We start from the raw sequence: 115,343 nt of genomic DNA, 5'->3' as shown, positions 1-115,343 counted from the left end.
AGTCATCAGAAATGACTACATCGGAAGCGCGAAGGGTTCGCATTGTATGATCCAGTGTTTCGAATTCAGTGCCCTCTTCCGCATTATGGATGCGAAGCGCGCCAGAGATTGTATCTGCGTCAAAGGCGTGCATCGGCTGACCGAGCAGCAACATTACGAAGTTCGTAACATCGGTTGCGCCGTTCACTGGACGGATGCCGCTGAGCATGAGCTCGCGCTGCATCCAAAACGGCGACGCCGCTTCGGGGTCGATGCCTTCCACCTTTCGCAGCCCGAAGCGCTTCGTAGCGGTGTCCGGCTCTACGGTGACGTCGAGAAGGGAACCTGCTGGCGCAGGAACTGCAGAAATATCGATGCCGGCGATGTCAGGCTGCTGAGCTGGGTCGACAAAAGCGATGTCGAATGCCGACGCAAGCTCTCGCATTAGGCCACGCGCCGACAAAGCGTAACCACGATCCGGAGTGACGTTCACTTCGAAGATAGTGTCGTCGAGATCCAGAACTTCCCGCGCATCAGTGCCAGGGGCGCCGATTTCATCGCTAAGAGTAATGATGCCAGCACTCTTCGCGGTCAGACCGAGCTCCGCCGCTGACGCCATCATCCCGTTAGAGATATGCCCGTAAGTCTTTCTCGCAGAAATAGCGAAATTACCCGGAAGAACGCACCCCGGAAGCGCGACAACTACCGTGTCGCCAACAGTAAAGTTACGTGCACCGCAAATAATGCCCTGCGGCTCACCCGTGCCATTCGCCTGTCCCACGTCAACCTGGCAGTAACGAATCGGCTTCTTGAACTCGGTGAGCTCTTCAATTTCAAGGACCTTGCCGAGCACTAGGGGGCCCTCGGTTTTTTCAATCGGGGCGTAGCCTTCAGTCTCAAAACCGACGCGAACGAAGCCTGCGTCCATCTCTTCGTCAGTGACAGACCAACCAGTATTGCCCGCCTGTTGCAGAAGGGTGGTGAGGAAATTTTTTGAAATCAGCATGTCATTAACTCCTTTAAGCCTGCACACCAAATGGGACGGTGAAACGGATATCTCCTTCGACCATGTCACGCATGTCTGACAAGCCGTTACGGAACTGGAGAGTTCGTTCAAGGCCCATCCCGAACGCAAAGCCTGAGTACTCATCCGGATCAATGCCTACTGCGCGAAGCACGTTCGGGTTCACCATGCCGCAGCCACCCCACTCGATCCAGCCAGCACCACCCTTTTTATTTGGGAACCAAACGTCTACTTCAGCAGATGGCTCGGTGAAGGGGAAGTAATTGGTACGCATACGCGTCTTCGTCTCTGGCCCGAACAGCGTCTTCGCAAGGTGGTCGAGTGTGCCACGCAAATGAGCCATAGTCAGGCCTTTATCGACGGCAAGACCCTCAATCTGGTGGAAAACTGGGGTGTGCGTTGCGTCAAGTTCATCGGTGCGGAATACCCTGCCAGGGCAAGCAATGTACACAGGCACATCACGGTCAAGCATCGTTCGAACCTGGACAGGCGAAGTATGCGTGCGCATCACCTGGCGGGAACCAGGTTTACCAACGTAAAAGGTGTCCTGCAGCGTCCTCGCCGGGTGATCCGGAATGAAGTTCAGTGCATCAAAATTAAAGTATTCGGCTTCGATTTCTGGCCCCTCGGCGATCTCCCACCCCATGCCGATAAAGATATCTGCGATCTGCTCACTCAACGTTGTGATGGGGTGCATCGCGCCCAGCTGAGAACGACGTGTCGGTAGAGTTACGTCGACAGCCTCTGCTTTCAATTGAGCCTCGCGGTACTCGGCTTCACGCACCGCGTGAAGTTTGGCATACGCCTTCTCTACACGGCCTCGGGCCACATTCACTGCCCTACCAGCGTCTTTACGGTCTTGCTTTGGCAACGAACCGAGTGCACGCCGAGCCTGAGGGATGTAGGCTTGGTCGCCCAAGTGCTGCTTGTGAGCCTCTTCTAACGCCTGCAGGTCTGCAGCTGCTTCAAAATCCGAAATTGCAGCTTCTGCTGCCGCATTGAGTTTCTCTTCTGACAATTCGATTCCACTATTTTCCGACACACTCGGTCCTTCCGATTACGCTTTGTAGTAAAGGTTGTAAAGCCGTTAAAACGAAACTAAGCATACCTGTCGCTTCAGACACGACACATATAACTAAAGCTCTTGTTGCGCCATCTTTGCTTTGGCAGTTTCCCAAAGACACATTGCTGACGCTGTTGCAAGGTTCAGCGACTCTGCAGATCCCTGAATCGGGATTGATACCCGTACATCAGCACGATCTGCAATAGCTGTTGGCAATCCGTGTGCTTCATTTCCGAACAGCCAAGCAATCGGGGCAGAAAGCAGATCACTTGTTTTCTCAAGGGATACCTCGCCGTCAATAGTCGTCGCTACTGTCTGAAGCCCTGCTGCTTTTAACTGGCCAAGGACGTCCTGGGTATTGCGCTCGCGTGCCACAGGTAAGTGAAACAACGAACCTGCTGAGGCCCGCACAGCCTTGCCCGACTCAGGATCGACGCAGTCGCCGGCAAATATGACAGCGTCCGCCCCGCACACGTCAGCAATGCGAATCATGGTGCCTGCGTTACCCGGATCGTTAGTATCAATCCCGACCACAACAAAAGAAGGCTTGCCGCGAAGAGCTGCCCCGACTGACCACAACACTGGCTTGCAAACAGCAAAAATACCAGTGGTGTTTACAGTGTCGCTCAAGTGCTTCGCTGCGATGTCTGTAATGGCATGAACATATACATCCATATATTCTGCGGTAGTCACAACGTCAGCAAAGGCTTGTGAAGCATGTTCTGTCACGAAGAGGTCAGTAGCCGCGCCCGTAGCTACGGCAGCCTCGACGCTGTTCACCCCTTCCACCAGAAAGCGGTTTGCTTTCTTGCGTCCCTTTGCGCGGAGCAGCTTCGCTGCATTCACGACTCGCGGGGTTCGTTCGGTGAAGGGCTGTGAAAAGTCAAGGGCCACGAAATTTCCTACTCCTGAATGTAAAAACCCGCCGCCAAGCGTTCACGCTTGCCGACGGGCTCCGTCCTAGTTCAACGTTCTAGGCAACTTATGCTGCATCAACTGGCGCATTTACGTCAGCTGGCAAGGCCTTCTTAGCGATCTCGCAGATAGCGGAGAAGGCTGCAAAGTCGTTCACTGCGAGCTCCGCGAGGATCTTGCGGTCAACCTCGACCTCTGCGAGCTTCAAGCCGTGAATGAGACGGTTGTAAGTGATGTCGTTCATACGGGCCGCGGCGTTGATACGCTGGATCCACAGCTTACGGAACTCACCCTTGCGCTTACGACGATCGCGGTAGGCGTAGGTCTGGGAGTGCAGCCACTGTTCTTTTGCCTTACGGTACAGGCGGGAGCGCTGGCCACGGTAGCCCTTTGCGGACTTCAGAATCGCGCGACGCTTCTTCTTGGCATTAACTGAACGCTTGACACGTGCCATGAGTCAATACTTCCTTTTCTTTCGTTCACCGGTTGTTTTAACTTGGGCAGTGCTTAGGACATGCCGAGGAGGCGCTTCATGCGCTTCACGTCGTTCTTAGCTACGTCGGTGGTACCCGAGAGCTTGCGACGACGCTTCGAAGACAGCTTCTCGTTCAGGTGGCGCTTACCAGCCTGCTCACGACGCAGCTTGCCCTTGCCGTTAACCTTGATGCGCTTTGCGGTGCCCTTGTGGGTCTTCTGCTTCATGTTGAAAGCCCTTCAGAGTTGAAAACTTGATCTACTTTTTGCCCTTGCGAGCAGGTCCGAATACCATCGTCATGTTTCGCCCGTCCTGCTTCGGACGGGACTCCACGACACCAACCTCTTGAATGTCGTCTGCAAGACGCTCGAGGAGGCGGTAGCCGAGTTCTGGGCGCGATTGCTCGCGGCCACGGAACATGATGGTGACTTTGACCTTGTTGCCCTTCTCTAGGAAGCGCTCCACATTGTTTTTCTTCGTCTGGTAGTCGTGCTCATCGATCTTAGGACGGAACTTCTGTTCCTTCACTACGGTCTGCTGCTGGTTCTTGCGGGCCTCGCGAGCCTTCTGATCCTGCTCATACTTGTATTTGCCGTAGTCCATGATCTTCGCCACGGGCGGCTTCGCCTTTGGCGCAACTTCGACGAGGTCAAGATCGGCCTCGTAAGCCAGTTTCCGAGCATCGTCGGTACGGACGATCCCTACCTGCTCGCCGGACGGGCCGACCAAGCGGACTTCCGGGACGCGGATACGATCGTTAATCCGAGCTTCAGCGCTGATGAGAACTCCTAAAACATAGAAACCAATGTGTGATCGCTACCAGACCACCAGTGATTCTGCGCAAAAGCACAAAACCCGCGCTATTACTAATAACGCGGGAGCTTTCCGTAGGCAACCAAAAAATGCTTTGGCTACCTTGACCCGTATCCTGATCACTATCGACCGGCATGGGGTGGGATTCACTCCACTTGTGGCCCAGGCACCTTTGTAAAGAATGCTCTGGGCGGTAGTGGTGAGAACTTTAATACATGAAGTTTATTCAAGCAAATCATGCATTCAAGCTGGATCTATTGCAATATCTCCTTCAAGAAAGCACCTGTATGAGACTTGCCATTACGTGCTACGTCTTCTGGCGTTCCCTGCGCGACCACCGTTCCACCGCCTGATCCCCCCTCAGGCCCCATGTCAATCACCCAGTCCGCCGACTTGATAACGTCCAGGTTGTGTTCGATCACCAACACAGTGTTGCCCTTTTCCACCAGGCCATTCAGCACAAGCATGAGCTTACGAATGTCTTCGAAGTGCAGCCCCGTAGTGGGCTCGTCGAGGATGTAAATTGTTCGGCCGTTAGTTCGCTTCTGCAATTCTGCCGCCAGCTTCACCCGCTGTGCCTCACCACCGGATAGCGTTGTCGCAGCCTGCCCAAGACGTACATAGCCCAGGCCGACCTCTACAAGCGTGTTGAGGTATCGATGGATTGACTGAATTGGCTCGAAGAACTCAGCTGCTTCAGAAATCGGCATATCGAGAACTTCGGCAATGTTCTTACCCTTATAGCGCACTTCGAGGGTTTCACGGTTGTATCGTGCTCCCTGGCACACCTCACACGGGACGTATACATCCGGTAGGAAGTTCATCTCAATCTTGATAGTGCCATCACCACGGCACGCTTCACAGCGCCCGCCTTTGACATTGAACGAGAATCGGCCAGCCTTGTAGCCACGAACCTTTGACTCTTGTGTTTCCGCGAATAGGTTGCGGATCTTGTCAAACACCCCTGTATATGTCGCAGGGTTTGATCGTGGTGTACGTCCGATGGGACTCTGGTCGACTTGGACAAGTTTATCTAGATGGTCAAGGCCACTGACTTTCTTTACCCGTCCCGGGACTTGTCGAGCTCCATTGAGCTCATTCTGGAGAGTCTTAGCCAGAATCTGGTTTACCAGCGTAGACTTGCCAGACCCAGATACCCCAGTAACAGCTACCAACACTCCCAGTGGAATATCCACTGATACGTTCTTGAGGTTGTTCTCTCGCGCGCCCTCAACTCTCAGCTTGCGGTCTGCGTCTACCGGTCGACGCTGATCCGGGACCTCAATCTTTTTCCTGCCCGCAAGGTAGTCTCCGGTAATGGAGTTCTCTACTTCACGGATACCGTCGGGTTCTCCCTGGTAGACCACTTCCCCGCCGTATTCTCCGGCGAGCGGCCCGATGTCTACCAACCAATCTGCCTCCCGGATTGTTTCCTCATCGTGCTCGACCACAACTAGCGTGTTCCCAAGGTCGCGAAGTTTCTTCAGAGTCTTAATCAGCCTCTGGTTATCCCGTTGATGCAAACCGATTGACGGCTCATCAAGCACGTACAGTACACCGGCAAGGCCAGACCCAATTTGCGTGGCCAGACGGATACGCTGCGCTTCACCGCCCGACAGGGTGCCGGCTGACCGAGCTAGCGAGAGGTAACTCAGTCCTACGTCCAAGAGAAAGTGCAGTCGAGCTTGGATCTCTCGAAGTACCGCACCCGCGATCATTTCCTCGCGGTAACCAAGTACCAAATTATCAAGGTATTCGGACGCATCCTCAATGCTCAGTTCCGTAAGCCCGGCGATGGAGCGTTCACCATGGGTTGTTGAGTCGAGGCGAACGGCGAGAATCTCGGGCTTCAACCTAGCGCCCTTGCACGAAGGACACGGTACCTCTCGCGTATAAGCAAGCAGTCGGTCTTTCTGGGTATCGCTTTCGGCCTGCTCGAGCTTACGCTCCAGGTACCCAATGACACCTTCATAAGCTGCGCTGAATGACCGCTGCCTGCCGTAGCGGTTCTTGTACCGCACGCTGATCGTGGTTTTGGAACCATTTACCAAATGCTTCTGCTGCGTTTTTGTCAGCGAGCTGAACGGAGCGTGAGCATCAAAGCCCTCCTCTTTTGCTAACGCTTCAATCAATTTGACGAAGTATCGCTTGTTCGGGCTGGAGTTCCATGGCTGGAAAGCATCAATTGCTGGTGCGTCTGGATCTGGAATAACGAGTTCTTCGTCAATCTTCTTCTGCGTCCCGAGACCGTCACACGTTGGACAGGCACCAAACGGTGAGTTAAACGAAAACGCGCGCGGCTCGTACTCCTCAACGTTAAGTTTGTGCCCGTTCGGGCACGCCATCTTTTCAGAGAAGATCTGGATCCGATCAGGGTTGCCCTCATCGAAGTCAACGAATTCGAAGCCAACGAGGCCGTCGGCAAGTTTGAGTGCTGTCTCCACTGAGTCGGTGAGACGCTGCTTTTGGCTTTGCTTCACTTGAAGGCGGTCCACTACCACCGAAATCGTGTGTTTGACCTGCTTCTCAAGCTTCGGTGGATCGCTGAGCTGGTACAACTCGCCGTCCACGCTCACTCGAGAGTAACCCTGAGCGGCGAGATCCTTAAACAAGTCAACGAACTCGCCTTTACGCTTTCGTACTACCGGAGCAAGGACTTGGAACTTGAGACGCTCTTCCATCCCCAGCACGCGGTCCACAATCTGTTGCGGCGTCTGCCGTTCAATCACAGCGTCGCACTCTGGACAATGAGGAGTGCCAGCCCGCGAATAGAGCAGGCGGAGGTAATCGTAGATTTCGGTGATGGTACCTACAGTCGAACGGGGGTTACGGTTCGTCGATTTTTGGTCGATTGACACCGCGGGCGATAGCCCGTCAATGTAATCGACATCGGGCTTATCCATCTGTCCTAAGAACATCCGAGCATAGGACGAAAGAGACTCAACGTATCGACGCTGCCCCTCCGCAAAGATCGTATCGAATGCCAGCGAGGACTTACCCGATCCAGACAGGCCTGTAAATACGGCCATCTTGTCCCTCGGCAGAGACACATCGACGCCCTTCAGGTTGTGTTCTCTTGCTCCACGTACAACAAGACGGTCAGCCACCTAGATACCTCTTCCAGAAGATCGGTTCATTTTGTTCCGAACATACCAGCGTATACCACTTCGGTGATCACTGTTCTGGCGAGGAAAGAATTGACTAGGGTAGGCACCATGAATTCAGAATCAACTCCACTGCCCCAATTAGCACTGCACCAGGTTTCCGTCGGCTCGATGGACAACAACTGCTATCTCCTCTGCGCAGATGGCCAGGGCCTGCTAATCGACGCCGCTGACGACGCGCCGGCTATCCTCGCCATGGCCGAACAGGCCGGAGTCAAGATCACGGATGTATTAACGACGCATCGCCACCACGATCACGTGCGTGCATTGGCTGCAGTCCTAGAAGCAACGGGCGCTACACACTGGGCACCGTTCCTCGAGGTACCTGCCCTGCCTGCTCCTGTCGACCGCGAACTCCACGACGGCGACTCGATTTCGTTCGCAGGCCACGAGCTCCCAGTGGTAATTCTGCGTGGACATACCCCAGGTGGCGCAGCCGTGCGCGCCGACCTCAAGGGGGTGCCTAACCTCTTTGTCGGTGATTCCCTTTTCCCTGGTGGGCTTGGGAAAACAAATTCCGAAGGCGACTTCGTGCGACTCTTCCGCGATGTCAAAGAAAAACTCTTCGACGCATATCCGGATGAGACAATTGTGTGGCCGGGCCATGGTAAATCCACTACGCTTGGTACAGAGCGTCCAGATTTAGATGTTTGGTGGAACCGTCGCTGGTAAAAGCGTAATCCGAATGTCGGACGTCACATAGAACGTATATACAGCGACCGGTACGTTGCGAAAAGAAAAGAGGAATGCATTTATGATTCGAAAACTCGCAAGGCCAATGCTCGCGTCCGTCTACATCGTTGACGGTGTTCAGACGCTGCGTGACCCAAATGCCAATAAAGAAAGCACGAAGGCGCTTTTAGATAAGGTCCGCGGTGCCGTTCCGAGCGAGTACCGTGGTCTGATCCCGAGCGACCCGAAGACGGCCGCTCAGGTCGTTGGTGGCATTAAAGCAGGTGCAGGCAGCCTCTTCGCCATTGGCAAGCTGCCACGCACTTCCGCTGCACTGCTCGCTGCGACTGCAATCCCCTCGATTATCGGCCGTAATGCCTTCTGGGAGGCTGACGAGGCGAATGAGAAGCAGCGTCGTCAGACTGGCGCGCTGACCGATGTCGCTCTCGCCGGTGGTGTGCTCCTCGCGACTGTGGACACTGCTGGCAAGCCAGGGCTGCAGTGGCGCGCCCAGCAGGCTGCCCGCACCGCGAAGAAGAACGTACAGCAGGCACTGCCTACCCAGTCTGAGACCGAAAAGGCTCTGGGTAAGGCAAGTAACTGGCTGTCCGATACTGCAGATCAAGTGGTCGACTACGTCGATAACAACAAGGATGACTGGAAGAAGCAGGCCTCTAAGTTTGCGGACCAGGCATCTGACGCAGCTGAGGGCTTCTGGCAGGATGCGCGCAAGCAAACCTCCTCGTTCCTCTCTGATGCGGGTGACTGGATGGAGGATGTTTCCGATAGCGCTCAAGACACCTACAAGGACTTGAAGCCAAGCAAACTCCAGCAGTTCAAGGCAAAGCGCAAGGTTAACAGCGTTGTTGGGGATCTCCAGGACAAGCTGGAGAGCCTCGAGCCAAGCAAGTTGGACCAGTTCAAGGCAAAGCGCAAGGTAAAGAAGAGCACCGCGAAGCTGCAGGACCGTGCCCAGGACGCGGTTGACTCCCTGCAGGATGCCTTCGACAACTTGGATGTTGCGCCGTCAAAGTGCAAGCAGTGGAAGTGGAAGCGTAAGGCTAAGAAGGCCGAAAAGCGCGCGAACAAGCTGGTAAAGAAGGTTCAGAAGAAGCTCAGCTAATCTGACTTTCTGTAGTACACCCCGTGGCCGCATAGTTGTGGTTACGGGGTGGCTTTTACTTTGAAGGAGATTATGTTCACCGTGTCAGAGCAAGAGGTTGCTCGCGAACAGCACTACGTCGACGGTCTATTTTCTCGTCTTGACGATGAAGTATCGAAGGCCCAAGCCAAACTGGAAGCGGTGCAACGAGATGTCGACCCTGACAACCCAGATTCTGATGCGCTCGTCCGGCGCGAAACCGAATATCATGGGCTGAATGCAAAACTCGATGCACTCAACCTGGCAGAAGTTGGCTTAGTTTTTGGCCGAATTGATGTGGAGGACGAGTCTCCGGAGAATCTAGTCCCTAACAGCGACAATCTTGACCGACGCTATATAGGCCGGATGGGCATCGACGCCCCCGAAGACAAGTACCGGACGCTCCTCATCGATTGGCGGGCGCCCATGGCACGGCCGTTTTACCTCGCGACGACGGCGCACCCTTCAGGCGTGCAAACCCGGCGAAACATCCGTATGAGGGGTCGCACGGTGGAAACCATTGACGACGAGGTCCTCTCCGGCACAGGTACGGGCGTTGAAGCCTCGGGTGTCGGATCCGAGGCTGCGCTGCGACGCGCCATGAATCGGCCACGCACTGCGCACATGCAATCCATCGTTGAGACAATCCAGCGTGAACAGGATGCCGTCATTCGTGACGCTACGCGTGGAGTGATGGTTGTCGAGGGTGGTCCAGGTACTGGCAAGACTGCAGTCGCTCTCCATCGTGTTGCGTATCTGCTCTATACTTGGCGAGCGCAGCTGGCGAAGACCGGCGTCTTGGTTCTTGGCCCCAATACCGTCTTTTTGGACTACATCTCGCGAGTTCTTCCGGAGCTCGGCGAGACCGGCGTAGTGCTTTCCACAACCTCAGACTTAATCCCCGGTTTTACCCCGGAAGGTAGCGAGTCGCTTGCTGCACGGGAAGTCAAAGGCTCGATTGAGATGGTCACGATTCTCAAGCGGGCTGTGCAGTCATATGAGACGGTTCCGGAGCGCGCGGTAACCCTTTCAATTGAGAACGTTCCTGTCGCTGCGACGCCAGCCATGGTGAAGGCAGCCAGAACCAAAGCACGACGGTCACGTCGTCCTCATAATGAAGCACGAGCCGTGTTTGCGGAACATCTTTGCGAACTTCTTGCGCAAGCACTTGCCAACACCATTGGTGCGGACCCTCTAGGCGGTGAGAATCTGTTGTCTGCTGCAGACGTCGATCAGCTCCACGATGACCTGGCTGAAGAATCCCAGGTCCGAGACTTTATTGACGCCCACTTCCCCACTCTGTCGCCTACAGAGGTACTACGTAATTTGCTTGAAGACCGCGACGCAATCGCAGCTGTCGCGTATGACTACGACGACTACACACAAGATGCCCTCTTTCGGGAGCCTGGTGCGGCAACGGCCCCGTCGGATGCAGCATTACTCGACGAACTGTCGATTCTTATTGGTAGTAGCCCAGCGGAGGGTATTCGTGACTCCGTTGACGATGCGTGGCAACAGCAGGTGGCCGAGGCAGAGGACGCGTTGGACGTCTTGGCTTCATCCGAGTCCACTGACAACGATGACGACCAGTTCGAGGCTGAGATCCTCTCTGCATCAGACGTCATTGATGCGGAAACGCTCGCGCAGCGCCAGGCGAGCACCGATATCCGTTCGACCGCAGAGCGCGCACGCGCAGATCGCACATGGGCCTATGGGCATGTAATTGTAGATGAGGCACAAGAGCTCTCACCGATGGAATGGCGGATGGTGTTTCGGCGCTGCCCATCAAAGTGGATGACATTAGTTGGAGACACCGCGCAGACTTCTTCGCCTGCGGGTTCAGACGACTGGTCAGCAACGCTGGAACCGTTCGTTGGCTCGCGTTTCCGCACGCATACCTTGAGTGTGAACTACCGGACTCCGTCGGAGATTATGAAGTACGCCGCGAAAGTTCTTCACGCGATCGACTCAGAGGCAGCGGTCCCTGAGAGTATTCGAAGCACCGGGCAACCCGTCGAGTTTTGGCCTTCCGGCACCACCCCAGAAACTGTCGCAACATACGAGGATGGGCGCACGACAGCGATCATCGACAAGTCAAATGTCGATGCGATGAAGGGACTCGAATTTGACCATGTAGTACTAATAGAACCCCAAGAAATTATCGACGCCTCTCCGCAAGGTTGGCAAGACCTCTACGTGGCGATGACCCGAGCAACTCAAAGCCTCGCCGTCATCGGTGAGATGCCATAGAACAACCTCCGGCCATGCAGTTGGCCGGAGGTTGTTACATGAAGACGTTAGCTGACGGTATGTACGATCATGACGTCGCAGTCCGATTGGCGAGCAACGTCTGCTGGGACAGACCCCAGCAGGCGACCGGTCAGAGAGTTGATACCGCGGTTACCGACCACCAGCAGTTCCGCATTGTTGTCACGAACAATCGCCATCAGAGCCTCTACTGGAGTACCCGGACGGGTCGCAGTCTGCACGTCTTTTGCTCCGTGCTGTCGCGCATGTTCTGCTGCCGCTTCAAGATTTGCCAACGCGTCCTTGTCACCGAGGATGGTGACCGAATCTTGTCGCAGGCTCTTCGTCGCGTCCGCTTCCGTTTCGTAATACGCGGTACCGATCACTAGCGTGGCACCAAATGCACTCGCCATTTTTGCAGCACGCTCAACGGCGAGCAGTGAAGACTTGGACCCGTCGGACCCTACGACGATGGTCTTGTAGTAATTGGCCATAGCTGTATTCTTGAGACCTTTCCTGATTCAGCTGTCGCTCGCTGGATAACGGTGGCGCCAACAAGCACGGTCAAATTTATAGTACCTGGTTCTCGCGCGGATGAAGGCTAGTCATGGCCTTCAGCTCGGGTGTCAACGAGCATGACATCAACCGGCGCCTTCTTTGCCACGCTACCTGGGATGTTGCCGAAGACTCGACCGGCGAGGGACCGCATTCCTTTGTTTCCAACCACGAGGAGATCTACGCTGTATTCCTTTACTGATTCCAGCAGTACATTCGCAGGCTGGCCGCCACTGGAGACCAAGTTAATCTCTGGTGCCTGTTCTTCGACTGCGATCGCCTTCGCACGCCTCAAGATATCCTCGGCGCCCGATTCCGTCACGATATCGATCTTGCTCAGCTCCGCGTTGGTTGCGTTCAGCATCGAGCCCGACGCTGTGTAGTGAGCACAGATGACTGTGAGCTTCGCGTCATACACGCGGGCCAGGCTCGCAGCAGCACGAACCGCAACAAGCGAAGTTGGTGAACCGTCAGTACCGACAGCAATCGACTTATAGGTATGCATAGATTCCTCGAACCTTTCTTAGTTTCCTGTATCTTTCATACCACGAAGTTCCTTTCGGAGATCAGCAATTTCATCACGCAGTCTGCCGGCGAGCTCAAACTTCAACTCGCGAGCTGCTGCACCCATTTGCTTCGTAAGGTCGTCGATCAATGCTTGTACCTGATCAGAGGCCATCTCGGACACGTCTGGCTTCGATACAACTGCGGTATCCGAGGCAACGCCATTTTCAGCTTCACCGTCAGTATTCTCATATACCTGATCCAAAATGTCGGCAATCTTCTTGCGCAGCGGCTGCGGATCGATCCCATGTTCTTTGTTGTACGCCAACTGAATTTCGCGACGCCGCTCTGTCTCACTGATTGCTTCCTCCATCGACTCAGTGACCTGGTCGGCGTACATGATGACCTCTCCAGATACGTTACGAGCTGCGCGCCCGATAGTCTGAATCAGCGACTTGGTCGAACGCAGGAACCCTTCCTTGTCGGCGTCGAGAATTGCAACAAGTGAAACTTCCGGCAAGTCGAGACCCTCTCGCAGCAGGTTGATGCCAACGAGGACGTCAAACTCTCCAAGCCTCAGCTGGCGGAGCAGCTCAACGCGCTGCAACGTATCAATGTCAGAGTGCAGGTAGCGCACCTTTACCCCGTTATCCAGGAGATAATCAGTCAAGTCCTCAGCCATGCGCTTCGTCAAGGTAGTGACCAGCACGCGCTCGTTCTTCTCCACCCGGACGCGAATCTCGTCAATCAGGTCGTCGATTTGTCCCTTCGTCGGTTTCACCGTGACCTTTGGATCGACGAGGCCTGTTGGGCGAATAACCTGCTCAACAAACTCGCCGTGTGCTGCTTCGAGCTCGTAATCGCCCGGTGTCGCGGACATGTACACCGTCTGCCCCACGCGCGATTCAAACTCATCGAAGGTCAACGGACGGTTGTCGACGGCACTCGGCAGCCGGAATCCGAATTCCACGAGGTTGCGCTTCCTCGACATATCGCCTTCAAACATTCCTCCAATTTGCGGGACGGTCACGTGGGACTCGTCGATAATTGTGAGGAAGTCTTCCGGGAAGTAGTCGATGAGCGTCGCCGGCGCCGATCCTGCCTCGCGCCCGTCCATGTGACGAGAATAGTTCTCAATGCCTGAGCAGAAGCCAACCTGCTGAATCATCTCGAGGTCATACTCGGTGCGCATCCGAAGTCGCTGAGCCTCAAGTAGTTTTCCGCGGTTCTCAAGGTCCTCTAAACGGTCTGCAAGCTCTTCTTTGATGGATTCGATCGCCTTTTCCATTCGCTCTTCAGTGGCCACGTAGTGGGTAGCAGGAAAGATCCGAAGCTCATCTTCTTGGCTCAGAACGTCTCCCGTGAGCGGATGAATGTAATACAAGCTGTCAATCTCGTCTCCGAAGAACTCAACCCGAACCGCGACTTCCTCATACGCAGGAATGATATCGACGACGTCGCCCTTTACTCGGAACGTACCGCGTTTGAAGTCAATATCGTTGCGCTCGTACTGGATATCAACGAGTAATCGAAGGAAGCGGTCACGCTCAACCTCTTCCCCCACGCGCAGCACCACAGAGCGATCAAGGTAGGACTGCGGCGTACCAAGGCCGTAGATACAAGAGACTGACGACACCACCACTACGTCACGACGCGACAGCAATGCGGAGGTAGCTGAGTGACGCAGGCGTTCCACATCATCATTAATGGAGGAATCTTTTTCGATGTATGTATCCGTCTGAGCGATATATGCCTCTGGTTGGTAATAGTCGTAGTACGAGACGAAGTACTCAACCGCGTTATTTGGGAGGAGCTGCCGAAGCTCATTTGCTAGCTGCGCGGCGAGCGTCTTGTTCGGAGCCATCACGAGCGTTGGGCGCTGCTGCTTTTCAATCAGCCACGCTGCCGTCGCCGACTTGCCGGTGCCGGTGGCACCCATGAGGACGACGTCTTCTTCTCCCCGGTTGAGACGTTCATCTAGCTCTGCGATCGCTTTAGGCTGATCACCCGATGGCTCAAACTCCGAGACGACTTCAAAGGGCTTTTCACGACGCTCGATCTCGCCTACTGGTCGAAACTCCGAATGTGCTAGGACCGGATGCTCTGCTGCAAATGCCATGCAGCTCAGTCTAATGACTCAACCAGATTCCTCAACGTTGATGCTGCAACAATTCTCGCTCGACATAGTCGACCAAAGCGTCCACCTGCGGAGCGAGCTCAGACAACGGACCGTTGTTATCAATCAAGTAGTCAGCGGCCGCGAGTCGATCGTCGTCATCAATCTGCCGTGCAATACGGGAACGGGCGTCTGCCTCCGCTAGACCGCGCGATTGAACCAGTCGCCTCACTCGCTCTTCCTCATTCACGTCGACTACAACAGTGAAGTCCATCTGACGGTGCAGCCCAAGCTCTACAAGCAGTGGCATATCGTACACAGCAACCCGGGCTCCTTCAGCTTCAGCGGCGTCGAACTGCCGTGATGACTCCTTACGAATCGCAGGATGCGTAATCGAATTCAGCTTCTGCGTCTGTTCCTCCGAGGCAAACGCCCGCTGCGCCAGCAACTTGCGGTTCAAAGCGCCGGAAGCGTCCACCAGGTCATCGCCGAATGCAGCAGCCACCTCTTTTAGCGCATCGTTTCCTGGTTGCAGAACATCGCGCGCGATACGGTCAGCATCGACTACGACGAAGCCACGCTCACGTAACAACGCGGCAACGGACGACTTTCCGCTTCCGATTCCTCCGGTAAGCCCAATTCTCAACATGCGTCACATAATAGGCGAAAACCCCTTCCTGGATTCCAGGAAGGGGTCGTCGATTAGCTAGTAAAGACTAGTTGCCAGCGAGCTTGTCGCGAAGTGCTGCGAGCTGCTCGTCAGATGCAAGCGAGCCACCTGCGCTAGCGGTCTCATCCGCTGCCGGAGCTGCAGCGTTGGACTGCGAGGAGTAGTTCGCCTGGTCACCCGCCTGCTCTGCCGCCTCGGCAGCAGCAGCGCGATGACGCTCGATCTGTGCAGTGTGCGCCTGGAAGCGGCGCTCGGCCTCTGCGTAGCGAGCCTCCCACTGCTGACGAGCTTCGTCGAAGCCCTCCATCCACTCGTTGGTCTCCGGATCGAAGCCCTCTGGGAAGATGTAGTTGCCCTGCTCGTCGTAGGAATCAGCCATGCCGTAGCGGGACGGATCGAACTCTTCGTTGTAGTCCTCGTCCGCCTGCTTCAGCGACAGCGAGATACGACGACGGTCGAGATCGATGTCGATGACCTTGACCATGACCTCTTCGCCAACGTTGACAACCTGGTCCGGTACCTCGACGTGGCGCTGTGCCAGCTCGGAGATGTGAACCAGACCCTCGATGCCCTCTTCGACGCGAACGAACGCACCGAATGGAACAAGCTTGGTGACCTTGCCCGGCACGATCTGGCCGACAGCGTGGGTGCGTGCGAACACGCGCCATGGGTCCTCCTGGGTCGCCTTCAGCGACAGGGAAACACGCTCACGGTCGAGATCGACGTCGAGAACCTCAACGGTAACCTCATCGCCGACGGTGACAACCTCAGATGGGTGGTCGATGTGCTTCCAGGACAGCTCGGAAACGTGAACCAGGCCGTCTACGCCGCCAAGGTCCACGAAAGCACCGAAGTTGACGATGGAAGAAACAACGCCCTTGCGTACCTGACCCTTCTGCAGCTGGTGCAGGAAGTCGGAACGAACAGCGGACTGCGTCTCTTCGAGGTATGCACGGCGGGACAGGACCACGTTGTTGCGGTGCTTGTCCAGCTCGATGATCTTTGCCTCGAGCTCCTGGCCAATGTATGGATCCAGGTCACGGACGCGACGCATCTCAACGAGCGACGCAGGCAAGAAGCCACGAAGACCGATGTCGAGGATGAGGCCACCCTTGACAACCTCGATGACCGTACCAGTAACTGGCTGGTCGTTCTTCTGCAGCTCTTCGATGGTGCCCCAAGCACGCTCGTACTGAGCACGCTTCTTGGAGAGCAGGAGGCGACCTTCCTTGTCCTCCTTGGTCAGGACCAGTGCGTCGATCTCGTCGCCGACCTGGACAACTTCGTCCGGGTCAACGTCATGCTTGATCGACAGCTCACGGGTAGGGATAACACCCTCAGTCTTGTAGCCGATGTCAAGGAGAACCTCATCGTGGTCAACCTTAACTACGGTGCCGGAGACGATGTCACCATCATTGAAGTACTTGATGGTTGCGTCTACAGCGGCGAGAAATTCCTCAGGTCCGCCGATATCGTTGATTGCGACCTGTGGTGCGTTGGAAGTGCGCATAAGTTAAATGTGCTCCGAAATTGAAATAGGAGATCGTATTTGGACAGGGGCATATCATCTCTTACCAGCGCGGAAAGATCCCGCAATATGAGCCGGTGATGCCCTCCTATTACGACACCACGAGACCTATTGCCCAGATATGCTCGTGCAAGAATATCGCCTTTGCCCAGCTCGCGCAAATATCAACACTCGGATAAATCCCCATCAGGTCGACCGTTAAGGCAAGCAACACATCCTTCACCGAACTCGCCAACTGAGAATGCCGTAAGTCTGCCACACCGCCGATAAGGCGCAAACTCGCAGGTCAAAGCAATACACTCGCCATCCCACACCCCCATAATTAGTCAATATTTTGTTTAATGTAGTCCATTTTTGGCCAATTCTCTTACGTTCCCCACAGACGTCTGTTAGTGTTTTCATTGCCACGATCAAGGCGCAGCAGCGATAGATGAGGCCAATCTAGAGCTGTGAAACCTCGCGAGGTGAACCGTGGCACCGCTTCTCGGGGGAACTCGGGGGAAGAAGCGGTTGATGGGGGGAAGGCAGTCCCAGACGGATTGAGAAGGAGGCTCTGGGACCGTCTCGGGGCTATAGAGCGGAATAATGGGGGCCGCTCTATAGCCCCACACTTCCCGCCTTAATGGCCAGCATCTTGCCAGTTCTCTCCGTATCCGGTAGAAACCTCGAGCGGCACGTTGAGCTCAATAGCGCGATCCATCTCCCGCTCAACAATCTCACGCACTTCATCGAGCTCACCCGGAGCGACTTCAACAACCAACTCGTCATGCACTTGCAACAGCACACGGGACTCGTAATCAGCCAACGCTCGGTCAACGTGAATCATCGCTACTTTAATGATGTCTGCGGCAGTACCTTGAATAGGAGCATTCAGGGCCGCCCGCTCAGCATTTTCTCGGGCGACTCGGTTGTCGCTGTTGAGCTCAGGCAGGTAGCGTCGGCGCCCAAACACAGTTGCCGTGTATCCATCTTTTCTGGCTTTCTCGACGACCGAGTCCAGATAGTGCTTCACCCCACCGAAACGGTGGAAATAACTCTCCATGATTTCCTTGGCTTCACCTGGCGAGATCGAGAGCTGCGCGGCGAGGCCGTACGCAGAGAGCCCATAAACCAAACCATATGACATTGCCTTGACCCGACGGCGTAGCTCGGGCGTCACGGCGTCGATAGCAACATCAAATACCTGTGAACCGACGTAGTTGTGCAGGTCTTCGCCATCCTTGTACGCGGAGATGAGCCCCTTGTCCCCGGACAGGTGCGCCATCACTCGCATCTCAATCTGTGAGTAATCAGCGGTCAGAAGATACTCATACCCCTTACCAACGGTGAATGCTGCTCGAATCTTTTGACCTGTCTCTGTACGGACGGGAATATTCTGCAGGTTTGGATCAGTCGAACTCAGTCGGCCCGTTGAAGTCACGGTTTGGTTGAAGGTTGTGTGAATTCGGCCATCACTGTGTACCGCCTTGATAAGCCCCTCGATTGTGGACTTCATCTTCTGATATTCACGATGTGCCAACAGATGATCAAGGAACGGATGCGGATTCTTTTCTGCAAGCGCCTCGATCTCCTTGGCTGCCGTCGAATACCCAGTCTTTGTTTTCTTGGTTTTAGGCAAGTCAAGTTTGTCGAAAAGAACGACAGAAAGCTGCTTCGGACTCGAAAGGTTGAGAGCTGGCTCGTCGACAAGCGTGCGGGCCTCTCCTTCTACCTGGGCAACCTTGTCAGTAAACTCCTTGCGAAGATTTTCAAGAGCTTCGATATCAACAGCCACACCGACGTCCTCCATCCTGGCAAGAATGGGTACAAGCGGCAGCTCAAGGTCGGCGTACAGCGCGTAAGAGTCGATTTCACGAAGTTCTTGAGCAAGATGTTGCGCCAGTTCCAGCACAGCAACGGCGGCATCAACCTGTGAAGTTTGATCCAACAGACTGAGTTGCTCTTGCCCTACGTCCAACTGTCGCTGCAAGTGACGCTGGTATACATCAGCCAGCGCATAGGTGCGCTGCCCCGGGCGAAGCAGGTAGGCAGCAATCGCTGTGTCATGCGCAATCCCGCTGAGTGTGATACCTCTGCCCCGCAGCATGTGATACATAGCTTTACCGTTGTGGAGGTACTTGGGGTCATCTGACTCCAACCAGTCCTTCAGCGCAACATCCTCTTCAGGGGTTAGCTCCGCTGTTTCGCGTTGGATGCCGTGCCGCTCCTTATCGACGATCCCAATCGCAGTAGCATCGCCGTTTGCCGGCAGCGGACTACCGTCCACATACAGCGCTAATCCTTGACCCCTATGGGAAGCGATCCATGCGTCCAACGGCCCTTCGTCGATCACAACTTCTGGAAGCTCCACAGGCAAATGCTCTTCGGCGTCCCCTTCCGTAGGAAGCGCGGATAGCACACGTTCGCGAAGATTCGTGCCGAACTCCAAAGAATCAAATCGCTTCGCAATAGCACCGATGTCTACGGTCTTTAGCTCCAAGTCATTTGGCGTAACAGGGAGCTCTACGTCGGTGACCATCTGCGTGAGTTCACGATTGAGCTGCACTTGCTCGATACGGTCTCGGAAGTTTTGACCTGCGACTCCCTTGATTTCATCCGCGTGGTTAACGAGTTCTGCAAGCGAACCGTATTGCGTGATCCACTTTGTCGCCGTCTTCTCCCCGACCTTCGGAACCGAGGGGAGGTTATCAGACGGGTCTCCCCGAAGCGCCGCAAAATCCGGATACTGTGCCGGAGTCAGCCCGTACTTCTCCTCGACCTTGTCCGGAGTGAAACGTGTCATCGTCGAAACCCCGCGCATCGGGTACAACAGCGTCGTTGAATCGTCTACCAGTTGTAGGTAGTCACGGTCCCCTGAAACCAAGACAATTTCGAAATCCTGATCAGCGCGAGCCAGGTGCACCAGCGTCGCCACGATATCGTCAGCTTCAAAATTCTCCTTCGACAAGCTGATGATTCCGAGGTCCTCAAGACACTCCTGAATCAGCGGAACCTGCCCCTTAAACTCTGGCGGAGTGGATTCGCGCTGAGCTTTGTACTCCGGAAAACGTTCCGTTCGAAACGTCTTGCGCCCCACATCGAACGCCACACCAATATGCGTCGGTGCTTCTTGCGCCACAACGTTGGCGAACATCGACAAGAAGCCATACACCGCATTCGTTGTTTGGCCACCGGTCGTCGAAAAGTTTTCAGCAGGCAGAGCGTAGAACGCTCGAAATGCCATGGAGTGTCCGTCAATGAGCAATAACCGTTTCTTCACGGCCCCTAGTGTAGACGTACGTCCCGACATGACGACTCAAACAAGAAAACCCGGCTTATGGCCGGGTGTTGTGCCCCAGGTGAGACTCGAACTCACACTGGACGGGTTTTGAATCCGTTGCCTCTGCCAATTGGGCTACTGGGGCGACGTCGCAAAGTATATAGCAGGCAAGCGCTCAGGCGTGAATCGCACCACGCGATCATCTAAAACGCCAGTTCACTCCAGGTATCTAAAATTCGTCAGGTAGGGTGATGAGCGCTGTATATGAAGCAGAGCACAGGAGGGTGCAGTGACAACAGTTCTGATCGGGATCTTCCTGGCTGTGTTCGCTGGAGCTGCCTTGCAGCGAATTTCAGGAATGGGCCTTGGGCTTATCGCGGCCCCCGCACTATCTGTCCTCCTCGGTCCAGTCTCTGGGGTGTTGATGGTCAACGTGCTAGCCACAGTCAACGCGATAGCCAACACCTATTCAATGCGCGAGCGCGTTGATTGGAAACGCTTTGCCCCAATTGCCGGAGCCCTTGTTTTGGGTGCGGTACCCGGCGCATTCCTCATACGGGCAGTTTCAACTAGTTTGCTTCTAATCATCGTTGGCGTTCTATTGTTGATCGCGCTCGGCACAGTGACGTTGGGAAAACGCTACATACCGAATATTGAAGGCACCGTACCTTCTGTTATCGCAGGTTCACTTGGTGGTTTCATGAACACGTTGGCAGGCGTAGCTGGCCCATCAATCACCGTGTACGCCCACGCGGCACGCTGGCCTAAGGAGATCTACGCAGCTACGCTCCAGCCAATCTTCCTGGTCAGCGGCGCACTCTCATTCGCCATTAAGGAAATCACTGGTGCAGCAAACCTCTCCGCGGTGACTCCTGAAACGTGGGTGGTTGGCATTGTTGCGATGGTGTTGGGCATCGTTGTTGGCACCCGTATGGCACCACGGGTACCAGTACAACTGGGGTACCGAATAGCACTCGCCCTGGCGATCTTCGGCGGGTTCACCGCACTTGTGCGCGGTCTACTCGGTACCGGAGCATAATCCACTAACCAACGCTACTTTTAAACTGAGCCCCAAACCACAACAGCACCGGTTCCTTTCCAGTATCCGGGCGTAGAGCCATAAACACGCACTTGGCGCGCGACACGGTATCTAATCCGCCTCAGATAATGGACAATGCATTCCAGAACGAATAGTATGAAAGCCATGGGTAGACCACGAGAGTTCGATGAAGACGAAGTCATCCGCAGGGCTATAAAGCTTTTCGGTGAACGCGGGTATACAGCACAGTCCGTTGACGCAACTCTTACCTACCTTGAGATAAATCGTTCGAGCTTCTATAAAATCTTCGGTTCCAAACATGGCCTGCTGAGAACGGCGCTGGAAGCAGTATGCCGAAACGCTAAGACAGGTGAAGTGACACTAGAAGCCAAGAGTCTTGTTGCAGTCACTCTCGTGGAAGTCGCGCCCGTAAGCCAAGAGCTACGCCCCTTGATTCTCGAAGCAAATTCCCTTTGCTTTGCTGGAGGCCCAGCAGCACTAGGCAAGCACTTACTCGACCGCGCAAGCGGCACTTCCAAAGGAGAAGCACAATGAGCAACAACAATCTCAAATTCACCGACGCTACTCTGGTTGTTGAGCCACTCGGCTTAGATAAGATTTGGTCGTTCAAAGGATCCATCGAGGTTCCCTGGGAACATGTACGCGGAGCTACACATGACCCGGGTATGAAGAACGAGCCGAAGGGTTTTCGCTGCCCAGGACTAAGGATGGGTGAAAAGCTTGCGGGAACGTTCCACTCAGATGGTGAAAAGCTGTTTTGGAACGTCAGCGGATTCGAGAATACGGTCGTAATCGAGTTAGCTGATGAGAACTTCGCCCGCCTCGTCCTCACAGTTGATGACCCAGTCACAACTGTTGAACGCATCAACGAGTTGGCATCAGCCTGATAGCTAAGTTTCGTACAAAAGGAGCCTGGTCGAGGGAATCCTCGACCAGGCTCCTTGTGCCCCAGGTGAGACTCGAACTCACACTGGACGGGTTTTGAATCCGTTGCCTCTGCCAATTGGGCTACTGGGGCGTGCCTGCTCAATATAGCGCACGGCGCGAGCAGAACAACAATCGGACGCCGTTAAGGTCAGCGCACAGTAGAGCCGGGTTGGTTTGGTAGCAGATCAAACTCATCGATCGCCTCGAACGAGGCCTGCGCGTCATCTTCCGAAATGACGTCCATTGCGAATCCATTCTGGATGAGCACCCACTGCCCCACCTCAACTTCTGGAAGATATGCGAAGCAGCATGGCCGCTCCTCACCCTTCATATCGATGGCCCCCATCGGCATGGGGCTGGACAGGTCGCCAGTGCTGAGCACTTTCGCTGGAACTCCAAGACACATCGCTACATCATTTCCTTTCAATGTTGATGTTCATGGCGCCTTCCGGTGCCGAGGTGCACGGCAGGCAAGGATCCGCGCTACGGATCGCATACTCCATCTCTGCAGGAGTCGATGCCTCTGTGAGCATCCGAGCAAGCCATCCCTCATTTTGCGCGGTAGGGCTCAAAATCTGGCAATCGATCAGATTGCCGTCTTCCACAGTGTAGCGGTGCACCAACAAGCCTCGAGGACCGTCAACGATTCCCGTTACGGTGCCATCGCGCAGTGAATTATCGACGACGACCGGCTCAGCCAACAGCTCAGGAACCTGCAAAAGCTTTTCGATATCGTCGAGTACCGAGCGCACAAGCGCAAACTGGGCGTCGCGCGCGCTCAGATGGGGGAATCGCGCAACTGGGCCTACCCGGTAGTCGCGCCAGTGGCCGTCGATAAGTACCTGGGGCCGCGGGGTGATAGCACCGGGGTGCTGCTCTCGAACGTGCTCATAGAAATCATGCGCTGGGAACACATGCAGCTCACCCTCGAAACGCGCGGCAATGCACTCTCCTAGTGGATCTGCTGCGCCGTCGGCATCACACGCGAAAAGGTCGGCAAGCTTTGGAGGATGCTGTTCCACAGGCTCAACCGGTTGGGAAGGCAAGAGACTACGGATCGTCGAGACGCCTTCAGCTGCGCGCTTGACCTCATCGGCATCGGCGTGTGCGTGCACTCCCCCAGGAATCGCAACATCGGGAAAGTGACCCGGACAACCGGCGGCACGCAGCACCAGCTTCGCAAACTTGCGGATCTCTAATCCGTGGTCAGGCAGCAGGCGCGGTGCGAGCGTGTCAAGGACCGAACCCGCATGAAGAAGGCGCCGGAGCTGCACGGCCTGCTCGCTCATCGAATCGCTCGACCCAACAAGTTGGTCAAGTGCTCGCATCCCCGCCAAGTGGTGCGTTACCGGGCACAGCCCACAGAGTCGCGTCACGATAGTCGGAACTTCGCTCGCGCGCTTGCCCACTAACAGCTTGTCTACGCGCGGCACGCCGGCGATGTCGAAGCGTGCCGTGCGTTCACTTCCCTCGCCTTCGACAATAACTGTCGCTGCAAGCGGATCGATGACGGCGTCAAGAAACAACTTCTCTGACAAATTCCATGCTCCTTACTCGCGTTGCCTACCCCAATTGAACATAATGGGGGTATGCATGAATTGAGTCTACTTCGCGGGGTAATCGATGCAGTGAACGAGTCGGTGCCCGGCCGAAACGTCCTGGCGGTCGGTATGAAAGTAGGCACGCGCTCCGGGGTTGATGTGTATGCGCTTCGCCAAGCATGGGATCTTGCACGCGTCGATACAACGTGTGCTCAAGCCCGGCTCGACTTGGACATTATCCCCGCGGCAGTCTGGTGCCCTCAATGTGAAGATACCGTCGAGATTGACGAATACTTCGCGCTGCGATGCCCTAAATGTGACACCCCCACTGCAGATCTGCGTGGGGGTGACGAGTTCCAAGTTACTTGGGTTGATGTTGAGTAGCTTCTGCTGTCCACTCCTTTAGCAGCTGCCGGGCCCGCTGCACTGCTTCTGGAATTGCAGCACTGGTCTCCTCACTCAGCGATGTACGGAATTCGACGTCGCGCGCCGTGATACCCACAACCGCCACGTTGTCGGGTTCTTGACCTGTGAGGCGCGCGGCGCTCAACAGGTCCAGCAGTCCCACCTGGTGAGGCGATAGCTGCTGTTGCAATAGGCGCGGAATTTGATCACCGACGAGCACAGCCACATCACCTGGCTGGCCCTGTTTGAGCCCATCGAGCACCAGCAGGTAGTCGGCGTCCTGCACCATGGGTAGGATCTCCATGCCAGACGTTCCTCCATAGATGAAGTTCACACCCTGGATCGGGTCCGCCTCAAGCTCGCGGAGGATGGCCAGCCCAACTGCGTCATCCGCCATGATCTCGTTTCCAATGCCAATGACGTTGATAGTGACGCCATCAAGCGTCACCAGCTCAGGCGATGGCACCGGGACATCTGGCGCAGGACGAAGCTTCCTCGTGACCGTCATACTCTACTCAACCTCAGGACCGTCAACCGGCTTCGTGCCCTTCGGCAACCAAACACCGCCGTTGATCATTGCAGACAGGCCACCGTGGCGCTCCGTCGCATCGGCACGGAACACAAGGTAGACGTGCAGAATGACGAAAGCCCAAATAATGAACATGATCAATGCATGCACCAAACGGAAGTATGGGATGCCGATCCATTCCACGGGTGCAGCCATGAGCCGCCAGAACCAGCTATCCTGCTTTGGCAAACCGAAAAGCGCAAGACCAGAGTAAATCTGCACCATGCACATGGCGTAAATGCCCGTGTACGCCGTCTGCTGGAGACCATTGTGGCCAACACGTGGTGGCGGTTCGTTCGTAAGGAGCAGGTAGTATTTCGTCTGCTCCCACATCAACTTCAGATCATCTTGGCTTCGCACTGGCCACAGTGCCCGCCACTTCATCTGTCGTGTTTGAGCGAACACCATAATGGCTAGGCGCCAGATAGACAGTGCGATCCACGCGAAGGCTGCAATGAAGTGGATGAGACGGTTCCAGCCCATGAGCATTCCGGCATCGTGAGCATTCGAAGGACCGAAGAATGGATCCATGATGTAGTAACCAGTGATCGTCATCATGATGATCAAAATCATGTTGATCCAGTGCTGCCAACGCAGTGCAACCGGCCACATCTCGATGCGGGTGTAGCCGCCCTTGGATACAGGACGCGGACGGACATGGTCGCCGATGCCGAATGCAATATAGCCTTTGAGTACAAATTCACCGGTCTTGTCGCCATCTACAGGTGCAACGGCGACACCCATGCATCGATTGCCGAACTTCGAAACAGTGTCGACGTTCTGCATCATCGTCTTCATCTCATGCTTATCCCATGCAGATGCTTGAACTACCGATGCAAGGTCTCCACGCATGACCGCTACGTCCTGGCGCTCGCCGAGCAACTTTGCGTTACGCACGACCGAAAGCGAGTACTTTCGGCTTGGCGTCGCGGGGCTGAAGCTCTCCACGGTGCCGTAGACGTAGTCGGGGTCAACAGCACGCAGCAGCGCCTGATCAACAGGATCTGGCGAGTTTGCCGGCTGCGACGATGCCAGGCGCAACAGTGTTTCCGCACCGATATCGTCTATCGGCCGTGATTCTGTGACGCTCAACACCAGATTTTTATCTGGAGCGATCTTGCGAGTCTCAGGCACGCCACCCGAGCTCGAAGAAGCACGGTTTAGCTGGGTGCTCATTGCGTGATCACCTTCACAAGTTCATTGCCTTCCGTGTCCAGCAGGTGCACAGCACAGGACATGCATGGATCAAACGAGTGGATGGTGCGAAGTACCTCTAGCGGTTCCTCTGGGTTGGCCAGCGGGTGCTTGCCATTCGCCAGAGATTCCTCGTATGGGCCCATCTTGCCCTCAGGATCACGACCACCGGCCAGCCAGGTGGTCGGCACGACGGCCTGGTAGCGCTCCGTCTTACCATCCTTGATCTTGGTCCAGTGGCTGAGAGAGCCACGGGCGACTTCCATCATGCAGAAGCCTTCTGATTCCTTCGGCCAGGAAGAAGGTTCCCACTTGCTGGAGTCGAAGACGTCGTAGTCACGCTTGCGCAATCCTTCGATGAACTCGGGCAGCAACACATTGGTCATGGCCTCAGAAGTCGTTACAGCTTCCAGAGCACGAGCCAGCGTACGGCCACCGGTCGAATTCAGCTGTTCGAGCTTAATGCCAAGCTTCTTCAGCGCATCATCAACGAGGCGCTTCGTGCTTGGCTCGTTCTGAGCATATGCGAGCAGGATACGGGCAACTGGGCCAACCTGAACGACGTGGCCGTCGTAACGCGGCGCCTTAGACCAGGTGTACTCCTCGTTATCGCCGAGCCATTTATACGGCAATTTAGGACCGGTGTAATCGGCGATAGTGTCGCCCTCAAATGGGTGTTTGCCTTCGTTCTTGTCATCCTGTGCGAACCATGCCGAGGAAACGTATTCCTTGAACAGGTCCGGATTGAGCTCATGGACCTTGGAGTAGTCACCGTTGAGCAGTACACCCGGAGTGATGTCCGTGTGCGTGTACCCCATGGTTCGCTCCATGTGATCACCACGAACTGTTGCGCCAGCCATACCAACTGCGAGGAAGTTCGGGGCAGCCGCACCAATATCAAAGTAATCCTTGTACACGCCCATAATCGCCATTGCGTCAGGCAGGTACACACCGTTGATGAACTCATGGATCTCTGCGACCCAGTTCTTGATTTGGTCAATCGAAACCTGGTTGACCGTCTCTGACTTATCCTGGTCGATCGTGCAGGCCATACCCCCGACGAGGAAGTTCGGGTGCGGATTCTTACCGCCAAACACCGTATTGATGCGGATAATCGAGCGCTGGAACTGCAACGCATCGAGGTAGTGCGAAACCGCCATCAAGTTTGCTTCTGGTGGCAGACGGTAGTCCTCGTGGTCCCAGTAACCACCGGTGAAGATAGAAAGCTGACCGGAATCAAGAACCGAGTTCAAGGTGTCTTTCACCTGCTGGAACTTGTCGACGGAGTTGAGCTTCCAGTTCGAACCTATCGATTTCGCAAACTCGACTGCCTTCTCTGGGTCAGCCTTTGCTGCGGAGACAACGTTCACCCAGTCAAGGGCGTGCAGGTGGTAGAAGTGCACAACATGGTCGTGGATTTCCTGACTTGTCAGGACGAGGTCACGAATAAGCTGCGCTTGCTTTGGGATGTGGCTTCCAATCGCATCCTCGACGGCAACAACACTTGCCAGGGAGTGGACGCCAGTGCAAACACCACAGATACGGCCAACAAACGCCCAGACGTCGCGTGGATCTCGACCTTCTACAATCTTCTCAATGCCGCGAAACATCGTGGTCTCGCTCCAAGCGTTGGTGATGGTGCCGTCTTCGACTTCCATCTCCATGCGGAGGTGACCCTCGATACGCGTCAACGGGTCTACAACAACTCTTTCAGCCATTTTTAGTTGCTTTTCCTTTCAATCGTCGTGAACGCCGCTTACGCGGATGGGTTGGGTCGGTGGTGTCCATCAGTATCGGTGGTGGTCGCGAACGCCTGATCACCCTCTGCCATAAGTGCCGAGATATCCTCGGGACCGTCTTCTTCGCCAAAGGCCGCAAGAGGCTGAACTTCGCCACTCTTGCGACGGATGCCAACCTCCTTGACTACGCTGAGTGCGCCATGGACTGCGGTACCAGCGGCGGCGACACCAATGAGGCCGAGGCCAATCTTGCCAGCGGAAGCTTCTTGACCGAATGCACGAACATTCGGCAGTTCCTCGTAGAACGGAGTAAACCGGTCAAAGAAGTCCTTTTCCGTACAACCGATGCACGGGTGACCAGCGCCGATCGGCCAGCCGGACTTGAGGTTCCATTGGATGATCGGGCATGGCGAGAAGGTCGATGGGCCCTTGCAACCAACTTCATAGAGGCACCAGCCATTACGAGCGCCTTCGTCATCAAACGTGCGCACGAACTGGCCCGCATCGAAGTGTGGACGCTTCGGACAGGAATCGTGAATGCGCTGATCGTACGCAAAGAGTGGACGACCCTCTGCATCCACCTTTGGTGGCTCACCGTGGGTCAGCAGGTAGGTGATTGTTGCGGTGATAACTTCACCGATAGGCGGGCAACCAGCCACGTTGATGACTGGCTTATCCTTGATAATTTCGTCAACACCCACTGCCCCGGTCGGGTTTGGACGAGCAGCCTGTACTGAGCCATACACTGCACATGCACCTACGGAAAGGATTACGGTTGCGTTCTCTGCGGCTTCGCGGAGAACTTGCTCGGCGCTCTTGCCGCCGATCTGGCAGTATGCGCCACCTGCACCAGTTGGAACAGAGCCGTTGACCACCAGAATGTGCGGTTCCTTGTTCATCTCTTCCAGTGCCTGCTCGGCTGCGTGCCCTGATGCAGCCATCACGAGCTCGTTGTAGTTCATCGACAGCTGGTTCAAGACGAGGTCCTCAACTGTGGAGGAACCGGAACGAAGCACCGACTCCATACAGCCGGTGCACTCCTGTAGCTGAAGCCAAGCAACCATTGGCTTCTTTACATCACCGAGTGCCTCGGCAATTACCTCAGTCTCTTCAGCGTTGGCGCGTGAGGCAAGCGGCGCACCCACTGCAAACACTGCAGCCATAGAGCTGCACATTTTAAGGAAGTCTCGACGCTTCACCCCCTTCTTCGACAGGTTTTCCCAAAGCGTTCCACTCTGCCAAGTGTCTTGTAGAAGCATCGATTTTCCCTCTCATGCGAGAGCCATGTGCCGGCACATACTCCGGCCCATACCCCTCAAATGAACGTGTACAGATTCCATCAGCGGTCAAGCTGCATGCTTAACGCATCTATAGGGCCAGGGTATCAAGACATGAAAGTAATTCCGGTGTCGTGAAGTCGGCAGGGCTAGAAATCTACCCCCGATTGGGACATAAGCCACTCATTCCACTCGTCTAATCCTTCCCCCGTTGTAGCTGAGGTAAGGATTACCTTCACTCCAGGATTCACCTTCTCAAGATTTTCCTTGAACAGATCGAGATCGAAATTCAGGTAAGGCAGCAGGTCAACCTTGTTTACGACGACCACTTCGACACTCCGGAACATGACCGGGTACTTCAGCGGCTTATCCTCCCCCTCGGTAACTGAGGCAACCATTACCTTATGATGCTCTCCAACTTCAAATTCAGCCGGACACACTAGGTTGCCAACATTTTCAATCAGCACCATATCGACATCATCGAGGTTGAGCCCCTTTAAAGCATGCGCAACCATCGGAGCATCGAGGTGGCACTCGCCCCCAAACCCGTTCCCGGTATTGAGCAGACTTACCTGTGCGCCGAGGTTTTCCAAGCGCTCTGCGTCTAACGCAGTTTCGATGTCACCTTCTACAATCCCGAAACGGATTTTGTCCGCGAGCGCTTCCAAGGTTTTACGCAGCAGCGTCGTCTTTCCTGCTCCCGGGGAGCTCATCACGTTGATGCAAACCACGCCGTGCTCTTCAAACGCGGAACGGTTTGCGGCCGCTTTTACATCGTTTTCCGTGAAAATATCCTCAAGCACCGCGATGCGTTCACGTCCAGTGTCATACCCAGTGTGGTCTCCGTGCTCAGAGTGCTCCGCATCTACTCCCACGTGGAGGTGATCGTGTTCGTGGTGGTGCGTGTGATCATACGAATGATCGTGGCTGTGAACAGTCCCGTCGTCGTGGCGGTGGAAACGTCCCATGCTTCTTTTCTCCTTCTTAACGGTCAGATGTCACATCAATGTCTACGACAGCGAATTCCTCGCCCGTAATCACACTCGTGGGAGCGTTGCATTCCTGGCATCGGACGTCGAGATACTCATTGGGGTCGAGTATTCTTCGATGCCCGTTGCTGCACTCGATCTCGGCTGGAACCCAGTCGATCCGCAGCTCCGACTTTTCCATGGGGCTCCCCTTTGTGACGAACCCCCAGGCATACTCGAGTGATTCCGGCACGACTTGTCGCAGCGCACCGATTCGGAGGTGCACCGACAGCACCGTTCGTCCGCGCGCTGCGCGCTGAACTGCTGACGCTAACTGATGACTTAATGCAACTTCATGCACAGCACCTAGCCTAGGCGATTATTCAAGAAGTTTGTAGAGTATGCAGCATGGGAGCACAGAGCAGAGTCCGCGTCTTTCTCGAAGGCATTGTCCAGGGGGTGGGAATGCGTCCGCACGTCGCGCGAATCGCACAACGCTTCGGCCTTACTGGACTTGTCGGCAACAACGAGCGCGGAGTCTTTATCGAGTTTCAGGGCGACGCAACAGCACTCCACAATGCGCAGAAGACGCTTATCGACGAGCTCCCGCCTCTCGCCCACATTTTGGATAGCCAAACGTCTCCACTCCCACTCGTATACGGCGAAACGGGGTTTCGGATTGTCGAGTCAGAACATGTCGAGGGAGAAAAGACACTCATCTCCCCTGACATGACAACGTGTGAAGCCTGCCTAGCCGATATTGATGATCAAGACAACCGGCGCTACCACTACCCATTCACCACTTGCACACACTGCGGGCCACGTCTCTCCATCATTACTTCGCTCCCCTACGACCGCGCGACTACCACCATGAGCGCATTCCCTATGTGTCCACAATGCGAGGAAGAATACACGAACCCAGACGACCGGCGGTTTCACGCGCAACCAATAAGCTGCCCACATTGCGGCCCTACTTTGTGGTGTACGGATGCCAACGGTGCCGTCCTCGCCGAAACGCGAACGGATGCGCTTGCATTGGACCCCGGCAAATTCGACGAGCTCGTGCTCAAGGTTCAAAACGCCTGGGAATCTGGTGCGGTCGTCGCGGTCAAAGGGATTGGTGGCTTTCACCTGATGTGCGCGGCGGAAAACGAAGAGGCCGTCGAAAAGCTGAGGGAGCGCAAGCGTCGACCCGACAAGCCTCTCGCGGTGATGGTGCCAAATCTCGACGCCGCCAAATCCATTGCAACACTCAGTAAAGAAGCGGAGGATCTTTTGGCATCGCCGTCACATCCGATCGTGTCTGTTCCGCTTCACGAAGGAGCACTCTGCGAAGGTATTGCGCCTGGTTTGAGGGAAGTAGGCCTCATGCTTCCGTATTCACCACTGCACCATCTGTTGGTTGACCGACCTGTGGTAGCTACCTCGGGCAATCTCAGCGGCGAGCCTTTATGCGTCACTAATGAAGAGGCACTTCGGAAACTTACGCACCTCGCGGACATGTTTGTGCTCCACGATCGTGAGATTTATGTGCCCGTGGAAGACTCGGTCTACGTCGATACGACGCTTGTTCGGAGGTCTCGCGGACTGGCGCCGATTCCAATGCTGCTCGACACTGAGCGAAAGCCAACTGTCCTAGCGGTAGGGGGCGAACTCAAGAACACGGCGACTCTGGCCGTTGGGCGGTACGCACACGTCTCCTCGCATGTAGGCGATATGGGGTCATGGGATGCCCAGCGGCACTTTGAGAAAATGGTAAAGCAGCTCTGCTCAATACAAGGCGCACAACCCGACGTTGTTGTGTGCGACATGCACCCTGGTTACCAAACTTCGATGTGGGCGCAGCGTTACGCTGACCAGCGTGACGTCGAGCTCATTGAGGTCCAGCATCACCACGCACATGCACTGTCACTGTTGGCTGAGCATCAGCGGCTATCGACGCCCGCCGTCGTTGCAGCTCTCGACGGCACCGGTTACGGAACGGACGGCACCATTTGGGGTGGCGAAATACTTCATGTAGCCGACGATGGCAACGCCGAGCGGCTCTGGCACCTACCACCTTTTTCCCTCGTCGGTGGCGATAAAGCGGTGCGAAATCCGTGGCGGATTGCGCGCGGTCTCGCGCATAGCTGGCAACTCGAAGGCCTCAGCGTGCCTCCTGAGGTTGATCTAGACGAGTTGCGATTAGTCGACTCTCAGCTCAGCAGCGGGTTCGGCACCACTGCAACAACTTCGATGGGACGACTCTTCGATGCGTTCGCATCGATACTTCAGGTCCAACAATCGGTGAGCTACGAAGCGCAAGCAGCGATGGAGCTTGAGGCTCTCGCAGGCAAGTCTCGCCTTTCGTCGGCAGAAGCGCTTGACGCAATCGAAGACATTCGATCGTTCCCGCATCTTGCACAATGGGTGATCAACGCAACCCTAGATGGAACACGCCTCTTCGAAGACATTGCCCGGATTGCACACGCAGGCATAGCGACACTCGTTGCTCGCTCGCTTATTGACGCCGCCCAAGAAGAAGCTACCGAGGTCATTGGCATCACGGGGGGCTGCGCCGTCAACCGCATTTTGATGACCGACATCTTGCAAGTATTCCGGCACCAACGCCCATCATTGACAGTGCTAACGCATAAAAAAGTGCCCGCCACTGATGGCGGGCTCAGCCTCGGCCAGGCGGCCGCAGGAAGGCTCTGGTCGCGGTAGCGAACCCATGCAGCCTCAGGAACTTAACAGATTCGTGGCAACGGATCGCCAACCAGCTTGTCGACCATACGGGTACCACCAAAGCCGGTGACCAACACCACCGCTGCAGCTGGTTCCTCGACGATCTTTCCAACCACCGCCGCCCCTTCAGCGCCTGCTGCATGCAGCGCCGCGAGTGCTTGGTCGGTCTGGTCTTCCGGCACCACCGCCGCAAACGTTCCTTCGTTCGCGACGTAGAGTGGATCAATGCCCAGCATGTCGCAAGCGGCGCGCGTCATCGGCTGCACAGGGATCTTCTCGTCGTGCAGTGCAACGCCGTAGCCAGTTGATTCTGCAAGTTCGTTCATGACTGTCGCTAGACCACCACGTGTGGCGTCACGCATCCAACGAGTCTCGGGGGCATCGGCGAGCATCGCCCGCACCAAACTTGCGACCTCGCGCGAGTCGGACTCGATCGGTGCTTCGATTGCGAGGTCTCCGCGGGCCATCATGACCGCCATACCGTGGTCTGCGATCGGGCCAGAAACGATAATCCGGTCACCAGGCTTGACCTTTGCAAAACCGAGTTCCCGTCCAGCAGGTACTACGCCGATGCCTGCAGTATTGATATAAATCTTGTCCCCAGCACCCTTCGGAACTACTTTTGTGTCGCCAGTCGCAATCTGTACTCCGGCGCGTTCTGCTGCGGTGCGGAGATTCTGCGCGATCCGGCGAAGCGTCTCTACTTCAAGCCCTTCTTCCAGAATGAAACCCACCGAAATATACTTCGGCTCCGCACCACCCACGGCAAGATCGTTGACGGTACCGTTTACCGCGAGATCCGCGATGGATCCACCCGGGAACTCTATCGGGTTCACCACATAGCTGTCGGTTGTAAACGCCAGCGTCCCGCCGTTCAAATCGAGGTCCAACAGCGTCGAGTCTTCCCCCTGTGAGAGCAGGTCGTTGCCGTATTCGTCGAAAAATACTTGCTCTAGCAGTGTCGCGCTCGCCTTTCCGCCCGCCCCGTGTGCGAGCGTGACATATTCATCCTTCAAGCGTCCGCCACGACGACGCACTCGAGCAATGTTGTCATTGACCTTGGACTCATCTACATTGAGGCGGTTTTTAGGCTGCACAGCACTTTCCTTTTCTTATTTTCGCAACTAGCCACCGTGTGGAATTGCTACGAATAGTTCCGTGTGTGAATTCTACCGCCGGTACCGTGTTTTGGGTTTTCGGGGCTTGAAGGTTGTGGGTGACGCGCATAGTTGGCTTGCTGGGTACTTTTAGAAATGCACAAATCATGGGCAATAATGTAAAACGGAATAAGCACGAAAAAGTGTGAAAATAATGCAATCGATGGAAGGCTCTGCTTTATGTGTCTGGGAGTACCAGCGCAGGTTGTCGAAATTAAGGATCCCACCCGCGCAACAGTCAGCATCTCGGGAGTAACCCGTGCAATCTCCACTGATCTTCTTGTTGAAGAAGGACTCGAGGTCGGCGAATGGGTGCTGGTACACGTAGGATTTGCGCTGTCAAAAATTGACGAGGATGAGGCCGCGACAACCCTGCAACAGATTCAACAACTCGGTGCAAATACGTTTGAGGACGAGCTCGATTCGTTTACAACCTCAAGAATCGACTAAGCCACCGCCCCCTACGTTCCTAAGAAAGGACCCCACATGAAATTCGTCGATGAGTTTCGTGACCCAGCCGCAGCTCGCCAACTGATTGCAACCATTGAGGAACAGGCGAAGCAACTCGACCGCCCGATTAAGCTCATGGAAATCTGCGGTGGGCATACCCATACGATCTACCGCTACGGCCTGGAAAACCTTCTCCCAGACTCCATCGACCTCGTTCACGGACCTGGTTGCCCAGTCTGCGTCATTCCGATGGGCAGGGTCGATGACGCACTCTGGCTTGCAAACCAGCCTGACGTTATCTTGACCACGTTCGGCGACATGATGCGTGTTCCAGGCTCCGAGGAGTCACTGTTACAGGCTCGCGCACGTGGTTGCGACGTTCGCTTTGTCTACTCTCCACTGGACTCTCTCAAGATCGCGGAGGAGAACCCGGATAAGCACGTTATCTTCTTCGCAATTGGCTTTGAGACGACGACGCCATCCACCGCTGTGACGCTAACCGCCGCCAAGCAACGCGATATCCCAAACTTCTCAGTCTTTTCTAACCATGTGACCATCGAGCCACCACTGCGTGCAATCGCCAACGGGGGTGTCACGGAGGTTGACGGCTTTATCGGGCCCGGCCACGTAGCAACTGTGGTCGGCACAAAGGCTTTCGATTTCCTGGCTGAAGAATTTAACCGGCCAGTCTCCGTTTGCGGCTTCGAACCTTTGGATATTCTTCAGGGCGTTGCCCAGTTGCTGGAGCAGTTTACGTCGGGCGACATTGCCGCGGGCAAGGCACGCGTCCAAAACCAGTACGCCCGCGTCGTGCGCCCAGAGGGCAACCCTTCAGCGCAAGCGCTCTTGGATAGGGTCTTCGATATACGGGACGAGTTCGAGTGGCGTGGCCTTGGAACCCTTCCCCATTCCGGAATGGCCATCTCTGAAGAATTCGCCAAGTGGGATGCGGAGCGCATTTTCGATGTGCCCGGCAACCGAGTCGAAGACCCCGCGGCATGTGAGTGCGGGTCTGTCCTGACCGGCCACATCAAGCCGTGGCAGTGCAAGGTCTTCGGTACCGCCTGTACGCCGGACACCCCGATTGGTACCTGCATGGTTTCCCCAGAAGGAGCCTGTGCCGCATATTACAACTTCGGAAGAATAGATAAAATCACCACTTCTTCCCTCTCTTAGATTAGTAAACCCCCAGGTCAGAACTGCCTGGGGGTAAAATCTTTCGATTTGTTAGCGCAAAACTGTCCGAGTGGGTATTATTCACTCATGCGCAAACGTATCACGGCCGCGGTCACCGCGGCTTCTCTCATTGCAACGGCTTCGGTGGTCAGCCCTTCCGCACTTGCGGAAATCCCAGCCCCCGAAGCACCTGCTACAAGTTCGATAGACTCTGATAAAGACGCCGGTGAAGCTTCTAGCGCGTCCGAGGGCGAAAAGAAGAGCTCCCTGGATCAAGACCCAGAGAACGACCCTCTCTACATTCCGCCCGAAAAGAACCCAGTGCAGAAAATCTCCAGCTCTGAGCTATTCCTCAAGTGGACTGATGACATGCCAGAGGGCGACGGCAAGGACTTTGTTCAGGGATGGGCGAAGGGGTCGTCGATACCAAGCACCGCAAACCCGCTCGAATGGACTAAAGCTGAGGTACAGGGATCTTCGAATATGGTCCGTGGATTGTTCACTGGTAATTTTGCTCAAAGTTCTCAGGGCTCAAGCCAAGCGACAGCACCAGTGCTTCTCGCAATGTTGAGTGTGTTTCTGGTTGGACAAACGGTAGAGCTCATCATGCGTGGGCTGCGATCGCTTCCAACCCCACGCTAGAAACAATCCCAAACAAGGTCGAAAACAATGAACCAAAACAAACGCTTTGGCAAGGCGACGAGGGTCCTCAGCGCGTTCACGTTGATGATGGGCGTTGGTCTTCTCAGTGGCTGCGTTACCAACGTGGAAGGTGGCAACCCAGATGGCTGGGAGCCTATTGAGCCTGCTACCGTTCCTGAGATTGCGGCGATGGTGCCCGAGAATGTCTCGAGAGACGGCAAATTCTCAATTGGCGCCAACCCGCCATTCGCCCCTTTCGAGTTCAAAGACTCACAAGGTAATTTGATCGGGCTGGAGCTTGACCTCGGGCGCGCGCTTGCCTCAATCATGGGTCTCGAATTCGATCCACAGGAGATGGATTTTTCTATGATCCTACCTGCGGTTCAGGCAGGCAGCCTTGACGCTGGCATGTCTGGATTTACTGATAACGAAGAGCGCCGCAAAAGCTTTGAGTTCGTTAATTTCCTCTTCGCAGGAATCCAGTGGGCTCAACTCACCGGTACGCATGTGAACCCAGAGGATGCTTGTGGTCTCACAGTTGCGGTTCAGCGCACAACCGTTTCCGAGACCGATGACGTGCGTCCGAAGAATGATGCTTGTATTGAAGCAGGAAAACCACCCATCACCATCCTGTCGTTCGACACCTCTGACAACGCGGCGCTCGCGGCACTGGTTGGCCGTGCAGATGCCTTTAGTGCTGACTCCCCTGTCACGTCTTGGGCGGTCGAACGCTCCGACGGGAAGCTCGAGCTCGTGGGTGACATGTTCGACGCAGCACCATACGGAATCGCGGTGCCAAAAGACTCAGGTCTGAGCATTGCGCTTGCCCACGCAATGCAGCATCTCATCGACACTGGCGATTACGAGCGCATTTTGGCGCAGTGGAACGTACGAACTGGCCTGCTCGATACCGCGCTTATTAACGAACAGCCCCTTACAGAATGGAAGTAACAGACCATGACCACACCATCTACTAGCCAAAGTCGGCCTGCCAGAATTGAAGCGAAACCGTTACGGCACCCAGGACGGTGGGCGCTCGCGGTCCTGCTCGGCGTCCTCGTTGTCTGGTTTATTATTGGCGCAGCCAAGAATGAAGCGTATGGGTGGGACACATACGCGCAGTACCTCTTCGATACTCGAATCGCGGTAGCTGCTCTACACACCATTGCGATTACGGTCCTCGCGATGCTTATTGGCGTGGTCGGCGGTGTGCTCCTTGCCGTGATGCGTATGAGTCCCAACCCGGTGTTTCGCACCGTAAGCTGGGTTTTCCTCTGGATTTTCCGCGGTACCCCCGTGTACGTTCAGTTGATGTTCTGGGGCCTGATCGGAGCAATCTACGACTCCATCAATCTCGGGTTTACGCAAATCTCCCTCGATCCGTTCACCTCTTCCGCATTTGCTCTCGCCGTCGTTGGTCTGGGCCTCAATGAGGCCGCCTACATGGCGGAAATTGTCCGCTCGGGTGTCTCCGCTGTTCCAGAAGGACAGATTGAAGCGTCGAAGTCGCTGGGCATGAGCTGGTCCCAGACCATGACTAGGACAGTTCTTCCCCAAGCGATGCGCATTATCATTCCGCCGACAGGAAATGAATTTATCTCCTTGCTGAAGACGTCTTCGTTGGTTGTTGCGGTTCCTTACTCCCTGGAGCTGTACGGCCGCTCGATGGATATCGCTGCAGCGCTGTTCCAGCCGGTTCCGTTGCTGCTTGTGGCAGCAACGTGGTACTTGGTAATCACCTCCTTGCTGATGGTCGCGCAGCACTACCTGGAGCGCTACTTCGACCGGGGCGCAACCCGCCAGCTCACTGCCCGGCAGCTCGCTAGCTTGGCCGACGCCGAAGGCACAATTCCAAACAACGTCGAGATCATTGAAGCTCCAGAAAGGAACCAACGGTAACCATGGCTTCTCCTACATCTTCTTCCCCCGCCCAAACGCCAATGATCCAAGCGGTTGACGTATGGAAGTCCTTCGGCAGCTTGGAAGTACTCAAGGGCATCAACCTCGAAGTAGCTCCGGGTTCTGTTACCTGTTTGATCGGTCCTTCCGGTTCCGGCAAGTCCACATTCCTTCGCTGCGTTAACCATCTTGAGAAGGTCACTGCTGGTCGCCTGTACGTTGATGGTGATCTGATCGGGTACCGCGAAAAGAACGGCACGCTCTATGAGATGAGCGAGAAGGATGCCGCAGTCCAGCGCCGGGACATCGGGATGGTCTTTCAGAGCTTTAACTTGTTCGGGCACCGCACCGTGCTCGACAACATCATTGAAGCTCCGGTCCATGTCAAGGGCGAGTCGCCGGAGAAGGCAAAGGTCCGTGCGATGGAGCTTCTGCGCATGGTCGGTCTCGAATCGAAGGCGGACGCCTACCCGATCCAGCTTTCAGGTGGTCAGCAGCAGCGAGTCGCTATCGCTCGTTCGGTCGCGATGGATCCAAAGCTCATGCTTTTCGACGAGCCCACGTCCGCACTTGACCCGGAGCTTGTTGGTGAAGTGTTGCGGGTGATGAAGCAACTTGCGCAAGACGGTATGACGATGTTGGTGGTCACGCACGAGATGGCATTCGCGCGCGAGGTCGCAGATCACGTTGCATTCATGTCCGACGGTCAGATCGTCGAGTACGGCACCCCTGAACAGGTGCTCGACAACCCTCAAAAGGAACGCACGAAAGCCTTCCTTTCGACGATATTCTAGCTTGAGCGCCCAATCGGAGCCCGGTAGATCTTTTTGGCTGATCTTCCGGGCTTTTACTTTACTTCGCGCAGGCGTTCGTTCATCGCCTGCATAACCGCCGGAGGTACCAGTCCCCCGATATCGCCTCCGAAGCGGGCGACTTCCTTGCATAGCGAGGACGAAATGTAGCCGTACTTCTCGTCAGTGAGCAAGAAGAACGTCTCAACACCGGTGAGGCGGCGGTTCATCTGCGCCATTGGCAGCTCATACTCATAGTCAAGTGACGATCGCAAGCCTTTCACCAGGGCAGTAATGCCGTGTGCGCTGGTGTAGTCGACCAACAACCCACCCCAGCTGTCTACTTTCACGTCCGGCATGTCGGCGACGGCGGACTGGATCAAGGCGACTCGTTCCGCCACTGTAAACATTCCAGTTTTCTTGGTTGGGTTCCCAGTTACCAGAACGACTACTTCGTCGAAGTGGCGTCGAGCACGGTCTACGATATCCAGGTGCCCGTTCGTGAAGGGGTCGAACGACCCGGGGCACACCGCAACGTTACGGGCCGAAGCTAACGATTGGGCCATAACTCACTCCTCCTGAGCGTCTGAGGGGGCTGTATACACTGCCATATCGAACCGTGCGATCCCGTACAAGCGCTTCTTGAGTTTCTGTCCCGTAGGGGTAAACGCGGGCGGCCATGCGGTCTCGGGGCTTTCGCGGTGACGTTCGATGACGACCACGGCGCCGTCGACGAGTAGCTCCTGCAACGCAGTGACCATTTCGGCCACGGCTTCATCGGCAAGGTCATAGGGTGGATCGGCGAGCACCATTGAAAAGTGCTGCTTGGGAGCACGCGCCACATACGTGGAGACTTTCACGGGCTCGACACAGGTGTTCGGGTGCCCGACAACGCCCGCATTGTGCTCAATCACCGCGACCGCTTTCGGGTCGTCTTCCACAAGCACCACTTCCTCAGCGCCACGCGAGGCTGCCTCCAGCCCTAGTGCGCCGGATCCCGCAAAGAGGTCAAGGACGTGCTGCCCAGGGAACCCAAAGCGGACCTGCAGAGAGGAAAAGAGGCCCTCTCGCGCGCGGTCCGACGTTGGCCGTGTCCCCTCCGGTGGAACTTTAATCTTGCGCCCACGGGCTTCACCAGAAATGATGCGATTCATGGTACTCACTCTAGCTTTAGCTCTTTTCTAGGTACACAAAGTCCTCATCTTGGAGGTGTGCACTGAGCGCCCGTGCCTTCTCAAGGTCTTCTTCGACAAAGCGGGCCGCATCGCGGTACGCACTGGTAACGATCTCGTAGTCCTCAATCAAGTCGATCAATTTAAACGTGCGACGGATACCTGACTGCTCTGTTCCGAGCACGTCACCCTCACGGCGGTGGCGCAAGTCTAGATCGGCAAGAGCAAAGCCATCGCTCGTCTGAGCAACCTCCCAGACCCGCTGAAAGGCATCACTGCCTTCTTCTGCCTGTGTATGGAAAAGACACAGAGATTGATTGCCGCCTCGCCCGACTCGGCCTCGCAGCTGGTGCAGCTGTGAAACGCCAAAGCTTTCTGATTCCCGTACCATCATGACAGTCGCGTTCGGCACGTCTACGCCAACTTCGATGACGGTCGTAGCTACCAAGATGTCAATGCCACCCGCTGCAAAATCGGACATCACAGCGTCTTTTTCCTCAGCACGCATCTTGCCGTGCAGTACGGCTACTTGCAGGCTTGGGAACTCGGTAGCGCGCAACCACTCGGCAGTCTCAAGGACACCACCCTCGCCGTCAATACGCGGGCACACAATGTAGACCTGGTGGCCAGCCGCGACATCTTCTCGCATCTTCTCCCACGCACGTGCAATCCACGTCGGCTTGAACTCCGGAACAACTGAGGACTGAATAGGCTTCCTTCCGCCTGGCAGCTCGTTGAGCACCGAGACCTCGAGATCACCAAAGACGGTCATTGCGATTGTGCGCGGGATCGGCGTCGCTGTCATGACAAGTAAGTGCGGAGTCTGCGCCCCCGACTTAGCGCGAAGTCGGTCGCGCTGCTCCACGCCAAAACGATGCTGCTCGTCGACAATGACGAAGCCAAGGTTAAAGAACTCCACGCTGTCTTGAATCAGCGCGTGGGTGCCCACGACTATGTCCGCCTCACCCGAGACAATCTTGAGGAGGGCATCTTGCTTCAGTGCCGTCGGCATGGAGCCTGTGAGTGGCACCACAGTCGTGTGCAGCCCGGCGCGCATGAGTGTCTCTGTAAGCGATCGTGCGTGTTGCTGCGCGAGCACCTCGGTAGGTGCGAGCAGGGCTGCTTGAGCACCGTTATCAACCGCTTGGAGCATGCTGATCAGTGCGACGATAGTTTTGCCGGAGCCGACCTCTCCTTGGAGGAGGCGGCTCATTGGGTGGGCGTGAGTCAGGTCGGTGGAGATTTCCTGGATGACGCGTTGTTGCCCGCCAGTGAGTGGGAATGGGAGTTGTGTAATGAGTCGGGATTGTTCGCCGTTTGGTTGTTTGGGAAGGGCTGGAGCGTTGTGGTTGTTTGCGTCGGTGCGTCGCACGCTCATGGCGAGTGCGACGGTCATGGCTTCGTCGTATTTGAGGCGTCGGCGGGCGGGTTCGGGTCCTTCGGTGTCAGGTTGGTGAATGGTGCGGATGGCGCTGTCGCGGGCGATGTATCCGTCAGGGCTTGCGCCGAGTGGTTCGGGGACTGTGGGGAGGCTTTGCAGGATGGTGTGGACGGCTCCCATGATGGTCCAGGTGCTGACCTGTTTTGTTGCCGGGTAGATTGGGAGCCATTCGCGTCCGGAGAGGATTGCTTCGAGGTCGCCGAAGTGTTGGAGTTGTCGTAGTGCTCCGGTGGCTTGGGTGGGGCCGTCGAGTAGTACGAAGTCTGGGTGTTGGAACTGGATTTCGTTGCGGTACGTGCTGATTTTGCCGGTCATCATGACGCGGGTGTGTTCTTTGAGCACTCGCATGGCGTAGTTGGAGCCGAAGAATGTTGCGGTGAAGGTGTTGGTGCCGTCGTAGACGTGGGTTCGGTAGATGGGTCGGTTGGGGTGTTTTCTGTTGGGGATGCGTTGGGTAGCGGTGATTTCGCCGACGATGCTGAGTGTATCGCCTTCATTGATGGTGGCAAGGTCGGTCGCGGTGCCGTAGTGGAGGTATCGGCGTGGGTAGTGCTCGAGGAGCTCGCCGCAGGTGCTGTATCCAAGGTGTTTGGTGATTGCCTTGGCTTGTTTCAAGGGGATGACGAGGTTGAGCGGCCTGGGGTCGATGTTTCCTAGCACTTCCTATTCGACTCCGATCTCGGCGACGGCACCGAGCCCGTCTGCGGGGAAAACGATGACGTCGACGTCGAGTTTGTCGTCGAGTGCCGCGAGGTCTTCGGCGCGCAGTGATGCGGTATCGAAGAGTACGGTGACTTGTTCCCCACCGGGCTCGAGGAGGCGCTTGCAGGTCTTTTCGACGGCGGCTATCGCGTCGTCAGCGATCAGGAGTGTTTCGCCGTGTGCCATGGCGATGATGTCGCCCTTCGAGACTGCCCCTCCTTGCACGAGCCCGGCTTTAGGGGCGCGCTGGAGGACAGCGGTTCGCATTTCTCCGGCGGCCTCCGACATGGTGAAAGCTGCCGTCGCGAGTGGTTGGGCTGGGTCATGAACGGCGAGCGCCGCGATACCGGAAACAAGCCGCACGGTAGGAAGCAGGGTGATGCTTTGTTCGAAGGCGTGGGTTGCTTTCTCCACTGCGGCGAGGCTTCGCTGATCAAGCAGTCCGTTCGGCAGCAAAATAACTTCGCGAGCTTCGGTTTTGTGGACGGCGGCGAGGATGTCCGCGACAATATTCTCGCCCGGCGCGACTGTTACCGCACCTGCCTGCGCGTAGAGATCAGTAAGTGATCCGGGAGGCGTCACTGCGACAACCAGTCTTGTGGGAGTTTGCGTGACAGGTTCGTCCGGGAGCACTTCGAGATGCAGTTGTGTCACGGTACCGCGGGCGAACGCGCGCTCAATCACTGCGCCGGCCTCGGTGGAGTGAATGTGGACTTTGCCGCTGTGCTCGTTATTGCGAGCGATCACAAGACAGTCGCCCATGGTGCTCAGTTCGCCCTCAAGGACATCCATGTCGCCTTCGAAGAAGAACATGACTTCCAGGTTTGCCTTGCCACTTGCGTGTGAGATCACGTGAGAGGTTCCGTGTGTGGCAGGCTGCGCTACCTCGTAGGGTTGGCCGTCGAGTTCGTATACAAGTGATTCCAGGAGGATAACGAGGCCGGTGCCTCCTGCGTCGACGACGCCCGCTTCCCGTAACGCTTCCAGCTGTGACGGGGTACGTGCGAGTGCAGTTTGCGCAGCGTCGGCGGCAGCCTGTGCGATGCTCAACGCGGGTGCTTCTCCCCCTGTTTCCTGCAGCGCTTGCGATGCCGCAGTCGACGCTGCCCGCAGCACCGTGATCACGGTGCCCTCTACCGGCTCGGCAATTGCGCGGTCAACAAACTGCACTGCTTGGGCAAGCGCGTTCGCGATGAACTGCCCGCTTCGAGTATCTTCATCGGCGGTTTGCGCGACGCCTCGGATGACCTGGGACAGCACAACACCCGAGTTGCCACGCGCGCCGCGAATGGCGCCAACGGCAAGCGCTTCGGCTACTTCCTGCATCGACTGAGCATCAGATCTTTTCGACGCCTCTTCGACAGCCGCCGCCATCGTCTGCGCCATGTTGGAACCAGTGTCCGCGTCCGGGACGGGAAACACATTGAGCTGGTTGATCTCGTGTCGGCGACGTTCGAGTTCTGCCGCTGCCCGACGAGCCCAGGACAGGAGCCGTGGTCCATCGAGTGCAGTTGCTGTTTCCATGGTCAGACAGTCTACAGTGCCCAGTCGACAGGTGAGGCACCCTGTGCAATGAGCGCCTGATTTGCCCGACTGAATGGCCGCGACCCGAAAAATCCCCGGCGCGCCGACAGCGGCGACGGATGTGGGGACTCAATCGTTGGCGTACTCCCGAGGAACTGTTTCGCCGTTTGTGCGTCTCTGCCCCACAGGATCGCAACCAACGGAGTATTACGCTGAGCGAGCTTTGCGATTGCGTGTGCGGTCACTGCTTCCCAGCCCTTCCCGCGGTGTGACGCCGGCGCGCCGGGCCGGACTGTGAGTACTCTGTTGAGCAGCATGACTCCGTTTCGCTGCCAGGAGGTCAAGTCCCCGTCGGCTCGTGGGGGGATACCGAGGTCATCGTTGAGCTCCTGGTAGATGTTTACCAACGATCGGGGCGGTTTCACGCCTGGCTGCGTCGAGAATGAGAGACCCATGGGGTGGCCGGGCGTCGGGTACGGATCTTGGCCCAAGATGAGCACACGGACATCTTCAAATGGGGTCGAAAACGCACGGAGAATGTCTTTTCCGGCAGGCAGGTACGCGGGTTCACCGCGGAGAAAGTCTCCCATCGCGTGGATGGCAGGTTCTACTTCCGCCAGCGGTTCCTGCCAGGAAGGGTGGACGGGTAAGTTCATGAAAAAGGCTCCCATTCATGGCGCGCGGTGTGTGCGACGCCGTCGATTTCCACGCCGACTTTGCGTGTGACCGTACCGATCGAACGATACCCCACGGGTGCGTCCCCATCGATCGTGCCCAGCAATGTGTGGTCTTCTCCCCCGTTGAGTACCCAGTCCCATGGGTCGACGCCTAGGAACTCACCGGCTTCTCGCAGCTGATCACTTGGGGCTACAGCGGCGCGCGAGATGTTAATCCCCACGTTCGAGGCCCGGGCTATCACGCCCAGATCGTGCAGTAGCCCGTCGGAGTTGTCTGTCATGGCTGTAGCCCCTGCTGCTCGTGCAACAACCCCGCGCCCAGGAGTCAGTTGCGGGCAACGGTGCGCATGTACGATATCCGCAAGCCGTTCCGGGATTTCCCGTCCGGACTCCAGTAGTGCAAAGCCTGCAGCAGAATAGCCGATTTTCCCGTGCGCTATCACTCGCTGCCCCGGACGCGCTTGGCTCAAGCGCAGTGGCGGCAAACTGCCTCCTAACGAACCAATCGCGGTAATCGCGATCGTCAGTTGGTTCCCACTCGTGATGTCCCCGCCGACGAGTTCGCTCGAGTATCGCTCCAATTCGAGATGGATCCCTCGTGCAAGCTCACTCACGACGGCGAGCGGGGTGTCCGGAGGCGCCGAGAGCGCGAGTAGCGCGGCAACGGGGCGAGCACCCATCGCCTCGATGTCGGCGAAGTTTTGCACGATGGCTTTGCGCCCCAACAAAGCAGGGGTGGTCGTCGAAAAGCGAAAGTGCTGTCCCTCCACAAGCATGTCCGTTGTTACGACTGCGCGGCTATTCGGCGTGTGCGATTCGAGCACTGCTGCGTCATCACCATTGAGCGGCGATGGCGATGCACCAACGATGGCGTCAATCGTTGCTTGTTCTCCCACCTCCCGGAGCGTCGGGCCGTGCGTGGGAAAGCCGACGTTACTCACCAAAGTGCGCCTTTCAGTAGACTTGTACGCCATGAATGATTCCACTGGCGCGTTGCATGATTCACAGATTAACCGTACAGCGGTCTACATCAGTTTGGGCCTCGCAGTGGCGCTTGTTCTGGGCGTCATTGTGGGTGCTCGGTATTTTTTCCAGCAGGTGGCACTGCAGCCTGTGGCGATGACTGAGCTGCCTTCCCCCGAGGCTGATTCACCCGAGTGCGCTGCGCTCGTGGACAGCCTTCCTGAAAAGGTGCTTGGGCACAAGCGTGCGGAGCTCGCCGCCCCGGCTCCGGCAGGTGCTGCCGCGTGGCAGTCGTCTTCATCTCGACGCGTCACGCTGCGCTGCGGCGTGGAAATGCCCCTGCAGTACACCGAGTACACCCCGGTGTCCTCCCACAATGGTGCAGAGTGGATCAGAATTGACGACGCCACCCCAGGCTCAAGCATGGTCACGTGGTTTAGCGCGGACCGTTGGCCGGTAGTCGCCGTGACTACCGACGCGGAGGGACTCGGCAGGGCAGATACGCCAGTGGACGAGATTAACGTGAGTGCGCTGCCGCAGCGCGATCTTCCCCGCAACCCGGCGCCGCTCTCTGAGCTGCAGCCAGCGACGCATTCAACGGACGGGAGTGGAGCAAACGCATGCGGCGGATTGCTTGCTGCGCTTCCTGAATCGCTCGTCGAAGGCTATAAACGGCTTCCTGAGAACAAAGTGGCTTCGCCGCAAACTGCAGTCTGGACGCAGCTTGGCCACGAACCGATTGTGCTGCGTTGTGGTGTGAACGACCCGGAGCACTACGAGGCCGGAGCGACCTTGCAACAGATCAACGGGATTCCTTGGTTTGAGGACACCATCACTGCAACTGGTACCACCTCGTCGACGTGGTACGCGCTCGGGCGAGAGGTCAACGTTGCGGCCTTTGTGCCCTCAGGTGAGGGCAATGAGGTCATCACCACGCTGACCGAGCTCGTCGAGAAGCACGTCCCCGAACGCAAGTCTTAGTCCGTTGCGCCGTCGGCTGCCCGCAGCGCAGTGCGGACCAGAGTGTCGAGCAGTTTCGGGTAGTCGATGCCGCTTGCGTTCCACACCTGTGGGTACATCGAAATTGCGGTGAACCCCGGCATGGTGTTGATCTCGTTGAGCACAGGACCCTTGTCGGTGACGAAGAAGTCCACGCGTGCCAATCCCTTACAGTTCAGTGCATTGAATGCACGGACTGCTTGGTCCTGCAGGGTAGCTATCAAAGAGGCGTCGTAAGGCGCGGGGATTGTTGCTGTAACTCCCTCTTCCATGTACTTCGTTTCGAAGCCATAGAAGCCTTCTGCGGAGGCATCAGTTCCATTGAGTTTGGCCGGCACGGAAGCCTCGATGCGGCCATCGGGAAACTCCAGAACTCCAACCTCGACTTCGTCGCCGACCTGCTCCGATTCGACGATCACTTTCGAATCACACTCGTACGCTTGATGCAGTGCGGCATCGAAGTCTTCCCACGTGGTTACCTTGGACACACCAATCGACGATCCACCGTTGGCGGGCTTGACGAACACTGGAAGGCCTAGGCGCTGCTTATCCTCATCGAGCAGCAGTTCACCTCCGCGGAGAATCACTTCCGGAGTCACTGTAATTCCGGCAAGTGCCACGAGCTTCTTCGTGTACTCCTTGTCCATGCCACTCGCGGACGCCAAGACGCCTGGCCCCACGTACGGGATTCCCGAAAGCTCGAACATGCCTTGGATTGTGCCGTCTTCACCAAACTGCCCGTGCAGGACCGGGAAAACAACGTCGACCTGCGCGACGGTCTCGCCGGTGGCGACATCAGTAAACTCACCGCGGCGCGAAGGGTTGATGCTCAACGCGATCTCTGCCCCACCACGAACTTCGGGAAGCGCCTCTCCGCCAACGGGGTCGATTTCCCCGCGCACCCACGTACCATCCCGGCGAATACCTACCGGAAACACCTCGTACACCTCGGGGTCGAGGTGGGCCATGATGGAGCCGGCAGAAATACAAGAAATTGAATGCTCGGTGGAACGACCACCGTAGACTACTGCAATACGAATCACAGCTGACACATTACCTGGTGTCTACTCCGACTTTTTCGACCGACCCATCAACGCAGCAATCGTTTCTTCCACCGTCACACCCTGGTGACACACGGCGAAAACGGCTTGTGTCAGCGGCATGTCCACGCCGTGGCGCTCGGCGAGCTGATAAATGCTGCGTGAGGAAATAACCCCCTCGGCAACCTGGCCCTTCGTCGCAGCCTTCGCTTCTTCAATCGTGGCACCCTTCCCCAGCGCAGAACCGAAAGTTCGGTTACGAGACAGCGGCGAAGAGCACGTGGCAACCAAGTCCCCCATGCCCGCCAGGCCTGCGAACGTCCGGGCGTCAGCACCCAACTCCTGGCCTAGACGCGTACTTTCAGCCAAGCCACGGGTAATAAGCGTTGCCAGCGTGTTCTCCCCTAGCCCCTGGCCAGAAGCCATGCCACAGGCGAGCGCGATGACGTTCTTCGTCGCACCTCCGATCTCACAGCCGACAACATCAGTGTTCGTATACGGGCGCAGGTACGACGTCGCACACGCAGCCTGCACGAGCTTCGCACGGTTGATGTCACTGCAGGCGATGACGGTGGCCGCCGGCTGTTCCTCAGCAATCTCGCGGGAAAGGTTTGGCCCGCTGAGTACCGCGATTCGGTTCTCCTCTGCGCCGGTAACCTCAGCGATGATCTCCGACATTCGCATGTATGTGCCGGTCTCAATACCTTTCGAAATGGACAACAGCGTGGTGTCAGTACGCAGCAGCGGGGCCCACACTTCCAGGTTCTGGCGCATGGTTTGGCTCGGCACAGCAAAAATAGCGATATCGGCAGCCTGCAGTGCCGCTTCCGCGTCAGACGTTGCGAAGACCCCGTCCGGCAGCGCAATCCCCGGCAGGTAATCGGGGTTCTCCCGAGTCTCCTGCATGGTCTTCGCCAGCTCGTCCCGGCGTGCCCACAGCTGCACCATGTTGCCGGCATCGGCAAACACTTTGGCCAAGGTTGTCCCCCAGGAACCTGCACCCATTACCGCTACGTTTACCACTTGTGCCACCGCCATTCCTGTCTGCATGAACCGTTTCACGCTAGCACTTTTCTACCGCCAATATCCACAATCAGCCCGCTGACCTGTCGCTGCAGCGAAAACCTGCAAAGTGCGTAAAGATAGAAAGTATGTCACGTTCAACGAAGCTCCACGAACAACACAAAGACCAATTCGGAGAAATGTTCATTACCGGACGCCACCAAGAAGTCCCCCGCCATCCGCGTCGAGAGTTCAAGAAGACAACACTCGCCGCGGGTGCCGTGCTGTGGCGTGGCGATCTGGAGCATCCGGATTCTATAGAAGTCGCTTGTATCCACCGCCCACACTACGACGACTGGTCGCTCGCCAAAGGCAAGGTGGATCCAGGCGAGTTCCTCGTTACCACCGCCGTTCGCGAAATCCAGGAGGAAACTGGCTACGAAGTCCGGCTGGGAAAGCTGATTGGTAAAACCGTGTATCCAGTCAAGAACACGACGAAGGTTGTGTACTACTGGACCGGCAAGGTAGTCGGCGGCGAGTTCACCCCTAACAATGAGGTCGACGAGATTCGCTGGCTCAAGATCGACGATGCGACGCAGGTGATGAGCTACGAGCTCGACAGGCAAGTATTGCTAAAAGCTGCGAAGCGCTTCGCCACCCCTGCTGACACCCGAATTCTGTACGTGCGCCACGCACGTGCGAACTACAAGGAGGCCTGGAAGCACGACGATAGTCGTCGGCCGCTCGATAAGAAGGGCAAGCGCCAGGCGAAGGCGCTTGTGCCGCTGCTGCAGGCGTTCGCTCCTGAGTCTCTCTATTCTGCCGAGCCGTTGCGTTGCGAGCAGACACTGATCCCACTTGCGAAGGCACTCGGTAAAGACATCACGATCGACGCCACCTTCGGTGAAATCGCGTGGCAGGAGAACCAGGTAGCCGCCCGCGCAGATTTTGACGCGCTCATCAAACGCGGTGGCACACACGTTGTGTGCTCGCAGGGCGGGGTCATCCCTGAGATGATTGCTGCGCTTTCGGCCGACGGGCGTCTGCCGATCGATTCGCCGATCCTGGCGAAGAAGGCGTCGGTATGGGTACTGTCCTTTAACGATGGGCAACTCATCGGCGCCGACTACATGCCATCTCCACTACCGGTGCTCTAAGGACACTTCGCCTAGAAAAAGAAAGGACTGCCCAGTTGCAGCCAGTTACCCAAGAACGAATCGAAGCGGCACTCGATGCGCTTGAATTGCAGTATTTCCGCAGTTCCGAGGACGGCCTCACCCGCACCGCGTTTCCGTCGATCATGTGCTTCTTTGAAGTCAAGGACATCGGATTCAAGATCACCAGCCAGTGGCTTGGAACCGCGAAGATGAATGCAGATAAGAGCAATCTTCGTCTCAGCATCAATGAGTTGAACCGCTCACTGCCCCTCGTTCGTGCACATCCGATTCAGCGCGAGGACGGTGCTCTGGTTGCGCTATTTGAGGCACCGTTTTTCTCCTCCGACGGTTTCAGCGACGAGCAGCTGCAGTCAATGCTGCAGTTTTACTTCTCCATCATGCACTACGCGGTGGAAGCGCTCGACGAAAACTTCGCGCATCTCAAAGACAAGCACCCGTACAAGCAGGAGAAGGAACAGTAAAATGCAACAGCTACAGCCGTTAAGTCTTGATCGTCTTCGCAAATTGTTTGACGAGCGAGGTTGGGAGTACCGGGAGCCTACGCAGTACAACTCTCTCATTACAGCATTTTCCGGTATCGGCTTTGAGATGAAGCTGGTCGATACAAGTCTGCATTTCGTCTCTACTGTCTCAATCGATGCTGTCGACGCAAGTCGTTTCGACGAAGTGCTCACGTGGTGCGAGGACTACAACAACGCCCACGCATTCCCATCGCTCGTCGTAATGAAAGACGAGAAGCGCGATGTCTCCGCTCTGGGCGTTGCGTATGTCATGCCGGGCTATTGGGAGTACAGCGACCAGCAGTTCGCGGACCACGTCTCCTCCGCTATCCACGGCATCACGACGTCAGTCCGCGACTTCTTGTCGACGTTCGCACCTTCGGCTCTCGAACGTCTCGGCACCCCTGCTACCGAGGAGAAGTAGCGGGGTAAAACGGGCGACGCTGCTGTTCGTACCCCTCGATGGCTTGCTCGTTTCGCAGCGTCAGCCCGATATCGTCGAGGCCTTCGCTCAGGCGCCAACGCGTGTAGTCGTCGACGTCGAACGAGTAGGTACTCTCCCCGACTGTGACGGTGCGGTCCGGTAGTGAAACAGTAGCGACAGTGCCTGGTGCCTGCTCGAGCTGCTTCCAGATCAGTTCGATGTCAGACTCCGACATGATGCCAGCTAGAAGGCCCGCTTTGCCCGCGTTGCCTCGGAAGATATCAGCAAACCGTGGGCTAAATACCGCCCGGAACCCGTAGTCCTGCAGAGCCCACACCGCGTGTTCGCGGGAGGAGCCAGTGCCGAAGTCAGGGCCGGCGAACAGTACCGACCCTTCCTTGTATGCCTCGTTGTTCAGCACAAAGTCAGGTTCATTGTTGCGCCAGTTTGAAAACAGGCCATCTTCGAATCCGGTACGGGTCACCCGCTTGAGGTAGCGGGCGGGAATAATCTGGTCGGTGTCCACATTTGACCGCGTCAACGGAACTGCGACGCCACTGTGGGTTGTGAATTTTTCCATGATCGTGTTCAGCTCCTGACTACTGTGCGTTGGCGGTGGAAGTGATGTCTGCGGGTGCGGCGAGGTGACCGAGTACTGCTGTAGCTGCCGCAACTTCGGGCGAAACTAGGTGTGTGCGACCACCAGGTCCTTGGCGGCCTTCGAAGTTTCGGTTGGACGTCGAAGCGCTGCGCTCTCCAGGTGCAAGCTGGTCGGGGTTCATACCCAGACACATCGAGCAACCTGCGGTGCGCCACTCAGCGCCGAACTCCTCAAAGATTGTGTGCAGGCCTTCTTCTTCCGCCTGCTGCTTGACCTTGGCAGAGGACGGCACGACCAGCATGCGGGTCCCCTCCGCGATTTTTTGGCCGCGCACAACCTCTGCAGCGGCGCGCAAGTCTTCGATGCGCGCGTTCGTGCACGATCCCAGAAAGACCGTATCAATCTTGATGTCACGCAACGGCGTGCCAGGGGTCAACCCCATGTACTGCAATGCCTTTTCCGCGGCCTGCTTCGCACTGTCGTCTCCGAAGTCCTCAGGATCAGGAACAGAGGCGCTCAGCGGCAAGCCCTGGCCAGGATTGGTACCCCAGGTGACGAACGGGGTAAGCGTCGAGGCGTCGATCTCGACGACGGTGTCGAACTTCGCGCCGGGGTCAGTTGGCAGCGTCTTCCAGTACGCCACTGCGTCGTCCCAGTCCTTCCCCTTCGGCGCGTACGGACGTCCCTTAACGTACTCAAATGTCGTCTCATCGGGTGCCACCATGCCGGCACGGGCGCCTGCCTCGATGGACATGTTGCAGATGGTCATGCGCGCTTCCATTGAAAGTTTCCGAATGGCTTCGCCACGGTATTCAATGATGTGCCCTTGGCCACCGCCAGTACCAATCTTGGCGATGATTGCCAGGATCAAATCTTTCGCACTCACACCAGGTTGCAGCGTTCCACTGACCTCAATCGCCATCGTCTTGAACGGTGCCAGCGGCAGCGTCTGGGTCGCCATGACGTGCTCTACCTCAGAGGTGCCGATACCCATGGCGATCGAACCGAACGCACCGTGCGTCGACGTATGCGAGTCGCCGCACACGATCGTCATGCCCGGCTGGCTAATGCCCAGCTGCGGACCAACGGTGTGGACGATGCCCTGTTCCTCATCACCCATTTCGTGCAGCACAACGCCGAACTCTTCACAGTTCTTTCGCAGCGTCGAGACCTGGGTGCGCGAGGTCGGGTCGCTAATTTCTGTCAGCTCGCCAGAAACGATGCCCGTGGTTGGCACGTTGTGATCTTCGGTAGCAAGGTGCAGCTCTGGGTGGCGCATGCGGCGCCCGTTGAGGCGCAAACCATCAAATGCCTGCGGTGACGTCACCTCGTGCAGGAGTTGAAAATCGATGTAGAGAAGATCAGGCTGACCGTTCTCTCCACGGGTGACCACGTGATCACGCCACACTTTTTCCGCCAGCGTTAATGGCTTTTGGCCCATCTTGCTCCTCCTCAACAGTCGCAACCACCTCCCACCGAGTGAGATGGTAGAATCCATGACGTGAGACAGTATAGCGAAGACTCTGGAATTAAAGTGCTCGATCGCTCGATTTCCATCGTACGAGCGGTCGCAGGCGGCGACAAAACCCTCGCCGAGCTCAGCGAAGCAACCGGACTGCCCCGAGCGACGACTCACCGAATAGCCACTGCACTGGAAGTGCATAACGTCCTAGCAAGGACAGAGGACGGACAATGGACGATCGGCCGCGCACTCTCCCACTTTTCAGGGCACTCCTCCCCCCGTTTGCTCTCTGCCGCCGCACCAATCATGCGCAACCTCGTTGAAGTCACTGGCGAGTCCGTGCAGCTCTACAAGCTCAGCGGAGACACTCGCACCTGCATCGCGGCAGAAAAGCCCGAGAGCGGCCTCACCTACACAGTTCCCGTGGGCTCGCAGCTCTCACTCACCGCAGGCTCAGCTGCCCGTGTGTTCGCCGCCCACTCACTTATCGACGCCTCGCCGTTTCCCTCGCAAGACCTCGAGGCGATCCGTGAAACCGGACTCGCTGAGTCAATCGCAGAGCGTGAAGTTGGGCTGGCGAGCCTGTCTGCGCCCATCACCAACCCAGACGGATCAGTCATCGCTGTCCTTTCCGTTTCCGGGCCGGCCGAGCGGCTCACCCCCACCCCAATCGAAAAGTGGGGCCCCGAGCTGCATGAGGCTGCTCAGGAGCTCACCGAGGCCCTGCGGTAACCCTTGATTGCTGGCGGCGCTGCCCGCCAGCAACAAGTCCAGCACGCTTCGCTCTCACCGTTCTCATTCCGAGATACACCCAGGCGGCCACAGCACACCCCGACAGAACCGCCGGCAACGGTTGGTGCAGCAACGTATTCGACGTCGTGGCCGCTGCAAACGCTGCGAGGTTGAGCCACACGTCATACACAGGGGCGATGAACTGGTGGTTCAACACATGCAGGGCTGCGATGATCAGCCCGCACGCGAACGTGATGGAGAGCAACACTGTAATCAGCACGTGACCAGGGTACTCTCCGCCACCGTGTGGTTAACTCGTTGCATCCAAGGTCAGCTCGCGACCGTTCATGTCCTGAACAGGGCGTGCGTTCTTCCCAATAGTCGATTCGAATGCTTGCAGCTGCTCAGTCGAAGCCGTCACCGGCTGCGTCATCACGATCCAACGAACGTTTTCAGTGCAAGGTGGCGTCGTCAAAGAGCCTGCATACGTGATGTACTCATGTGATGCTGGAAGAGCATCCGAAATGTTGACTTCCTCTTGGGAAATGTGCGAGGAATCTACGGTGTCTGGAGCGTTATCGAGCAAATACTGCACTAGCTCGTTCGGTGCACCTTCCTCAAGCAGAATTCCGAGGACTGTAATGTCACCTGCCGCATTCTTGTGTACAAAGTGGATCTCGCCAGGAAGCTGCTTACCGTCGACCTCGTGCTCTGCAGGAGTGTGCATGTGCAGCTGCGCGAGCTCCAGATCTTCACCGTCGAGAGTTACCTTCTGCGTTGTCGACGGCGTGTACTGCAACGTGTGTCCGTTATTCAGAACTTCACCCGTGCTGGCAGCATATGCAAACTCTATGTCTGCCAAGTCTTCAGGGGTAGCATCACGCAGGTTAATCGGGCTCTGCTCCTTGCCTGCCCCACAGGTCTCGAATTCAGCAGAAAGCTCTCCCCAATGCTCTGGGGAACCATCGCCCTCGTACCCCCAGTGCGCTTCACTGGCCGGGGCGGCCTCTGACGATGTGGATGGTGCGCTCGTGCCAGCTTGCGAGCAGCCGCCCAGCAGCAGTGCGCTAGCAGCCACCGCTGCAAGCGCCGCAGAATGAGCTTTTCTCATGATATGTTCACGTTCCTTTCATCTTGGAGTTTGGTCCTCCGATGGTACGCGAACTGCGCAGCCTGTAAACTACATGCCTTTGAAGCACAAAAAGAAAGGCAGCCAGTGCTTGCACTGACTGCCTTTGTACCCCGTACGGGATTTGAACCCGTGTTACCGCCGTGAGAGGGCGACGTCCTAGGCCGCTAGACGAACGGGGCGCGCTCGCTTTTTGCGACTCGTTAACAATAAACGTCGCCCTATGAACTCTCCAAATCTGCAGGCCACGCGCCACTTTCCCGCAACGCGCCCTCGATGGTTGGCCATGACGCTCGCAGCATATGCTCAAACACTCCCCACGTATGGGTTCCCTCAACGATTTCATGCCACGTCACGTTGAGCCCTTGCTGCTGCGCTGTCTCAGCGAAGTACTTCGAGCATGCATACGAAGTTGCTTCGATTACCATGGGCGCTCCGAGCCTCTTTGACGATGCCTCCTCGTCAATCGCGCCGGGCACGCCCTGTGCGGCCCCCAGCCATAGCGTGGTCCCGCGTAGTCGCTCCAGGTTAAGAATTGGCGAGTGCCGCCACCACGCCCTGTTCGACGACGTCCCCCACATGTTGACCGGGTTCCCCTTGTTCATCGTCACCCCTGACGATGTGTAGATACCGCCGAGCACGCCGGTGGTCGCCGGGCAGCCCGAGTAGGATGCGGCCGCCACGAACCGATCCGGAGCATTCACGGCGATGTCCAGCGCAGGGCCACCAGACATCGAGATGCCGGCGATGGCGTCGTGCCCGTTGCCGTGGAACTGGGCGTCGATAAGTGGCGGTAACTCACGAGTCATGTAGGTGAGCCACTTGTTCATACCTGTAGCCGGGTCCTCTCGATACCAGTCGGCCTGCATTGAAGACACTGACCCCTTCGGTGTCACCACATTGACGAGCTTGCCAGCGAAGAACGCTTGGTACTCTGAGGAATTCGCCCAGCTGTAGCCGCCCGCAGCGCCATCTGCCCCCATCATGAGGTAAAACGTTGGTCGAGGCGCGGTGCCACTCGGCAGCAGCACATCATTCGTCACCTCTCGCTGCATCGACGGCGACCACACCGTGAGTTCCCACAAGTCCCCTTCAACTTGGCGCATAGACCGCAGCTCAGCGGGCGGCGCATCATGCGCTGGAAACGTTGCTGATGCATCTCCTCTCGACGAACCAGTGGAGCTTCCCGGATACAGCTGGTACATCGATGACCCCAGCTCTCCCCTGCCTAACGCAACCAACACCGCTGCGGGGATGGCGAGCAATGGCACTGCGGAACTCAGGCTGAGAACCGCCAACACCACGCTTGCGGCATCAAGCACGCTCGACCCTGACCGCGAAGGCTCGCCTGTAAAGATGGACGACAACGGATTGTTCTGGGCTGAACTGGCCTCCGCTTCAGCTGGCGGTACCTGCGCCTGGGCAAGCATCACTACCACCGAGACTGCTAGGACACAGCGTTTTCGTACAGGGATCGGCATAGAGAAACTGTACCAACCATACTGACGGACCGACCAAGGTAAACAAAGCAAAACAGCCAGTGCAACGCACTGGCTGTTACTTGTACCCCGTACGGGATTTGAACCCGTGTTACCGCCGTGAGAGGGCGACGTCCTAGGCCGCTAGACGAACGGGGCATTAGGACACAGAACCAAAGTTCTGTAGCTGGCCTACCTGGACTCGAACCAAGAATGACGGTACCAGAAACCGTTGTGTTGCCAATTACACCATAGGCCATTGTTTTTCTTCACTCACAAGACTAAACTGTTTCTTTCGTTTTGCCTTGCTCGCTCTGAACAACGATGACTACTATAACCATAAAGCCCAATACGACACAAATCGCCTGGTCATAATAGAAAAAGAGGTATCGCAAACCATGCGATACCTCTTCGACTTCGCCAATGCTCGTTAGGCCCGTTAAGCCTCCGGCGCAGTGTACGGAGTAACCTCACGCGCAGCGCGCAAGCGCGCCATCGTGGACTGCTTACCCAGCAGCTCCATCGACTCGAAGAGTGGTGGAGAAACCTGCTCCCCGGAGATTCCAACACGGAGCGCACCGAACGCAACGCGTGGCTTCAACTCCAGTTCTTCGATCAGCGCGGTGTGCAGAGCCTTCTCAATGGACTCAGTAGTCCAGTCATCTTCAGCAATGGCGTCGAGTGCCGCAATGCCGGCGTCGAGAGGCTGGACAGCAGTGTCCTTGAGGTTCTTCTTCGCCGCTTTCTCGTTGAGGACAAGATCTGCATCCGGAGTAACAAGGAACTTCAGCAGTCCATACGCATCTGACAGGACCTTGATACGGGTCTGAACCAACTCGGCGGCGAGTGCGAACTTGTCAGCCGGGTAGTCGACTGGGAAGTCGGTGAACTCGGTCAGGTAATCACGCAGGCGCTGTTCGAAGTCCTTTGGCTCAAGCAAGCGGATGTGGTCAGCGTTGATCGCCTCTAGCTTCTTCTGGTCGAAGCGCGCAGGGTTACCAAGCACATCAGAAACATCGAACGCCTCGACAAGCTGATCAACGCTGAAGATGTCTTCATCAGAAGACAGCGACCAGCCCAGCAGCGCGAGGTAATTGATCATGCCCTCCGGGATGATGCCGTTGTCGCGGTGATTAAACAGGTTCGATTCCGGATCGCGCTTGGAAAGCTTCTTATTGCCCTGCCCCATCACGAACGGCAGATGCGCAAACTCAGGAGTGAACTCAGCGACGCCGATACGCTGGAGCGCCTCATACAGAGCAAGCTGGCGCGGAGTCGAGGAAAGCAAGTCTTCGCCACGCAGGACGTGCGTGACCTGCATCAGCGCGTCATCAACTGGGTTGACCAGCGTGTACAGCGGCGCACCGTTCGAACGTGCAACAACGTAGTCTGGCTGCGTCTGCGACTTGAACGTCACTTCGCCACGCACCAAGTCGTTCCAGGTCCAGTCCTTGTCCGGCATGCGCAGACGCCAAACTGGCTTGCGGCCTTCAGCCTCGTATGCAGCGATCTGTTCTTCGGTCAGGTCGCGGTCGAAGTTGTCGTAGCCAAGCTGGGGGTCCCGCCCTGCCGCCTTGTGCCGCGCCTGAACCTCCTCGTTCGTGGAGTACGCCGGGTAGACCTCCCCGGCTTCGATCAGCTTGTCCAGGACTTCCTTGTAGATATCCATTCGCTGCGACTGGCGGTAAGGCTCGTGTGGGCCGCCTACCAAAACGCCTTCATCCCAATCCAGGCCCAGCCACTTCAAGGAGTCGATGATTGCCTGGTAGGACTCTTCCGAGTCACGTGCGGCGTCGGTATCTTCAATGCGGAAAATCAGGGTGCCGCCACTGTGTCGTGCCTGTGCCCAGTTGAACAAGGCCGTACGCACCATACCGACATGGGGCGTACCTGTTGGAGACGGACAAAATCGGACACGCATCTTTGCTGGTTTATTCATGTGCTTTATCGTAGCGCCCCTGCCCCATCAAGGCGCATATGGCAGGCCCTTAGTACGGGCTACGGGACTGCGCCTAGTAAAATATGACCACATGTGTTCAGCCCGCCCCACCACTGCGCCCGACTTCCTGCTTTCCCGAAGCACCGGTTCAGTGCGCACGCAAGGTGCCAATCAAACGTTCTCAGACGCATGGAAAGCTATCGACGCCCTCGAGTCCGGCGACGTCGAGATGGTGGTAGGCGCTCTCCCATTCGATAAAGACACGCCCGCGGCGCTGACAGTGCCCGAATCCATAGTCCGGGAATCTGGCACGCTCGAGCCTCATCCTTACTATCGAGTCGGCCCAGGCTCAAAGCTGCACGCGTCGCTTATCGACGTCGATCCCACCCCGGAAGAACACCTGCGCCGGGTTGAAGCAGCGGTCTCCACGATCCAGGGGTCCATGTTGGACAAGGTGGTCCTTGCTCGTGCAGTGGACATCGCATTCGATCCACCCGTCGATCCTCGCCTGGTCGCCGCGCGCCTGATTGACCTTTCTTATACCCGCGACGGGTTCATCGCAGACCTCACACCGAGCGGGCGTGTCGGCCACTTCTTCGTGGGCTCATCACCTGAGGTTTTGGTGCGCCGCAAAGGCAATATCGTGAGTTCGTATCCGCTAGCAGGATCAGCTGCCCGTGTCCCACACGACCCTGCGGCTGATGAGGCGAATGGTCAGGCACTCTTTGCTTCCGCCAAGGATCGCGACGAGCACGCGTACGTGGTCGAGCACATCCGCGAGATTCTGGCGCCACTGTGTTCCCAACTCGACATTCCAGACGGACCACAACTGGATAAGACTTCAGAAATGTGGCATCTTGCCACCCCAATCCGCGGCGTTCTGAAAGACCCTGCGCCAACAGCGCTCGACCTTGCGCTTCGCCTCTACCCCACCCCAGCTGTTTGCGGTACCCCGCAAGCCGCGGCGGAGGCGCTCATCACCACCGCAGAGACCGACCGAGGGTTCTATGCTGGCACCGTCGGCTATACCGACAAGAGCGGCGATGGCGAATACATGGTTGCGATCCGCTGCGCGGAGGTCAACGCCGCGGGCACTCAGGCTCGCGCCTGGGCTGGCGGCGGGCTCGTCGCAGATTCCGTCCCGCAAGATGAGCTCGACGAGACCACAGCCAAACTGCGCACCATCATGCGTGCGCTCGGCCTTTAGCCCCAACTAGGCGCGCGCCACCGGGTTAGTCAGCGAGCCGATACCTGGGATCTCAATCTCAATCACGTCGCCCGGGACCATTTCCGCGGTCCCCGCAGGTGAGCCAGTTGCGATGACATCGCCCGGAAGCAACGTGAATGACTCGCTGACCCACTCGACGATTTCGCCGATCGACTTAATCATCTGGTCCGAGTTGGAATCCTGCTTTGTCGCAGTCTCCCCCTCATGTGTGAGGTGCGCCTTGATCGGCAGCGAATCAAAATTGAAGCGCTCAAGATCTGTCTCAATCCATGGCCCTAGCGGAGCGAAGGTATCCATGCCCTTCGCGCGTGCCCACTGCCCATCGGAGAACTGGAGATCACGCGAGCTGACGTCGTTAATAATGGTGACACCACGCACTACCGACTTCCACTGGTCCGCTTTCACGTTCTTACACGGCACGCCGATGACGAGTGCAAGCTCTCCCTCGAACTCAACGCGGGTAGCGAACTTGGGGATGCGAATTAGCGCGCCGGGACCGACAACTGCTGTCGGCGGTTTGATGAAAATCGTCGGCGGCAAATCATCCGCGGTCTGTTGAAAGACTTCCTTGACGTGGTCCGCGTAGTTGCGGCCGACTGCCACAATTTTCGACGGCAACGTCGGTGCAAGCAGCCTCACCTCTTCAAGCTTCCACTCTTTGCCGGTGAACTCAGGGTCGGTGAATGGCGTACCAGCAATAGCACGCGCGGTCGTCGCCGCTTCATCAATGACAGCGAAGGTCATGCCTTCGGGTGTAGCAATTCGTCCAAAACGCATAGGGACGAGCATACAACCCCGAAGGCTGCTCGCACTTTATTGGTAGCTCACGAACCACGGCCGAGGTTGGACGTCGTTGTATGTCTGCTCCGGGCTAAAGGTTGGGGTGTCCTCGTCGATAAAGTTCTTCCACGCCATGAAGTAATCAGGACTCAAACCTTGACGCAGGACGTTCCAGGTATCAAACTTCTGCTCCGGCACGCCGTGGCCGTCCGCATGGAGCACCCACGCCAATTCCGGCTGGTCAGTGCGGATATTTTCACGATCCGGGTACATGTCCAGCCTGAACTGGTGCAGGATGAGCATCTTTTGTGGCAGTTTGTGCTCTCGAACGAGGGCCGCAAGCCAATCAGCAACAGCATTAATCTCGCCCGAGGTTGCCGACCCGATACGCGACAATGGCTGCTCGCCGGGATTCAGCTTCCACTCGGCATCGAGGGCCAACCCCACGTTCGGCCGAAGCAGGAGCTCTTCGTAGAGTCGAGCCTGGTGAAGGAAATCACCCTGACCGGGCTGGAGGTCGAGCACCGCGTAGCCACCAGCCTCAGTGATCGCATCGATGTACGGTACGAGGTCCTCGATCGCTGTCTCGTTGGAGTAGTCGCCGTCAGGGCCGGGAGATTGCGAAGCCACCGTGACAATAATCTCGAACGCAGGGATCACCGGCTGCCCGTCCAACGGTTGGTACTGTTGCGCATACGATGTTGCTAGCTGCGCCGCTTCAGCCGGAGGCTGCTCCCCCATAACGCCGAGTGCTGGGCCCGACGGGTGCCCGTACAGCGCAATCATGCGCCGTCCGGGAAAGACAAGACCGCCACCTCCAGGTAATTCACCGTGGGTCGCGAGCGTGATCTTGTCCCGGTACATTTCGGTGTTGCCCCATTGCAGTCCAAGGGCGAGCGTGTCTTGCTCCAACACTGTGCGCATAGCGTCTGAGGTGATACGTGGATCCGGGAACTGCAAGACTTCGAGTTCCGCACCTGCTGCACGCGCGGACACGGCGGCTCCAAGCGACGTCTCCTCCGTCACCAGGACCGGTGGCAGTGTGAGTGCCCCAGGTTGCTGTGGCTGCGTAGCCGCAACTGTGGCGATATCACGCTCAGGGTTGTCGCTTTGCAGCGGCTCCACGCCCGCTTCCTCTGATGGCGTGATGACTTCGGTGGCGCCTAGACGTTGAATCTCTACATCAACAGTCTCGTCTGTACCTGGCCAACGCACTAACAAAGGGATGCCACGTTCCAGGGCGATTGCCGCACCAAGCAGTTGCGACTCCCGCTCCTTACCCGCGACAACCACAGCGTCCGACGCTGGATACAACCGCTTCGAAACTTCCGCGCCGGTACCGTCTGGGTCTTGAATAACCTCGGCACCGGACATCTCCAAGGCTTGCGCGCCCTGCGCTCCTTTTTCGGCGTCGCCAGTTGCGCACGCACTCAAGCTTGCCGTTGCGACACCGAGCGCAACGATGACGCTGCCAACACGATGCCGGGTCGAAGCCATCTTCAATGTCTCCCGCCTTTCCTACACGGAGGTCCTGTTTAAATCTGGCCTCAACCCTACGTGGTTACCTCAGCGCGGCAGCAATCCGGTCGCCAACCTCAGTCGTCACAATGTCAGCCCCTTCGCGGCCCGTCACTTCCTTTTCCACGGCCGCTTCAATTTTCTGGGCATTGTCTTCATCGCCGAGGAAGCGCAGCATCATCGCGACGGAGAGAATCATCGCGCACGGGTCGGCGATCCCCTGACCTGCAATATCCGGTGCAGAACCGTGGACTGGCTCAAACATCGAAGGCGTGACCTTTGCCGCGTTGATATTGCCCGAGCACGCAAGGCCCACACCACCTGCAACTGCGCCGGCCAAGTCAGTCAAAATATCGCCGAACAGGTTATCCGTCACAATGACGTCGTACTGCGAAGGGTCGCTGACCATGTAAATAGTCGCCGCGTCGATGTGGTGGTAGTTCGTGGTCACCTCTGGGAACTCCTGCGCGACCTCGTCGAAGACTCGCTGCCACAAACCACCAGCGTTGACCAGGACGTTCGTCTTGTGCACAAGAGTCAACTTCTTGCGGCGCTGCTGAGCAAGCTCAAAGGCGTAGCGCACGACGCGCTCAACACCGTAATAGGTGTTTTGAGAAACTTCGGAGGCAACCTCATGCTCGGTACCTTCGCGCAGCGTGCCACCATTGCCGGCATAGAGCCCCTCGGTTCCCTCGCGGACAACTACAAAGTCAATGTCACCCGGCCGTGCCAGCGGCGAGGTCACACTCTTGTACAAGCGCGACGGGCGCAGGTTGACATAGTGATCCAGCTTGAAGCGCAGTGGCAACAGGAGCCCGCGCTCAAGCACACCAGCGGGAACCTTTCGCGGGTCCCCGACTGCGCCGAGCAGGATTGCGTCATGTTCACACAGCGCCTCGAGGTCACCGTCCGTGAGCAGCTCGCCGTTACGCAGGTATCGACGCGCACCGAGGTCAAAATCCGTGGTATCTACGTCCGAGCGAACAGCATTCAGAACTTTGAGCCCCTCTGCCATCACTTCAGGGCCGATGCCGTCCCCACCAATAACAGCAACCTTCATTTTTGGGATTCCTTTCTCACCAGACGGACAGTGCGTTTAGTGTAACACTGTCCGCCCGTGAGGGAACCGCCTTTAGGAATCCAAATCGAGCTGGATCGAAGTGGCGTCGATAGACTGCGCGATCTGCTCCTCGAGCTGCTCTGGAACTTCCTTATCCACGCGCAGGATAAGCACCGCACCGTCGCCCTTCGTGGTGCGAGTCAGCGCGGCAGCATCGATATTGATATCGTGCGCACCAAGCTGCGAACCCACCTTTCCGAGCGCTCCAGGGACATCGGTGTAGCGGAAGAACAAGTTGCGGCCTTCCGCACGCATGTCTACACCGCGACCATTGATGCGAACGATCTTCTCAACGCCCTCCAGGCTCGTCAGCGCGCCAGTCACCGTAGCGGTCTGCCCTTCTGCCCCAACGGCCTGGACCTCGAGCGCGCTGCGGTGCGTCAGTGCTTCAGTCTCTGTCTCGACCGTATAGCTCAATCCGCGGGCCTCAGCGATAGCAGGTGCGTTCACAAACGTCACAGGCTCATCGACGATGCCCGAGAACAGACCGCGCACAGCAGACAGGCCCAACAGGTTGACTTCCTCCGTGGACAGCTCACCGCGAGCCGTCACCTTCAGCGATACCGGAGCCTCTTCCAGTAGCTTGCCTGCAAGCAGCCCAAGCTTGCGCGACAAGTCGAGCCAACGAGCTACCTCCTCGCCCGCGTTGCCACCAGCAACGTTGACAGCATCAGCGACGAACTCGCCGGCCAGTGCCTTCAACACAGAATCCGCAACGTCAGTACCCGCGCGGTCCTGCGCCTCAGCCGTAGATGCGCCAAGGTGCGGCGTTACGACGACCTCTTCGAGTTCAAACAGCGGCGAATCCGTGCACGGCTCGGTTGCATACACGTCGAAACCTGCACCACGAATGTGGCCAGACTTGATGGCGTCGGCAAGCGCCTGCTCATCAACGAGGCCACCGCGGGCCGCATTGATAATGATCTGTCCCGGCTTGGCCTTCGAAAGCAGCTCCGCATTGAACATGCCTGCAGTTTCTTTCGTCTTCGGCAAGTGGATCGTCACAAAATCTGCACGAGCCATCAGCTCCTCGAGCTCGACGAGCTCGACACCCATCTGCGCTGCACGCGCAGGGTTCGCGTAAGGGTCGTATGCGACGATCGTGGTTTCGAACGCAGACAGACGGTGCGCGAACAGCTGGCCAATGTGCCCGAAGCCGACAATGCCTACGGTCTTGCCGAAGATCTCGGTGCCTTTAAACGCCGAGCGCTTCCACTCACCATTACGCAGCGTGGAATCAGCTGCCGGAATCTGGCGAGCGGTAGAAAGCAGCAATGCGATTGCGTGCTCACAGGCTGAGTGAATATTCGAGGTCGGGGCGTTAGCAACCATCACACCGTGCTCGGTTGCCGCCGGAATATCAACGTTGTCAAGACCGACACCAGCACGGCCGATAATCTTAAGGTTTGCACCTGCTTCGATCACCTCACGATCGACCGTCGTTGCTGAGCGAACAAGCAGCGCGTCCGCGGCGGGGACTGCCGCGAGCAGCGCCTCACGGTTTGGGCCATCTACCCACTGGACTTCCACCGCGTCGCCAAGTGCGTCAACGGTTGACTGGGAAAGTTTATCGGCGATGAGGACAACAGGTTTCGACATAAGAATGGGGTCTCCTGAGAATCAAACAGAGTGGATACCCCGAACACCTTAATAGGTCAGTTACCGGTTGTCCTGCGGTTAGCCTGATACTTTTCTTCCGCTTGCGAAATCCTGCGCGATAGCTCGTCGCTGGTCCCGAAATCGGTTCCAAGTGCAACGAGCGGGCCGTCCGCTAACCCTGCAAGAGCAAATAGTGTTTCAAAGGATGCTCTCGGGTCCGGCTCGTCCACGAAGACAACCTTCGCCCCAAAGCTGCGCGCATTCGCGATCGCGGCAATCGAAGTATTCGCCGTCGCCACAACCAACGGAGCCATATCGGCATCCCTGCGGGAGAGAATCGGGAATGGTCTTGCCTGCGCCCCCTTCATCACGGCAGGGTCCGCCCACGCGGCTCTCAGCCAGGTCGGCTCACGCGAGCGCAACTTCGCCACTTCCTGCGCAGCAGACTCGGGTGAGGATATCAATCGTTCCTCAAACATCAGCGACGTCATCGGGCCTAAAGCTCCCCGCCCACCCGGGTCGCGGTACACACGCATCCGTCCAGTGGTTTGCGCCAGTGGCACATCACCAACCGTAAGCACCGTATAGGTATGTAAACGCTCGGTTTCTTGCAGAATCTCGTTGTGTCGGTTCGGGTCGTAGACCAACATCGGGGCGTGGGCAACAACGGCGATTGAGGCAGCTCGCAGCTGTGCTTCTACTGAAGGATCCGACACCACTAGCGTCTCGGAAGCACGGAAGAAATACTGCAACGATGCAAGCCCCGTCCGGTCTGCTAACACGACAGGATGCTGCTCAAACATCGCTGATACATGGCGCGACTGGTTGACTTTCCTCGCCTCTCCCAGCGGGCCTAATTGTTGCTCTGGCGAGCAAGCAACAAGCAGCGTTGCCACGCACAACAATGCGAGGCAACGCTGCCGTATCCCAACCTGCTTAATCCTCTTCGCCTTCCGGCTCTTCCTGCTCAACTTCTGGCGCCTCAAACTCAGGCTCTTCAGCAGCTGGTGCAGGTTCTACTTCTGGCTCGGGCTCTTCAGAGAAATCAACCTCTGACTCAAGTGGGCCATCAATATCGCGGATCACGGCCTTATCAAGCGCATACTCGACAATCCCGACGAAACGTTCGCGACGATCCGCCAAGAACTCCGTCCACTGAGAGTTCAGCAAGAAAATTGGCGTCATCTCATGGCCTTCGAGGACTTCATCAAACTCGTCGTCGTCCATGAGCGACTTCGACTGCAGGCGCGGAATGTAGCGCTTCGGCTGATTGTCCTCAATCAGCACATCCGTGCGCTTACCCATCGGCGTGCGGTTGAGCACCGACTGTGCAACGACTGGGTCAGCGCCAATGTCATCACAAAACGCAGGTGGGAACACAGTGTTGAAGTACGGCTGCAGCTCCGCAAACGTCTCCCGGTTGAACGGCTTTCCTGTCCTCCAGTCGAGCGCGCCGCGTGCCATCAGCAGTGCGTACAGTCCGCGGTAGACACCGCTTTCCTCCGTCGCCGTAAGCAAACGAGACTCCGAGAACGTGGCGTCCGACACTGTACGTGGCGTCGCGTCAGTCTCTTGCAGCACCCACGGGGTGACCTCGGTAACGTCGAGGCCCGCACGGATCGTCGGTGCGTGCGCACCGTAGAGCTCTCCAAACACCCCCGACCAGTACCAGCGGTTGAGACGGTCCTTCGACTCCTGGCTACGGTCCCACTGCGGATGCTCTGCCAAACGCGCCAAAATCGTAGCCAGTGGCACAATCTGCGAGGTGTACGGGACCTGATCCACGCTGAGAATACAACGCTCAGCCATAAACTCAGCCGCCGCCTTAAACGCATCCGCCATTTCTTGCGCATGCTGGCGGTAGTCATCGAGGGAAAGGTTCAAGATGTCGCCGCGGTGTCCAACAGCGTGTCCATGCCGACTCGTCAGCAAAAGTGACATCGCACGGAGGAATTCAATGCGCCCAATGTCATCCAAAGCTGGGTACTCGCGCAACTGCTTTTCGACGCCCCGCCAATGCTCAGCAAGCAAAAAGTCAGGATCTTGCGTAGCAAACATGGCCGTCAGCAACTCGAAAACATCCATCTGGACACCCGCCGAGTTTGCGTGGGCGAAGATTTGGCCAACGCCAATCTGCGAGGTCTCCCGGTCAATGCGGATCACTGGAACATCGTAGGCCGGCATCCAGCGCATGACTTCGTTCAGGAAGAGCTTGACCGCGTCGCGCATTTCATGATCCTCGGCATCCGCCGCCATGTCTAAAAGCAGGTCATTGCCCTCTTTCCAGAGCAACAGCGACACCGGCACGACACCGTGCTTCAGCATGTCCTCCCGGTTCCGGATGCCCTCCGGAATATCCGGTCCAAAGTGCGAACGGATCTGGCCTTCTTCGTCAACAGCGAAGACTGCTTCAACCGGCATTGGATCGGCAGAGACGGCCATCCGCACATCCACAAAGAACTGGCGGTGAATGCGTCGACCAAGGAAGTCTACGGTCGGGACGATGCCGTCGCCCTTAAATGCGTGGTACAGCGAAGTGAGGCGCTGCTGGCCGTCGAGAAGCAACAGCCCCGGTTGCGGTTCCTTGACGCTCGGCTCGAGCCCTTCGAGCGGGCGCGGGCGAAATCGCATTGGTGTCCCGCGTGTATCCAACGCGAGGAACGAGCCGATTGGATAGCCGCGCAAGACTGAGGTAACCAGGGTGCGAATGCGGTCAACATCCCAGATATACTCGCGCTGAAAATCGGGTAGCTGCAGCTCTCCGCGCTCAGCCCGCGCGAAGAGATCCTTGAGTGAATAGCTTGGCGTAGTAAAACCCATAAGTCATACTTTAGAACAGAATCAACAAACATTCTCGTGGCCGCGGTGTTCGGGCAGCTCAACCTGGATCGTGGAATGCTCAATCCCCAGCTCACGCAACACTTCTTGGGCGTCGTCGAGAACACGGGCTCCTTGCTCACCAGGGTGCTTAACCACGTGAACCGTCGCCAATACGGACACCCCATCGAGCGACCACAGGTGCAAGTCATGGATATCCACCACACCGGCAATTGCTCGCAGGGCCGGTTCGACGCTCTCAACATCGAATCCCGGAGGGACCTGCTCCAGTAGCACCTGGAGGGAGTGACGGAGCAGCGACCACGCCCGTGGCAACACCAACGCCGCGATCAAGAAGGAAGCGATAACGTCCGGCAGCTGGCTGCCAGTAAAAGCAATCACCGCACCGGCGACGAGCACCGCAACCGAACCGAGCATGTCCACAAGTACGTGCAAAAACGCGCCCTCAACGTTGACGGAGTTTTCCCTTTGGCTATGCAGCACCCACGCAGATACCGCGTTTGCGACCAAGCCAATGAGGGCGATCACCATCATCGGTGCCGTGTCAATCTCAGTAGGTGCAGAGATTCGACGAATGGCCTGCACCACGATCCAGACAGAAATCACAAGCACCGTCAGCGCGTTGGTCGCCGCGGCCAGTACTTCAACGCGCCGATATCCATACGTGGCCTTCATCGAGGCTGCCCGCTTCCCTATCACCACGGCGATCACCGCAATGATCAGTCCAGCAGCGTCCGACAGCATGTGCATGGCATCGGCCATCAGCGCCATCGAACCGGTGAGCCAGCCACCGATCAATTCTGCGAAAAAGACCACGCTGGTGACTCCCAGCGCGATCAGCAGGGCACGCAGTGGCGCGTCGCCGACGTGATCGTGGTCGTGAGTGTGAGCGTGGTCCTGGCTATGCGACATGCCGTAATTCTAATCCACCTTTTAATATCGGTAAAGCGGGCAACTTCGGAAGCAATCAGAACGATTTTTGCTAGCCTGGACCAAAAAGAAAGGAAACACGTGACTCAGCAACCACACGAAACCCCAAACAACCCCCCACTCGAGATACCAGAGGAGCGACGCCACCTTCCCGCTCCATCCGAGCCAACTCCGCAGAACGGCGGTTGGTGGAAGTGGCTCCTTGGCATCCTCGTCTTCCTCCTTCTCGCATGGCTACTGTGGTCCCTGTTCGCCGGCGGCCAAAGTGAAGAAGAATTCAACAACAACCAGCCCAGCGTGACGGCAACTGAAACCGTCGATATCACCACCACGATGACAGAAGACACCACGGAAACGGTTGAGCCTGCTACCGAGACGAACACTGACGCTTCCGAACCGACAGTGCCGGAAGAAGTCACTACCACAGTGAATCTCGACGAAGTCCTTAGCGACGCACCCGAATCCGAGATGGCACCAGCGCAATAGCGCAAAGCACAAACAAAACTGGGAGCGGCCCTTCTGTTGGGTCGCTCCCAGTTTTTACGTTATGAGAAAGCCTAGGCGGTCTCATTCAGCGGGTTCTGCACCCAGCTCATCATCGAGCGCAGTTCCTTGCCGGTCTTCTCAATCGGGTGCGAGGAGACCTTGGCGCGCAGGTCCTCCAGCTCCTTGTTACCGTTCTTCACGTTCTCAACGAGGCGCTTGGTGAAGGTGCCATCCTGGATATCACGCAGCACGTCACGCATGCGGTCTTTAACGCCCTCGTCGATGAGGCACGGACCAGACAGGTAGCCACCGAACTCTGCGGTATCGGAGATGGAGTAGTTCATGTTCGCCATGCCACCTTCGTAGATCAGATCCACGATCAGCTTCATCTCGTGCAGGCACTCGAAGTACGCCATTTCTGGCTCGTAGCCAGCCTCGACGAGGACATCGAAGCCCGTCATGATGAGATCCTCCAGGCCACCGCACAGAACGGCCTGCTCTCCGAACAGGTCGGTGACGGTTTCAGCCTCGAAGGTCGTCGGGATGACACCGGCACGAGCACCACCGATTGCTGCAGCGTACGAGAGTGCCAGGTCGCGGCCATTGCCCTCCGGGTCCTGCTCGACAGCAATCAGGCACGGCACGCCCTTGCCCTCAGTAAACGTACGACGCACCAAATGGCCCGGGCCCTTCGGCGCAACCATGCCCACGATGATGTCGTCCGCTGGTTCAATCAGGTTGAAGTGGATGTTCAGGCCGTGACCGAAGAACAGGGCGTCGCCAGCCTTCAGGTTTGGCTCAATATCGTTGCGGAAGATTTCTGCCTGGGAAGTATCCGGTGCCAGCAACATGATGACGTCCGCCCATGCGGAAGCATCAGCGTTGCTCTTGACCTCGAAGCCAGCCTCCTTGGCCTTTTCCGCGCTCTTCGAGCCCTCACGCAGGCCGATCACAACATCGACGCCGGATTCACGCAAGTTCTGCGCGTGCGCGTGGCCCTGCGATCCATAGCCGATTACTGCAACTTTCTTTCCCTGGATGATGGACAGGTCTGCATCCTGGTCGTAAAAAACTTCAATAGCCATGAGTCGGCTCACCTTTCTTTATGCGTATGGAGAAATATATCGGAGTTAATAGCGTCGCGCTTAGGATTGCGATGCCATTGTTTCGGCGCCGCGCGAAAGCGCGACATCACCGGAACTCGCAAGCTCGCGAATTCCGAAGGGCTCGAGTACTTCAAGCAACGCCCGCAGCTTTGCGGGCGTGCCCGTCGCTTCAATCACGAGGGACTCGGGCGAGACGTCGACGACACGTGCGCGGAAGATGTTCGCGGCATCCACGACCTGCGGCCTGTTACTGTTGTCCGCGCTCACCTTGACCAGCATCATTGATCGGGCGACGGTGGCGTCGTCGTCAAGCCTCTGGACTTTAATAACCTGGACGAGCTTGTTGAGCTGCTTCTGGATCTGCCCAACGGAGTACTCGCTCGCATCGACCACGATGGTCAGCCGGTTGATGCCTTCGGTCTCAGTGCTTGCCGACACAAGCGAGACCATGTTGTAGCCACGGCGCGTAAACAGAGCGGATACGCGCGTAATGATGCCATCGACATCCTGCACAAGCACCGACAGCCTATGCCGAGTGATTGTTTGCACTGGTGCCATCTTATTTCGCTCCCTCTGTTTCATCTTCGAGTGTCGTCAACACTTCGTGAATTGCTTCTGGGGTTTCCGCGGCGGATTCCTCCATGTCGAAGAACGGCCGCATCCCGAGCGCGTACTGCATGTCTGAGTTCGAAGCGCCCGCAGCGACCATCGGCCAAACCTGTGCGTCCTCGCCGACGATGAACTCAACTACGACCGGCCGATCATTGATACCGCGCGCCCACTCAATCGCGGGGACGACGTCCTCTTCCTTCGTGACGCGAACAGCCTGCGCCCCGAGTGCCTCAGAGAGCTTCACAAAGTCAGGGACGTATGCCTCTTCCCCACCGAGCTTGGTGTGCGAGTAGTTGCCTTCATAGAACAACGTTTGCCACTGGCGGACCATGCCGAGGTTGCCGTTGTTAATCAGGCAGACCTTGATTGGCAAGCCCTCCATCGCCGCGGTGGTGATCTCCTGGTTCGTCATCTGGAAACAACCATCACCGTCGACGGCCCATACCTCTTTATCGGGCATCGCGGCCTTCGCACCCATAGCGGCTGGCACCGCATACCCCATGGTGCCGGCACCGCCGGAGCTCAACCAGTGACGAGGTTTATCGAAGTCCAGGAACTGCGCTGACCACATCTGGTGCTGGCCAACGCCGGACGCGTAAATCGCATCCTTTCCGACGGTCTTCGACAGCATCTCGATCACAAACTGCGGAGAAAGCTTCCCATCGTCTTGCTTGTCGTACCCACGCGGGAACCGCTCCTGGAGATCCTGAAGCCGCTCCATCCAGGCGTCTATCTTCGGCGCCGGAGTATTCGGCGAGCCTGTAAACGCTGCAGTGAGCTGAGCAAGCACCTTCTTCGCATCACCGACGATCGGCACATCAACTGGACGAATCTTCCCGATCTCTGCCGGGTCGATGTCAGCGTGAATCGTGTCCGCGTGAGGCGCGAAAGTGTCAACGTCGCCGGTCACGCGGTCATCAAACCTGGTTCCGATTGCGATCAGGAGATCCGCTTCCTGCAGGGCACCAACCGCCGGCACGGTGCCGTGCATGCCAGGCATGCCCATGTAGCACGGATGGTCCTGCGGGAATGCGCCCAACGCCATCAAGGTAGTCACCACTGGGATGCCAGTGGCCTCGACAAGCTCAAGCAGCTCCTTGTTCGCAGCAGACTTGACGACGCCACCACCGATATATAACACCGGCCGCTTCGCCTGCGAGATTCGCTCCGCAGCCTTCATTACCTGTTCGCTGAGCGGCTCGTCAGCGGGAACATACCCAGTCTCGAGCAGTTTCGGCGGCCACGAGAACTCCATGAGCTGTGCCTGAACATCCTTCGGGATGTCCACAAGCACCGGACCCGGACGGCCACTAGATGCGATGTGGAATGCAGTTGCAATCACACTCGGGATCTCGTTGACGTCCGTGACCATGATGTTGTGCTTAGTGATTGGCATCGTAATGCCACGAATATCCGCCTCTTGGAACGCGTCGGTTCCGATCATTGACGAACCTACCTGGCCGGTGATGGCAACAATCGGGACCGAGTCCAGATAAGCGTCACCGATCGGTGTGACAAGGTTTGTGGCCCCCGGCCCGGAAGTGGCGATGCACACGCCAACCTTTCCAGAAGCAACCGCGTACCCTTCTGCGGCGTGGCCTGCACCTTGCTCATGGCGAACCAGCACATGCCGCAGCTTCTCTGCTGCGAACAGTGCGTCGTAAAGAGGAAGCACCGCGCCACCGGGGAGGCCAAAGACAATCTCGGTACCTAGCTCCTCAAGACTGCGAACGACAGCGTCGGCTCCGGTGATCAGCGGCGCGGTGCGCTCATCACCAGGCTGCGTCGATGCATTCGTCGGGGGCTTGTGTGAAGCAACCACGATGTCGAGCTCCTTAGTGTTTCAAATAACAACAACCATCGAATCAGATCTAAAACAAAAGCCCCCGACCAAGCCGTGTGGCTGTCGAGGGCGCTTGAGTTCGCGACTGACTAGGCAAGCAGTCCGCTACGGCAAGCGCCGGTGCGGAATAAGAATGACTAGTACGTGCGAAATGATCATGAGTTGAATCATACACATTCCACAGGGGAATGTGAGGGATTTGGATTATTATTCAAAAACTATGCCGATGTCATACATTGCCGAACAGATTTGGCGCTGGTTCGCGGAGACGGGGATCAACCTCGCTCTCCTGCTCACACTCGCATTTTTAGTGCCACGAGCTGGCCGTTTCCTGAACCGTCACGCTGAGCGGCAGGTCAAAGAGTCTGGTGAGACGGACGAATCGAAGGGCCGCCTAGCAATCGTGGGCGTCGGTGTATACATCGCCCAGATGGTTGCCTACTTCTTGATTTTCGTCTTTGCACTGCAACAACTCGGCTTTTCACTCGCCGGTGCCGCGATCCCCGCAACGGTTGTATCGGCAGCCATCGGTTTTGGCGCACAGAACATCATCGCGGATTTCCTGGCGGGTTTCTTCATCCTCAGCGAAAAGCAGTTTGGTGTGGGCGACTACGTCGCATTTCAGGGCAACGGGATTGACGTCTCCGGTGAGGTCATTCAGATTACAATGCGCGCAACTCAAATCCGCACCATCGAGCAATCGACCATCTCTATTCCGAACTCGACGGCACGCATATGCATCAACCAATCCAACTACTGGTCCAGCGCGGTCGTCGTCATTCCTGTCCCACTGCTCGGTTCAACGTCTGCGGAAGAAGCGTTGAAGAGGACCCTCGCCGCGGCGCAGCGTGCGATTGCGCAACCCGACATTGCCGACGCCACCATCGACGAGGTCGAAGTACAACCCGCAGTAGCGGTGAACGCCCCCGCAACTGTCGGAAGCTCATGGACCGTGGATATGCGCGTGATGGTTCGCACTCAACCATTGATGCAGTGGAAGGTGGAGCGCGCAATCCGCATGGCGATCCTCGACGAGTTTTGGAACGAGTACGGCGCGGCAACAACATTCGAGGGCGCACTGGTGCAAGGTTTGGAACAACCGACCAGGCACTTTGATGTGCAAACGCCCACAGAGCGTATTTCAGAGTCCTTTCCTCAGACGCAAAAGCTGCCGGCGACAGACCCAGTGGCCCAAGATCCGGCAGCAGTTGATGACTTGACGCTTACTGATGACGACGCACCTGCACCGAAGCGCGTATTCCGCGGAATTATGCGTATGTCCACAGCGTTCCTCCTCGCGGGGTTCGCCATTTTGCTCATTGTCCGCGGCCTCATGTTGCAACCCGCGGAGGAAAGCAACGCAAATTCCGGTGTTTGGGCGCCACCTGCCCGGCCGGTTGCATCCACGAGCGCCCCCATGCCTGCCACCCAAGAAGAGATCCCCACGTCCGACGTCACCACTACTATTCCAACAGCCACGCCAACCACCGAAGCAACCACGCCTTCATCCACAACGACCGAGTCGGAATCATCTGATTGGATGTCCGAAACATCCACATACGAACGACCGGAACCGGTGGCCACGCCAGCTACTCAGGAAGAGACGGCGACGGACGAAGTGGACGTCGATAAGGAGCAACTCCCGCAGCCGTAACAAGATTGGCTAGCATAACTTGCATGACTGACTCGCCCACCACCTTTCGCCCTAGCAAACAACACGTCATTGCGGTTGTCCTCATGACAGGCATCGCGTTGATCGGAATTTCCTGGGCTCCGCTCCTTCTTGGCTGGCTGCTGATCATTCCGCTCGCGTGGTTGCTCTGGATCTTCACCGCCTCCACCACGATCAGCGAACGCGGCATTGCTCTGCGGTACATGGTGAAGCCAAACGTGACCATCGCCTGGTCTGACCTGGCGGGAATTGCATTTCAGGGTGCGAAGGCGAAGGCCACAACTCTTGACGGAGCATCGCACACCATGCCCGGTGTGACCTTTAATATGCTACCGGAACTTGCAGAAGCTTCCCGGGGCCGAATCACGGACGTCATCACGCAGGCGCAGGAAGCCGCCGACGGAAAATATGAAATCATCAACAAAGACGGCAATAAAGTATTAATGTCGCGAGAAGCCTACGACGAATACGTCAAGGCACACCCTGATCTGCCCGGGCCACGGCCCGAGCCCGCGCCACGTACAAAGGAGTAAGCCGTGATCCCTCTCCGCTCACGAGTCACAACCATTGGCCGCCAAGCTGCAGGCGCACGTGCACTATGGCGAGCAACCGGTACAGAAGAAAATGAGTTCGGCAAGCCGATTGTTGCCATCGTCAACTCATACACGCAGTTCGTTCCTGGCCACGTGCACCTCAAAGAGGTAGGGGAAATTGTTGCGGAAGCTGTACGCGCCGCCGGCGGTGTGCCGAAAGAATTCAACACCATCGCCGTCGACGACGGTATCGCCATGGGCCATTCCGGCATGCTCTACTCCCTGCCCAGCCGCGAGATCATCGCGGATTCGGTGGAGTACATGGTCAACGCCCACACCGTCGACGCAATGGTATGCATCTCCAACTGTGACAAGATCACACCGGGCATGCTGAATGCTTCACTGCGGCTTAACATCCCTACGGTTTTCGTCTCCGGCGGCCCGATGGAATCAGGCAAGCCAATTAACGTTGGTGGCGTCGAAAAGCCAGCCTCCGACCTTGTTGACGCCATCGCGCTTTCCGCAAACGATGCTGTCTCCGATAACGAACTCGATGCCATCGTCGAAGGCGCCTGCCCTACCTGTGGATCGTGCTCCGGCATGTTCACCGCTAACTCCATGAACTGCCTTACCGAAGCGCTCGGCCTTTCACTCCCTGGCAACGGCACCACCCTGGCCACGCACACAGCGCGCCGTGAGCTGTTCGAAAAAGCTGGCGCCACCATCGTTGACCTGTGCAACCGCTACTACGGAGAAGGCGACACCTCAGTATTGCCGCGCGAGATCGCAACCGTGCACGCGTTCCGCAACGCAATGGCCCTCGACATGGCCATGGGTGGATCGACGAACACGATTCTGCACATCCTTGCGGCCGCGCAAGAGGGCGAGGTGAACTTCTCACTCGCGGATATCGACGACCTGTCCCACCACATCCCGTGCCTGTCAAAGGTTGCTCCAAACGGCACAGCCCACGTCGAAGATGTCCACCGCGCCGGAGGCATCCCAGCAATCCTCGGCGAGCTCCACCGCGGCGGACTGCTACACGAGGACGTGCACTCAATTGTCTACGACTCCCTCGACGAGTGGCTCAAGGACTGGGATATCCGTGGCACCGGCGCATGTGAAGAAGCCATCGAACTCTTCCACGCCGCGCCGGGTGGCAAGCGAACCACGCAGGCATGCTCGCAGTCAGCGCGGTGGCCGAGCCTGGATACCGATGCCATCCGTGGCGTGATCCACGATGTCGACCACCCGTTTACTTCTGACGGCGGCTTGGTCGTCCTGCGTGGCAACCTTGCTCCGGACGGCGCGATCCTCAAAACTGCAGGTGTTGAAGAAGGTCTCTGGGAGTTCTCGGGACCGGCGCATGTTGTGGACTCGCAAGAGCAGGCGGTGTCGATGATCTTGGCACACGAAGTACTTGAGGGTGAGGTTGTCGTGATCCGCTACGAAGGACCCGCGGGTGGGCCAGGCATGCAGGAGATGCTTCACCCCACTTCCTTCTTGAAAGGTGCCGGACTGGGCACGAAGTGCGCCCTGATTACCGACGGCCGATTCTCCGGCGGCACGTCAGGACTTTCCATCGGACACATCTCACCCGAGGCTGCCCACGGTGGCCTCATCGGCCTGATCGAAAACGGCGATACCGTTTCGATCTCAGTGTCTCGACGCGAGCTCACCCTCGATGTCGACGAAGACGTCCTGGAAAAGCGCCGTGAAGCAATGGAAGCCTCCGAGCACCCGTGGACACCAAATCGTGTCCGCGAAGTGTCGAAGGCTCTCAAGGTGTACGCAAAGATGGCAACGTCCGCCGACAAGGGCGCCGTCCGCCAGCTCGACTAGCGGGCAGTCGTGGTTAGGCGAGCGGGTTTACCCCGGCGCCGAACCACCACAGCGCACCAGCTGCGGCTAACCCAAGGACTGCGAAAATCCAGGAGCTTGCCAGTGGTCGGCGCGCCCACGAGCGGGTCGCGTCGACGCCGTACAGGCCAGGGCCAGCAAACTGCAGCGCGAGCACCACACCGAAAAGCACTGCTGCCAAGACTGTTGCTGGTTCCCACTCGAACACGTTCAGGCCAACTCCGCTCACAACAATGCTGTGTAAAACGGCAAAGCCAGTAACTGCGATGCCCACCATCGCTGCAACTGGCGTCAACAGCCCTAGCAGCAAGAAGACACCTGCGGCGAGCTGCAACGTCGGCAGGATGATAGCCAGGCCGTCGGTAAATGCGTAGCCCTGCGCAGCAAATTCTGCTTCCAGCCCACCGATACCAGCCGAATCGCCTAGACGGAAGAACACCGCAATCGCTTGCAGGATGAGCGCGAGCCCGAAGGTAAGGCGCGCAATCAGCAAGCCAAAGTCGAGCGTACCGCGCTTTGCGTGCTCAACCTTCTCCTCTTCCAGGTCAGAGTCAGCGGCAACATCTGGTTGCGCATAGGTCGTCGGCACCGAATCGAGCGTGTTGTTGGCAACAACCGTTTCGGTCGCCGGTGTGACATCGAAGCCGCCCGGAGCGTCGGCGTTTGGAAACACCTCAGTGGGAGCAGCCTTCCCCGTCATCGAATAGATTCCCTGAGCCGAGTCGCCTCGAGCCGATCCCTGAAACTCAGGAATGCCTTCGAGTCCACTTACATCCTCGGGTGTAGCATCGCGCAAGTTTTTATCAGTCATGCCTAGCAATCTAGAACAAATCTGCCCGATTACGAGGCTGTACGTCGGCGCGCCACAAAACTTCTTGCCATAAAAGACGCCACCTTCGTTCAAACGTAGCCCCGGAAGCTGGGACTCTGAACAAAATTAGGTTGAAATCTGTTGTAGTTACTAACATCTCATCACATGCATCGATTCAGTTGGCTTGATGAACACGACACTGAAATTTGGCTCACTATGTGGGCAATGATCTCGTGGATCCCTGCCCGCCTTGACGAAGCACTCAAGGCCAATGAAAGCATGAATCTGTCTGACTACCTTGCACTGGTAGAGATCGCACAAGCTGACGATCAGAAGATCACGATGAGCCAACTCGCGAAGGCAACACAGATGTCTGCATCACGCTTGTCCCATATCGTCGCACGTTTGGAGAGACGTGGGCTCGTGGCACGAAGCCAAGACTCGACGGACCGCCGCACCAACATCGCCACGCTCACCAAAGACGGCGTCGAGTTCATCGTGCGGTCCACGCCTGGTTACCTTCAGAAGCTGCGCGAGCTCGTATTCGATTCCATTACGCCGGAAGAGGCCGACCAACTCAACCGAATCATGAAGAAGATCGTCGCCAAGGCAGGACCAGACCATTAGGGCACGAGCCTAGCCAAGGTAACAGTTCCATAACGCTTTGGCGTGCATCCCATTCTTTTTGACGCCAGCTTCTCTCTCCACACGTCCCCGCACCTCCCCCGTCTGATCACCTGGCAACTTCTCCCTTACTACCAGGCGGTTTATTCGATAGTCGCAACCCACGCCCACCAAGGCCGAACGCTTATCAGCGCCACCCCCAGAGCCTTTAACACTACTGTTCCGTCCGTTTTGTGGTGTGCGCTGGAGAAATGCCTTTGATACCATCAACTCCCGTTCGGTGGACGTTGCAATAACGCCACCGCTAAGTTTTTATATCGATTTCTACATATTCAATAGGGACAAAGTTTTATGCGTAAATCTATCCGTGTGGCACTCGCGTTCGTAGGGTTGCTCGTCGGAGCTGGCTTCGCATCCGGCCAGGAAGTGATTCAGTACTTCCTCGCGTACGGCTACTGGGGCCTTGTCGGCTCGATTGTTGCTGGCATCATTATCGTCGTCGTTGGCTCGACGCTCTTCCAGTTGGGTTCTTTCTACCTCGCTGACGACCACAGCGCCGTCTTTAAGAACGTATCAAAGCCACTTGTATCGAAATTTATGGACGTCGCCACGATGTTCACCCTTTTTGCGATCGGCTTCGTCATGGTCGCCGGTGCAGGCTCGAACCTTGACCAACAGTTCGGGCTCCCAACTTGGGTGGGCGCGGCCATCATGACCGTCCTGCTTGTCCTTTCGGGGTTCCTGGACGTCGACAAGCTCACGAACGTCATTTCCATCATCACGCCATTTCTTATCGTCGCGGTGATCGTGGCGCTGATGATCACGCTGGTGCACATGCCAGACAACATCAGCCAGATCAACGAGCTCTCCATGCAGAACGCACCTGCTACAGGTGTGGGCAACAACTGGTTGCTCTCTGCAGTCAACTACGCAACGCTTTGCATCATCATGGCTGTTTCGATGATCCTCGTCATTGCGGGCTCGCAGCTCAACCCTCGCGAAGCTGGCATTGGCGGATTGCTTGGCGGGTTCATCTTTGCAACCCTACTGGTCATCCTGAATTTCATCATTTTCATGAACATGGAAGGCGTCTACGGCGCCGACTTCCCACTGCTCATGGTGTTTGACAACATGCACCCAGCGGTCGGCTTCGTCGTCTCGCTGCTGATCTACTTGATGATCTACAACACCGCGGTAGGCATGTTCTACGCCATGGCGCGGCGTCTCGCTCATGGCCGCCAGGAAAAGTTTCGACTCATCTACTTCATCGTGGTGGGCATTGGCTTCGCGCTGTCTTTCATCGGTTTCTCGGCCCTCGTTGGTTGGGTCTACCCTGTCGTTGGCTATCTCGGACTTGTGCTCTCGATCGTCATGCTTATTTCCTGGTTCAAGGACCGCGGACGTATCGCGGCAGAGACCAAACGACGTGAGCGCCTCGCAGAGCTCGCAGAAACCGCGCTGGACCCAGCAGAAAGCGAACTGTCCGCGAAGGAGCGCGAAGAGGTCGAAGATCTGGTCACCGAGTCCCACGTTGGTGACACACACCTGTGGCAATCCGTCCAGGAGGAAGTCGCTGCGGATCTCCACGCTGATCCAGAGAATGAGTTCTCGCTCGACGACGCACCGGCACTCGACCCCGACTCCGAGGAGTACGACGGTGCACCTGGTGACACCGACTCACACGACGACCCAATCGACTGGGAGGCCTACTCAGAGATGTACGAAACTGGCACGTTCCCAGCCGTCACCGACGAGGACGTCAAGAACGCATCGAAGGGCAAATAGATCCGTTTCGTTGCAGTACATGGAGGAGCCCCCGCACCGGTTCGAATCGGCGCGGGGGCTCCTTTATGCGATGTAGCTTAGGACAGCTTCTTCGCGATCAGCTTGTTCACCTGACCAGGATCAGCCTTGCCCTGCGTTGCCTTCATCACGGCACCGACAATCGCGCCGGTTACCTTCTTGTTGCCGGCTCGGTACTTCTCAACGATGTCCGGGTTGGCAGCCAACGCGTCGTCGACAGCCTTTTCGATAGCGCCATCATCACGCACCACCTCGAGGCCACGAGCAGCGACAACCTCATCAACATGGCCCTCGCCAGCAATCACGCCGTCGATAGCCTGGCGACCCAGCTTGGTCGTCAGCTTGCCTTCTTTCACCAACTCGACCACACGAGCAACGTCCTTTGGCGTCACTCCAACTGCGTCAAGGTCCTTGCCGAGCTCGTTTGCCTTGCTCTGAATGTACGACACCCACCAAGCACGCGCCTCGTCAGGAGTCGTACCTTCCTCGACTGTATCCACAACCAGATCCAACGCGCCAGCGTTCACCAAATCGCGGAACTCCTTCTCAGGCAACTGCCACTCTTCCTGGATTCGAGCCCGGCGCACCCACGGAAGCTCCGGAAGCGTCTTGCGGATCTCCTCCACCCACTCAGGCTTCGCAATTACTGGGGGCAGGTCTGGGTCGTTGAAGTAGCGGTACTCAGAGGCCTCTTCTTTTGGACGCCCCTTCGACGTCGAGCCATCCTTCTCCTGGTAGTGGCGGGTCTCCTGCACAATCTCTTCGCCGTTGACGAGCGCCTGTGCCTGACGCATCATCTCGAAGCGGACGGCCTGCTCAACCGACTTCAAGGAGTTGATGTTCTTCGTCTCCGTACGGGTACCGAACTTCTCCTGACCGATCGGGCGCAGCGAAACGTTCGCGTCACAGCGCATCGACCCCTGGTCCATGCGTGCATCAGAGACACCGAGAGCCTTCACAAGCTCGCGGAGCGCGCCAACGTACGCACGAGCGACCTCGGGAGCACGCTCCCCTGCACCGATAATCGGCTTCGTCACGATCTCAATGAGCGGAACACCAGCGCGGTTACAGTCAACCAACGAGGCCGTCGCACCCGTGATGCGCCCCGAGGCAGACCCGAGGTGCGTCAGCTTACCGGTGTCTTCTTCCATATGCGCGCGCTCGATTTCAACGCGGTACTCAGTACCGTCATCGAGCAGGACGTCCAGGTAGCCGTCGTACGCGATCGGCTCGTCGTACTGCGAAATCTGGTAGTTCTTCGGCTGATCCGGGTAAAAGTAGTTCTTACGCGCGAAGCGCGAGCTTTCCGCAATCTTGCAGTTCAGCGCAAGGCCGATCTTGATTGCCCACTCAACGCCCTTTGCATTAACGACGGGCAATGCGCCAGGCAACCCAAGCGACACAGGGTCGACGTTGGTGTTTGGCGCCGCACCGAAGTGGGCTGAAGATGTCGAGAACATCTTGGTCTCGGTTGCTAACTCAACGTGTACCTCCAACCCCATAACCGGGTCGAATTTTTCCAGTACTTCGTCGTAATCCATCAGGTCGTACGCAGTCATAGTGCTCTAGTGTAGTGCTCTCCTAGTTCTCCGTGTCGCTTGGCGCGCCCATAGCACGTTTCCGCTGGTCTACGGAGCGACAGATGAACGCAAATACCGCACCGGAAAGGTTGTGCCACACAGAAAACACTGCCGCTGGAAGTGCCGCGACTGGGTTCATGTACTGTGCGGCAAGCGTGGCGGCTAGGCCGGAGTTCTGCATCCCAACCTCGACAGCCATTGTTCGAGAAGCGGTTTCCGGCTGACGCGTGACCTTTCCAGTCAGGTAGCCCAGCAGGTACCCCAGGATGTTGTGGATTGCTACACACAGCAGCACCAAGAGACCAGCCTCTGCAAGTTTCTCACGGGAGCCCTGCACGACAATCGCCACGATCATCGAGATCGCAATCACAGAGACCCACGGCAGCGCAGGCAAGATGGCGTCAACAAGCTGAGGCAGCACGAGGCGCACGACGAGACCGAGCACGATTGGAACGATGACCATCTTGACGATCGACAGCGCCATTGCTGCTGCACTCACTGGCATGTGCTGGCCTGCCAGCCACAGAGTCAACAGCGGCGTCATGATTGGTGCAAGCAGCGTCGATATCGACGTCATAGTGACCGACAAAGCTACGTCACCACGGGAAAGGTAGCTAACGACGTTGGATGACGTACCACCTGGTGCGCATCCAACCAAGATCACACCTGCCGCGATTTCAGACGGCAGACCGAGCACCACAGTGATAGCTACTGCAATAGCAGGCATGATGACGAACTGCGCAACCACACCGATGAGTACCGGGAGCGGACGCGAAAAAACGAGACGAAAATCAACTGGACGCAAGGTAAGCCCCATGCCGAACATCACAATGCCCAGGAGCCACGTAGTCCAACCAGAAATTGGGGCGACCGCGCCAGGTGCTGCTGCACCAAGCGCGAAGCCAATCAGTACTAGCACTGGGAAGCCCAGCGTTGCGAGGTATGCAGCGCGGTCCTGGGCATTCCCGCTAGATGGTTCTCTTTTCTCATCTACCGAAACAGTCATAGGTCACACTATAGACACACAAAAGGAGCGCCCGCGCCAGTTTCCGCAAAAATCTTTTGCACTGGCGCGGGCGCTCCACCCAAAAATTTCTTATCCAAACATGCTTCGTGCAGTCTTGTACCGGTGTTCCGGAACCGTCTTCAGGTGTGCCACTGCGGACTCGAGCGGCACGAGATCGATATCCTCACCGTGCAGGGCTACACAGGTATCAAAGTTGCCTTCGTGTGCGGCACGGGCTGCGTGCACGCCGTAACGAGTGGCAAGCACTCGGTCATACGCCGTTGGCGTACCACCGCGCTGGATGTGCCCCAGCACCGTAGTTCGGACATCGTAACCGAGGCGGCGCTTAATCTCGTCAGCGATGATCTGCCCCATCCCGTTGAAGGTCTTGTGACCGAACTCGTCTTCCTCACCGAGGCCTGCATCCATCGTGCCCTCTTTCGGGATAGCGCCTTCGGCGACAACGATGATGCCGTACTTCTCTCCCATCTGGAAGCGGCGCTCCATTGCCTTGCAAATATCTGCAATGTCGAATGGGTCCTCAGGGATGACCGTGTAGTGTGCACCACCTGCCATACCGGCATGGAGTGCGATCCAGCCGACGTGGCGGCCCATCACTTCGACAATCAGGATGCGGTTGTGTGATTCTGCAGTCGTATGCAGGCGGTCAATCGCGTCGGTAGCAACCGATACTGCGGTGTCAAAGCCGAACGTGTAGTCAGTCGCGGCGACGTCGTTGTCAATGGTCTTTGGAACGCCGACAACTGGAATGCCATTATCGGACAACCACTTGGCACCCTTGAGGGTACCTTCGCCGCCAATGGCGATCAGGGCGTCGATACCGGCGTCATCCATATTCGCCTTAATAGTGTCGATACCGGCTTTGAACTTGTCGGGGTGCAAACGGCCGGTCCCCAGGATGGTGCCGCCGCGCAGCAAAATCGAATCGATAAACGCATCGTCGTACAGGTCAATCCTGCGGTCTTCCATCAGCCCGACCCAGCCATCGAGGTACCCGACAACTGTCGAGCCATATTCCGCGCTGGCAGTTCGGACGATTCCGCGAATGACGGCGTTCAGCCCTGGGCAGTCGCCGCCGGAGGTAAGAGTGGCAAGTCGCATACACACAACCCTAGCGCTTTCAAGGCAAAAGGGCTTATTCCGCATGCCCAAAAATCTGATTTCCGCTGGTCACAGGCGTCAAATTGATGCTCCCATTCACACACAAATCCACAACATAGACGATTAAGGTGTTATCAAAATGAAAACGACCCCGCGGCAGTAACCTGCGGGGTCGTGGTGGATATGCCAGATAAGAAAGCTAGCGTCCAGCCTCAAACGCCGCACCAACACGGTACAGGCGCTCGTCTTCAAAAGCAGGAGCAATAATCTGCAAGCCAACGGGAAGACCAGTATCGCTTGCCGTCCCCGCCGGGACGCTCATGCCCGGGAGGCCTGCCAGGTTCAACGGCAAGGTGAAGAGGTCAAAGTTGTACATTGCCAACGGATCGTCGACTTTCTCCCCGATCTTGAACGCAGTCTGAGGAACGGCCGGGCCAGCGATGACATCCACCTTCTCAAACGCCCGACGGAAATCCTGCGCGATGAGGGTACGCACACGCTGCGCCTGCAGGTAGTAGGCGTCGTAATAACCAACAGACAACGCATACGTGCCGAGGATGATGCGACGCTTCACCTCCGGGCCGAAGCCGTCACCACGGGACGACGCCATCACATCTTCCGCAGAGTGCTTGCCGTCGTCACCCGTGCGCAGGCCATAGCGCATACCGTCAAAGCGCGCGAGGTTCGACGAAACCTCGGACATCTGGATGATGTAGTACGCGCCCATGACGTCGTCGAAGCTCGGGCAGTCCACTTCGACGATCTCTGCGCCCTGACGTTCGAACTGTGCAAAGGCGGCGTCGATACGCTCAGTGACGCCTGGCTGGGTACCTGGGCGCGAGAACTGCTTCACGCGTCCGATCTTCACGCCAGACAGATCGCCCGAAGCGCCCTGTTCAGCGGCAGCTGCGAGCTCCTGTACCGGAGTGTCAACGCTTGTGGCGTCGAACTCGTCGTGGCCGCCAATAATCTCGTGCAGCAACGCCGTGTCGAGGACGTTGTTCGCACACGGTCCAACCTGATCCAGCGACGACGCACAAGCGATCACACCGTAGCGGGAAACACCGCCGTACGTCGGCTTCACACCGACGGTGCCTGTCAGCGATGCCGGCTGACGAATAGAGCCACCGGTATCAGTGCCAATACCAATTGGTGCCTGGCCAGAGGCAAGTGCAGCAGCGGTACCACCGCCAGATCCACCCGGAACACGCTCGAGGTCATGCGGGTTACGGGTGACCTGATAGGCGGAGTTCTCAGTGGAGGAACCCATCGCAAACTCGTCGAGGTTCGTCTTGCCCAGAATTGGGATACCGGCCTCGCGCAACTTGCGGACTACCGTAGCGTCGTACGGGCTGCGGTATCCCTCAAGCATCTTCGATGCAGCGGTGGTCGGAGCATCCGTCGTCACCAGCAAATCCTTCAGTGCCAGAGGTACACCAGCCAGCTTTGAAGCCGGTGGCTTACCAGCAGCGACCTGGGCATCCACCTCGTCTGCCGCAGCGAGAGCCTCCTCGGCGCCGACATGTAGGAATGCCCCGAGCTCGTTATCAGTCTCCGCAATGCGGTCCAGGAATGCCTGGGTAACCTCGCGCGACGTCAGCTCGCCGGATTGGATTTTCTGTGCAAGCACGTGAGCTGGAAGCGACACAATGCCTTCAGATGGAAGCGTGTACTCAGTCATGCCTACTCACTTTCTCCAAGGATCTGTGGAACTACGAAGCGCTCTTCATCAACTTCAGGGGCCTGGTCAAGGGCCTGCGCCTGCGTCAACGTCTTCTTCTCGACGTCCGGCCTCATGCCAGCGTCAATCGAGTGGGGGTGGCTCATCGGCTCCACCCCATCAGTGTCGACCTGTTGCACCTTCGAAACAGCGTCAACAATGGTGTCGAGCTGCTGGGCGATCTGGTCAAGCTCATCCTCCTGCAACGCAATTCGCGCGAGGCGTGCGATGCGGGAGACCTCATCGCGTGAAATCTCAGCCAATGTGAAGTCCAATCTTTACCGTAGGTTAGCCACTAAAACGTGTTCATTCTACGTTATCCCCAGAACCCGCATCGCACTAGGCAACACCACACCATCGCCCCATCCCTTTTCGCCTCATTTTTACAATTGCATGCATATATTCATGTAATTGGCAGCATGCTGTCCGTATGCAGTGCTATAAAAGAGCCTATGTCTTACCTCGTACGAGTGACCTTGCCCGACCTACCCGGCAGTCTTGGCGAACTCGCGGAAGCCTTCGGCGTAATCGACGCAAATATTCAGTCCGTCGACATCGTCGAGACTGATCCAAGCGGTACCGTCACTGACGACATTGTTGTCAGCTTGCCCACCGGAACGATGGTCGACGCACTCATTACAGCAGCTTCAGCCATCGACGGCGTTGAAGTTGATTCGATCCGCCCGTTCACTGGGCGCGTTGACCGCAGTGGGCACATCCGGATGCTGGCGAAAATCGCCGAGCTTGCAAACAATCCGAAGCAGGCACTCGACGAGTTAACCGTGATGATCCCCCAGGCAATGACCTCTTCCTGGGCCGTGGTGCTGAAGCACACCCCCGAAGGACTCGACCGCCTGTGCGCCTCCCAGGCTGCACCAGAAGATGACCAATCCCACCCAATCATGCCACCGCTCGAGCATGCGCGGGTGCTCGTTCCGGACAACGACGCGTGGACACCAGAGTCGTGGTGGCAACTCGATACCGCGCTTGCCATCACTCCCCTCGGCGCCTCCGAGTACATTCTCGTTGTCGGTCGCATCGGCGGCCCTGATTTCCTTGCATCAGAGGTAGCTCAGATCGGAGACTTGGGAACCATCATCGGTTCGATAATTTCCTAGTCTTCAACTCCTTCTGGCCCCTGTTCGAGCAGGCGGGTGAACTCTTCCTCGTTGAGAATCCTGAGGCCGAGCTCACGCGCCTTTTGCTCTTTTGAACCGGCATTTTCGCCGACGACCACAAAGTCCGTCTTCTTTGACACAGACCCCGATGCCTTACCACCACGCGACACGATCGCCTCTTTCGCGCCATCACGCGTGTATTCCTCGAGCGTGCCCGTCACCACCACGGTGATCCCCTCAAGGGTTTGCGGAGCAACGTCGGCGGCATCAACTTCCATCGTCACGCCAGCAGCTGTCCACTTTTCGACGATCTCGCGGTGCCAGTCAACGCGGAACCACTCTTGGAACGATTCCGCAATGATGGCGCCTACTCCGTCTGTTTGCGCAAGGTCCTCCAGTGGGGCGTCGACAAGCGCTTCCATGTTGCCGTAACGGGAGGCGAGCGCACGAGCTGCGGTCGGACCGACGTGTCGAATCGAAAGCGCGACGAGGACTCTCCAGAAATCGGCATTTTTCGCAGTGTCGAGGTTCTCCAGTAGCTTGCGGCCAGAGGCATTTACCGCACCTTTCTTCGTGGTGTAGACCTGTGACTTCTTGAGGTCTTCCTCTGTGAGATCAAACAGGTCGCCCTCGTCTTGGATCACACCAGTGTCAATCATGTCCTGCGCGCCCTTTTCGCCCAGCGCCTCAATGTCAAAGGCGCCGCGACTGGCGAGGTACTTCAGACGTTGCGCCAGCTGGGCCGGGCATGAACGCGTATTCGGGCAGCGCCAGTCCGCATCCCCTTCCTTCGCAGGCGCCAACGTTGCCCCGCAACTTGGGCACTCCGCGGGGAACACGAACTCCCGCTCCTCTCCAGTGCGAAGATCTGCGACGGGACCCAACACCTCAGGGATAATCTCGCCAGCTTTACGCACTACGACCGTGTCACCAATGAGGACGCCCTTGCGGCGGACCTCGGTCGGATTGTGCAACGTCGCCATGGCGACAGTCGTACCAGACACGAAAACCGGCTCCATTACCGCGTACGGTGTTACTCGGCCAGTTCGCCCAACGGAAACCTCAATATCGAGCAGTTTCGTCGTGACCTCCTCCGGCGGGTACTTGTACGCGATCGCCCACCGTGGCGCCCGCGACGTCGCTCCTAGTTGGCGCTGTTCCTCAACCGCATCGACTTTTACAACGAGCCCATCCATCTCGTGGATCGCGTCGTGGCGGTGCTGTTCCCAATAGCGAACGGCATCCACCACCGCATCAGCAGTTGCTGCGCGCTTTGTGTATTCAGACACTGGCAGCCCCCAGGCTGCCATCTGCTCGTAGGCTTCGTGCTGGGTCTTCGGGGCAAACCCCTCGCGCGCACCGATGCCGTGGCAAATCATCCGCAGTTTGCGCTTTTTCACATCCTCGGGATCCTTTTGACGCAAGCCTCCGGCAGCCGCGTTGCGCGGATTCGCGAACGGTTTCCCGCCCTCTTCGATGCGAGCAGCGTTGAGATCTGGGAAGTCCTCGGGCCGGATAAAAACTTCCCCTCGCACCTCGACTAGCGCCGGGGCATCGCCCTGCAGCTGGTGCGGAATATCTTCAATGACCTTTGCATTGGCCGTAATGTCCTCGCCCACGCGCCCGTCACCACGCGTAGCAGCGCGAACCAGCTCGCCGTTTTCATACACGAGGTCGATCGAAAGCCCGTCGATCTTGAGCTCTGTCAGATACGGGCCCGGCGCCTTTGCCAGCCAGTCTCGTAGCTCTGCCTCCGAGAAAACATTATCTAGGCTCATCATCCGCTCGAGGTGCTCGACATCGTCGAACGCACCGCCGGTCGGCGCACCGACCTGCATCGTCGGTGAGTCCGGAACAGCGAGCTCGGGGTGCTCTTCCTCAAGTCGCACCAAGCGCTGGAAAAGCTCATCAAACTCGGCGTCACTAATAACGGGTTGGCTGTTGTAGTACAGATCCCGATGGTGACGAACTTGGCTGGCAATCTCATCCCAGAGTCGACGCACATCGACGTCATTAGCAGGCAATTCGTTCACATTTTCGTTCATAACGTGCAAGTCTAGCGTCTCTGTCCGACACGGTTAGTAAGGTAATGTGCATGGCTTTCTTCGACGCATCCCGCATGATGTCCTTCGACCTCGAGACGACTTCTGTGAACCCACGCACTGCTCGTATTGTGACGTCCTCCCTTGTCACGATCGACGGTGCGCAGGCGAACGCGCACGAGGCGCTCGCGGACCCAGGGGTTGAGATACCCGCAGAGGCTGCCGCGGTCCACGGCATCACCACGGAGTACGCCCGCGCGCACGGCCGCCCGCACGATGAGGTCTTGCAAGAAACAGTTGACATGATTAAGCGCGGTTGGGAGGACGGCCTCACTCTCATCGTTTTTAACGCGCCGTATGACCTTTCTGTGCTGCGACAGCTCACCGGAGACTTCACTGTAACCGGCCCGGTTTTCGACCCTCTCGTCATCGACCGGGCGAAGGACCGCTACAGGAAGGGGAAACGCAACCTCGGCGCTCTGTGCGAGCTGTACGGAGTGAAGCTCGACAACGCTCACGATGCGACGGCTGATGCGACCGCCGCTGCGCGCCTTGCGTGGAAGCAGGTCCGCTCCACCTACCCTGAACTCGCCCAGATGAGCACGGACGAGTTGATGGAGTTTCAGGCCGTGGAGTACTACAAACTCCAAACAGAGTTGCGGGAGTTCTTCGAGTCGAAGGGGCGTGATGTCTCAAACCTCACGACGTCGTGGCCGATGATCGGGGATGCGAGTTAGCGCAGCCCTTCCGCCATTTCAGCGGCTTCACGGTAGTTCGCAGCGGCCTGTTTCAACGTATCCGCGGGTCGTGCCCACACGTCGAAGCTGCAGGCCTCAGGGTCGGTTTGGAGTTCGTCGAGCACGTTCCACACATCCCTTGGCCGCATGGGTGCAAGCGCGAAGCGGCTGCCGCGATCGAGCAGTTGCGCAAAGCGGTCTTTTTCGGCGGTTGATTGTAGGTCCGCAAGGTCTACGGTCTGCCAAGGGACGTTGATCATCATTGGCGCGTGGAGTAGGTACTTACCAAAGCCTGCGAGGCGCTCCTCCGGTTCTGGGTATGCCGGGATGCGTTCGGCATCAGTCGCACCACGCAGTGAGCCTCTCATCACGGCGTCGAGGCTTGGCTCGTCGATTTGCAGCACTGTCGGAGCTAATCGACGCCCCACATCTTCTCGATGATCGTCAATAGCCTGTGCAAGCGCCTCGGTCACATCCCGCAGCGCACCAGTGTCCGTGATCATGCGGTGTCCATTGCGCATCTCAATTTCTGCTGCAAGTGTCCAAGGACCGACAACCTGGACTTTGATCGCATCGAGCTTGCCGGCCCACAGCGATTCCAGGACATCCAGGTCGCGATCCATCTGGTCACGCACCGCCCGGTGCTGGGTGCCAACGCGCCATCCGCGCGGGCCGCGGTCGATGGGAATGTCGAGCAACGCGGCTGTTCGCCCAATCAGGTCACTCCCGATCCCACGCTCTGGCAGCTGTGGAATGTGTGGCAGCGGTGATTCTGAAAGCACAACGTCCGCGGCAGTGACGAGGTCTGTGCCGGGCAACTCCCCGAGGCCGAACGCCGTCATGGTTGCACGCTCGAAGTCCCACAAATCGTGCCGGACCCCAGCACCACGTCACCGCGCCCGTCCGGGTCAGGCAAGTACAGCACGGCAGCCTGCCCTCGCGCGACTCCCTCCAGGGGCGTCTCCAACTCGAGATGCATGCTGTTGCCCTCAACGCGTGCGTGGCAGGCGACGACCCCGCCGTGCGCACGGATCTGTACATTGGCCGCGAACTCACCTTGCATCGCCGGATGCAGTACTTTCAGGCGGTCTGCGTCGATCTGCCAGACTTTGAGCGCTTCGCGCGGCCCGACAGTAACCGTGCCCGTGGTGGCGTCGACATCGGTGACGTAGCGCGGCTTTCCGTCCTGGGCTGGCACGCGAAGGTTGAGGCCGCGGCGCTGTCCGATGGTGTACTGGAACGCGCCGTCGTGCTCTTTGAGCTCGGTGCCGTCCTGATCGCGCACGATTCCTGGGCGCATACCGATGGACCTACCCAAAAATGCCTGGGTGTTGCCGTCCGGGATAAAGCAAATATCGTAGGAGTCCGGCTTCTGAGCGGTAGCGAACCCGAACGCTGCCGCCTCCTCACGAATCTGAGGTTTTTCCGTATCACCGACTGGGAAGATGCACTTGTCAAGCTCATCACGCGTCAGCACTCCCAACACATAAGACTGGTCTTTCAGCGGGTCCACCGAGCGCCGCAGGTTCCCGTCTTCGTCGATAGTTGCGTAATGGCCGGTAGCGATCGCGTCGAACCCAAGCGCGACAGCGCGCTCAAGCAAGGCAGCAAACTTGATTTTCTCGTTGCATCGCAGGCATGGATTCGGGGTCTCACCATGCTCGTACGACCACACGAAATTATCAATGACCTCGGCTTTAAAGCGATCGGAAAAGTCCCACACATAAAATGGAATCCCGAGTTTGTCGCACACACGTCGAGCGTCCGCAGAATCCTCCAGCGAGCAACACCCGCGTGCCGACTCTCTGGTGGCCTGCGGGTCCTGCGAGAGCGCCAGGTGCACGCCCACAACGTCGTGGCCAGCTTGGACAAGGCGTGCAGCGGCCACTGAGCTGTCCACGCCTCCACTCATCGCCACTAAAACTCGCATGTGGCGGAAGTGTACCCGCGAGCAGGAGGAGAAGAAAAGCGTACGCCGAATCATACCCAGGCATGACGACAGCCCTGCGCAGGTCGATTAGGTTATGGATATGCCTCCCTTTACTGCCCGCCTGCCGATCCGCATGCGTGACGCAAGCATCGCTTTTGTCCTCGGCGTGTGTGCTTCGCTTGGTGTCCTGAGTGCCACGAGATCTGCATGGGCGGTCGTACCTCTCCTGCTGTGGGCTATCGTCGCCCCTTTTTCCCGCTGGCGATGGCCAACTGCAACTGTGCTCACCGCATTCGTCCTATTGGGGATGCGTGCATTCAGCACGAACCTCACGGTAGCGGTGATTGTCGTTGGGGTCTTCACTGCCTACATCATCCGTCGCAATGTTCGCCCAGTTCTTCGCGACTTCGCTGCCATTGCGCTCGTTACAGGAGACCTCGTGGCACTCTCACTCGTATCGCCCGTGCCTCGGAGCATGCCCTTTGAGCAGCAGCTTCCCTACCTCGCGTGGAGCGCCACGTTGCTAGTGGCGGCTGGACTCTTCGGCGAGCTACGCAGGCGGACCGAAGAAGCCGCAACCCGCGAGCTCGAGCAGGCGCTGCGGCAGCAACGGATCGAGCTTCAACAGGCTATGTCTGAGCAACGCGCGTTCCTTGCCCGCGAGATCCACGACGTGGTTACCCATTCGCTCACTGTGATTGTTGCGCAGGCCGATGGCGGACGCTACGGCGGGGACTGCGACAAAGCCCTTCGAGTAATCGGAGAGGTCGGACGGGAATCCCTGGCGCAAATGCGCGAAGTGGTCGCGCTACTTCGTGCGCCCGAGTCGCGGTCGGTGGAACCTTCACCAGTGTCTCTAGATTTCGAAGAGCTGGTTCGTACGAGTCGACTCGGCGGCCTGGATATCACTTACTCGCAAACGGGATCTGCACCAGAGCAGCTACCACTTGCTACGTCCCTTGCGGCCAGACGCGTGGTCCAGGAGGCTCTCACGAATGCGCTCAAACACGGCGACGGCGCTGCTTTGCTTGATGTGACGTGGGAGGAAAAACAAGTGGTAATCCGTGTGAACAATGGATTCGATGGCACTGCAGCAAGCCTTGTCAATGGCCACGGCTTGCGTGGGATGCGGGAGCGCGCCGCTCTTATCGGGGCAACTTTGCAGGCAGGCCCCACCCCCACCAACAGCGGGCGTGCAGAGTGGGTCACGCAAGTGCGAATCCCCTACGTTGAGCAAGGTCTCGCCGGAGTGATACACCCCGACACGCTGGAGCATGCATGAGCACAATTCGCTTAGGGATCGTCGACGACCAGGCACTCTTCCTCCACGGTATCCAGCTCGTCATCGACTCCCAGACAGATTTGGGCGTCGATTGGCTGGCCTCGAACGGCGCTGAGGCACTCGAGCAACAGGCATCCCACCCGGTCGATGTAGTGCTGATGGATGTGCAAATGCCCATCCTCGACGGCATTGCCGCGACGGCCGAGTACGCCAGCCGTTTCCCGCAAACCAAGGTCATTATCCTCACCACGTTCGATGACGAGGATTACGTCGTGGACGCACTGCGGGCCGGCGCCAGTGGGTTCTTGCTCAAGGACACACAACCCGAGGAACTTCTCGACGCCATCCGTACCGTCGCTGCTGGCGATGCCGTCATCTCTCCGCGCGCCACCAAACGCATCATTGCTCGGATCTCTCACAGCACGCGCCAAGCCGCACACGCCGACGAGGAGCTTTCAATTTCTGCGACTGACCGCATGGCGCTTGGCGAGCTCACTGCCCGCGAGCGCGAAGTACTCATCGCAATCGGTCGTGGCTGGTCAAACTCGGAGATCTCTGAGCGCATGTTCATTTCCATGCCAACGGTGAAGACGCATGTCGGGAGGATCTTGTCCAAGACCCAGTCGCGCGACCGCGTGCATGCGGCGCTCTTCGCCTATCGCACGGGCCTTGTCGATCGTTCCGATCTCCTCGATGGCTAAGCACCATCATCCCCCGGTATGACTTGCAAGATCGTACCAAGCTCCGACGCTTTCGGAGCCTCACTTGGCGATAGTGAACACCATGAACTCACCAATCATTACTACGAAGGGCCTGACGAAGGTCTACGGTGCGCACACAGTCGTCGACAAGCTTTCGCTTGAGGTTCCGCAGGGCGCCGTGCACGGGCTCCTGGGGCCGAACGGCTCCGGCAAATCAACCACAATGAAAATGTTGCTCGGCCTGACCACACCAACTGCCGGGGAGATCACCGTGCTGGGGCAGCCGATGACCCGCTCAACACGCGGCGAGGTACTCGCTAGCATCGGCTCACTCATCGAGTCGCCAGCGGCATACCCGCACCTCACCGGTGCGGAGAACATGAAGATTGTGACGCGTCTATTCAAAGCCGATTCTGCAAACGCGCAGCGCGCGGTACGACTTGTTCGCTTGGAAAAGCACATGGACAAACAGGTCAAGAACTATTCGCTCGGCATGAAGCAACGCCTCGGCATCGCAATCGCGCTCGTACGCGACCCTCAATTGCTCATCCTCGATGAACCAACCAACGGCCTCGACCCTGCAGGTATCGAAGAAATCCGCGAGCTTATCATCAGTCTCGCACGCGACGAAGGCCGTACTGTCCTCGTTTCAAGTCACTTGCTCTCCGAAATGGAGAAGATGGCCACCAGCTTCAGCATTATCAACCAAGGCAAGCTCATATTTCAAGGCTCGAAGCAGCAGCTTTTCGACGCCCACCTCCCCGACGTCTACGTCCAAACCCCACAGGCAGCCGTTGCCACCGAAGTTCTACGAGACTTGCAACCACGCATCGTTTCCGGGGGCGTGGCACTACCCGGACTTACCGAGGAGGCCGTTGCTACTGCATGCGCGCAGCTCGTCCATCACGGAGTCCCGATCTACCAGGTTCTGCGAAAGCACCGCAGCCTGGAAGAAATTTTTATTGGGATGACAGGACGCAAGGGGCTTAGCGCATGAGCATCGAATTCTTGAAGCTGCGTCGTACGCACATCTCGCTACTGGGCGGCGTGCTCTCCCTGGGCATCGTACTGTTCGCTTGTATGAGCTTGTTCTCAGACGGCCAAATCGACGCGTTCACCGCTGCCCCGGAGGCAGCATGGTCGGGCCAACTGATTGCGGTTGCGATGTCGCTCGCATTTCTCACCCCACTGCAATTGGCGCTCATTGCCAGTCGCGCCGTCGATAACGAGCATGCAAGTGGCGGGTGGCTGCTCAACGCGGTTGCTGGCGTCCGCAAGGGCTCGCTGCTGCGACGAAAGTTCCGAGTAGTGGCGCCTCTCATCGTCACGCTCAAGCTGATGGAGTTCACGGCGTGCATCGCGCTACCAGTATTGCTGGGTGCGCCGCTGCCTAGCGGAAGCACAGCTGGAGCCTGGGCAGTGTACGGAGTTGCAGCCGTTGTCACTAGCCTAGCGATCACCAGCGCCATGTTCGTGCTCGCAGCGGTCACTGAATCGCAAGTAGGAGTGCTGGCATTTGGCGTGGCGGGAGGCTTCCTCGGCATCACCTCGCTGCTTTCCCCTGTGTGGCTCGCTGAGATGAACCCCTTCGGCTATTTTGCAGTCCTACTCCCATACACCTTCGCTAACGAAGGCGCAGTTCCTACGCAACCAGGTTGGGCTTCGTGGTGTGTCTACGTCGTGTTGCTCGCTACAGGGTTCGTTGCAATAACGCGAATACTCGACAGGAAAGAAATCTAATCATGGACATGATCGTTAACGAGTTTTGTAAACTTCGGCGCACTTACATCACAATCGTTGCCGTCGCCATCCCACTCGTCTCCGTCGTCTTCGGTGCTGGCAACTACGCCGCCAACTCTGAGACTTTGGAATCCGGGTGGACGAGCTATTGGTCCCAGGCGACGCTATTTTACGGCATGCTTTTCATGGTGGCGGGTATTTCGATTCTCGCGTCCTCCACGTGGCGCGTTGAGCACCGTGGCGGCAACTGGAACACGTTGCTTACCTCGTCCAGATCGGCGGCGAGTCTGGTCACCGCAAAACTTGCTGTACTCATCGCGATGACCTCAATTATGCAGTGCGTGTTCATCGTCTTGAGCACTATCGGTGGTTGGGTCGCTGGCCTATCAGGCATGCCGCCGATGGCCCTACTCGCATCGTCCTTACTCGCTGTGGTTCCTGCGATGGCAGTGGCCGCGTGGCAAAGCTTCGCTTCAATGCTGGTCCGCAACTTTGCCATGCCAGTCGCCCTTGGCGTGGTGGCCAGCCTCGTCGCTTTTGGTGCAATTGCTGCCGGCGCCACAGTAGCGCAGTTTCTGCTTCCTCCCGTCGGCGTGGCCACGATGCTGTGGATGGGCGGTAACGCAGTCGCGGGCTCGGGTATCCTCGAGTGGAGTGCGGTGTCCGGCGTCCTCGCAAGCACCCTGCTGCTTACTGCCACAGCGTGGCTTGCGTCCGTCGTGTACCTGCACCATGTCGACGTGAAGGCGTAAGGTACTGTCACTGTGCATGGCAGCAAAAAGTGAATTCCATGAAATCGATACCGGCGTTGCGGAGGTTCTCCACGAACCGGACGGCTCCATGGTGCTCCTCGTCAACGGCGTGCCGAGCTCCCACATCGTCCCCGGCGACCCAGAACGGCTGGACTTCGAATACATGAGGTGGATCGCTGATTTTCTGAACGACCAACAGCTTGTCGACGTCCCCCTTTGGCCCAAACCACGCCTAACCCACCTCGGTGGCGCTGCCTGCACACTGCCCCGCTACTTTGCTTCTAAGTGGAACGGCTCGCGCAACACTGTCGTGGAAATTGACATGTCACTTGCCGAGCTCGCCCGCGAACTTTTCGATATCCCCCGTTCACCCGTCGTTAAAATACGAGTCGGTGACGCCCGCGAAGTCACCGACAGCTTCAAACCCAACACCCGCGACATCATCATTCGCGATGTCTTCTCATCAGCGATCACTCCACGAAACCTGACCACGGTGGAGTTCTTCGAGCAAGCGCGGAAATCACTCAGCCCGTCAGGAATATATGTGGCAAACTGCGGCAGCCACGCGGATCTCAAAGAAGCGAAGGAAGAACTGGCTGGCATGCTCGAAGTGTGGCCACACGTTGCCGCAATCGCGGACCCACCAATGCTGAAAGGCCGCCGCTACGGCAACATCGTCCTCATCGCCGCAAACACACCAATCGAGGCCAGCCCTTCGCTAAACCGTGAACTGCTCAAAGGCGCCGTGCCTGCGCAGTTCAAGCACGAAAAATGGGCCCGTAGCCTTGCTACGAGCCCTCGCTACGACGCGCCTACCGACGTCTAGTGCGCAGCGTTATCCAACAGGATCAGCAGGTCACCAACCTGGTAATCACCAATCATCATGTTACGCAGGTCATCCACGGGCAGTTCGCCCTGAGAAGCCAGGCGCTGGACAAGGCCAGCGATGTTGTTCGCGTCCTTAATATCAAAGCCGAATTTCGCAGCCTCCGACGCAACCTGTGATGCACCCAGGGCACCGGCGGCCAACGCGAGGATCGCGACGACCAGCGCCGTGCTGTTCTGTTCCAGAACCTCAAGCTGATCGGAGTCCGGCACCTGGAACGTCTCAAGGACGCCACCTGCGGAACCGAGATTGCCAGCGGCGAAACCGCCGAACTGTGCACCGGTGCCGTTAAACAAGTTCATATCGACAGTCGCCGGAATACCAGCGACCCGGCCGGAGTCGCTACGCTGCCAGAACGTCAACTTGTCCCAGCCACCGACCGGACGTGGCGGCTGGTTCTGGTATGCGGCAAGCCACAGCGGGTAGCTAGTAAACGCGTTGGTGTTGTTCATCCGCTCGTACCAGAAATAACGGTAGGTATAGAGCATCGGCCGCTTGCCCGATGCACGCTCCAACTCAGTGAGGAAGATCTGCGTCCACGCCGCGAGCTGTGTTGGACCAAGCCCCTCATCGACCTCAAGGTCAAGAACTGGTGGCAGCTGCTGCGCAGGGCCAGCGTTAATGACGTTTGCGAAGTGGCGAGCCTGCGCAATAGGGTCCATCCCCGGTCGCGCATAGTGATATGCACCGACCTTCAAACCTGCATCTGCAGCAGCTTTGACATCTTCTTCGTAAAACGAGTTCTTGTACGTCGTTCCCTCAGTCGCCTTGACGAACGCAAAGTGCTGCCCACCGACCGTTCCTGCCATCTTCCAGTTGATTGGCGCACCACCAGGGCGCTGGTGATCAGCCACATCAACGCCAGAGATCAGACCAGGGATTGATTGAGCATCCGCATGAGGACTCAACGATTGAGGTGCAAAAACAGTAAGCGCAAGGGCAAGCGTCGCGGCCACAAAAGCCGCGGTTGCAGAGCGAAGTCTAGGGGCTACATACATACGCGACACTCTAGCGCACACCAGTCACACCATTCACACGCGACACACACAAATCATCAGACGCTTCAGTACTATCTGCCTGTATGTTGGCTGGGCACCACATTCCCACCACACGCAGACACGACCAGCAAGTTCTCGTCACGACGGGCGGCAAAACCCGGATTCTGGTGCACCCCCTCATGCCACTCGAAAATAGTTCGTGCTGCCGGGGAACAATCCCACACCCCAGCCCGACACACAATAGAAAAACGGAGCCCTCGGCACCGGGAACACTCCCGGCACCACAGGCCCCACAGAACAACTAGCTAGAAGTGCAGACCACCAGACATCGCCGCGGCAACACCACCACCAATTAACAGCAGCAGCACCACAATCGGAGCAACAATCGCCGCAATATTCGTCTCACCCTCCGCCTGGATACGATCCTTGCTTGCCGCATCCTGACGATCATCCTGCACACTCGCCGCTGGGCGCTGCGCCGTCGTCAACTGCTGCGAAGACTCATGCTTACCAGCCTTCGCCGTCGTCGGGGCAGTCTGCGTATTCTGCTGCGGTTTACGAGGCGCACCAGCCATCGCATCACCATCAACATCCGCATCCATGACCGCGGCAACATCAAACCGGCCAGCAAAGGCTTGGGAGCCATCCTCATTGACCACACGCACATCCAACGGCAACGACGACGTCTTCACCACACCAACACTGATTGGCAGCGCAACCGTCGCCTCGCCTTGGCCTGCAACCGTGACAACCTGCTCGGCCTTCCCAGACGGGTAGATCACCTCAAGGCGCATCCGGGCTGCATCCAACCCAGGATTTGCAACCTTCAAGCTCACCGTATTCTCACCACGGTGAAGCTCAGGGTCACCTACAACAGCAACCTTCGCACTGCCCTGCGCGGCCTCAGCTTGCTGCATCGCTTCCTGCTGCGCGGCAAGCGCTTTACCATCAACCTTCACATCGGCGGCACCGATGGTGGAGTTGTAGTCCTTACCAATCTTGCCGGTGTTGATCATCAGGTTGTCCCAGTCGGCTGGCACACGGTAGTCACCTTTGTAGCAGTCCATGCCTGGCTGGTTGCATACCTCTGGCAGTGGCCCACCGGAGACGGATTCTTCATCCGAGTAGTTAAAGTGGGTGAACTGGTAGAGGTAGTTCATCACCGAGTAGTAGTTCGGCAGGTAATCCGACTGCGGGACCTCGTTGGCGAACTTCATCGAACCATTGTGGTTGAGCCCCAGCGTGTGGCCGAGCTCGTGCATGATCGTGTTGCGCAGCTGATCATCGGTGCGCATGCGTTCATGCTTGGCAACATAAAACGAGTTATCCGCAACCAGGGCCAAGCCGGTACCCCAGTGGCCACGCTGCATCTGGTCCCCAATGACACCAACGCGGAAGACTGCCGCACGTGCACCCAAAATGGTATCGATATTATCGACCAGCTTCATGCCCGGGATGGTGCCCTCGAAGTAGTACGGGGCGTACGGCTCAGTCTGTCCACCATGACGCGTCGGGTAGTTTGCAATGTTGGTGTAGGTATCACCGGCATCGATGTGCAGGTTGACCCCGTACTGGTCGAAGCGATCCACCAGTTGCTGCAAAATATCGCGGTGTGGGCGGTAGCTTGCCACCGACATCTGCGCACACATGGCAGCATCCGCACCAGGTGTGTCGCAGCCAGCCTGCTGCCACTGCGAGTTCATCCAATTAAGCTGCAGGAACAAATCCGGTCGCTCAGGATCAGCACCCCACTGATTCAGTGGCATGGCCGTACCGTCGCTTAGGGTAACGCCTTCGCGTTCCCACATATCCGGCAGACCGTCACCATCAGAATCAACAGCACTGTCCTGGGTTGCAACCTCCATGTGCATAGCGGCAGTCAACGTTGCACCAGCATCAATGCGCTCAAACCAACGACCACGCTGGAAGCTGGCCCCTGCTGGATCCACAAACCCAACCTCACCGGCAGCCGTGGTGCGCTGGAACGCATCGGCTACACCAGACGAGGTTGCATTATCAAAGGCCACCGAGGTCTCATAGCCAAGCTGTGCCGGGGCAACAACAAACTTCCCATCCGTATAGGAGCCGGAAAGCCCGACCTGGGAGTTAATCTGGTTCGTCAGATCCGCCTGCACAAACGCTGAAGCATCCTTGTTGTTGGTCACCCGCACAATGACATCGACACGGTTGCCATCAAAGCGGTATTCACGCTCCACTGACACACCAGCGTCCTGGTCTTCACCGCGGTAGATGACCACCTGGGTGTTACCATCGCGGTAGGTATCCACGTTAAGGCCAGACTCTAAATCCACCAACGCACCATCGGCACGCAAGTCCACGTACAGTGAGGACTCCTGGCTGCCTGCAATGGAGCGGGCATCCGTAAACTTCAACGTCGAAATACGACCCGGCTGTGTTACCGAGTTGTGAAAGACCGCACCCGGCCCGTCAGCGGTCACTGTGACCGACGAGTCAGCAACAGCCATCTCCGCGTGAGCAACCTGTGCACCATTAGCCGCAACGGCCAACACACACGCTGCTACGCATACCTTCCGCGCAATGCTGTTCATCATCGTTGTCACAATCCTTATACCTTCCATCACGCACCACCCAACCGGTGGAACATGAAACCCTTCGTTGTTCTGACCCCAAGTTTATGCACCGCAACTATACATGGCTAATCAGCCCACAACGCCCCAACCAAACAGGCAAAAACACGCCTACAAAACCCGGATTGTTCAACACATCTAGCCCCACAACCTGCACACATAGCTTAAAAAACACTCAGAAACCATCGCAGCAAACCCAACATGTTCAACAAACTCACCGACACCTGTCGACGGGTGTTCAACAATCAACCCACCCGTATATTATGCCCTCTAGTGCAACAGTGGGTAAGAGAATACTTAACAAATCGGGATTACCAGGCACGACATATGTCATTCGACACGTGTCGCCGACGCTATTAATACACAACCTTTTTATACTAAAAACCTTTCGTGGTCTGGTGTAGTCAAACTTAGGCCCTATGGATGCGTTAGGCAGACCTTTTCGCGATCGTTGAACAGTTGCCACCCCCGTGTTTTACCCCCGTTGGGTTGGGTCGAAAGTATGAAAGGCCCGAACCAGCATGATGCTTGTACTGGTTCGGGCCCGGCAAACAACGCCAACACATCGACGTTAACTCGCCCACTATCGCGTGAGATCTACATGTTCCCCGCCGCTCGCGCCTTCGCAACTACATCAGCGATGTTCTGGACAAAGTAGTCGACGTCCTCACGTGTGTTCGTTCGCCCCAGCGAAATTCGTAGCGCGCCCAAGCCGAGCGCTTCCTCCACGCCCATCGCCTCAAGCACATGACTCATTCGGGTCACACCACTTGCGCATGTAGACCCAGTTGATACAGCGATGCCCAACGAGTCGAGCAGCATCAGCATCGCGTCCCCGTGGGCACCGCGGAACATGAAGTGGGCATGCCCCTCCACAGCTGGCTCCTGGGTTGTTACCACCACGTCCGGGACCTCACGCTGTACACCTGCCACGAGTGCATCGCGAAGTTCCTTCACGCGTTCGCGTTCACGATCCATCTCAGAGCATGCTTCCGCCAGTGCTACAGCTGTTGCAGCGGCAGAGGCCACGTCTACCGTCCCTGGTCGCAGTCCACGTTCCTGGCCGCCACCGTGAATCGATGCGGTCGGCGCCGGCGAGCGTTTCGCTAGCAGTAGGCCGGTTCCGCGTGGCCCACCAAACTTATGTGCGCTCGCTGCCAATGTGGTAGCACCGAGGTCGTGGAAGTGAACGGGGACCTTTCCAACGGCCTGCACAGCATCCACATGAACAGGAGTGTTCTGAAGCGCAGCTCTGCGAACAACCTCCTTCACTGGCTGGAGTGCGCCAGTCTCATTGTTTGCCCACATCACTGCGGCCACAGCTGCCGGAGTGTCAAGCGCCTCGAGGTCCGACAGGTGGCCGTCGTCGCCTACCGGGAGCCAATCCACGTGCTGTGCTCCTAGTGCCTTGACAGTCTCGAGCACTGCCGAGTGCTCAACCGGTGAACACACCACCCGGTCCCCTTGCTTGCCACGCATGGCTTCGTAGAGACCGCGGACCGCGATGTTGTCTGCCTCGGTGCCCGAGCCTGTGAAAATCACTTCAACCGGGTCCGCGCCAAGCAACTCCGCGACTTGTTCTCTTGCATCGGCAAGCACCGCGTTGGCTTGGCGTCCCGCTGCGTGTTGCGCACCGGGATTCAACGCACCTGCGTGTTCAACCCAGGCATCGATTGCTACCTGACGCATCGGAGTAGTTGCAGCGTGATCGAGATACTTCATGCGCACTACCCTACGCGCTGATGCTCCCTTGCCTCGCAAATGTATGCAGTCGGGCTGTTGCCTGTTCGCGCAATAAGTACCGCCATCTGTCGGTGCCCTTTCAGCTTCATCTTCTTCCGAAGCTGGTCCGGGTTGACGTCTACCCCGCGTACGAGGATCTCAAGCGCCCCCGCTTGATAGTTGGCCAGTGCTGCCTTAAGACGCTTGAACGGCACAGCCTCTAAGAAACGGAAGCCACTCGTTGCTGCGGGAAGCTCATCACCCGTAAGAAATGCAATGTGCGGGTCCACCATCCACAAGCTGTGCCGGTGCGCCCAGTGGCGAACTAGCCCGGCGCGGATGATCGCTCCGTCGGGCTCGATCATCCAAGTACCTGGTTCGGCGACAGTGGTGTCGTCAGGCTCGTCCGACCTCACTATCTCTCGCGAACCGTCCGCGCGCAGCACCACCGCTTCGCGAATGCCGGATCCGAAACCTTCTGTGTACAGGCAGGTTTCTTTGACGCCGCCATCGAGAGAGACGACGCTGACGAGCCCGCTCCACTCGCTGTAGTCGATTCCGGGTGCACACTTTACTGCGAGTTCTCTGCCACGATGTGCTTCCACGAGGTCTGGCAGGGGTGGTAGGAGTTTTGCTGGGTCGGTGATTCGTCGGCCGTTGGCGCGTCGTGCTGGGTCAGCCACGATGACATCGGCGCGGCTAATGGGTTGCAGTGCATCGGCTTGGCAGAGGAGCACGTTGGCGTCGGCAAGGTTTGCTTGAGCCATCGCAAGCCGTACGCGATCGAGATCGGAGCCTATCCAAGAGAGCTGTTGTTTTCTTATCGACGCCCCTTCGCTTCCCACTGAACAGGTCACGTCGTGGACCGTGGCTGCTCCGAAATCCTTGATCAGCTGCGCTCTGTATTCGGCAACGAGCTGTGGCGTTGCTTGTTGCGCGGCGTCGCTATCGGTAAGCCAATGTTCGGGCATCTTCCCACGGGCGCTGCGCTGCGCAGCGAGTAACTCCGAAACGACACGGGCATGATCGCCGAATTCCTTTTCCAGTACGGCTCTGTCGCGAATTAGCGTACTTGGAATGAGTTCGAGGTCCGGTCCAAGCGCCAGAATCTTTTGCAGGTTGTCCCGTAGGAACCCAACCTCGTCCAAAGTAAAACTCATTTGGGCGTCCCGATCCTATCTGTCGGGTGCTGGTGGAAAAACTCGTGGTAGCGCGGATCATCGGCGGGGTCTCCGATGATCGGGCGCATGTCGGCGTTGCGTGCAAGTTTGACCGCATCCTCGAAGGTGTCGCAGGAGCACAGCTGTTGGAGTTGCCCCCATGTTGATGGCACGAAGCGAACGAGCCCGGCGCGCCATCCTTCCATGAGTAGCTTCGGGGAGAACCAGTTTGCGTCGTCTGCCTCGCCGGTTTCCGCGTCTGGTTCTTGTCCGATGGGTGCTTTTGCGAGGAAGCTGAAGGTGTCGAACCAGTTACCTCGGTGCGAGCAACCTACCCAGCGTGCAAATGGGATGAGGAGGTCGCTGCAGACGTTGAGTTCATTGGCCTGCAGCATGTCCGTAAGCGAGATCTCGTGCGAGACGAGTTTGAGCCGTTGGTCGTGGAAAGGACGTGCGTCGCCGAGTAGGGTTCCTTCGTCGTCAACGGCGAGCAGTGTTCCGGTTTCTTCGAACAATTCGCGAACAGCGGCAAACAGCAGGGCATGTGCCTTGTATTTGGTGACGCCGAGCCTTCGTGCAACAGAGACTGCCGACTTGCCAATCCACAGGTCTCCGTCATTCCAGGCGCGGGGTGGGAAGTCGCGACTATCGACGCCACCTCCGGGAAAAACTGTCATGCCTGGGTAGTTTTTCATGCTCATGACTCGTTCTTGCATCCACACCTTGATTCCGTCGGGAGTGTCGCGGATGAGGATGACGGTGGCAGACAGGCGTGACCCGTTGAACCCACTGGTTTCTGTTGCGTCGACGGCGTCTGTTGCGTCGACAGAAAATGCGCCGGTTTTGCGGTACACGGTGCTCCACCTCCTCGCGTGGTGTTATGCGCGGTGCGCACCACTTCGTGCGCTTCGTGCACGGCGTGCATAGAACCGGCCGTCGTCGTGCTGCACTTCGATTGGCTGATGATACGCCTTAGAGACGTTTTCACTGGTCAATACGTCTTCGATAAGACCTTGGGCGATCACTGTTCCTTCGTCGAGCAGCAAGGCATGTGTAAAACCATATGGGATTTCTTCCAGATGGTGGGTGATCATCACCATAGCTGGCGCATCGGGGTCGAGTGCGAGGTCGCCGAGGTATGCGATGAGGTCCTCGCGTCCGCCGAGATCCATACCTGCCGCCGGTTCGTCCATGATGAGCAGTTCTGGGTCGATCATGACCGCGCGGGCGATGAGGACGCGCTTCTTTTCTCCATCTGAGAGCGTTCCCCACGTGCGGTCGATAAGGTGCATAGCCCCGACCTGTTCCAGGACTTCGAGTGCTTGCTCGTAGTCGACGTCCTCGTACTGCTCGCGCCAACGCCCGACGACCGCGTAGCCTGCGGAGACGACGACGTCGCCAACTTTTTCACTTGGCGGAATCATCGAAGCAATCGCTGAGGACGTCAATCCGATTGCCGCGCGAAGGTCACGCATATCTGTTTTACCGATGCGCTCTCCGAGTACGAATGCGACGCCGCGCGATGGGAACTCTTGGGCAGCCGCCATTCGGATCAGTGTGGTCTTGCCGGCGCCATTTGGGCCGACGATGACCCAACGTTCGTCGAGCTCCACCTGCCAGTCGATAGGGCCAACAAGCGTGTTGCCTCCGCGAATAAACTCGACTCCTCGGAAGTCGATAAGCAGATCTGGATCAGTGGTTGGTTCGTTCACGGCTACCATTCTGGCTTCTTTCTACTTCGGCGTCTTGGTGGATAGAAAAACAAGCGACTGAGTTCTCAGTGTAACCATATCGTTGTATGAGAATCGCCACGGATGAAAGCGAACCCTTATGTCGATATTTAACGCGAGAGTTAGCTAGTCTGAGAGAAGAAAGAGCACACCTATAGGTGTGTCCGACTTCCATCGGCCACATGTGAGGACAAAAACGACATGGTTGCACGCTTTGGTATCGACGACGTACGCCCTCAAGTTTCCGGGCGAACTCTTCCGGCAAAGGCGGTGGTAGGTGAGGTTGTGCCAGTCTCTGCCCTGGTGTGGAGAGAAGGCCACGACGCTATCGCTGCAAGCTTGGTTATTACGGATCCGAATGGAGAACAGTACTCCATTCACATGCAGCAAGAACCGTACCGCCCGGACTACACCCATGCGGTGTTTGTCCCCGATGCTCAGGGGCTGTGGCGCTACCGCGTTGATGCGTGGAGTGACGTCATGGCGACGTGGCGCAACGCCGTCACAAAGAAGCTGGAGGCCGGGCAGACTACCGAAGAAATGGCGAACGACATCGCCCACGGCATCCACCTTTTTGAAGCCGCAATTGCGCAGACTCCGGCCCCAGACCGCGAGGTGCTCGAACGGGCCGCTGCGGCGCTTGATAATCCCGCGCTGCCACTGGCTGAACGAATTCTCGCCGGCATTTCTGACGAAGTACTCGAAGTACTCAATGCTTTTCCGCTTCGGGAGCTCGTCACCCATGGGCCTATTTGCGATATCTACGTAGAACGACGCGATGCGCTGGTGAACTCGTGGTACGAGCTCTTCCCGCGTTCCACCGGCGGTTGGGACGATGAAGGCAACCCGGTTCACGGTACCTGGGCTACCACTGCGAAGGCGCTCGATCGCGTTGCTGCAATGGGCTTTGACACGGTCTACTTCCCTCCTATCCACCCAATCGGTGAGATCAACCGGAAGGGCAAAGACAACACACTTGTCGCCGAGGAGGGTGATGTCGGCTCCCCGTGGGCGATCGGTTCACGAGACGGTGGGCACGATGCCTTCCACCCGCAGCTCGGTGGTGAGAAAGAGTTTTGCGCGATGCTTGACCATGCGCACGAACTCGGATTGGAGGTAGCGCTGGATTTGGCCTTGCAGGCTGCGCCGGATCACCCTTGGGCGAGCGAGCACCCCGACTTCTTCACCATCTTGGAAGACGGCACGATTGCTTACGCCGAGAACCCGCCGAAAAAGTACCAGGACATCTACCCGATCAACTTCGATAACAACCCGGAGAAGGTCTACGAGGAGATTTACCGGGTTGTCATGTACTGGGTAGACCTGGGCATCCGAACGTTCCGTGTGGACAATCCGCACACGAAGCCGGTGAACTTCTGGCACTGGTTGATCACCCGCGTCCACGAGACGCACCCCGACGTCATCTTCTTGGCCGAAGCGTTTACCCGCCCACCAGTGATGTACGGGCTGTCGAAGGCAGGGTTCTCCCAGTCCTACACTCACTTCACCTGGAAAGTATCTAAGGGTGACCTCATCGACTTCGCTGAGCACATGGTCGACGTCGCGGATGTCTCGCGCCCGAACCTCTTCGTGAACACGCCTGACATCTTGCACGCCTCGCTGCAGTACGGAGGTCCAGCCGCGTTCGCAATTCGCGCCACGCTTGCCGCCACAATGAGCCCATTGTGGGGCGTATATTCCGGCTTTGAGCTCTTCGAAGGCGAAGCCGTCGCAGAAGGTAGCGAAGAGTACAACCACTCCGAGAAGTATGAACTGCGCCCACGCGACTTCCAGACAGCCCTCGATAACGGGCAGTCTCTAGAGCCTTACATCACTTCGCTGAACCGCTTCCGCAAGGCGCAGCCTGCGCTGCAGCAGCTACGTCAAATTCGCTTCCATCACGTGGACAACGACCAGATCCTCGCGTACTCGAAGGTCGATGCGATCTCTGGCAACGCGGTCCTCGTCGTCGTTAATCTCGACCCTTGGAACGCGCAGGAAGGCACGCTGTACCTCGACGCGCCGGCAGTTGGTCTCGAATATGGTGCGCAGTTTGCCGTCCATGACTTGGTAACTGACGCGTACTACGACTGGGGATCAGAAAACTACGTGCGCCTCGCACCGGAAGTCAACGTCGCTCACATTCTGAAGCTGCCTGATGTTGCGCCGCAGAAGCGAGAAGCGCTCGCATTCCGACAAATTTCAGATCACGACTACCGCCCATAACAACCGCGACCAAACAGACGCTAGAAAGATCATTATGTCTGCAAATTCAGTCAACCCAGCACTGCTGATCCCGGCACACGATCGGCACCGCCTCCTCGAATGCAAGCACCACGCACCGCACGACTTCTACGGATGGCACGCAGCACCCGAGGGCTCCCTCATTCGCACCCGATTCCTCGGCGCAACGAACGTCGAGTTACTCATCCACGATGAGATCCGGCAAATGCAGTCCCTTGGCGACGATATTTGGGCGATCGGCTTGACCGACACCACTGCGCCCGACTATCGCTTCAAGGTGCACTACCCCGAGGGCGACCCGGTGACCGTCGCCGACGCATATCACTTCCTGCCTACACTCGGCACGCTCGACCTGCACCTGATTAGCGAAGGCCGCCACGAGCGTCTCTGGGAGGTGCTCGGCGCCAACGTCCGTACCTACGAGACGACGCTCGGCACCGTCACTGGTACCTCGTTCGCTGTATGGGCCCCGAACGCACAGGGCGTAGCCGTCGTCGGTGACTTCTGTGCATGGAACCCAAACCAGTACCCGATGCGCGTCCTCGGTTCGACTGGAGTGTGGGAGATCTTCATCCCGGGCATTGAGGCAGGCACCACGTACAAATTTGCAGTACAGACGTCCGACGGCCGTCGCATCGACAAGGCCGACCCTCTGGCGAAGCAAACGCTGACACCTCCAGAGACCGTCTCCGTGGTTGCCGCCCCTTCCGAGTTCAAGTGGACAGATGAGGATTGGGCGCAAAAGCGCTGCGAAGCAGACCCGACCAACTCCCCAATGAGCGTCTACGAGTGCCACGTCGGCTCATGGAAGAAGGGCGCAACCTTCCAGACGATGCGCGACGAGCTCGTACCGTACCTCATGGAAAACGGCTTCACCCATGTCGAGTTCCTCCCGGTAGCCGAGCATCCATTCGGTGGCTCTTGGGGCTACCAGGTCACGGGGTACTACGCTCCAACCGCCCGTTGGGGAACTCCAGATGATTTCCGCGCACTCGTCAACGACCTACACGCAGCAGGCATCGGGGTCATCGTCGACTGGGTGCCAGCCCACTTCCCGAAGGATGACTGGGCACTCGCCCGCTTCGACGGCACCGCCCTCTACGAGCACCCCGACTGGCGCCGTGGTGAGCAGAAAGACTGGGGCACCTACGTCTTTGACTTCGGACGCAACGAAGTTCGCAACTTCCTGGTCGCTAACGCCCTGTACTGGTGCGAAGAGTTCCACATCGATGGCCTCCGCGTCGACGCCGTCGCATCAATGCTCTACCTCGATTACTCCCGCCAGCCTGGCGAATGGCTCCCGAACCAGTTTGGTGGGCGCGAAAACTGGGACGCCGTCCAATTCCTGCAAGAGATGAACGCAACGGTTCACCGCAACCACCCAGGCATCGTGACCATCGCGGAGGAGTCTACTGCTTGGCCAGGCGTGACCGCTATGACGGAAAACGACGGCCTCGGTTTCTCCCTGAAGTGGAACATGGGCTGGATGAACGACACCCTCGAGTACTTCTCTCTCGACCCGATTCACCGCTCATACCACCACAACGAAATCACGTTCTCACTGGTCTACGCGTTTTCCGAGCAGTACGTCCTGCCGTTTAGCCACGACGAAGTAGTCCACGGCAAGGGCTCCCTCTGGCAGCGCATGCCAGGCGATGACTGGAACAAGGCTGCAGGCCTTCGCACGCTCTTCGGCTATATGTTCTCCCACCCAGGCAAGCAGCTCCTCTTCATGGGCTGTGACTGGGGCCAGACCACCGAGTGGGACGAAGCGAACTCAATCAACTGGGATAATATTTCCGACGGCTGGGGCCACGAGTACCACCGCGGTATCCAGCAACTGGTTCGCGACCTCAACCGGGTGTACGTCGACACCCCTGCGTTGTACGCGCAGGACAACGTGCCTGCCGGATTCCAGTGGGTCAAGGGCGACGACTCACAGCACAACATCCTCGCCTACCTCCGGTGGGATACCGAGGGCAACCCTGTGTTGGCCGTCATCAACATGTCCGGTTCTTCGCAGCCGCACTACCGGATCGGCCTACCAGTCGACGGTGAGTGGGAACTACTCATCAACACGGACGCAGGTGTCTACGGTGGCGCTAACAACGACCTGCCACACACCGTGCATAGCGACGACGTCGAGTGGGATCGATTCCCGCACTCGATCGAGCTGCACGTCCCAGCGATGAGCGCACAGCTGTACAAGCTTCGCCGCTAAATCAACAAAGCCCGGGCCTCAGAAGTTCCTGCAGGTCCGGGCTTTTGCATGTTTCGTTAGAACAGTGCACTCGCAAGCTTCGTACGAGCGGACAATACTCGCGGATCGCTGGCGTCGAAAAGCCCGAAGAGCTCGAGCAGTCGCTCTTTCGCCTCCGGTGACTGCTTGACCAAGCCCAACAGACGGTCGAATGCTTTCTCAGGCGCACCGGACACGAGCTCAGCATCAGCAGCCACCAGCTGTTTCGCGACATCGTCAGGGTGCTCCGCAGCATCAGCAATAGGATCAACCGACAAGTTCGCAGGGTCAAGCCGCTTGACGACGGCCACCGTCGCCTTCGCCTGCGCAACCTCTTTGTTACCAGGCTCCTCGCTCAGCATCGCATCGTAGATAGCCGTAGCCTGATCGAAATCACCTGCCTGCATCGCACGAGCTGCCTCTTCCAAACGCGGGTCCTCTGCTGGGGCAGCATCCTCAACGGGCTCCTCGTCTAGGCCCTGCAACTGCCTGCCAACGTTGCTCACCAATGCCTCGAGCCAAGGCTTCAATTCTTCCTCCGACTGATCCCCCTCGAAGCTCGTCAGTGGGCGCCCAGCAGCAAGCGCGAGCGTAGTCGGAACAATCCGTACACCAAGCGCCTGCGCGATCTGCGGAGTGGCATCAGCATCAACGTATGCGTACGCGAATCCTCGCTGACCGGTAGCCAACTTGGTCAACGTCGCCCGTAGCGACTCCGAATCAGCTGAACGCGCACTACCGACATGAACGACAACCGGAATCTGCATTGAGCGCTGCAGTACCTTGGCTTCCAAATCTGCCTCAGTAACCGTAAATACTGGGACAAACCCCTCGCGCTGCATTTCCTCGCGGGCCTCCGCTTGCTTCGCTACCTGAGCTAAATCAACGGCCCCTGCCGTAAATTGTGGTCCTGTCACGTCCTAGTTCTCCTCAAGATGCTTGTTCAAAGACTCCATCTTCTGGTGGAGCATATCTGTAAACCCACGGCGGATATCCGCCTTAATCACCAGCGAAACACGTGGAGACACTTCCTCCACCGCTTGCGTCGCACGCTTAATAACGTCCATGACTTCGTCCCATTCACCCTCAACCGTGGTGAACATGGCTGTCGTCTCATTCGGCAGCCCCGATTCACGAACTACTTTCACGGCGCGTGCCACGGCCTGCGACATCTCCGCGTTCGGCGTGTCAGTGACGGCTGGTGCTACTGAAAATGCTGCAATCATGCCTCATACCCTACCGCCTCGACCAACAATGTTTATGCCAGTGCCGACGATCATCCGCCCCGCGCCCCACTTCTTTCGGCCACGCAACGACATGGGCTACTCCCGGAGGAATGTTCTGATTACATCCCGGGCACACGTAGAACTTCCGCGCTGCGGAAGAGCCAATCTGTCGCACTTTGTAGATCTCACCATGCGTCCACCGCGGCCCTTCCATTTCCTGGGTGCCGATAAAGGTGGACCCATCCCGCGGGAGTATATAGCTCGGCTGGATGTTTTGACGCCGATTTCTTCGCGGCACTGCTACATCGCTCCTCTAAAACAGGCGCAGCTCATCTGATTCAATTCCACGCAGGTCGTCATAGTCCAGCACAATACAGCGAAAACCACGATCTTCCGCGAGCGTGCGGGCCTGAGGCTTAATCTCCTGCGCAGCGAACACACCCTGTACTGGACGAAGTACGCTATCGCGGTTAAGCAGTTCAACATACCTGCTGAGCTGCTCGACGCCGTCGATCCCTCCCCGGCGTTTCACCTCAACGGCAACTGTCTTGCCGTCTGCATCCTTGGCGAGCAGGTCAACTGGGCCAATCGCCGTCGGATACTCACGGCGGACGAGCGTAAACCCATCGCCGAGCGTAGAAATATGCTCAGCCAACAGCTCCTGTAGGTGCGCTTCCACCCCGTCCTTCACAAGACCTGGATCTTCACCGAGCTCCACGTTGGTATCAGACACGATCTCCTCGACCGTTATGCGAAGCTGTTCGCCTTTTGGGTTCTCCACGATCCACAACTCGTCCCCCGTGTCTTCCCCATCAATATCCACGACGGCTTGTTCACGTATCGTGCACGGCGGTGTCATCCAGTTCAGTGGTTTATAAGCACGGTCGTCTGCGTGGATCGACACAGACCCGTCAGCTTTCATCAAAATAAGGCGAAGCGCAGACGGCAAATGCGCATCGAGACGACCAACATAATCTACTGAACAGCGAGCAATGACAAGACGCATGGATACTAGGCTACCGGTCGTGTCATTCTGTACGGAATTATCCCGCTAGTAGCGCTGATCGCGGCCGCGGTCACGCAGCGCACGCCGACGCAGCGCCTCGTAATCAACCTTTTCCTGCCGCTCATCAGGTGCAGACTCAATCCATGAAATCAACGCCATCTGCGCGCGCTTCTGGCCCGCGAATTCAATATCGCCATCGGCACCGTGCAGCAGTACGGCTTCCTTAATCCCTGGCATGAACGACTGCTCTTCTTGACTCAGCGCTCGCATTCCCTCGAAGCTGGTCTGGGTGCGCTCAATGCACATGTCGTACTGGAATGACAAGGACCGCAGTTTATAAAAACGGAGCTCCTCCGCGTGATAGATTAGCACACCGTGGCGCCAACCGTGGACCCCGGTGGCCGGGAGTTGTCGGAACAGGCCTATCGCGCCGGAGTTGCGGAACATTAAAAAGCGCCACACGCACACAGTGATAACAAAGAACACAAAGAACAATGCCACGTACAGTAAAACGATCACATTGCACCTCTGCTTCGTTCAAACCGACCTTGATGAAAGTATGCGCTTCATTTTAGCGACCTTCGCTGCCAGTGCAAGCAACGAAGAAACGGAAAGCCCCGCTGCTAAAACAGCGGGGCTTTACAAGGTTGAGCGTGGCGCTCTACCTTCCTCCTACGCGGTGACCGCGTTAGCGAGATTCACTGCGACGGACGGCAGCAAGCTCGGCCTCTGCACGAGACTTCGCGAGTGCGTCATCAATGTTCTGAAGCTCTGCCTGAGCTTCATCACGATTCACTTCGTGGGCGAAGATGGCGTAATCCGCAAGAATGGTCACTTTGTCACCTTGCACGGAAAGGAACCCACCCTGGACGGCGGCGACGATGCGCTCGCCGTCGATTGGGCGGATGGTCACGACACCATTGTCCTTGAGCTGACCAAGGATGGGTTCGTGGCCAGGCAGAATGCCGATCTCACCTTCGGTAGTCTGAGCAGTCACGATGCTTGCTGGACCCTTCCAGAGCAAACGGTCTACCGAGACTAATTGAGCGGTAAGTTCAGCCATTATTGCCTCCTAGCCCTGCAGCTTCTTGTAGGCAGCCTCAACGTCATCCAAGCCACCCAGGCCGTTGAATGCCTGCTCTGGGTATGCATCGAATTCACCGTTGCACAGCTTCTCGAAGGCATCGATGGTCTCCTCGAGAGGTACGTAGGAGCCCTCGTCGCCGGTGAACTTCTTAGCGACGAAGAAGTTCTGGCCCAGGAAGCGCTCGATCTTACGAGCACGCATAACCGTGACCTTATCCTCTTCGGAAAGCTCGTCCATACCGAGAATTGCGATGATGTCCTGCAGTTCCTTGTTCTTCTGCAGAATACCGATAACTCGCTGTGCAACCTCGTAGTGACGCTCGCCAACGATACCTGGCTCAAGGATGCGCGAGGTCGAGGTCAGCGGATCCACTGCTGGGTAAATACCCTTGGAAGCAATGGAACGCGAAAGCTCGGTCGTCGCGTCCAGGTGAGCGAAGGTCGTGGCCGGAGCCGGGTCGGTGTAGTCGTCAGCCGGAACATAAACTGCCTGCAGCGACGTAATCGAACGGCCCTTGGTCGAGGTAATGCGTTCCTGGAGAACACCCATCTCGTCTGCCAGCGTTGGCTGGTAGCCCACGGCCGATGGCATACGACCCAGCAGGGTCGAAACCTCAGAACCAGCCTGGGTGAAACGGAAGATGTTATCGATGAACAGGAGCACGTCCTGGTTCTGAACATCGCGGAAGTACTCCGCCATGGTCAGGCCGGACAGCGCGACACGCATACGAACCCCTGGCGGCTCATCCATCTGGCCGAAAACAAGGGCCGTATCTGGAAGAACGCCCATGTCCTCCATCTCGAGGAAGAGGTCCGTACCCTCACGGGTACGTTCGCCGACGCCGGCGAACACGGAGGTACCGGAGAACTCGCGTGCAATACGCGTAATCATCTCCTGGATGAGAACTGTCTTACCGACACCAGCACCACCGAAGAGGCCAATCTTGCCACCCTTCACGTAAGGGGTAAGCAGGTCGATGACCTTAATGCCGGTCTCAAGGATCTCGGTCTTACCTTCCAAGTCCTTGAACGCTGGTGGCTCGCGGTGGATGCCCCAACGCTCACCACCGACGCCGACCGATGGGTCGTCCAAGCACTGACCAAGCGCGTTAAACACGTGGCCCTTGACCTGGTCGCCAACCGGAACGGAGATCGGATTGCCGGAGTCGCGTACCTGTGCGCCACGGACCAGACCGTCGGTTGGTGCCATGGCGATCGTGCGGACGAGGCTGTCACCCAAGAACTGGGCTACCTCAAGCACGATGGTGCGGGACATTTCGCCGAGGTCGATGTCAACCTCAAGCGCGTTGTACAAAGCGGGCAGCTCGCCACGCGGGAACTCCACGTCGACGACTGCGCCGATGACGCGCACGACGCGGCCATTCTCAGACCCTGCCGGGTTCTGAGCGAAATCGGACTCATTCTGAGCCTGACCCGTTGGCTCCTCGCCGAGCTCGTCGTAAGAGTGAGCAGTAGTCATGATTTAGTCACTTTCTCCACTACCAGACAGCGCGCCAGCGCCGCCGATAATCTCGGTGATTTCCTGGGTAATTTTTGCCTGACGGGCTTGGTTAGCCTCACGGGACAAGTTGTTCGCCAATTCGGTCGCATTGTCCGTAGCGTTCTTCATCGCCGTACGACGTGAAGCGGACTCCGCTGCAGATGCCTCCAAGAAAATCGAGTACAGCGAGCGAGAAACATACGCCGGAAGCAGTTCGTCCATCAGCGTATCCGCATCAGGTTCGAAATCCATGTCCGGTTGCACATCCCCACTTGTGGTGAGCATGTCTTCCTGCTCGTACTCGTAATCCTCAAGCACCGGCTCAATTGGGAGCAACTGGTGCACCCTGGCTTCTTGTGTCAACATCGACACAAATTCTGTGTACACCACGTGTACCTGGTCGAAGCCACGAACCTCCTGACCCTCAGGGCCATGCAGGCCCTCGCGCCACTTAGCGGTCCCTTCAGAGCTCGCCATGAAGCCGTCGATCAGGTGACGACGAACGTCGTGGGTCGCTTCCCACGAAGGCTTCTGGGACCAACCAGTCCAAGAGCCTTCGACCTCCATATCGCGGAAACGGTAGTGGGTCACGCCCTTACCGCCCGTGATGTAGCGGACGACTTCGTAGCCAGCTTCCTCAAGCATGCGCTCGAGCTCTGCTGCCTTCTTCAACACGTTGTGGTTATACCCGCCGGCCATACCGCGGTCTGATGTGACCACGAGGACTGCTGCGACTCGACCATTCTCACGCTCACGGAGCATGGGGTGATCGAGGGAGCTCGCAGCTGCGAGGCGTTCCATGACGTCTTTCAACTCGTCGGCATACGGCTTTGCCGCTTCGACGCGCTGCTGTGCCTTGGTGATCTGCGAAGTCGCGATCAGCTCCTGGGCTTTAGTGATTTTCTTCGTGGAGTTTACAGACCTAATACGGTCACGTAGTTCGCGAAGTGTTGCCATGGTTTACTCTCCTCCCTTCCTATATGTAGACGTTTACGTCTTGTTCCAAGAACTACTTCTTGGAACGGCCGACGTTAAGGGTATTTTTCTTGACCTCACGCTTGTCCAGCGGATCCGCCTCTGGCTCGCGCACGATGTGCTCACCGGTGGAGGACTGGAACGAGCGAGCGAAGTCATCATTGACGCGCAGCAGCGTCTGCTTGCTCGTATCGTCGAGCGCAGCGCCACCGGAGATCTGTTCGTAGACTTCCGGAGCGACGGAGCGAATGTGCTCCTGCAGCTCGAACTCGTAGCGACGCACGTCTTCGACGGGAACGACGTCAAAGGCGCCTTCGTTTGCAAGCCAGATAGATACGATCTGGAACTCAACAGGCTGCGGAGCGTTCTCCGACTGCTTGAGGAGCTCTACGAGACGCTGACCGCGCTCGAGCTGGCGCTTCGAAGCTGCATCGAGGTCGGACGCGAACGCAGCGAACGCTTCCAGGTCACGGTATGCAGCAAGGTCGAGACGCAGGTTACCTGCAACCTTCTTCATACCCTTAGTCTGCGCAGCGCCACCGACACGGGACACGGAGATACCCACGTCAATAGCTGGGCGAACACCCTGGTTGAAGAGGTCGGACTGGAGGAAGACCTGGCCGTCTGTAATCGAGATGACGTTGGTAGGAATGAACGCACCCACGTCGTTAGCCTTCGTCTCGATGATCGGCAGTGCGGTCAACGAGCCTGCACCCAGCTCATCGTTGAGCTTCGCAGCACGCTCCAGCAGACGAGAGTGCAGGTAGAACACGTCACCTGGGTATGCCTCGCGGCCTGGTGGACGACGCAGCAGCAACGAGATGGCACGGTATGCCTCTGCCTGCTTGGTCAGGTCATCGTAAATCACCAGCACGTGCTTGCCCTGGTACATCCAGTGCTGGCCCAGCGCTGCACCAGAGAATGGTGCGAGCCACTTGAAGCCTGCGGAGTCGGATGCAGGTGCAGCCACAATCGTGGTGTACTCAAGCGCGCCGTGCTGCTCGAGGGTTGCACGAACGCCAGCGATCGTGGAGCCCTTCTGGCCCACCGCGACGTAGATGCAACGAACCTGCTTCGACGGATCTCCGGTCTCCCAGAAGTGCTTCTGGTTCAGGATCGTGTCGATGCAGACTGCAGTCTTACCAGTCTTACGGTCACCAATGACGAGCTGACGCTGACCACGACCGATTGGGGTCATGGCGTCAATAGCCTTGATACCGGTCTGCATTGGTTCCTCAACCGGCTGGCGGTCGAGAACG

The 115,343-nt window shown here is 57.5% G+C and carries 106 protein-coding genes and 5 tRNA genes (2 of these 111 cut by a window edge); 36 read left to right on the top strand and 75 right to left on the bottom strand.

The features are described 5' to 3' along the window. From pheT to uvrA, 7 genes are all read right to left on the bottom strand, one after another. Positions 1-985, bottom strand: partial view of a phenylalanine--tRNA ligase subunit beta gene (pheT, locus tag KBP54_RS05500; RefSeq protein WP_256001388.1) — the start only. The gene continues 1,523 nt to the left of window position 1, outside the view; only the first 985 of its 2,508 coding nucleotides appear in the window; the start codon lies at positions 983-985; its stop codon lies beyond the left edge, outside the window. A 13-nt stretch (positions 986-998) separates the two neighbouring features. Beyond that, positions 999-2,027, bottom strand: coding sequence for a phenylalanine--tRNA ligase subunit alpha (gene pheS / locus KBP54_RS05495; protein WP_369822297.1), 1,029 nt, complete (start codon positions 2,025-2,027; stop codon positions 999-1,001). 111 nt (positions 2,028-2,138) lie between these two features. Further along, complete coding sequence (locus tag KBP54_RS05490) at positions 2,139-2,960, bottom strand: TrmH family RNA methyltransferase (protein ID WP_070362523.1); 822 nt, start codon at positions 2,958-2,960, stop codon at positions 2,139-2,141. 88 nt (positions 2,961-3,048) lie between these two features. Then, complete coding sequence (gene rplT, locus KBP54_RS05485) at positions 3,049-3,435, bottom strand: 50S ribosomal protein L20 (RefSeq protein WP_070362524.1); 387 nt, start codon at positions 3,433-3,435, stop codon at positions 3,049-3,051. Positions 3,436-3,488: 53 nt separating this feature from the next. Then, positions 3,489-3,683, bottom strand: a complete 195-nt coding sequence (gene rpmI, locus KBP54_RS05480; RefSeq protein WP_070362525.1) for a 50S ribosomal protein L35 — start codon at positions 3,681-3,683, stop codon at positions 3,489-3,491. A gap of 31 nt (positions 3,684-3,714) precedes the next feature. Next, complete coding sequence (gene infC, locus KBP54_RS05475) at positions 3,715-4,263, bottom strand: translation initiation factor IF-3 (RefSeq protein ID WP_083290943.1); 549 nt, start codon at positions 4,261-4,263, stop codon at positions 3,715-3,717. A 260-nt stretch (positions 4,264-4,523) separates the two neighbouring features. Continuing rightward, positions 4,524-7,376: an excinuclease ABC subunit UvrA gene (gene uvrA, locus KBP54_RS05470; RefSeq protein ID WP_256006563.1), complete on the bottom strand. Its 2,853-nt coding sequence runs from the start codon at positions 7,374-7,376 to the stop codon at positions 4,524-4,526. Between the two features lie 108 nt (positions 7,377-7,484). On the opposite strand from uvrA, the gene KBP54_RS05465 reads away from it, so the two are divergent. The 3 genes from KBP54_RS05465 to KBP54_RS05455 all read left to right on the top strand — a co-directional run bounded on the left by KBP54_RS05465 (position 7,485) and on the right by KBP54_RS05455 (position 11,496). Further along, positions 7,485-8,105, top strand: a complete 621-nt coding sequence (locus KBP54_RS05465) for an MBL fold metallo-hydrolase (RefSeq protein WP_256006562.1) — start codon at positions 7,485-7,487, stop codon at positions 8,103-8,105. An 82-nt stretch (positions 8,106-8,187) separates the two neighbouring features. Next, the gene (locus KBP54_RS05460) at positions 8,188-9,228 is read left to right on the top strand and encodes a DoxX family protein (protein ID WP_256006560.1); all 1,041 of its coding nucleotides are present in this window, start codon (positions 8,188-8,190) and stop codon (positions 9,226-9,228) included. Between the two features lie 72 nt (positions 9,229-9,300). After that, positions 9,301-11,496, top strand: a complete 2,196-nt coding sequence (locus KBP54_RS05455) for a HelD family protein (RefSeq protein WP_256006557.1) — start codon at positions 9,301-9,303, stop codon at positions 11,494-11,496. A 47-nt stretch (positions 11,497-11,543) separates the two neighbouring features. On the opposite strand, the gene KBP54_RS05450 is transcribed toward KBP54_RS05455, so the two are convergent. From KBP54_RS05450 to KBP54_RS05420, 7 genes are all read right to left on the bottom strand, one after another. Next, positions 11,544-11,987, bottom strand: a complete 444-nt coding sequence (locus tag KBP54_RS05450; protein ID WP_070362531.1) for a universal stress protein — start codon at positions 11,985-11,987, stop codon at positions 11,544-11,546. Positions 11,988-12,094: 107 nt separating this feature from the next. Continuing rightward, positions 12,095-12,553, bottom strand: a complete 459-nt coding sequence (locus KBP54_RS05445; RefSeq protein WP_070362532.1) for a universal stress protein — start codon at positions 12,551-12,553, stop codon at positions 12,095-12,097. An 18-nt stretch (positions 12,554-12,571) separates the two neighbouring features. Further along, a complete protein-coding gene (uvrB, locus tag KBP54_RS05440) occupies positions 12,572-14,671 on the bottom strand; it encodes an excinuclease ABC subunit UvrB (protein WP_070479118.1) in 2,100 nt (699 codons plus the stop codon). A gap of 31 nt (positions 14,672-14,702) precedes the next feature. Continuing rightward, positions 14,703-15,317 carry a dephospho-CoA kinase gene (coaE, locus tag KBP54_RS05435; RefSeq protein WP_070479120.1) on the bottom strand — a complete coding sequence of 205 codons (615 nt, stop codon included), beginning with the start codon at positions 15,315-15,317 and terminating at the stop codon, positions 14,703-14,705. 67 nt (positions 15,318-15,384) lie between these two features. Continuing rightward, positions 15,385-16,848, bottom strand: a complete 1,464-nt coding sequence (gene rpsA / locus KBP54_RS05430) for a 30S ribosomal protein S1 (protein WP_070362535.1) — start codon at positions 16,846-16,848, stop codon at positions 15,385-15,387. 637 nt (positions 16,849-17,485) lie between these two features. After that, positions 17,486-20,155, bottom strand: coding sequence for a DNA polymerase I (gene polA / locus KBP54_RS05425; RefSeq protein WP_070479123.1), 2,670 nt, complete (start codon positions 20,153-20,155; stop codon positions 17,486-17,488). 41 nt (positions 20,156-20,196) lie between these two features. After that, positions 20,197-20,270, bottom strand: a tRNA-Leu gene (locus KBP54_RS05420). A gap of 144 nt (positions 20,271-20,414) precedes the next feature. On the opposite strand from KBP54_RS05420, the gene KBP54_RS05415 reads away from it, so the two are divergent. From KBP54_RS05415 to KBP54_RS05405, 3 genes are all read left to right on the top strand, one after another. Further along, on the top strand, positions 20,415-21,164 hold the full coding sequence (locus tag KBP54_RS05415; protein ID WP_071573922.1) for a sulfite exporter TauE/SafE family protein: 750 nt from the start codon (positions 20,415-20,417) through the stop codon (positions 21,162-21,164). Between the two features lie 165 nt (positions 21,165-21,329). Beyond that, positions 21,330-21,719, top strand: coding sequence for a TetR/AcrR family transcriptional regulator (locus KBP54_RS05410; protein WP_070479193.1), 390 nt, complete (start codon positions 21,330-21,332; stop codon positions 21,717-21,719). Continuing rightward, the gene (locus KBP54_RS05405) at positions 21,716-22,072 is read left to right on the top strand and encodes a hypothetical protein (protein ID WP_071573923.1); all 357 of its coding nucleotides are present in this window, start codon (positions 21,716-21,718) and stop codon (positions 22,070-22,072) included. Before KBP54_RS05410 ends, KBP54_RS05405 begins: the two co-directional genes overlap by 4 nt. Before the next feature lie 57 nt (positions 22,073-22,129). On the opposite strand, the gene KBP54_RS05400 is transcribed toward KBP54_RS05405, so the two are convergent. From KBP54_RS05400 to KBP54_RS05390, 3 genes are all read right to left on the bottom strand, one after another. Then, positions 22,130-22,203: transfer RNA gene (locus KBP54_RS05400), tRNA-Leu, on the bottom strand. 57 nt (positions 22,204-22,260) lie between these two features. Next, positions 22,261-22,518 (bottom strand): HypC/HybG/HupF family hydrogenase formation chaperone, encoded by a 258-nt coding sequence (locus KBP54_RS05395; RefSeq protein ID WP_070362538.1) that lies wholly within the window; start codon positions 22,516-22,518, stop codon positions 22,261-22,263. A 7-nt stretch (positions 22,519-22,525) separates the two neighbouring features. Continuing rightward, positions 22,526-23,650 carry a hypothetical protein gene (locus KBP54_RS05390; protein WP_070479128.1) on the bottom strand — a complete coding sequence of 375 codons (1,125 nt, stop codon included), beginning with the start codon at positions 23,648-23,650 and terminating at the stop codon, positions 22,526-22,528. 51 nt (positions 23,651-23,701) lie between these two features. Between KBP54_RS05390 and KBP54_RS05385 the strand changes: the two genes are divergently transcribed. Next, entirely contained in the window at positions 23,702-24,037 is a 336-nt protein-coding gene (locus tag KBP54_RS05385; protein ID WP_071573925.1) for a hydrogenase maturation nickel metallochaperone HypA/HybF, read from the top strand. On the opposite strand, the gene KBP54_RS05380 is transcribed toward KBP54_RS05385, so the two are convergent. From KBP54_RS05380 to KBP54_RS05355, 6 genes are all read right to left on the bottom strand, one after another. Next, entirely contained in the window at positions 24,015-24,566 is a 552-nt protein-coding gene (locus KBP54_RS05380; RefSeq protein WP_083329511.1) for a hydrogenase maturation protease, read from the bottom strand. The two genes, KBP54_RS05385 and KBP54_RS05380, sit on opposite strands and share 23 nt — an antisense overlap. Before the next feature lie 3 nt (positions 24,567-24,569). Then, complete coding sequence (cybH, locus tag KBP54_RS05375; protein WP_084028583.1) at positions 24,570-25,802, bottom strand: Ni/Fe-hydrogenase, b-type cytochrome subunit; 1,233 nt, start codon at positions 25,800-25,802, stop codon at positions 24,570-24,572. Next, on the bottom strand, positions 25,799-27,538 hold the full coding sequence (locus KBP54_RS05370) for a nickel-dependent hydrogenase large subunit (protein ID WP_070479130.1): 1,740 nt from the start codon (positions 27,536-27,538) through the stop codon (positions 25,799-25,801). Before KBP54_RS05370 ends, cybH begins: the two co-directional genes overlap by 4 nt. Positions 27,539-27,576: 38 nt before the next feature. After that, a complete protein-coding gene (locus tag KBP54_RS05365; RefSeq protein ID WP_083329509.1) occupies positions 27,577-28,818 on the bottom strand; it encodes a hydrogenase small subunit in 1,242 nt (413 codons plus the stop codon). A 167-nt stretch (positions 28,819-28,985) separates the two neighbouring features. Next, positions 28,986-29,804, bottom strand: coding sequence for a hydrogenase nickel incorporation protein HypB (gene hypB, locus KBP54_RS05360; RefSeq protein WP_256006554.1), 819 nt, complete (start codon positions 29,802-29,804; stop codon positions 28,986-28,988). Positions 29,805-29,820: 16 nt separating this feature from the next. Next, positions 29,821-30,165 carry a hydrogenase maturation nickel metallochaperone HypA gene (locus KBP54_RS05355; RefSeq protein WP_070362543.1) on the bottom strand — a complete coding sequence of 115 codons (345 nt, stop codon included), beginning with the start codon at positions 30,163-30,165 and terminating at the stop codon, positions 29,821-29,823. 47 nt (positions 30,166-30,212) lie between these two features. Here KBP54_RS05355 and hypF point away from each other — a divergent pair, with 47 nt between their 5' ends. After that, positions 30,213-32,510, top strand: coding sequence for a carbamoyltransferase HypF (gene hypF, locus KBP54_RS05350; protein ID WP_256006552.1), 2,298 nt, complete (start codon positions 30,213-30,215; stop codon positions 32,508-32,510). 23 nt (positions 32,511-32,533) lie between these two features. On the opposite strand, the gene hypE is transcribed toward hypF, so the two are convergent. Continuing rightward, positions 32,534-33,628, bottom strand: coding sequence for a hydrogenase expression/formation protein HypE (gene hypE, locus KBP54_RS05345; RefSeq protein ID WP_256006551.1), 1,095 nt, complete (start codon positions 33,626-33,628; stop codon positions 32,534-32,536). Between the two features lie 240 nt (positions 33,629-33,868). Between hypE and KBP54_RS05340 the strand changes: the two genes are divergently transcribed. From KBP54_RS05340 to KBP54_RS05315, 6 genes are all read left to right on the top strand, one after another. Next, positions 33,869-34,138, top strand: a complete 270-nt coding sequence (locus tag KBP54_RS05340) for a HypC/HybG/HupF family hydrogenase formation chaperone (RefSeq protein ID WP_070362546.1) — start codon at positions 33,869-33,871, stop codon at positions 34,136-34,138. A 36-nt stretch (positions 34,139-34,174) separates the two neighbouring features. Beyond that, positions 34,175-35,314 (top strand): hydrogenase formation protein HypD, encoded by a 1,140-nt coding sequence (hypD, locus tag KBP54_RS05335; protein ID WP_070362547.1) that lies wholly within the window; start codon positions 34,175-34,177, stop codon positions 35,312-35,314. Between the two features lie 87 nt (positions 35,315-35,401). Next, a complete protein-coding gene (locus tag KBP54_RS05330; protein ID WP_070362548.1) occupies positions 35,402-35,956 on the top strand; it encodes a hypothetical protein in 555 nt (184 codons plus the stop codon). Between the two features lie 84 nt (positions 35,957-36,040). Further along, positions 36,041-36,907 carry an ABC transporter substrate-binding protein gene (locus tag KBP54_RS05325; protein ID WP_070363531.1) on the top strand — a complete coding sequence of 289 codons (867 nt, stop codon included), beginning with the start codon at positions 36,041-36,043 and terminating at the stop codon, positions 36,905-36,907. Positions 36,908-36,913: 6 nt separating this feature from the next. Continuing rightward, positions 36,914-37,855 carry an amino acid ABC transporter permease gene (locus KBP54_RS05320; protein ID WP_070362549.1) on the top strand — a complete coding sequence of 314 codons (942 nt, stop codon included), beginning with the start codon at positions 36,914-36,916 and terminating at the stop codon, positions 37,853-37,855. Positions 37,856-37,857: 2 nt separating this feature from the next. Continuing rightward, complete coding sequence (locus KBP54_RS05315) at positions 37,858-38,649, top strand: amino acid ABC transporter ATP-binding protein (RefSeq protein WP_070362550.1); 792 nt, start codon at positions 37,858-37,860, stop codon at positions 38,647-38,649. A gap of 53 nt (positions 38,650-38,702) precedes the next feature. Here KBP54_RS05315 and coaD read toward each other — a convergent pair whose 3' ends face one another. Genes coaD through KBP54_RS05285 form a run of 6 tightly spaced genes read right to left on the bottom strand, consistent with a single transcriptional unit; the run spans position 38,703 to position 45,103 of the window. Beyond that, the gene (gene coaD / locus KBP54_RS05310; RefSeq protein ID WP_070362551.1) at positions 38,703-39,212 is read right to left on the bottom strand and encodes a pantetheine-phosphate adenylyltransferase; all 510 of its coding nucleotides are present in this window, start codon (positions 39,210-39,212) and stop codon (positions 38,703-38,705) included. Between the two features lie 3 nt (positions 39,213-39,215). Continuing rightward, complete coding sequence (locus KBP54_RS05305; RefSeq protein ID WP_070362552.1) at positions 39,216-39,800, bottom strand: RsmD family RNA methyltransferase; 585 nt, start codon at positions 39,798-39,800, stop codon at positions 39,216-39,218. A gap of 16 nt (positions 39,801-39,816) precedes the next feature. Beyond that, positions 39,817-41,919 carry an ATP-dependent DNA helicase RecG gene (locus tag KBP54_RS05300; RefSeq protein ID WP_256001090.1) on the bottom strand — a complete coding sequence of 701 codons (2,103 nt, stop codon included), beginning with the start codon at positions 41,917-41,919 and terminating at the stop codon, positions 39,817-39,819. A 3-nt stretch (positions 41,920-41,922) separates the two neighbouring features. Next, a complete protein-coding gene (locus KBP54_RS05295) occupies positions 41,923-43,485 on the bottom strand; it encodes a DAK2 domain-containing protein (protein WP_256006549.1) in 1,563 nt (520 codons plus the stop codon). Positions 43,486-43,496: 11 nt separating this feature from the next. Further along, positions 43,497-44,141, bottom strand: a complete 645-nt coding sequence (locus KBP54_RS05290) for a uracil-DNA glycosylase (protein WP_070362555.1) — start codon at positions 44,139-44,141, stop codon at positions 43,497-43,499. Next, positions 44,138-45,103 carry a thiamine-phosphate kinase gene (locus KBP54_RS05285; protein WP_252931524.1) on the bottom strand — a complete coding sequence of 322 codons (966 nt, stop codon included), beginning with the start codon at positions 45,101-45,103 and terminating at the stop codon, positions 44,138-44,140. The genes KBP54_RS05290 and KBP54_RS05285 overlap by 4 nt, the downstream gene beginning before the upstream one ends. Positions 45,104-45,134: 31 nt before the next feature. Between KBP54_RS05285 and KBP54_RS05280 the strand changes: the two genes are divergently transcribed. After that, positions 45,135-46,106: a DUF3515 domain-containing protein gene (locus KBP54_RS05280; protein ID WP_256006547.1), complete on the top strand. Its 972-nt coding sequence runs from the start codon at positions 45,135-45,137 to the stop codon at positions 46,104-46,106. Here KBP54_RS05280 and KBP54_RS05275 read toward each other — a convergent pair. Both KBP54_RS05275 and KBP54_RS05270 read right to left on the bottom strand, forming a co-directional pair. Then, complete coding sequence (locus KBP54_RS05275) at positions 46,103-47,167, bottom strand: D-alanine--D-alanine ligase family protein (protein ID WP_370296005.1); 1,065 nt, start codon at positions 47,165-47,167, stop codon at positions 46,103-46,105. The genes KBP54_RS05280 and KBP54_RS05275 overlap by 4 nt on opposite strands. A gap of 21 nt (positions 47,168-47,188) precedes the next feature. Further along, positions 47,189-48,202 carry an NAD(P)H-dependent glycerol-3-phosphate dehydrogenase gene (locus KBP54_RS05270; RefSeq protein WP_176754843.1) on the bottom strand — a complete coding sequence of 338 codons (1,014 nt, stop codon included), beginning with the start codon at positions 48,200-48,202 and terminating at the stop codon, positions 47,189-47,191. A 113-nt stretch (positions 48,203-48,315) separates the two neighbouring features. Here KBP54_RS05270 and KBP54_RS05265 point away from each other — a divergent pair, with 113 nt between their 5' ends. Genes KBP54_RS05265 through KBP54_RS05255 form a run of 3 tightly spaced genes read left to right on the top strand, consistent with a single transcriptional unit; the run spans position 48,316 to position 50,268 of the window. Then, the gene (locus KBP54_RS05265) at positions 48,316-49,323 is read left to right on the top strand and encodes an NUDIX hydrolase (protein ID WP_256006544.1); all 1,008 of its coding nucleotides are present in this window, start codon (positions 48,316-48,318) and stop codon (positions 49,321-49,323) included. A 35-nt stretch (positions 49,324-49,358) separates the two neighbouring features. Continuing rightward, the gene (locus KBP54_RS05260) at positions 49,359-49,805 is read left to right on the top strand and encodes a YbjN domain-containing protein (protein ID WP_070976395.1); all 447 of its coding nucleotides are present in this window, start codon (positions 49,359-49,361) and stop codon (positions 49,803-49,805) included. Position 49,806: 1 nt separating this feature from the next. Beyond that, positions 49,807-50,268: a hypothetical protein gene (locus KBP54_RS05255; protein WP_256006542.1), complete on the top strand. Its 462-nt coding sequence runs from the start codon at positions 49,807-49,809 to the stop codon at positions 50,266-50,268. Here the strand turns inward: KBP54_RS05255 and leuD are convergent. Next, on the bottom strand, positions 50,252-50,848 hold the full coding sequence (gene leuD / locus KBP54_RS05250) for a 3-isopropylmalate dehydratase small subunit (protein ID WP_256006540.1): 597 nt from the start codon (positions 50,846-50,848) through the stop codon (positions 50,252-50,254). The two genes, KBP54_RS05255 and leuD, sit on opposite strands and share 17 nt — an antisense overlap. A gap of 19 nt (positions 50,849-50,867) precedes the next feature. Further along, a complete protein-coding gene (gene leuC / locus KBP54_RS05245; protein ID WP_256006538.1) occupies positions 50,868-52,310 on the bottom strand; it encodes a 3-isopropylmalate dehydratase large subunit in 1,443 nt (480 codons plus the stop codon). Positions 52,311-52,370: 60 nt separating this feature from the next. Here leuC and KBP54_RS05240 point away from each other — a divergent pair, with 60 nt between their 5' ends. Continuing rightward, complete coding sequence (locus tag KBP54_RS05240; protein ID WP_176754842.1) at positions 52,371-53,063, top strand: IclR family transcriptional regulator; 693 nt, start codon at positions 52,371-52,373, stop codon at positions 53,061-53,063. On the opposite strand, the gene KBP54_RS05235 is transcribed toward KBP54_RS05240, so the two are convergent. From KBP54_RS05235 to gltX, 7 genes are all read right to left on the bottom strand, one after another. Then, on the bottom strand, positions 53,044-53,343 hold the full coding sequence (locus KBP54_RS05235) for a hypothetical protein (RefSeq protein ID WP_070362564.1): 300 nt from the start codon (positions 53,341-53,343) through the stop codon (positions 53,044-53,046). The genes KBP54_RS05240 and KBP54_RS05235 overlap by 20 nt on opposite strands. Before the next feature lie 30 nt (positions 53,344-53,373). Further along, positions 53,374-54,174 carry a carbonic anhydrase gene (locus KBP54_RS05230; protein ID WP_256006537.1) on the bottom strand — a complete coding sequence of 267 codons (801 nt, stop codon included), beginning with the start codon at positions 54,172-54,174 and terminating at the stop codon, positions 53,374-53,376. A 127-nt stretch (positions 54,175-54,301) separates the two neighbouring features. Next, positions 54,302-54,374 (bottom strand) — tRNA-Glu (locus KBP54_RS05225). 39 nt (positions 54,375-54,413) lie between these two features. After that, positions 54,414-55,673 carry an alpha/beta hydrolase gene (locus KBP54_RS05220; protein WP_256006535.1) on the bottom strand — a complete coding sequence of 420 codons (1,260 nt, stop codon included), beginning with the start codon at positions 55,671-55,673 and terminating at the stop codon, positions 54,414-54,416. A gap of 83 nt (positions 55,674-55,756) precedes the next feature. Next, positions 55,757-55,829: transfer RNA gene (locus tag KBP54_RS05215), tRNA-Glu, on the bottom strand. Between the two features lie 28 nt (positions 55,830-55,857). Continuing rightward, a tRNA-Gln gene (locus KBP54_RS05210) sits at positions 55,858-55,929 on the bottom strand. A 180-nt stretch (positions 55,930-56,109) separates the two neighbouring features. Next, positions 56,110-57,609 carry a glutamate--tRNA ligase gene (gltX, locus tag KBP54_RS05205; RefSeq protein WP_256006533.1) on the bottom strand — a complete coding sequence of 500 codons (1,500 nt, stop codon included), beginning with the start codon at positions 57,607-57,609 and terminating at the stop codon, positions 56,110-56,112. A 91-nt stretch (positions 57,610-57,700) separates the two neighbouring features. Here gltX and KBP54_RS05200 point away from each other — a divergent pair, with 91 nt between their 5' ends. After that, entirely contained in the window at positions 57,701-58,816 is a 1,116-nt protein-coding gene (locus KBP54_RS05200; RefSeq protein ID WP_070362569.1) for an isochorismate synthase, read from the top strand. Between the two features lie 6 nt (positions 58,817-58,822). Here the strand turns inward: KBP54_RS05200 and KBP54_RS05195 are convergent, their stop codons facing one another. The 7 genes from KBP54_RS05195 to KBP54_RS05165 form a co-directional block, all read right to left on the bottom strand. Beyond that, positions 58,823-59,614, bottom strand: a complete 792-nt coding sequence (locus KBP54_RS05195; protein ID WP_084028657.1) for a fumarylacetoacetate hydrolase family protein — start codon at positions 59,612-59,614, stop codon at positions 58,823-58,825. Between the two features lie 36 nt (positions 59,615-59,650). Beyond that, positions 59,651-61,114 (bottom strand): cell wall-binding repeat-containing protein, encoded by a 1,464-nt coding sequence (locus tag KBP54_RS05190; protein WP_256006530.1) that lies wholly within the window; start codon positions 61,112-61,114, stop codon positions 59,651-59,653. Positions 61,115-61,178: 64 nt separating this feature from the next. Beyond that, positions 61,179-62,195, bottom strand: coding sequence for a 3-isopropylmalate dehydrogenase (locus tag KBP54_RS05185; RefSeq protein WP_256006527.1), 1,017 nt, complete (start codon positions 62,193-62,195; stop codon positions 61,179-61,181). Positions 62,196-62,267: 72 nt separating this feature from the next. Beyond that, on the bottom strand, positions 62,268-63,854 hold the full coding sequence (gene serA, locus KBP54_RS05180; RefSeq protein ID WP_070362573.1) for a phosphoglycerate dehydrogenase: 1,587 nt from the start codon (positions 63,852-63,854) through the stop codon (positions 62,268-62,270). A gap of 56 nt (positions 63,855-63,910) precedes the next feature. Further along, entirely contained in the window at positions 63,911-64,750 is an 840-nt protein-coding gene (locus KBP54_RS05175) for a hypothetical protein (protein ID WP_240492716.1), read from the bottom strand. 40 nt (positions 64,751-64,790) lie between these two features. Next, entirely contained in the window at positions 64,791-66,674 is a 1,884-nt protein-coding gene (locus KBP54_RS05170; RefSeq protein WP_070976374.1) for a DUF262 domain-containing protein, read from the bottom strand. A 21-nt stretch (positions 66,675-66,695) separates the two neighbouring features. Continuing rightward, positions 66,696-67,604 (bottom strand): cation diffusion facilitator family transporter, encoded by a 909-nt coding sequence (locus KBP54_RS05165; protein ID WP_070362575.1) that lies wholly within the window; start codon positions 67,602-67,604, stop codon positions 66,696-66,698. Between the two features lie 99 nt (positions 67,605-67,703). On the opposite strand from KBP54_RS05165, the gene KBP54_RS05160 reads away from it, so the two are divergent. Then, on the top strand, positions 67,704-68,108 hold the full coding sequence (locus KBP54_RS05160) for a hypothetical protein (RefSeq protein WP_256006525.1): 405 nt from the start codon (positions 67,704-67,706) through the stop codon (positions 68,106-68,108). Between the two features lie 71 nt (positions 68,109-68,179). On the opposite strand, the gene ilvC is transcribed toward KBP54_RS05160, so the two are convergent. From ilvC to KBP54_RS05145, 3 genes are read right to left on the bottom strand one after another with little or no spacing between them, the layout of a single operon-like run. Beyond that, the gene (gene ilvC, locus KBP54_RS05155) at positions 68,180-69,193 is read right to left on the bottom strand and encodes a ketol-acid reductoisomerase (RefSeq protein WP_256006522.1); all 1,014 of its coding nucleotides are present in this window, start codon (positions 69,191-69,193) and stop codon (positions 68,180-68,182) included. Positions 69,194-69,253: 60 nt separating this feature from the next. Beyond that, a complete protein-coding gene (gene ilvN, locus KBP54_RS05150; protein ID WP_070362578.1) occupies positions 69,254-69,772 on the bottom strand; it encodes an acetolactate synthase small subunit in 519 nt (172 codons plus the stop codon). A gap of 1 nt (position 69,773) precedes the next feature. Further along, the gene (locus KBP54_RS05145; RefSeq protein ID WP_070479167.1) at positions 69,774-71,648 is read right to left on the bottom strand and encodes an acetolactate synthase large subunit; all 1,875 of its coding nucleotides are present in this window, start codon (positions 71,646-71,648) and stop codon (positions 69,774-69,776) included. Positions 71,649-71,895: 247 nt separating this feature from the next. Between KBP54_RS05145 and KBP54_RS05140 the strand changes: the two genes are divergently transcribed. From KBP54_RS05140 to ilvD, 3 genes are read left to right on the top strand one after another with little or no spacing between them, the layout of a single operon-like run. After that, entirely contained in the window at positions 71,896-73,323 is a 1,428-nt protein-coding gene (locus tag KBP54_RS05140) for a mechanosensitive ion channel family protein (RefSeq protein WP_246814952.1), read from the top strand. Positions 73,324-73,346: 23 nt separating this feature from the next. Beyond that, entirely contained in the window at positions 73,347-73,874 is a 528-nt protein-coding gene (locus KBP54_RS05135; protein ID WP_070362581.1) for a PH domain-containing protein, read from the top strand. Positions 73,875-73,877: 3 nt separating this feature from the next. Further along, entirely contained in the window at positions 73,878-75,716 is a 1,839-nt protein-coding gene (gene ilvD / locus KBP54_RS05130) for a dihydroxy-acid dehydratase (RefSeq protein WP_256006519.1), read from the top strand. 13 nt (positions 75,717-75,729) lie between these two features. Here the strand turns inward: ilvD and KBP54_RS05125 are convergent, their stop codons facing one another. Further along, positions 75,730-76,545 (bottom strand): DoxX family protein, encoded by an 816-nt coding sequence (locus KBP54_RS05125; RefSeq protein WP_070479172.1) that lies wholly within the window; start codon positions 76,543-76,545, stop codon positions 75,730-75,732. 165 nt (positions 76,546-76,710) lie between these two features. Between KBP54_RS05125 and KBP54_RS05120 the strand changes: the two genes are divergently transcribed. After that, entirely contained in the window at positions 76,711-77,172 is a 462-nt protein-coding gene (locus tag KBP54_RS05120; protein WP_070362584.1) for a MarR family winged helix-turn-helix transcriptional regulator, read from the top strand. A gap of 348 nt (positions 77,173-77,520) precedes the next feature. Beyond that, positions 77,521-78,954, top strand: a complete 1,434-nt coding sequence (locus KBP54_RS05115; RefSeq protein WP_070479174.1) for a YkvI family membrane protein — start codon at positions 77,521-77,523, stop codon at positions 78,952-78,954. Positions 78,955-79,031: 77 nt separating this feature from the next. Here KBP54_RS05115 and gatB read toward each other — a convergent pair whose 3' ends face one another. The 5 genes from gatB to gatC all read right to left on the bottom strand — a co-directional run bounded on the left by gatB (position 79,032) and on the right by gatC (position 84,663). Beyond that, positions 79,032-80,531, bottom strand: coding sequence for an Asp-tRNA(Asn)/Glu-tRNA(Gln) amidotransferase subunit GatB (gene gatB, locus KBP54_RS05110; protein WP_070479176.1), 1,500 nt, complete (start codon positions 80,529-80,531; stop codon positions 79,032-79,034). Positions 80,532-80,553: 22 nt separating this feature from the next. Further along, on the bottom strand, positions 80,554-81,558 hold the full coding sequence (locus tag KBP54_RS05105; protein WP_070479177.1) for a bile acid:sodium symporter family protein: 1,005 nt from the start codon (positions 81,556-81,558) through the stop codon (positions 80,554-80,556). A 90-nt stretch (positions 81,559-81,648) separates the two neighbouring features. After that, on the bottom strand, positions 81,649-82,680 hold the full coding sequence (locus tag KBP54_RS05100; RefSeq protein WP_070479179.1) for a 6-phosphofructokinase: 1,032 nt from the start codon (positions 82,678-82,680) through the stop codon (positions 81,649-81,651). Positions 82,681-82,879: 199 nt separating this feature from the next. Next, positions 82,880-84,361 (bottom strand): Asp-tRNA(Asn)/Glu-tRNA(Gln) amidotransferase subunit GatA, encoded by a 1,482-nt coding sequence (gene gatA / locus KBP54_RS05095; protein WP_256006515.1) that lies wholly within the window; start codon positions 84,359-84,361, stop codon positions 82,880-82,882. A 2-nt stretch (positions 84,362-84,363) separates the two neighbouring features. Beyond that, a complete protein-coding gene (gene gatC, locus KBP54_RS05090) occupies positions 84,364-84,663 on the bottom strand; it encodes an Asp-tRNA(Asn)/Glu-tRNA(Gln) amidotransferase subunit GatC (RefSeq protein WP_070362590.1) in 300 nt (99 codons plus the stop codon). A 189-nt stretch (positions 84,664-84,852) separates the two neighbouring features. On the opposite strand from gatC, the gene KBP54_RS05085 reads away from it, so the two are divergent. Beyond that, on the top strand, positions 84,853-85,518 hold the full coding sequence (locus KBP54_RS05085; protein WP_070362591.1) for an ACT domain-containing protein: 666 nt from the start codon (positions 84,853-84,855) through the stop codon (positions 85,516-85,518). Here KBP54_RS05085 and ligA read toward each other — a convergent pair. After that, the gene (ligA, locus tag KBP54_RS05080) at positions 85,515-87,563 is read right to left on the bottom strand and encodes an NAD-dependent DNA ligase LigA (RefSeq protein WP_070362592.1); all 2,049 of its coding nucleotides are present in this window, start codon (positions 87,561-87,563) and stop codon (positions 85,515-85,517) included. The genes KBP54_RS05085 and ligA overlap by 4 nt on opposite strands. A gap of 50 nt (positions 87,564-87,613) precedes the next feature. Between ligA and KBP54_RS05075 the strand changes: the two genes are divergently transcribed. Then, on the top strand, positions 87,614-88,297 hold the full coding sequence (locus KBP54_RS05075) for a 3'-5' exonuclease (protein WP_070363535.1): 684 nt from the start codon (positions 87,614-87,616) through the stop codon (positions 88,295-88,297). On the opposite strand, the gene KBP54_RS05070 is transcribed toward KBP54_RS05075, so the two are convergent. Then, positions 88,294-89,139: a uroporphyrinogen decarboxylase/cobalamine-independent methonine synthase family protein gene (locus tag KBP54_RS05070; protein ID WP_070362593.1), complete on the bottom strand. Its 846-nt coding sequence runs from the start codon at positions 89,137-89,139 to the stop codon at positions 88,294-88,296. The genes KBP54_RS05075 and KBP54_RS05070 overlap by 4 nt on opposite strands. Beyond that, complete coding sequence (gene mnmA, locus KBP54_RS05065; protein WP_070479184.1) at positions 89,136-90,227, bottom strand: tRNA 2-thiouridine(34) synthase MnmA; 1,092 nt, start codon at positions 90,225-90,227, stop codon at positions 89,136-89,138. The genes KBP54_RS05070 and mnmA overlap by 4 nt, the downstream gene beginning before the upstream one ends. Before the next feature lie 94 nt (positions 90,228-90,321). Between mnmA and KBP54_RS05060 the strand changes: the two genes are divergently transcribed. The 6 genes from KBP54_RS05060 (at position 90,322) to KBP54_RS05035 (ending at position 95,528) form a co-directional block, all read left to right on the top strand. After that, positions 90,322-91,509, top strand: coding sequence for a sensor histidine kinase (locus KBP54_RS05060; RefSeq protein ID WP_070479186.1), 1,188 nt, complete (start codon positions 90,322-90,324; stop codon positions 91,507-91,509). Next, entirely contained in the window at positions 91,506-92,210 is a 705-nt protein-coding gene (locus KBP54_RS05055) for a response regulator (protein ID WP_070362596.1), read from the top strand. Before KBP54_RS05060 ends, KBP54_RS05055 begins: the two co-directional genes overlap by 4 nt. 82 nt (positions 92,211-92,292) lie before the next feature. Continuing rightward, positions 92,293-93,207, top strand: coding sequence for an ABC transporter ATP-binding protein (locus KBP54_RS05050; RefSeq protein WP_070362597.1), 915 nt, complete (start codon positions 92,293-92,295; stop codon positions 93,205-93,207). Further along, positions 93,204-93,950 carry an ABC transporter permease gene (locus tag KBP54_RS05045; RefSeq protein WP_070479188.1) on the top strand — a complete coding sequence of 249 codons (747 nt, stop codon included), beginning with the start codon at positions 93,204-93,206 and terminating at the stop codon, positions 93,948-93,950. The genes KBP54_RS05050 and KBP54_RS05045 overlap by 4 nt, the downstream gene beginning before the upstream one ends. Positions 93,951-93,952: 2 nt before the next feature. After that, positions 93,953-94,702 carry an ABC transporter permease gene (locus tag KBP54_RS05040; RefSeq protein WP_083290951.1) on the top strand — a complete coding sequence of 250 codons (750 nt, stop codon included), beginning with the start codon at positions 93,953-93,955 and terminating at the stop codon, positions 94,700-94,702. Between the two features lie 16 nt (positions 94,703-94,718). Continuing rightward, entirely contained in the window at positions 94,719-95,528 is an 810-nt protein-coding gene (locus KBP54_RS05035; protein ID WP_070479190.1) for a spermidine synthase, read from the top strand. On the opposite strand, the gene KBP54_RS05030 is transcribed toward KBP54_RS05035, so the two are convergent. From KBP54_RS05030 to KBP54_RS05005, 6 genes are all read right to left on the bottom strand, one after another. Beyond that, on the bottom strand, positions 95,525-96,586 hold the full coding sequence (locus tag KBP54_RS05030) for a glycoside hydrolase family 25 protein (RefSeq protein WP_070362600.1): 1,062 nt from the start codon (positions 96,584-96,586) through the stop codon (positions 95,525-95,527). The two genes, KBP54_RS05035 and KBP54_RS05030, sit on opposite strands and share 4 nt — an antisense overlap. Positions 96,587-96,891: 305 nt before the next feature. Next, entirely contained in the window at positions 96,892-99,159 is a 2,268-nt protein-coding gene (locus tag KBP54_RS05025; RefSeq protein WP_256006512.1) for a hypothetical protein, read from the bottom strand. A 633-nt stretch (positions 99,160-99,792) separates the two neighbouring features. After that, positions 99,793-100,917 (bottom strand): cysteine desulfurase family protein, encoded by a 1,125-nt coding sequence (locus KBP54_RS05020; protein WP_070363537.1) that lies wholly within the window; start codon positions 100,915-100,917, stop codon positions 99,793-99,795. A 5-nt stretch (positions 100,918-100,922) separates the two neighbouring features. Beyond that, positions 100,923-102,077 carry a THUMP-like domain-containing protein gene (locus KBP54_RS05015; protein ID WP_070362602.1) on the bottom strand — a complete coding sequence of 385 codons (1,155 nt, stop codon included), beginning with the start codon at positions 102,075-102,077 and terminating at the stop codon, positions 100,923-100,925. After that, complete coding sequence (locus KBP54_RS05010; RefSeq protein WP_070362603.1) at positions 102,074-102,931, bottom strand: NUDIX hydrolase; 858 nt, start codon at positions 102,929-102,931, stop codon at positions 102,074-102,076. Before KBP54_RS05010 ends, KBP54_RS05015 begins: the two co-directional genes overlap by 4 nt. Before the next feature lie 24 nt (positions 102,932-102,955). Next, positions 102,956-103,798 (bottom strand): ABC transporter ATP-binding protein, encoded by an 843-nt coding sequence (locus tag KBP54_RS05005; RefSeq protein WP_070362604.1) that lies wholly within the window; start codon positions 103,796-103,798, stop codon positions 102,956-102,958. Positions 103,799-104,008: 210 nt separating this feature from the next. Between KBP54_RS05005 and KBP54_RS05000 the strand changes: the two genes are divergently transcribed. Continuing rightward, positions 104,009-106,033, top strand: a complete 2,025-nt coding sequence (locus tag KBP54_RS05000; RefSeq protein WP_070362605.1) for a maltotransferase domain-containing protein — start codon at positions 104,009-104,011, stop codon at positions 106,031-106,033. Between the two features lie 34 nt (positions 106,034-106,067). Further along, on the top strand, positions 106,068-108,272 hold the full coding sequence (gene glgB, locus KBP54_RS04995; RefSeq protein ID WP_256006510.1) for a 1,4-alpha-glucan branching protein GlgB: 2,205 nt from the start codon (positions 106,068-106,070) through the stop codon (positions 108,270-108,272). A 56-nt stretch (positions 108,273-108,328) separates the two neighbouring features. On the opposite strand, the gene KBP54_RS04990 is transcribed toward glgB, so the two are convergent. The 9 genes from KBP54_RS04990 to atpA form a co-directional block, all read right to left on the bottom strand. Beyond that, complete coding sequence (locus tag KBP54_RS04990; RefSeq protein WP_070362606.1) at positions 108,329-109,207, bottom strand: tetratricopeptide repeat protein; 879 nt, start codon at positions 109,205-109,207, stop codon at positions 108,329-108,331. A 3-nt stretch (positions 109,208-109,210) separates the two neighbouring features. Beyond that, complete coding sequence (locus KBP54_RS04985; protein ID WP_070362607.1) at positions 109,211-109,516, bottom strand: MTH1187 family thiamine-binding protein; 306 nt, start codon at positions 109,514-109,516, stop codon at positions 109,211-109,213. A gap of 10 nt (positions 109,517-109,526) precedes the next feature. After that, a complete protein-coding gene (locus KBP54_RS04980; protein ID WP_071573411.1) occupies positions 109,527-109,814 on the bottom strand; it encodes a hypothetical protein in 288 nt (95 codons plus the stop codon). A 15-nt stretch (positions 109,815-109,829) separates the two neighbouring features. Further along, the gene (gene nucS / locus KBP54_RS04975) at positions 109,830-110,522 is read right to left on the bottom strand and encodes an endonuclease NucS (protein ID WP_070479532.1); all 693 of its coding nucleotides are present in this window, start codon (positions 110,520-110,522) and stop codon (positions 109,830-109,832) included. 45 nt (positions 110,523-110,567) lie between these two features. Next, positions 110,568-111,008 (bottom strand): DUF2550 domain-containing protein, encoded by a 441-nt coding sequence (locus KBP54_RS04970; protein ID WP_256000481.1) that lies wholly within the window; start codon positions 111,006-111,008, stop codon positions 110,568-110,570. Positions 111,009-111,210: 202 nt separating this feature from the next. Further along, a complete protein-coding gene (locus KBP54_RS04965; RefSeq protein ID WP_070362610.1) occupies positions 111,211-111,585 on the bottom strand; it encodes a F0F1 ATP synthase subunit epsilon in 375 nt (124 codons plus the stop codon). A 9-nt stretch (positions 111,586-111,594) separates the two neighbouring features. Then, positions 111,595-113,088 (bottom strand): F0F1 ATP synthase subunit beta, encoded by a 1,494-nt coding sequence (gene atpD / locus KBP54_RS04960; RefSeq protein WP_070362611.1) that lies wholly within the window; start codon positions 113,086-113,088, stop codon positions 111,595-111,597. 3 nt (positions 113,089-113,091) lie between these two features. Continuing rightward, positions 113,092-114,066 carry a F0F1 ATP synthase subunit gamma gene (locus KBP54_RS04955; protein ID WP_070362612.1) on the bottom strand — a complete coding sequence of 325 codons (975 nt, stop codon included), beginning with the start codon at positions 114,064-114,066 and terminating at the stop codon, positions 113,092-113,094. Positions 114,067-114,118: 52 nt separating this feature from the next. Continuing rightward, positions 114,119-115,343, bottom strand: the 3' portion of a protein-coding gene (atpA, locus tag KBP54_RS04950) for a F0F1 ATP synthase subunit alpha (RefSeq protein WP_256006507.1). It continues 446 nt past the right edge of the window; only the last 1,225 of its 1,671 coding nucleotides appear in the window; the start codon falls outside the window, past its right edge; its stop codon occupies positions 114,119-114,121.

The organism is Corynebacterium pseudogenitalium, from assembly GCF_024453815.1.
In the GTDB taxonomy this organism is placed as follows: domain Bacteria; phylum Actinomycetota; class Actinomycetes; order Mycobacteriales; family Mycobacteriaceae; genus Corynebacterium; species Corynebacterium pseudogenitalium.
This window is presented reverse-complemented; position numbering and strand designations above follow the sequence as displayed.

Coding starts and splice junctions, on each gene's coding strand:
- KBP54_RS05340 (WP_070362546.1), top strand. CDS start 33,869: ATGTGTCTGGGAGTACCAGCGCAGGTTGTCGAAATTAAGGATCCCACC.
- KBP54_RS05255 (WP_256006542.1), top strand. CDS start 49,807: ATGCAACAGCTACAGCCGTTAAGTCTTGATCGTCTTCGCAAATTGTTT.
- KBP54_RS04965 (WP_070362610.1), bottom strand. CDS start 111,585: ATGGCTGAACTTACCGCTCAATTAGTCTCGGTAGACCGTTTGCTCTGG.
- KBP54_RS05405 (WP_071573923.1), top strand. CDS start 21,716: ATGAGCAACAACAATCTCAAATTCACCGACGCTACTCTGGTTGTTGAG.
- KBP54_RS05445 (WP_070362532.1), bottom strand. CDS start 12,553: ATGCATACCTATAAGTCGATTGCTGTCGGTACTGACGGTTCACCAACT.
- KBP54_RS05295 (WP_256006549.1), bottom strand. CDS start 43,485: ATGGAAACAGCAACTGCACTCGATGGACCACGGCTCCTGTCCTGGGCT.
- KBP54_RS05280 (WP_256006547.1), top strand. CDS start 45,135: ATGAATGATTCCACTGGCGCGTTGCATGATTCACAGATTAACCGTACA.
- serA (WP_070362573.1), bottom strand. CDS start 63,854: ATGTCGAAACCTGTTGTCCTCATCGCCGATAAACTTTCCCAGTCAACC.
- KBP54_RS05050 (WP_070362597.1), top strand. CDS start 92,293: ATGAACTCACCAATCATTACTACGAAGGGCCTGACGAAGGTCTACGGT.
- KBP54_RS05315 (WP_070362550.1), top strand. CDS start 37,858: ATGGCTTCTCCTACATCTTCTTCCCCCGCCCAAACGCCAATGATCCAA.
- KBP54_RS05450 (WP_070362531.1), bottom strand. CDS start 11,987: ATGGCCAATTACTACAAGACCATCGTCGTAGGGTCCGACGGGTCCAAG.
- KBP54_RS04985 (WP_070362607.1), bottom strand. CDS start 109,516: ATGATTGCAGCATTTTCAGTAGCACCAGCCGTCACTGACACGCCGAAC.
- mnmA (WP_070479184.1), bottom strand. CDS start 90,227: ATGCGAGTTTTAGTGGCGATGAGTGGAGGCGTGGACAGCTCAGTGGCC.
- KBP54_RS05320 (WP_070362549.1), top strand. CDS start 36,914: ATGACCACACCATCTACTAGCCAAAGTCGGCCTGCCAGAATTGAAGCG.
- nucS (WP_070479532.1), bottom strand. CDS start 110,522: ATGCGTCTTGTCATTGCTCGCTGTTCAGTAGATTATGTTGGTCGTCTC.
- KBP54_RS05135 (WP_070362581.1), top strand. CDS start 73,347: ATGACTGACTCGCCCACCACCTTTCGCCCTAGCAAACAACACGTCATT.
- KBP54_RS05120 (WP_070362584.1), top strand. CDS start 76,711: ATGCATCGATTCAGTTGGCTTGATGAACACGACACTGAAATTTGGCTC.
- KBP54_RS05410 (WP_070479193.1), top strand. CDS start 21,330: ATGGGTAGACCACGAGAGTTCGATGAAGACGAAGTCATCCGCAGGGCT.
- hypB (WP_256006554.1), bottom strand. CDS start 29,804: ATGGGACGTTTCCACCGCCACGACGACGGGACTGTTCACAGCCACGAT.
- KBP54_RS05075 (WP_070363535.1), top strand. CDS start 87,614: ATGGCTTTCTTCGACGCATCCCGCATGATGTCCTTCGACCTCGAGACG.
- rpmI (WP_070362525.1), bottom strand. CDS start 3,683: ATGAAGCAGAAGACCCACAAGGGCACCGCAAAGCGCATCAAGGTTAAC.
- ligA (WP_070362592.1), bottom strand. CDS start 87,563: ATGAACGAAAATGTGAACGAATTGCCTGCTAATGACGTCGATGTGCGT.
- KBP54_RS05395 (WP_070362538.1), bottom strand. CDS start 22,518: ATGTGTCTTGGAGTTCCAGCGAAAGTGCTCAGCACTGGCGACCTGTCC.
- KBP54_RS05140 (WP_246814952.1), top strand. CDS start 71,896: ATGTCATACATTGCCGAACAGATTTGGCGCTGGTTCGCGGAGACGGGG.
- gatA (WP_256006515.1), bottom strand. CDS start 84,361: ATGACTGAGTACACGCTTCCATCTGAAGGCATTGTGTCGCTTCCAGCT.
- ilvN (WP_070362578.1), bottom strand. CDS start 69,772: ATGGCACCAGTGCAAACAATCACTCGGCATAGGCTGTCGGTGCTTGTG.
- gltX (WP_256006533.1), bottom strand. CDS start 57,609: ATGAATAAACCAGCAAAGATGCGTGTCCGATTTTGTCCGTCTCCAACA.
- KBP54_RS05060 (WP_070479186.1), top strand. CDS start 90,322: ATGGATATGCCTCCCTTTACTGCCCGCCTGCCGATCCGCATGCGTGAC.
- KBP54_RS05200 (WP_070362569.1), top strand. CDS start 57,701: ATGTGTTCAGCCCGCCCCACCACTGCGCCCGACTTCCTGCTTTCCCGA.
- ilvC (WP_256006522.1), bottom strand. CDS start 69,193: ATGGCTATTGAAGTTTTTTACGACCAGGATGCAGACCTGTCCATCATC.
- KBP54_RS05230 (WP_256006537.1), bottom strand. CDS start 54,174: ATGAGAAAAGCTCATTCTGCGGCGCTTGCAGCGGTGGCTGCTAGCGCA.
- KBP54_RS05460 (WP_256006560.1), top strand. CDS start 8,188: ATGATTCGAAAACTCGCAAGGCCAATGCTCGCGTCCGTCTACATCGTT.
- KBP54_RS05195 (WP_084028657.1), bottom strand. CDS start 59,614: ATGCGTTTTGGACGAATTGCTACACCCGAAGGCATGACCTTCGCTGTC.
- gatB (WP_070479176.1), bottom strand. CDS start 80,531: ATGACTGCGTACGACCTGATGGATTACGACGAAGTACTGGAAAAATTC.
- KBP54_RS05165 (WP_070362575.1), bottom strand. CDS start 67,604: ATGTCGCATAGCCAGGACCACGCTCACACTCACGACCACGATCACGTC.
- KBP54_RS05220 (WP_256006535.1), bottom strand. CDS start 55,673: ATGCCGATCCCTGTACGAAAACGCTGTGTCCTAGCAGTCTCGGTGGTA.
- coaD (WP_070362551.1), bottom strand. CDS start 39,212: ATGGCCCAATCGTTAGCTTCGGCCCGTAACGTTGCGGTGTGCCCCGGG.
- hypF (WP_256006552.1), top strand. CDS start 30,213: ATGGGAGCACAGAGCAGAGTCCGCGTCTTTCTCGAAGGCATTGTCCAG.
- KBP54_RS05365 (WP_083329509.1), bottom strand. CDS start 28,818: ATGCTTCTACAAGACACTTGGCAGAGTGGAACGCTTTGGGAAAACCTG.
- KBP54_RS05045 (WP_070479188.1), top strand. CDS start 93,204: ATGAGCATCGAATTCTTGAAGCTGCGTCGTACGCACATCTCGCTACTG.
- leuD (WP_256006540.1), bottom strand. CDS start 50,848: ATGGAAAAATTCACAACCCACAGTGGCGTCGCAGTTCCGTTGACGCGG.
- KBP54_RS05385 (WP_071573925.1), top strand. CDS start 23,702: ATGCATGAATTGAGTCTACTTCGCGGGGTAATCGATGCAGTGAACGAG.
- leuC (WP_256006538.1), bottom strand. CDS start 52,310: ATGGGCCAAAAGCCATTAACGCTGGCGGAAAAAGTGTGGCGTGATCAC.
- atpD (WP_070362611.1), bottom strand. CDS start 113,088: ATGACTACTGCTCACTCTTACGACGAGCTCGGCGAGGAGCCAACGGGT.
- KBP54_RS05005 (WP_070362604.1), bottom strand. CDS start 103,798: ATGGTAGCCGTGAACGAACCAACCACTGATCCAGATCTGCTTATCGAC.
- KBP54_RS05085 (WP_070362591.1), top strand. CDS start 84,853: ATGTCTTACCTCGTACGAGTGACCTTGCCCGACCTACCCGGCAGTCTT.
- KBP54_RS05000 (WP_070362605.1), top strand. CDS start 104,009: ATGGTTGCACGCTTTGGTATCGACGACGTACGCCCTCAAGTTTCCGGG.
- coaE (WP_070479120.1), bottom strand. CDS start 15,317: ATGTTGAGAATTGGGCTTACCGGAGGAATCGGAAGCGGAAAGTCGTCC.
- KBP54_RS05290 (WP_070362555.1), bottom strand. CDS start 44,141: ATGAACTTACCCGTCCACCCTTCCTGGCAGGAACCGCTGGCGGAAGTA.
- glgB (WP_256006510.1), top strand. CDS start 106,068: ATGTCTGCAAATTCAGTCAACCCAGCACTGCTGATCCCGGCACACGAT.
- KBP54_RS05190 (WP_256006530.1), bottom strand. CDS start 61,114: ATGGCTTCGACCCGGCATCGTGTTGGCAGCGTCATCGTTGCGCTCGGT.
- KBP54_RS05170 (WP_070976374.1), bottom strand. CDS start 66,674: ATGGGTTTTACTACGCCAAGCTATTCACTCAAGGATCTCTTCGCGCGG.
- KBP54_RS05370 (WP_070479130.1), bottom strand. CDS start 27,538: ATGGCTGAAAGAGTTGTTGTAGACCCGTTGACGCGTATCGAGGGTCAC.
- KBP54_RS05185 (WP_256006527.1), bottom strand. CDS start 62,195: ATGAAGGTTGCTGTTATTGGTGGGGACGGCATCGGCCCTGAAGTGATG.
- KBP54_RS05325 (WP_070363531.1), top strand. CDS start 36,041: ATGATGGGCGTTGGTCTTCTCAGTGGCTGCGTTACCAACGTGGAAGGT.
- KBP54_RS05030 (WP_070362600.1), bottom strand. CDS start 96,586: ATGTATGTAGCCCCTAGACTTCGCTCTGCAACCGCGGCTTTTGTGGCC.
- rpsA (WP_070362535.1), bottom strand. CDS start 16,848: ATGCGCACTTCCAACGCACCACAGGTCGCAATCAACGATATCGGCGGA.
- KBP54_RS05105 (WP_070479177.1), bottom strand. CDS start 81,558: ATGACTGTTTCGGTAGATGAGAAAAGAGAACCATCTAGCGGGAATGCC.
- KBP54_RS05035 (WP_070479190.1), top strand. CDS start 94,719: ATGGCAGCAAAAAGTGAATTCCATGAAATCGATACCGGCGTTGCGGAG.
- KBP54_RS05025 (WP_256006512.1), bottom strand. CDS start 99,159: ATGATGAACAGCATTGCGCGGAAGGTATGCGTAGCAGCGTGTGTGTTG.
- KBP54_RS05020 (WP_070363537.1), bottom strand. CDS start 100,917: ATGAAGTATCTCGATCACGCTGCAACTACTCCGATGCGTCAGGTAGCA.
- KBP54_RS05015 (WP_070362602.1), bottom strand. CDS start 102,077: ATGAGTTTTACTTTGGACGAGGTTGGGTTCCTACGGGACAACCTGCAA.
- KBP54_RS05380 (WP_083329511.1), bottom strand. CDS start 24,566: ATGACGGTCACGAGGAAGCTTCGTCCTGCGCCAGATGTCCCGGTGCCA.
- KBP54_RS05070 (WP_070362593.1), bottom strand. CDS start 89,139: ATGACGGCGTTCGGCCTCGGGGAGTTGCCCGGCACAGACCTCGTCACT.
- KBP54_RS04955 (WP_070362612.1), bottom strand. CDS start 114,066: ATGGCAACACTTCGCGAACTACGTGACCGTATTAGGTCTGTAAACTCC.
- cybH (WP_084028583.1), bottom strand. CDS start 25,802: ATGAGCACCCAGCTAAACCGTGCTTCTTCGAGCTCGGGTGGCGTGCCT.
- KBP54_RS05265 (WP_256006544.1), top strand. CDS start 48,316: ATGTCACGTTCAACGAAGCTCCACGAACAACACAAAGACCAATTCGGA.
- KBP54_RS05270 (WP_176754843.1), bottom strand. CDS start 48,202: ATGGCGGTGGCACAAGTGGTAAACGTAGCGGTAATGGGTGCAGGTTCC.
- polA (WP_070479123.1), bottom strand. CDS start 20,155: ATGTCGGGACGTACGTCTACACTAGGGGCCGTGAAGAAACGGTTATTG.
- rplT (WP_070362524.1), bottom strand. CDS start 3,435: ATGGCACGTGTCAAGCGTTCAGTTAATGCCAAGAAGAAGCGTCGCGCG.
- KBP54_RS05455 (WP_256006557.1), top strand. CDS start 9,301: ATGTTCACCGTGTCAGAGCAAGAGGTTGCTCGCGAACAGCACTACGTC.
- KBP54_RS05125 (WP_070479172.1), bottom strand. CDS start 76,545: ATGACTGATAAAAACTTGCGCGATGCTACACCCGAGGATGTAAGTGGA.
- KBP54_RS05100 (WP_070479179.1), bottom strand. CDS start 82,680: ATGCGACTTGCCACTCTTACCTCCGGCGGCGACTGCCCAGGGCTGAAC.
- KBP54_RS05305 (WP_070362552.1), bottom strand. CDS start 39,800: ATGAATCGCATCATTTCTGGTGAAGCCCGTGGGCGCAAGATTAAAGTT.
- KBP54_RS05330 (WP_070362548.1), top strand. CDS start 35,402: ATGCGCAAACGTATCACGGCCGCGGTCACCGCGGCTTCTCTCATTGCA.
- uvrB (WP_070479118.1), bottom strand. CDS start 14,671: ATGGCATTTGCAGCAGAGCATCCGGTCCTAGCACATTCGGAGTTTCGA.
- KBP54_RS05115 (WP_070479174.1), top strand. CDS start 77,521: ATGCGTAAATCTATCCGTGTGGCACTCGCGTTCGTAGGGTTGCTCGTC.
- KBP54_RS05465 (WP_256006562.1), top strand. CDS start 7,485: ATGAATTCAGAATCAACTCCACTGCCCCAATTAGCACTGCACCAGGTT.
- KBP54_RS05055 (WP_070362596.1), top strand. CDS start 91,506: ATGAGCACAATTCGCTTAGGGATCGTCGACGACCAGGCACTCTTCCTC.
- KBP54_RS05040 (WP_083290951.1), top strand. CDS start 93,953: ATGGACATGATCGTTAACGAGTTTTGTAAACTTCGGCGCACTTACATC.
- hypD (WP_070362547.1), top strand. CDS start 34,175: ATGAAATTCGTCGATGAGTTTCGTGACCCAGCCGCAGCTCGCCAACTG.